Genomic DNA, 112,943 nt, shown 5'->3' with positions numbered 1-112,943 from the left:
GCGACCCTCGCTGCGGACGGCTCCGCCAGCTACGAATTCGACATTGACTGGAAACTGCCTCCCGTCGCCCCCGCCCACCTCCCTCGGGTGCTCCACACCGGGTCAATCGCCACCTTCCTCGCGCCGGGAGCCGGCACCGTCAAATCACTTCTGGAACAATCCCACCGCTCCTGCCTGGTCACCTACGACCCCAACATCAGGCCCGCCCTGCTCGGCAGCCATGCGCAAGCCCAAGGCATCTTCGAGGACCTCGTCCCACTCACGGACGTCGTCAAACTCAGTGACGAGGACGCCCTGTGGCTCTACCCCGGGAAGACCCTTGAAGACACCGCCAGGCATATCCTTCGCCTGGGCGCCGATCTGGCCGTCATCACCCAGGGCCCGGAAGGGTCGCTCCTGGCCACCGCCGCAGCAGAGCTGAGCGTCCCGTCGGTGAAATCCCAGGTCGCGGACACCATCGGAGCCGGCGACTCCTACATGGCGGCGCTGATTCTGGGGCTGCTTACACGCGCCGGCGAGGGACTCGGCCCCGAGGTCCTGGATCGGCTGGGCCGGACAGCCTCTATGGCAGCAGCGATCACGGTACGCCGGCCCGGAGCGAACCCCCCGACGCTGGAGGAACTGGAGCACCATCTGCAAGCACCTGAGGCGGCGGCGCACGCACACGCCTGAAGCCAGGGCACGCCGCACGGCGTTTAACGCCGAACGGCCTTGCCCCGGATTCCCGGGGCAAGGCCGAACATGGGCTCTCGGAGGCGGCAGGCTATTCCGGGACCACCAGTGCCGGTGTGTCCTGCCGGATGGTCTCGCCGCGGAAGAAGGCCGGCCGGAGCCGCGCCATGAGGATCATGAACACCCCTCCAAGCGCTAGGACGCCGATGCCCAGCACAAAGACCAGTCCCACACCGAGGAACTCCGATCCGCTGCCAAACTCTGGCGCCCAGCTGTCCACAGCGGTCTGCAGGAACACCACGAACAAGCCGGCCCCGCCCAGCAACGGGCACAGCAGCCGCAGAAAGAAGTGGCGGGCGCTGCTGAAGACACTTTCGCGGAAATACCAGACGCACGCGAAGGCCGTCAGCCCGTAGTAGAAACAAATCATCAGGCCGAGCGCCAGAATGGTGTCATTGAGGACGTTTTCGCTGATCACGTGCATCACGGCGTAGAAGCCTGCAGAGACCACTCCGGCTGCCACGGTGGCGAATCCGGGGGTGGAAAAGCGCTTGCTGACGTGGTTGAACGGCTTGGGCAGCGCGCCGTAGTGGGCCATCGCCAGGAGGCTGCGCGAGGGCGACGTGAAGGTTGACTGCAGCGAGGCCGCCGAGCTCGAGAGCACCGCGAGTGACATCAGGATGGCGAACGGCCCCATGATGGGGGACGCCAGGGCCGTGAAGATGTTCGCCTGGTTGTCGGCGTTGGTCAGGCCGATCCCGGCGTCTCCGATCCCGGCGAACATCATGGTGGCGATGGTGACGACGAGATAGATCCCCAGGACCACGACGGCGGTCAGGGTTCCGGCGATGCCTGCGGTCTTTTTGCCGTTGGAGGTTTCTTCATTGACCGTCAGGCAGACATCCCAGCCCCAGTACACGAAGATGGACAGGGAGATACCGGCCGCGATCTGGCCGAAGGTCTGAATCTTGGTGACGTCGAACCATTCCCAGCTGAACGGGATGGCCGTTTCCGAGGTGGACCAGTTGGCGAAGGCCATGACGACAAACAACCCCAGGACCAGCAGCTGAAAGCCGACCAGCCCGTACTGGACCAACTTAGTGGTGTGCAGGCCGCGGTAACTGATCCAGACGGCCAAGGCGACGAACACGAAGCAGGTGAGGACGTTCAGGGGTTTGTTGGCTGCGAGATCGGCCAGCTCCGGAGCACCGGTCAGCTGCGCCAGGAAAAGGTAGAAGAAATCCACCGCCACACCGGCCAGGTTGGATAGCACGATGATGTTTGCCGCGAGCAGCCCCCAGCCGCCCATCCAGCCCACCCAGGGGCCGAATGCCTTTGTGACCCAGGTGAACGTGGTGCCGCTGTCCGGGGAGTCGGCGTTGAGTTCCCGGTAGGCGAGGGAAACGAGGATCATCGGGATGAAGCCGATCAGGAAGATCACCGGCAGCTGCAGCCCGGCTTCGCTGACGGTCGGGCCGAGGGCGCTCGTGAGGGTGTAAGCGGGGGCGATCGTCGAGATCCCCAGGACCACGACGGCGAGCAGGCCAAGCTGTCCGCCTTTCAGGCCTTTTCCGGTGATGCCGTGGGCTGAACCGGCGGCGTCGGTGACGGCTGCGCGGTCAGGCGTGGGGGTCTGGCGGCTGGTTTGAGTCATGTCCGGCCCTTTCTAGGAGGCAGCAGGTTGCTGTTGGGTGATGCAGTGGATACCGCCCCCCCGGGCGAAGAGCTCGCGGGCGTCGATGCCCACAACCCGCCGGCCGGGGTAGGCGTCTGCCAGGATGCGGAGCGCCTTCTCGTCGTTGGGATCCGAGAAGGTGCAGGCTATGACGCCCCCGTTGACCACCAGGTGATTGATGTAGCTGTAGTCAACGAACCCCTCCTCATCGGAGAGGGCCAGGGGCGCGGGGACTTCGATGATGTTCCACTCCCGGCCGGCGGCGTCCCGCGTGGTGGACAGGAAGCTGATGATGTCCCGGCTGACCTCGAAATCCGGGTGCTCCGGGTTCTGCTGCGAATGGACCAGCAGCGTGCCCGGGGACGGAATGGCGGCCACGATGTCCACGTGTCCGCGGGTGCCGAATTTTTCCGAGTCCCTGGTCAGGCCGCGGGGGAGCCAGATGGCGTGGGTGGCGCCGATGGTCCGGGCCAGTTCGGCTTCGACGTCCGCTTTGCGCAGCCCGGGGTTGCGCCCGGGGTCCAGCTGGACGGTTTCGGTGATCAGCACGGTGCCTTCTCCGTCGACCTGGATGCCGCCGCCCTCGTTGACGAGGGCGGAAGGAATATGGGTCGCCTGGGAGCGGCCGGCCACCTCCGCGGCGATCTTGGAGTCCTTATCCCACGATGCCCACTCCTGGGCTCCCCAGCCGTTGAAGACCCAGTCCACAGCGCCGAGGTTTCCGTTGCCGTCCAGCACGAAGCTGGGGCCGATGTCGCGCATCCAGGCGTCGTTGAGTTCCGCGGTGAGCACCTCGACGCCGGGCCGGAGGTAACGTCCGGCGATATCGACGTCGCACGGGTTGACGACGACCGTGACCGGCTCGAAGTCGACGACGGCGTTGGCGACGGCGGCCCAGGCGGACCGGGCGGCGTGGGCTTCTTCGGCTGACTCACCGAGGGTGTAGCCGCCGGTGGGGAAAGCCATCCAGATCCGCTCCTGCGGCGCGGTCTCGGCGGGCATGTGCCAGGCGCTCATGCTGTCACCTCGAGGTACACGGGTGCCTCGCCGCCGAGCGGCGCTTCCCGGCGCACGGGATGCGTGAGCCGGGCGTAGGTGTCCGGGCGGCGGGTGGCCAGGAACGGAAAAAGCGTCAGCCAGTCCCGCCGCTGGTCCAGGTCCAGGTCGGCGACGAGGACGGCGGACTCATCCCGCGGGGCCTGGACGAGGACCCGGCCATAAGGGTCCGAGATGAAGGACGAGCCGTAGAAGTTCAGTGTCCCCTCGTTGCCCCAGCGGTTGGGGGCGACCATAAAGAGGCCGTTGGCGATGCCGTTGCCGACAATGACTTGCTGCCAGAGCGGCTGGGTGTCAAAGTCCGGATGGTCCGGCTCCGAACCGATGGCCGTGGGGTAGACCAGGATTTCGGCGCCGCCGAGGGAGTACAGGCGGGCGAGTTCCGGGAACCACTCGTCCCAGCAGGTGGGCATGCCCAACCGTGCCCCGCCGAGTTCGGCCGGGGCATGGACCTCGTAAGCGTCGTCGGAGGAGGGACCCTGGCGGAAGAACTTGTCCTCGAAGTACCCGGCCGTAACCGGGATGTGCAGCTTGTGGGTGCGGGCCAGCAGATCGCCTGCCGGGGACACCAGAATCGCCGTATTCAGTCCAAGGCCGTCGTCCGAGCCGTCCGGGTTGTCAGCACGCTGGTACAGCGAGGCATGGATGCAGATCCCGTGGCGGCGGGCAGCCTCGGCAGCGAAACGGAACGTGGGCCCGGTCAACAGATCTTCTGCTGTGTCCGAGGGGCGCGGACGCACCGCTCCGGACCGCGAGATGTCGTTTTCGGGAAGCGTAGCGGCTGGATAGCGGGAGAGCGTGAGCTCCGGGAGGAAGACGACGGTGGCTCCCAGCCGGGCTGCGCGCTCAATTCCCTCGTCGAGTTCGGCGCGGAGGGCGGCCATGTCCGGGTGCCAGCGGTGCTGGACCACCCCGACGCGGAGGGCCGGGCGTGTTGACGGCTCGGTCCGGGCCAGCGAAGGCGGTGAATTCAGGCAGGTGATTTCGATCATTTGGCTACTCCAGTGAGATGGGCGTCACTAAATGAATGACGTTCATTTCATACTGACGTGGATGGCATCGGAAGGCAAGGACTAAATGAATAAAGTTCATTTTGTTACGGCGGCACGCGTTCCCGGCGGTGGCTGGGCGGGGCGCCCGGTCCGCCGGGACGTTAGGCCCTAGACCCCACAAAACGGTGGGCGGAGTCTGGGCGTATGACTGAAACGAATCCGGAAAAGACGCCGGACATCAAGTCCACCCAACTCCACGAACAGCCGACCGCCGTCGTGCGCGAAACCGTCCCGATGACTGCCCTGCGCGAGTTCTTCAGCAGGGCCTATGCTGCTGTGATGGGCGCCGTGCAGCAGCAGCACGTCCAGCTGGCCGGGCCACCGTTTGCGCTCTACCGGGGGATGCCCACTGACGTCGTCGACGTCGAGGCGGGTTTCCCGCTGGCCGCGCCCTACCCGGGCACCGCCGAAGGTGGTGTGACGGCCGCGTCGCTCCCTGCCGGCCAGGCGTTCGAGGCGATGCACATCGGATCGTACGAGACCCTGGAGAACACGTATCACGCGCTCATGGCGCGGATGGAAGCCGAGGCGGTGACACCCGCGGAGAAGATGTGGGAGTACTACCTCAGCGATCCGGCGACCGAGCCGGACCCCTCAAAATGGAAGACCCTTGTCGTGTGGCCGGTGGCCTGAGAGGCGGTTCAGGCGCTGGATGAACGGCGCTGCCGTACTAGCCGGCGTCGATCTTCTCAAGCAGCTCCTTGGCGGCTTTGGCGATGTCGTCGTGACCGTGTTGCACCGCGCGGCTCTCCAGGGAAATGACGGCGCACCGGTGGACCTTCCTGAAATCTCCGAAGGGGAAGGTCACGCTGCCTTTGGTCCCCGCGGACGCCTCACGGTCAAGGCCCAGGTGCCAGCTTGAGAACCCCGGAAACCCGTGCTTTTCGATGTACGTGTTTTCCTGCGCGGCCGACGGCGCGTGTTCGCTCCAATCGTCTCGTTCGTCCCGCTGGACATGTCCTTCCTTGATCAGCTTTTTGGCGTGTTCCAAGGCCTCCTTATTAAGTTTCGTAGCCATTTGAAACAACCTCTTCGACTCGTGTCCGGAATGCGGCTGCGCCGGTGTTCCAAGCCTAAATCCCGCTCGGCTGGACCGCCACAGCCGGCGTCCGCCAGTCGGTGGGCAATGGGCCGGGCGACGCAAAGTGTCTGTTTGAACACACTATGCTCCAACTCCATGCATAATGACCTAAACTGCTTCACTGAGGTGCCTGAAATGGCGCTGCGCAGCAACGAAAGTGAACCCCGACATGGCTACCGATTACGACGCCCCACGCAAGACAGAAGAAGAGTCCCCCGCTGAATCGGTGGAGGCCCTTCAGGCATCCCGCGGCGGCGGCGCCCAGACCGCCATTATTGACGTCGATGAGAACGACACGGCTGAAGGCATCGACCTTCCCGGTGCCGATCTCTCCGGCGAAGAGCTGACCGTCATTGTTGTTCCCGAGCAGTCCGATGAATTCACCTGCTCCTCCTGCTTCCTGGTCCGTCACCGGTCCCAGGTGGCCAAGGAAAAGAACGGCCTGAAGTACTGCCGCGACTGCGAAGGCTAGGGGACTTTCCAGCGCGCGGCACCCACTTCAGAGCACAAACAGTATTACCCAGCAAAGCGTCGGCACCCCAGCGGGGTCCGGCGCTTCGTTGCATCCGGCGCCCCGCGCGGCGCCGTGCGCGGCGCCAGATCACGTTCCGGTGACCCGGAACGGCCCGCGTTAACGGTTCGGCGCCGAAGTCCGTCCGGCCCTCGATTCCGGACCCGTACGCTTCTACGCTTGAACTATCTCATCGCTTCAGGGGGTGGCTGGATTGAAGAAGATCCACGTATGGCTCGCAGCCGTGTTGCTGGCCGTCGGCATGGTGCTGGTGGCATCCGGGCCGGCCTCGGCGGAACCCTATTGCGGCCTGGTGTGGGGATCGCTGGCCAAGGCTGATCCGGCGCTGAGCCAGGCCAAGGTGACCAACGTACGCACCGGCCAGCACTACTGCTTCGACCGGCTGGTGGTCGATCTCAACGGCCCGGTGGCGGGGTACAACGTCCGCTACGTTCCGCAGGTGACCCAGGACGGCTCGGGGGCCGGCGTGCCGCTGAGGGGCCAGGCGTTCATCCAGCTCACGGTCAACGCTCCGGCCTACGATGACACCGGCAACTCCACCTACAACCCGGCGGACAAGAATGAACTCACCACTGTCACGGGATACCAGACGTTCCGCCAAGTGGCTTTTGCCGGCAGTTTTGAGGGCTACACGACGCTTGGGCTCGGGGTCCGCGCGCGGTTGCCGTTCCGGGTGTTCACCCTCGCCGGGCCCGACGCCGGCTCACGGCTCGTGATCGACGTCGCGCATTTCTGGTGAGGCCTGGTTCAGGGCGGGACGTTTCCCGTTAGAGGGAGTTGAGCTCCGCCCGGAGCGGGTACTCGCGGCCGTCCAGGACCAGCTGGCTGCAGCGGCGTGTTGCCGGGTTGAGGACGAGCGGGGCCATCAGGTTGACCGTGGTGGCATTGGCGGTGTGGTTGAGGACCACCAGCACCTGGTGCCCCGCGCCCTGTTCCAGTTCGAGGGCCTCCAGCGATGCGGACGGAATCGGCGGGGCGTATCCCGGCACAAACACGGCCGCGTCGGCGAGGAACAGCCGCACCGGGGTGGAGCTTGACTCCAGGGCGTAGAGCCCCGCCGCGCCGTCGACGCTTCGAAGCGTGAAGTCGTGCACGTGCTCCAGTCCCGGCATGGGGGCGGTGAAGGTGACGGGGGTGTTCATCACGGCTGTGCTCACCGGAGGAAGTCCATCAGCGTGGGCTGCAGGACCCGTGCCGTGGCGGCCAGGGCCACCTGGTAGTTGGTTTCCTGAAGTTTCAGGTCCATGATGACGCTGCCGAGATCTGCCTTCTCAATGCCGGTCCGCTGGGCATCCAAGGTGGCCTCCAATTCTGTATTGACGTTGCCGGCACGTTCCAGCTGCGATTGGCGTGTTCCTATTTCAGCACGTCCGTTGACGACGTTCTTGAAACCAGTTTCCACCGCAGCGAGCCGCGGCGTAATATCCGTGCCGCTCCGCAGATCGGCGGCGATCTTGCTGACGACGTCGAAAAGGGAGCCGGTGCCGCTGCCGAAGATCGCCTCGCCATCGGCGTCGACGCGCACCGTCTGCGTGGCGCTGACTCGGCGCTCCACGGCGCTGCCGGAGACGCCGTTGAACACCGGCGGAGCCGCCGAGCTGAAGGCCGCGGCAGCATCCGAGCTGCCGGCAAAGATGTTCCGGCCCAGGTGCTTGCTGTTGGCGATCGAAACAAGGTCCTTGCTCAGGGCCTCCAACTCGAAGGCGATGGCGTCCTTGCCGGACTGGTTCAGCGAGCCGTTTCCCGCCAGCACGGTGAGGTCCTTGACCCGGTGCATCACATTGGTGGCCTGCTCTAGCGCGGAATCCGCCGCGGTGAGCCAGGTGCCGCCGTCGTCGATGTTACGGCCGTACTGCGCCGTGGCGGCGAGCAACGCACGGGTTTCGAGCGCCTTGGCAGTAGCGGCCGGGTCGTCCGAGGGGCGGGAGATCTTGTTGAGTGTGGTGGCCTTTTCCTGCAGCTCCGCCAGCCTGGACTGCTGGGTCTGCAGGGTCCGCTGGGCGTTCGCGCTCATGGTCAGGTTTGTTACCCGGTCCAGCATGTCTACCTTCCTACCAATCCGGTGCGGTTGATCAGGACGTCAAGGGCTTCGTCGACGGCGGTCATCACGCGGGCCGCGGCCTGGTAGGCGTGCTGGTTGGTGAGCAGGCTGACGTTTTCTTCGTCCAGGCTCACGGAGGCCTGCGAGGCGCGGCCCGTCAGGGCGGACGCCTGGGCGGCGTTGGTGAGTGACTCGTGCTGCTGGGCTCCGCGGGACTGCACCCCGATGTTGGTCACGATGCCTGCCCAGAGCTTGTCCGGGAAACCTGCGCCGGTGCCGAGCTGCGAGATCTTGTCAGCAATGCTGGTGCCCAGCGCGCCGCCCGTCGAAGCCTTGAGGGCGATGTTGTCGATGTTGGCGGGGCCGGAGATGCTCAGCGCAGCGGGGCCTGTGCCGGCGGTGGTGAAGAAGTCGACGTTTGTGGCGCCGGTGCCCGTGACTCCGGACTGGTGGACGGTGTTCACTGCCGTAGCGAGGGCGGTCGCGAAGGTGTTGTAGGACTGGGCTGCCTCGGCGATGGGGCCTCCGGATCCTCCCGAGGCGGGAGCCAGCACGGAGAGGGCGCCGGCGAGTTCGCCGCCGTCGGGGGCTGCCACGCCGGGTGGGTTCTTCCAGAGAAGCTGCACCGGGGATCCCATCCGATCCGAGGGCGTGCCTGAGAGGGCAAGTGTCCGCACGGAGCCGCCCGTGACGAGGGCGTTGCCGCCGACGAGGACGTCCACCGTGCCGTCGGCCTGTTCGCGGACGGTGCCGCCGGCGAGACTGGCGATGCTGTCCGTGAGTTTGGCGCGCGCGTCGATTAGCTCATTTGCGGACCCACCAGCGGCAAGGGTGGAGCGGATGGCCGTGTTGTAGGCGGCAACCTGGGCGGCGGCCGCGTTGACGGCGTCAACCGAGTCGGCGGCCTGGCCGCGAACACTGCTCCACTGGGAGTCGAGGGCCCGATATGCGGAGGAGATCTTGTCCGTCACGGAATTGGCAGCGTTCAGCAACAGTCCCCTTGGGGCCAGGCTGGTCCGGCTGGATGGCTGCACCCTGCCACGCTGACCAGAAGCCCTGCAATGCGGTGGAGATGCCGTTATCGCCGGGTTCCTGGAGGATCCCTTCGATGCCCTGCAGCGCGGAGGAACGGACGCTCGCGTAGCCGGCCTGGGCGCCCGCCGAGCGGACTCCGGCGTCGAGGAAGCTGTTGCCGAGCCGTGCGATGGCGTCCACGGACACACCCTGGCCGGGCTGCAGTGTGCCGCCGCTGAAGAGTCCGCGGGCGGGCGCGGCCAAGGAAGACTGTTCCACCCGCTGCCGGGTATAGCCCTCGGTGGCGGCGTTGGCGATGTTCTGACCGGCAACGTTCATGCCCTGCTGTGCGGCGGTCAGTCCACGGTAGGCGTTATTCAGGGCGCCGAAGGTGCTCATGGTCGCTTCCTTACAATTGCTTGTCGAAGATGCGGGAGCCGGCGGATTCCCCGGTCTTGCCCTGCGCGTCGTAGGTGCCGGCTACCGGCCGCAGATCGGCCAGCGACTCCTGGGTGGAGCGGACGGCCGTGCGCAGGAACTGGTCGTTGGAGTCGCGGACCTCTTTGATCAGGGCGGTCTGGCGGGTCAGTGCGGTCAGGTGCGCGGTAAGGATCTCGGCCCAGGCGCCTTCCGGCGCCGCGGCGGCCAGTTCCGCCAAGGACGCGTCGGTGGGAAGGCCCCAGACCTCGGCGACGACGGCGGCCTCGATGGTGCGCGCGAGGCTCGCTTGGGAGAGGTGCCCCAGAACCTGTTCGACCTCCCGGGTGCCGTGGGGAAGCCAGCGGGACTTGCCCGAGGTGAGCAGCAGCTGCTCCTCCTCAAGTTTGAAAGTGAGAACGTCCAGGAGTTCACGCTCCCGCCACAGCAGGGCTGAAAGTTCGTGGATGGCCATGGTCCGGACGGCTCCCTCAAAGGTGACTAAAGCGGTGGTGCCGGGCATGCAGCACATAAGGAGGCGGCTGCAGCCATCAGCAGGGTTCGTAGAAACTATCGGCAGGGGAGTGGGATCCGTTAGCGGGAACAAGGCGGATTACAGGCGGAACGGCAAGGAAAAGCCGTCCGGAAAAGAATTTTGGAATTCTGCTTACCTGTGCTTCAGAAATGGCGATAACTGTATTAGCCCCGCTCGCCGCCGAGGTACTGCGCCAGCATAGGCTGCGTTGTCCGCCGGTTTATGATCAGGGCGCGCTGTACGTTCGCGGCAGTCGTCAGCTCTTCAAGGATCTCCGCGGTATCCGTCCCGGACGCGGACCCTGTCCCGGACGCCCCACCGGGGGAAGCACCGGAAGATGCCGGCAGGCTCCGCTGACGCAGGGTCTCTTCGGTGGACCGCGCAGTGTCGTTGAGCTGGCGGAGCAAGTCCCGGAGAGCATCCAAATGCTCGCCCAGGACCTCCTGCCAGGAACCGGCCGGCGCACCGGCGATCAGTTCGACGAGGGTGGCCTGGGCCGGCAGCCCCCATTCCGCCGCCACGGCCGCCGATTCGACGCTCCGGGCCAGCGCTTCAAAGCGCAGGCGGCCCAGGACACTCTCCACTTCGGTGGCGGTGACACTCAGCCACCGGAAGTTCCCCGCCAGGACATGCAGGCGCTGTGTCTCGAGCCTGAACAAGAGCAGTTCCAGCTCACGGCGCTCCTGCCAGAGAGCTGCCGAAAGATCACCTGCACCCATGCGCCCCCTTTAGTCGCCACGCCGGCAGAAACAGTGCTGCCGCAGTTTCAGCCAAGCTTTTTCCTGAGGGTACACGCAGATTGTTGATAGGGTGATAAGTTCCCTCCATGGGTGCTGCGCCCGGGTATCGAACACCGCCTCCCATGGGGGAGTGAGGGACCGTTTGCGGGTGCGGCTCTCGGTGTTTTAAGTGGTTTGACGCTTCGGATCCGGTCTCATGGGGGGACACACTATTGAATCGCGTAGAACGCAACGAGCTGGTCACGCAGCACCTTCCGCTGGTGGGCTACCTCGTTTCAGATTTGTGCTCGAAAGCGTCACACCTTTCCCGCGATGACCTGGCGTCAGCGGGTGCCGTCGCACTGATTACCTCGGCCGACTCCTTCGACCCGGACCTCGGCGTACCCTTCGGAGCCTTTGCCCGCCGGCGCATCCTCGGCGCGTTCGCGGACGAGATGCGTGCGAGCGACTGGGCCACCCGCTCGGCGCGGCGACGGATCAAGGAAACCATGTCCGTCCAGGAGACCTTGGCCGCCGCCCTCGGACGTACGCCCAGCGTCGACGAGATCGCCTCCGCCCTGGGCGTGCAGCAGAGCGTCGTCGAGGCAGCCCTGGCCGATGCGTCCCGAACGCTGACCCCGCTCGACGACGCCGTCGTAGACACGCTGGCAGCGGAGACGCTGTCCCCCGAGCACTCCGTGCTCGCCGATGAACGGCTGCAGTACCTGCGCGCAGCCGTGAAGTCGCTCCCGGAGCGCATGCGCTACGTCGTCGAGGAGATCTATTTCGGCGACCGCACCGTGAAGGAACTGGCCGCGGAACTCGGCTCCACCCACGCGGCTGTGTCCCAGCAGCGCTCCGAAGCCATCCGGCTCATGCGCGACGGCCTGACCGCGCACTACGCGGACGATCCCGAGCAGACCTTTGAACCGCAGTCCCGGATCACGCCGCGGCGCCGGAACGACTACCTTTCCCAGCTGGCCGAGACCACAGCGGGTGGCATCACCCGGGCCATTTTCCCGCAGGGGCCGATGCTCAACGAGGCGGTCTGAGCTTCCTGCACGGCAGATAGTAAGCCCCTTAGCAAGCTGGCCGGGGAAATTTCGGCGGGACGGTCGCCGTCCTGCTGGGCCCTGGGGTAGCGTCGGAAGCATCGGCCTTGCGGTATCGGACGCAACGGTATCGGACCTACTCAGGAGGACGCATGAAAGCAACACCTACGCTTACCGCGAACTGTCAGGCAGTGCTCGTGGACCTGATCGAACTTCACGTCCAGGGCAAGCAGGCGCACTGGAACATCGTGGGGGCGAACTTCCGGGACCTGCACCTTCAGCTGGATGAGATCGTCGACGCCGCCCGCACCTTCGCGGATGACATGGCCGAGCGTATGCGTGCCCTTCACGCCCTGCCGGATGGCCGCAGTTCCACGGTTTCCAAGTCCACTTCCCTCGCGGAATTCCCGGCCGGCCTGATCAGCACCAAGGACGCCATTGACAAGATTGTCGCGGCACTCGAGGCGGCGGTCGGTACCATGCGCAAGGTCCACGACGAAGTGGATGAAGAGGACCCCACGACGGCGGACCTGCTGCACGCGTTGATCGCCAAGTTCGAGCAATTCGCCTGGATGGTGAACGCGGAGACCATGCGCGCCACCGCCAGCGTCACCACCGCGGACAGCAAGAAGTAGCATCCCACACTCAGCCAAACCGCAGTCCAAGCGTCCGGCGCAGGGTTCTTCCCGGCGTCGGACGCTTGGCTTTTAAGCCTTGACATCCGGACGGGTCGGTGAATACTTAAGTATGTGCTTAACAATCAGGCGGGCCAGAAGGGGGAGCGGGAGCTCGACGGCGTATTCCATGCGCTCGCCGACCCCACCCGGCGCGCCATCGTCGCCCGGCTCTGCGAGGGCCCGGCGACGGTTTCGCAGCTCGCGGAGCCGTTTCCGATCAGCCTGCCCGGGATTGTCCAGCACCTTCAGGTCCTGCAAGCCAGCGGCCTGATCCGCAGCGAAAAGATCGGCAGGGTCCGCAGCTGCAGCGTCGATCCTGCCACGGTCCGGCGTGCAGAAAACTGGCTGGGCCAGCGCCGGACGCCGGCCGAGCGACGCCTCGACCGCCTCGAGGGCTTTCTGGGTGAGGACAGCCCGGACCGCCCGCCCCAGCCTCCCGACTGAACCAATTCCAGGAGCCCACCATGAACACCCCGGTAACGCACGCCAGCTTCAGCCTGGAACGCAGGCTGAACGCCCCGCCGTCGCGCGTCTTCCACGCGTTTTCCGACCATCCGAGCAAGAAGAAGTGGTTCGCGGGCCCGCCCGAATGGAACCAGGGCGAGTCCAGCCTGGACTTCCGGGTGGGCGGCCGCGAAACCGACGTCGGCGGCCCCGTCGGCGGCTTCGTCTCCACGATGCACGCGGTTTACCACGACATCGTGGAGAACGAGCGGATCGTCTACAGCTACGAAATGCTGCTGGACGGGGAGCGCATGTCCGTTTCGCTCAGCACCCTCGAGCTGGAGCCCGACGGCGGCGGCACCCTGCTGACACTGACCGAACAGGGCGCCTTCTTCACCGGTACCCGGGACAGCGACCAGGCGCAGGTGGCAGGCCGCAAGGAAGGCACCGGCGAGCTGCTCGACGCCCTCAAGGCGTACGTCGAGGGCAACTGAATCCAGCCCGCTATTTGGCGGTCGGCACCTTCCGCAGGACGACGGCGGCAAGGACTGACGCTCCCGCCATCAGTATCAGTGCGATGGCGGCCGTGACATGTACGCCGGAATCAAAGGCGGCACGAGCGGCCGCCATCACTGCTTCCGCCAGCGGGCCGGGAAGTGCTTGCGAGAGTTCCACCGCTCCGGCGAGCGTTTCCCCGGCCTGGGCAACCTCGTCCGCCGTTGCCGCCCCGGTGACGCCGCCCGGGAGCCGGAGATTGCCTTGGTACGAGGCGGTCAGGATGGAGCCGAGGATGGCCGTGCCCAGCAGCGAACCGACCTCGTAGCCGGTCTCGGAAATGGCAGCAGCCGCGCCCGATTTCTCCGCCGGCGCCGCACCGAGGATCAGGTCGTTGGAGATGGTTTCCGCGGCCCCGACGCCCAGGCAGAGGACCAGCAGGGCCGCCAACAGGATCCCCGGGCCGGTGCTGTGGTCGCCGAAGGCCACCAGGAAGTAGCCCGCGGCGCTCAGCAGCAGGCCGCCGGCCACCACGAAGCCCGGCCGGATTTTCCGCACCAGCGGCACCACCAGCAGGCCGGCCGCGACGGTGGCGATCAGGGCCGGAACCATCGCGACGCCGGATTCCGAGGGGGACTGGCCTTCCAGCAGCTGCAGGTGCTGGGCCAGGAAGAGGATGAAGCCATTGTAGGAAAACAGTGCGAGGACGTTTGCCGTGATGGCCGTGCTGAAGACCCGGTTGCCGAAGAGGCTGACGTCCAGCAGCGGGGCCGCCGTGCAGCCCGCGGCCCCGCGTTCCTGACCGCCTCGCAGCAGGGCCCGCTGCCGCCGGATGAAGACGTATCCCATGAGCAGGCCGAAGCCGATCAGGGCCAGCGGCGCCGGGGCGGGGCCATGGGTGGCCAGATCCTTGATGCCATAGACCACCGGCACCATTACCAGGAGGGACAGGACGATGCTGGGCACGTCCACCCGGCCGGGATTCGGATCGCGCGATTCCGGGATCAGGATGGGCCCGAGCGCCAGCAGCGGCAGGATGATCGGCACAGCGACGAGCAGGACGGCGCCCCACCAGAAGTGCTCCACGAGCCAGCCGCCGAAGATCGGGCCCAGGGCGGCGCCGCCGGAGAAACCCGCAGCCCAGATGGCCACGGCCAGCCGGCGCCGGTTCGGCTCCGGGAAGATGTTGCGGATCAGGGACAGGGTGGACGGCATCAGCATCGCGCCGAAGAAGCCCAGCCCCGCCCGTCCGGCGATCAGCCATTCGGCGCTGGGCGCGAAGGCGGTGACAGCCGAGACCGCCGCGAAGCCCGTGCTGCCGATGAAAAGGAGCCTGCGGCGTCCGATCCGGTCGCCCAGGCTGCCCATGGCCACGAGCAGCCCGGCCAGGACCAGGGGATAAGCATCCACAATCCACAGCAGCTGCACCCCGGAGGCGTCCAGGCCGCGGGCGATGGCGGGCAGCGCAAAGGTGAGCGCCGTGTTGTCCACCGCGACCAGCAGCACCGGGAACATCAGCAGCGACAGCGCCAGCCAGTCGCGCCACGGCGCCCGCGGGGCGGATGCCGGCGTTGTGGCGGTGGCTGCAGGAATCGATGTAGTCCTCATAATTAATAACTATACCGTCCAGACGGTACAGTTAAGAAATTCCGGACCGGACAGGCATGATGGGACCCATGCCCAGAAAACCCGTCGCCCGCGAAGCCGTCCTTGACGCCTTCGAATCCCTGCTCATCGAAGAGGGCGAACGTGCCGCCACGCTGGACGCCGTCGCCAGGCGGGCCGGGGTCTCCAAGGGGGGACTGCTGTACCACTTCCCGAGCAAGGAAGCCATGGTTTCCGTGCTGCTGGAGCGGCTCGACCGGCTCCTCGGCGAGGACCTCGGGAGGATGGCCGCCGCGCCGGAAGGGGCTGCCGCATACTTCATCAAATCCTCGGTCTGGGCGGACACCCCGATGGACCGCGTGTTCGTCGCCGCCACCCGGCTGGCCGAAGTGGCCCACGAAGAAACACTGCAGCGCATTGCCGCCGCCCAGGCGGGCTGGCTGGAACTGCTCGCTGCCGACGTCGGGCCGGGCATGGCCAAGGCGGTGCTCTACATGGGCGACGGGCTCTACTTCAACGCGATGCTGGCCCGAGGACCGGGCGGACCGCTCCCGCAGGTCAGCGGGGATGTCGCGAGCCTGCTGGCCGCCGTCGAACGGCTGCGTGGCTGAGCCGGACGGCCGGGCAACTCCCGTCCGCCGAGGTCGCCGGAAGCGCGCGGGGTCGCCGTAATTTCGGGATTTTCCGGCGAATCCGCAGTCTTCCCGCGATGTCGCGTCCGACGGCGGTCCTGGGGCGTAACTCTCGCCTGGGTCCGGTCATTGGTTTGCGGACGCGCGCCCGCCATAGGACAATGGGAGCTGTGACTGTTGTCACGAGCAATTGAATATGCCTTTGATCTGCGGCGGGAGAGTTCTGCTTGTAGGTACAAGCGGGCGCCGTAGGAGCAAACCCTCCCCAGGAATCTCTCAGGCCCATGTACCGCCGCGGCAAGGCGACTCTGGAAAGTAGCAGGCTGTCCTCTGACATGCTGTGCTCACCGACGGTGCAAGCGGAGCCCTGCGAACGCGCGGCTGCGCGGAAACTCTCAGGTCCAATACAGAGCGGGGAGGAACCCGAATCAATGTGGCGTACCCTGCGCCGCCTTAGTTATGGAGTTCCTTGTGACTGTTACCCCAGCCTCCACGTCCTTCGTTGACCGGCACATCGGCGCCCGCCGCCAGTCCGACGTCGACGCCATGCTGAAGGCTGTCGGCTACGACACCGTCGATGCGCTGGTGGACACCGCCGTTCCGAAAGACATCCGGCAGGATTCGCCGCTGGCGCTCGGCGAAGCCCTCAGCGAAGTCGAGGTCCTCGCCGAACTGCGCAAGTTGGCCGGCAAAAACAAGACCGCGGTCCAGATGATCGGCCAGGGCTACTACGACACCCTGACCCCGGCCGTCATCCGCCGGAACATCCTCGAGGCGCCCGCCTGGTACACGGCGTACACGCCCTACCAGCCCGAAATCTCGCAGGGCCGGCTTGAGGCGCTGCTGAACTTCCAGACCATGGTCCAGGACCTCGTCGGCCTGCCGATCGCCAACGCCTCCCTGCTCGACGAAGCCACCGCCGTCGCCGAAGCCGTGCTGATGATGCGCAGGGCAAACAAGAACAAGACCGCCCACGACGGCAAAACCGTCCTCGACGCCGACTGCCTGCCGCAGACCATCGCGATCGTGAGGGGCCGCGCCGAAGCGCTCGGCTTCGAGGTCGAGATCGCCGATCTTTCCAAGGGCCTGCCCGACGGCGTCATCAACGGCGTCGTCCTCCAGCAGCCCGGCGTCTCCGGCCGTGTGTTCGACCACACCGCCGTGATCGCGGACGCCAAGGCACGCGGCGCGCTCGTCACCGTCGCAGCCGACCTGCTGTCCCTGACCCTCATTACCCCTCCGGGTGAGCAGGGCGCCGATATCGCCGTCGGCTCCGCCCAGCGCTTCGGCGTCCCGCTGTTCTTCGGTGGTCCGCACGCCGCCTACATGGCCGTCCAGAAGGGCCTGGAGCGGTCCATGCCCGGCCGCCTCGTGGGAGTGTCCAAGGACAACGCCGGCGTCCCGGCCTACCGCCTGGCGCTGCAGACCCGCGAGCAGCACATCCGCCGCGAGAAGGCGACGTCCAATATCTGCACCGCCCAGGCGCTGCTGGCGATCGTGTCCTCCTTCTATGCCGTCTACCACGGCCCGGACGGGCTGAAGGCGATCGCCGAGACCACCCACGGCCACGCCAGGACCATCGCCGCCTCGCTGAAGGCCGCCGGCCTGGACGTGCTGCACACGTCCTTCTTCGACACCGTCACCGTCTCCGTCCCCGGCAAGGCCGCGAACATCATTGCCGCCGCCGAGGCTAAGGGGATCAACCTGCGCGTCATCGACGCGGACACGGTCGGGATCTCCGCCGATGAGGCCACGACGGCGGCCATTGTCGCCGACGTCGTCGCCGCCTTCGGCGCGACTGTCACAGACACTAACTCAGACGCAGAATCCGGCGATGACTCAGACACTGACTCAGGTGACGATTCCGCTTTCGGCCTGGACACCGCCGTCGAGCGCACCTCCGACTACCTCCAGCACCCGGTGTTCAACACCCACCGCTCCGAGACGCAGCTGCTGCGCTACATCCGCCGGCTCTCGGACCGTGACCTCGCGCTGGACCGCACCATGATCCCGCTGGGCTCCTGCACCATGAAGCTGAACGCCACGGCCGAGATGGAAGCCATCTCCTGGCCGGAGTTCGCCTCCATCCACCCCTTCGCCCCGGACTCCCAGACCGCCGGCTGGCGCGAACTGATCGAGGACCTGGAAGCCCAGCTGACCGAGATCACCGGCTACGACCAGGTCTCCATCCAGCCGAACGCCGGTTCCCAGGGCGAGCTCGCCGGCCTGCTGGCGATCCGCGGCTACCACTTGTCCCGCGGCGACGAGCAGCGCAACATCTGCCTGATCCCGGCCTCCGCGCACGGCACCAACGCGGCCTCGGCCGTGCTCGCCGGCATGAAGGTCGTCGTCGTCGCCACCGCCTCCGACGGCACCATCGACCACGCCGACCTGCAGTCCAAGATCGAGCTGCACAAGGACGCCCTGTCCGCGATCATGATCACCTACCCGTCCACGCACGGTGTGTACGACGCCGACGTCCGCGAGGTCTGCGACGCGGTCCACGCCGCCGGCGGCCAGGTCTACATCGACGGCGCCAACCTCAACGCCCTCGTCGGACTGGCCCAGCCCGGCCTGTTCGGCGGCGACGTCTCGCACCTGAACCTGCACAAGACCTTCTGCATCCCGCACGGCGGCGGCGGACCCGGCGTCGGCCCGGTCGCGGCCAAGGCCCACCTGGCCCCGTTCATGCCGGGCAACGCCGCGGATCCGGCCAACGGCGCCGACGGCACCCCGATCTCCGCGTCCCGCTACGGCTCCGCCGGCGTGCTGCCGATTTCCTGGGCCTACGTGAAGCTCATGGGCGGTACGGGCCTGACCGAGGCCACGAAGTCGGCGCTGCTCGCGGCCAACTACATCGCGGCGCGACTCAACGACTTCTTCCCGGTGCTCTACACCGGCGAAGGCGGACTCGTGGCCCACGAATGCATCCTTGACCTGCGCGAACTCACGGCCAAGACCGGCGTGACCGCCGAGGACGTGGCCAAGCGCCTGATCGACTACGGCTTCCACGCCCCCACCCTCGCGTTCCCGGTGGCCGGCACCCTCATGGTCGAACCCACCGAATCTGAGGACCTTGGCGAGATCGACCGCTTCATTACCGCCATGGTCTCCATCCGCGCCGAAATCGACCAGGTGGCGCACGGCGATTTCACCGTCGAGCACAGCCCGCTGCGCAACTCCCCGCACACAGCCGCGGCCGTCATCAGCACCGACTGGACCCGCGAATACCCGCGCGAGCAGGCCGTCTTCCCGGTCCACACGCTCAAGCAGGACAAGTACTTCCCGCCGGTCGGCCGGATCGACGGCGCCGCCGGCGACCGGAACCTGATCTGCTCGTGCCCTCCCCTTGAAGCGTTCGAGGACCACACAGAAGCCGTCGAGGACCACTCCGACGACTCCGCGAACTAAGGACAGCCACCGATGACTGAGAACTACACGGCCCTGTACGAAGAGCACAAGAAGCTCGGCGCCTCCTTCACGGACTTCGGCGGCTGGCAGATGCCGCTCAAGTACAGCTCCGAGCTGGCCGAGCACCACGCCGTCCGTGCGTCCGCCGGCCTCTTCGACCTCTCCCACATGGGCGAAGTCTGGGTCACCGGCCCGGGCGCCGCCGCCTTCCTGGACTACGCCCTCGTGGGCAAGATCTCCACCATGTCCATCGGCAAGGCAAAGTACTCGCTGATCTGCAACGAGGGCGGCGGCATCATCGACGACCTCATCACGTACCGCCGTGGCGATGAGAAATTCCTTGTGGTCCCCAACGCGGGCAACGCCAAGGTCGTGGCCGCGGCCCTGGCTGAAAGGGCCGGTTCCGGCAAAGAGGGGGGCTTCGACGTCGTCGTCGAGGACGCCTCCGCCTCGACCTCGTTGATCGCCGTCCAGGGCCCCAAGGCCCAGGAAATCCTGCTCCGCCTGGTTCCCGCCGCGCAGCACGAGCTCGTCACCGGGCTCAAGTACTACGCCGCCGTGGACGTCCCCTTCATGGTCGGCGGGGCCAGCCAGGAGCTGCTGCTGGCCCGCACCGGGTACACCGGTGAGGACGGCTTCGAGATCTTCGTGGCGAACGACTCCGCCGCCGCCCTCTGGCAGGCCATCGTCGCCATCGCCGAGGACGGGGAGCTGACACCCGCCGGTCTCGCTTCCCGCGATTCGCTCCGCCTCGAGGCCGGTATGCCGCTGTACGGCAACGAACTCTCGCTGGACGGCGACCCGTTTGCCGCCGGACTCGGACCCGTCGTCGCGCTGTCCAAGGAAGGCGACTTCGTCGGCAAGGCCGCCTTGGCCGCCAAGAAGGAAGCCGGCGCCGGAACCACCACGGGCCGCAAGCTCGTCGGCCTCAAGGGCCTCGGACGCCGGGCCGGCCGCGGCCACTACCCGGTCCTCAAGGACGGAAACGTGGTCGGCGAAGTCACCTCCGGCCAGCCCAGCCCGAGCCTCGGCTTCCCGGTCGCGATGGCCTACGTCGACGTCGCGTTCACCGAGCCCGGCACGGCCCTGGACATCGACCTCCGCGGCAAGACGGAGCCGTTCGAAGTAGTGGCACTGCCTTTCTACAAGCGCGTCAAGTAGTCCACCCAGTACCTCAGCGGTTCCCGGGTGCCTCAGCGGTCCCCGACTCCGGGACCGGCAGGCCCCAGTTTTCACGCGTGCTCGCTCGTTCTCCCCACCGTCTCCCTAACCTCGCAAGTCCCCACCGGCTCCCAGCCTTCGCAAGCTCAGGCCGGGTCCCTCGCCGGCGTGGCCCCACGGCCAGGGAACCCGGACGGCGGGGGCCCCACGCTTAGACGCACGCTTTCGAAAACCGCGACCAGCCAGCCCCTCAAGGGCAGCTCACCTTCAGGGAACTGAAGAGATCCGGACCAACGCGAACCAGCGCCTTTGAAAGCCAAGGGTGCCGAAAATTGACCGCCTACTGAGGGTCGGCACTAGAAGAATACGAAGGGCCACGGTTCCTTTCCGGGAACTGGTGGTCTGTCCGAAACTGTTGGCCCCGAAAACTGAACTGGCCGATAGCGGCAGGGGAGCGGATTCCGGAAGCGTGCGTCTAAGCGAGGAACGAGCGAGCACGCGGAGGAATTCGGTTTCCTGACGCGTAACCCGGCCACGGCTGATATCAACACCCAGCCACAATTGATTTAGCACCACGACCAAACCAAGACTTAGGAAAAACACATGGCAAAAGTAGCTCCCGAACTGCAGTACTCCGCCGAGCACGAGTGGGTTGCGCGGGAGGCCGGGAACGTTGTGTCCATCGGCATCTCCGCCGTGGCCACGGATGCCCTCGGCGACATCGTCTACGTGGATCTCCCCGAGGTCGGCGCAGCGGTGACCGCGGGGGAGACCTGCGGCGAGGTCGAGTCAACCAAGTCCGTCTCGGACCTGTACTCCCCGGTCACCGGCGAGGTCACCGAAGTGAACGCCGCCGTCGCCGACGACCCCGCGCTGATCAACACGGACCCCTATGGTGCCGGCTGGCTCTTCAAGGTCGCTGCCGAGTCCGACGGACCGCTGCTCTCCGCGCAGGAGTACGCGTCCAAGAACGGCGGCGAACTGTGAGCGGCGCACATGCAGGCACAGTAACGTTCGAGCAGGTCATTTCCCCGAGCCTGGATGCCCAGCTGTCCGAGCTGGACCCGGAAATCGCGGCGAAGATCGACGACGAACTCACCCGCCAGCGGAACGGCCTGGAAATGATCGCCTCGGAGAACCACACCGCCGTGGCCGTGATGCAGGCGCAGGGCTCGGTGCTGACCAACAAATACGCCGAGGGCTACCCGGGCAAGCGCTACTACGGCGGCTGCGAGCACGTGGACGTGATCGAGCAGCTCGCGATCGACCGGGTCAAGGCCCTCTTCGGTGCGGAATACGCCAACGTGCAGCCGCACTCCGGCGCGCAGGCCAACGCCTCGGTGATGCACGCGCTGATCAAGCCGGGCGACACCATCATGGGCCTGAACCTCGCGCACGGCGGGCACCTGACGCACGGCATGCGGATCAACTTCTCCGGCAAGCTGTACAACGTGGTCCCGTACCAGGTCCGCGAGGAGGACCACCGGATCGACATGGCCGAGGTGGAGCGGCTGGCGCTGGAGCACAGGCCGGCGCTGATCGTGGCCGGCTGGTCCGCCTACGCCCGGCAGCTGGACTTCGCCGAGTTCCGCCGGATCGCCGACTCCGTGGGCGCCTACCTGATGGTGGACATGGCGCACTTCGCCGGGCTGGTCGCCGCCGGGCTGCACCCCTCCCCGGTGCCGCACGCGCACGTCACCACGTCCACGACGCACAAGACCCTCGCCGGTCCGCGCGGCGGCATCATCCTGTCCAACGACGCCGGCATCGCCAAGAAGATCAACTCGGCGGTGTTCCCCGGCCAGCAGGGCGGCCCGCTGGAACACGTCATCGCCGGCAAGGCCGTGGCCTTCAAGATCGCCGCGTCCCCGGAGTTCAGGGAACGCCAGGAACGGGTCCTCGCCGGCGCCCGGATCCTGGCCGAGCGCCTGGTCCAGCCGGACGTCACGGCCAAGGGGATCAACGTGATCTCCGGCGGCACCGATGTGCACCTGGTCCTGGTGGACCTGCGCAACTGCGAGCTCAACGGGCAGCAGGCCGAGGACCGCCTCGCGGAAATCGACATCACGGTCAACCGCAACGCCGTGCCGTTCGACCCCCGCCCGCCGATGGTCACCTCAGGCCTGCGGATCGGCACCCCGGCGCTGGCCACCCGCGGCTTCGGCGAAGCAGCCTTCGCGGAGGTCGCGGACATCATCGCCGAGGCCCTGACCGCCGACGCCGGCGCCGACCTGTCCGGTCTGCGTCACCGCGTGGAGGCCCTCGCCGCCGCGCACCCGCTCTACCCCTCGGTTGCCAACCTCGCCTAAGGGACGTATTACAGAAGTAGTGGCACTACAGATCACGACGCCGGGCCGCCGCCACCAGCTGCCGCCCGGCGTCGTGCATCCGGCAGCGATGCCGCCCACCGGCGGCCGCACAGCCCTCCGGCAGGACCATCTGCCGGACCACAGTTTGACCTAGTTAGGAACCGACAATGGCTGTTGGAGTCTTTGACCTTTTTTCCATCGGGATAGGACCGTCCAGTTCGCACACCGTGGGCCCCATGCGGGCCGCCGCGGTCTTCGCGGGTGAACTCAAGGCGTCCGGAGACCTGGACCGGGTGGCCTCGCTGCGCGTGGACCTCTACGGGTCCCTCGCCGCCACCGGCCGCGGCCACGGCACCATGACCGCCATCCTGCTCGGGCTGGAAGGCTACCACCCCGAGCGCATCCTCCCGGACGAGGTGGAGGAACGGCTGGCCGCCATCGCCGCAACCGGCACCCTGAACCTGGCCGGTGAGGTTCCCCTGCCCTACGGGGAATCCGACATGGTCCTGCGCCCCCTGACCATCCTGCCCCGGCACACCAACGGGATGACGTTCACCGTCTCCGACGCCGGCGGCGGGGTCCTCCATGGCGCTACCTTCTTCTCCGTGGGCGGCGGCTTCATCGTCCGCGAGGGCGAGGAAGAGGCAGCCCAGAAGGAATTGGACGAGTCCAAGAAGGAACTGCCGCTGCCGTTCCGCACCGCCGCGGAACTGCTGGGCCACTGCTCCGCCAAGGGGCTGTCCATCGGCGAGATCATGATGGTCAACGAGCGCGCCTCCAGGTCGGAGCAGGAGATCCGGGAAGGCCTGCTGCACATCTACTCCGTGATGGAAGGCTGCGTCGCAGTCAGCCTCAAGCGCAAGGGCCTGCTGCCCGGCGGGCTCAAGGTCCGCCGCCGCGCCCCCGACTGGCATGAGCGCCTCCTGAAGGAGGACACGGACCGTGACCCGAAGTACTGGCAGGAATGGGTCAACCTGATCGCGCTGGCCGTCAACGAGGAAAACGCCTCCGGCGGACGCGTGGTCACCGCCCCCACCAACGGCGCCGCCGGCATCATCCCGGCCGTGCTGTACTACGCCCTGCACTTTGCCCCCGGCATGGACAAGGCCACCCAGCAGGACCGCGACGAGACGATCGTCAAGTTCCTGCTGACCGCCGCCGCCGTCGGGGTGCTCTACAAGGAACAGGCCTCGATCTCCGGCGCCGAGGTGGGCTGCCAGGGCGAGGTGGGCTCGGCGTCGTCGATGGCGGCCGCCGGCCTGGCCGAGGTCATGGGCGGGACGCCGGCGCAGGTGGAGAACGCCGCGGAAATCGCGATGGAACACAACCTCGGCCTGACGTGCGACCCCATCGGCGGGCTCGTGCAGATCCCCTGCATCGAACGCAACGCGATCGCCGCAGCCAAGGCCATCAACGCCGCCAAGATGGCGCTCTGGGGCGACGGCACGCACCGGGTGTCCCTCGATGAGGTCATCGTGACCATGCGGGAGACCGGCAAGGACATGAGCTCCAAGTACAAGGAAACCGCCATGGGCGGCCTCGCTGTCAACGTTCCGGAGTGCTGAGACCTCAGTTGTGCAGCGCCGCCCACACGTTCAGAGACGCGGCGAAAACGATCCAGGACAAGTAAGGCAGCATCAGCAGCCCGGCCCCGCGGCTGATCGGACCGAAGTACATCACCGTCACAGACACCGCCACGGCAAGGGCAACGATGATGGCAAAGGCGATCCACAGCGCCAGGGTGCCCAGCGCCGGGTACAGGCCGAAGAAAACCGGCGTCCAGAGCAGGTTCAGCGCGAGCTGCACGGCGTAGGCGGTGAGGGCAACCCGGGACCCTTCGGCGCGGCGGCGCCAGACGAGCCAGGCCGCGAAGGCCATCGCGAGGTAGAACACCGTCCAGACAGGCCCGAAGACCCAGTTGAGCGGCGACCACGGCGCCTTGTCCGCGGTGACATACCAGCCGTTGACGTTGCCGGCCGTTGCCAGCCCGCCCAGGCCGGCCACGAGGGCGGAGGCGCCAAGGAACACCAGCAGCCCGAGCACCTCGGAACCGGCCCCGCGCCCTCCGGGCCCAGTCAGCGGGGCAGGGAAACCCGGCGTCATCGGATGTTGACGAGCCTGCATGCTTCCAGCCTAGCCGCTCCGTCCCGGGTCTGTTCCGGGGCCGGTTCCGGGCCGCAGCACGGGGGCGGGCGGATAGACTTGAGCGTGCATGTCCGCATGCCGCCGAAGCTCGTACCGCAATGATTGGATACCGAACACTTGCGAGAATTCACTGCCCGCTTTGCCTCTGCCGAAGAGATCGCCACGTGGGATGCGCACGTCACCGCGAACCCCAATGGCGGCAATCTCCTTCAGTCGGAGGCCTTCGCAGACGTCAAACAGCACTTCGGCTGGAAACCCCTTCACCTCGTTTACGAGACGGCCGACTATACGAGCTACAACCTCGTCCTGGAGAAGTCCTTCCCCCTCCTGGGCAAACTCTGGTACCTGATCAAGGGCCCCGACGTGGCCTCCGTCGACGACATCCCGGGCATCGCGGCAGCCAACGCTGAGTTCGTGAAGCGGGCGAAGCTGGGCGTTTTTGCCATCAAGATCGAGCCGGACATCGTGCTGACCGACGAAGCAAGGCGTGTCATCGAAGGGGCAGGGCTGGTCAAGACCCACAACCTGCAGCCCAATGACTCGACTGCATTGCTGGATATCTCCCCGGAGGAGAACCAACTGTTGCGCAACCTCCACTCCCGCGGCCGCAACGCCGTCCGCCGGGCCATCCGCGAGGGCGTGGAGGTCCGCACAGCGGAGCCCACCGAAGAGAACTTCCGGGCCATGTATGCCCTGATGACCACCACGGTGGAGGCCAAGTCGCAGGTCCGGGTCCGCGAATTCGAGTATTACCGCCAGTTCTGGACCAACTTCATCAACCGGGACCAGGGCCGGCTGCTGTTCGTCCAGGAGAACGGCGTGCCGTCCGTGGGCGCCTTCGTCATCAACTACGGCCGCAAAGGCACCTACAAGGATGGCGGCTCGCTGCAGAAACGCAGCCAGTACGGCGATTCGCACCTCGTCCAGTGGACCGCCATGAACCAGCTCAAGGAGCTGGGCTGCACCGAGTACGACTTCTGCGGCACGCCTCCGAGCGACCAGCTCAAGGACACATCCAACCCGTTCCACGGCCTGGGCCTGTTCAAGACCAGCTTCAGCAAGACCGTCACCGACTTCGTCGGCTGCTACGACCAGGTGCTGAGTCCGCTGAAGTACAAGGCCTGGTTGGCCGCAGGGGAGCGCCTGGCCCGCCAGGTCTACACCCGCCGCACAGGCCAGCAGTTCTACTAAACCGGCTGCACAGGATATTGAGGAGGCCGGAATGACCAAGGAACCCGACGGCCGCCGCAGGCCGCACTCGGACGGACTGCCCCCGACCGAGCCGATGTCGCCCATGCAGGTGCGCCAGAACGCAGCCGCGAAGCGCATGTTGCGGAGGCTGGTACAGGGCGAGAATCCGCCGACAGCCCCCATGAGCATCGTGGACCGGCTTGCCGGCAGCCCCTACGCCAACCCGATGATCCAGGTCGGCGGTGTTGACACCTCGGCCCGCAAGACCATTGACTTTGCGCTGCATCTGGCCGAGTCCATGTTCCGGTACGGCGCCGGAGCCCTCGAAGTCGAAACCAGCATTATCGCCATCACCGCCGCCCTGGGACTGAAGAACATCGAGGTGGACATCACCAACCAGTCGGTGGCCATCAACTATGCACCCAAGGACCAGACCCCCATCACCCTGCTCCGCGTCGTGCGGTCCTGGACCAACAATTACGCGGGTCTGGCAAAGGTGCACCAGCTGGTCACGGACATCGTCGCCGGCGGGGTGGGACGCGAGGAGGCCGTACGCCGGCTCGAGGAAATCACGCACAGTTCAAAGCCGTTCCCGCGCTGGATGGTCACGGCGGCGTTCGGGGTTTTCTCCGCTGTCTTCGTCGGTGTCCTCGGCGGCGGGCCCGGCGCCTCGGCCGTCGCCTTCGTCTCCAACCTGCTGGTCAGCCTGCTGGCCCGTCGGCTGGGGCGCTGGCGCACACCGGACTTCTTCATCACCGCGTCGTGTTCCTTCCTGGTCACCTTCATCGCCCTGCTCCTGTGGCGGTTCGGCACCCCGATAGGCATCCAGATCCCCCCCGCCATCGTGGTGGTCGGCGGAATCCTGCTGCTGCTGCCAACCGGACGGCTCGTCTCCTCGGTGCAGGACGCGATCAACGGCTTCCCGGTCACCGCGGCGGGCCGCTTCCTCTCCACGATGCTGACCTTCGGCGCGCTCGTCACAGGAATCGCCGTCGGCTTCGTGGTGGGGGACATGACCGGCATGGAGCCGATCGACGTCACCGAAACATTCCCGCCCGCGTATCCCTGGTGGGCCGTGGGCATCATGATTGCCGTTGCCGTCGTCGCGATCGGGATCACCGAACAGACCAGCTGGACGCTGCTGCTGCCTACGGCGGCCGTGGGTGTCGTGGGCTATCTGGTCCTCATCGGGGGAGACGCCCTGGGGATCGGGCCGCGGTTCGCCCCGGCTCTCGCCGCCGTCGTGATCGGCCTGCTTGCCCGTGTGGTCGCCCTGCGGATGGGCGCACCACAGCTTGTGGTGGCCGTTCCGGCTGCCCTGATCCTGCTGCCCGGACTCACTATATTCCGGTCAATGTATGTATTGACGATTGAGGAATCCGAGATCCTGATGGGTGCCGGCGGGATGCTCAACGCCGGCGCCATCGTGCTGGGCGTTGCGGCCGGCATCGTGCTCGGAGACACCCTCGCCCGGCCGCTGACGAGGAGCCTGGCCAGCAACGAGCGACGGCGGGCGCGGCGCCGCTAGCACCGGGCCGCCGCGGCGGGCTGACGCTGCCGGTCAGATCTTCCTGGTCAGATCTTGCCGGTTAGATCATCCCTACGGGTAGCTTCTTCTCTGCCTGGAAGTCGTCCTCCACGCGGCCCATCGCCCAGTAGCCGGAGAGCGAAACCTGTCCGCGCTCCAGTCCGCGCTGCCCGTAGAAGACGTCCCGCAGGCTCTTCATGTACCCGCGCTCACCGTGCGCGAAGACCTGGACCCGGCCTTCGGGCCATTCTGTGTCCCGCACGGCGTTGACCAGCAACTCGCTGGCACCTGCAGGCACGCCGCCGCGCAGGAGCCACCGAAGTTCGACGCCGGCCGGTGCGGCCAGCGACTGAATCTCGGCGTCGCCGTCCACCTCCAGGAAGGCGAGGCCGCGGGCGTGCTCCGGCAGGGATTCGATCGCGGCGCTGATCGCCGGCAGGGCGGACTCGTCGCCGGCAAACAGGTACCAGTCCGCCGCGGGGTCCGGGTTGTAGCCGCCGCCTGGCCCGGTGAAGACGAGGCTGTCGCCGGGCCGTGCGGAAGCCGCCCAGGGTCCGGCAAGGCCCTCATCGCCATGGATCACGAAGTCGATGGCGAGCTCTCGGGCCTGCACGTCCACCCAGCGGACGGTGTAGGTCCGGGTGTGCGGCCACTCTTCGCGCGGCATGGTTTCCCTGATGGCCCAGAGGTCCAGCGGCTCCGGGTAGTCGATCCCGGGCTGCGGGAACGCAATCTTGATGTAGCGGTCCACGAAGCCGTTGTTGACGTAGCCGTCAAAGCCCGGGCCGCCCGCGACGACGCGGACCATTTGCGGGGAGAGTTGCTCGCGGCGCAGCACGGAGAGGTTGATCTGCGGTCGCGATTTCCGGCTGGCCGAGGTGGTGGCGGGAACTGAAGTCATGAGGCCAAGCCTAGCCAATGAGCCTGTGTATGAAGCGTGCCCGTGACGCCGGGCCGGGAAGCCCGGTTACGGAAGCGGGGGCAGTTCCCAGTCCACCGTGCCGTTGCCCTGGGCCTGGAGCAGGGCGTTGGCCCGGCTGAACGGCCGCGAGCCGAAGAAGCCCCGTGAGGCCGACAGCGGGCTGGGGTGCGCGCTCGCGATCACCGGCGCCGGCCCCAGCAGCGGGCGGACGGATTCGGCGTCCTTGCCCCACAGGATGACGACGAGGGGGGCCGGGCCGCCGGCCGTGGTCCGGCGGGTCGTGACAGCGCTGATGGCAGCTGCCGTGATCGCTTCCCAGCCCTTGTTGCGGTGCGATCCTGCCGCCCCGGCCCGGACACTCAGGACCCGGTTCAGCAGCAGGACACCCTGCTCCGCCCAGCCGCCGAGATCCCCGTGGATCCGGGGTGGAAGGCCCAGGTCGGCGTCGAGCTCCTTGTAGATATTGGCGAGGCTGCGCGGGATGGGACGGGTGCCGCCGTCCACCGCGAAGGACAGGCCCACGGCGTGGCCCGGCGTCGGGTAGGGGTCCTGGCCCACAATCAGGACCCGGACGCCGGCCAGGGGCTGCCGGAAGGCCCGCAGCACGTTCGACGGCGGCGGGAGCACCTCGTGTCCCTCGGCGGCCTCCGCCGCGAGGAAACCCAGCACCTGCCGCAGCTGCCGTTCCACGGGAGTCAGCGCCTCAGCCCAGTCGGGCGCGACGAGTTCGCTCAGCGGCTGGCGTGCCAGCTCGGCGAAGCCCACGGTGTCACCGGCCAGCCGCTCCAGCTCGAACAGTGCATCGGAATCACCGGGGTCGGAGTGGGGGGAAACGGAAGCAGGCACGGCTCCATTCTTGCAGGGTGCCAAATGACAACCTTGTTATTCGCCCGTAGCATGGGGACTGACCTTTGTCGGATCCAGCCAGGGAGTGTGTCGTGGCCGAAGCAGCACCGGAGCACCTTTCGACGGCGGAATCAGTTGCCGCGGATTTCCGCAGCGAGTCGCCGCTACGCAGCCGCGATCAGCAGATGCTGGCTTTGGAGCGGCAGTGGTGGAAGTACGCCGGGGCCAAAGAACAGGCCATCCGTGAGCTCTTCGATCTGTCCGCGACGCACTATTACCAGATCCTGAATGCGCTCATCGATACCGAGGATGCGCTGGCCCACGATCCCATGCTGGTGAAGAGATTGCGTAGACTACGTACGTCACGCCAACGTGCCCGCACTGCTCGCCGCTTGGGTTCAGACGCGTAAAGCACGGCCGGATGCGCAGACGATCTGCGCGGAAAAGGCCCTGGCAACTCGTAAGAAATCAGCAAGGACGTCGCTTTTACCATGACCAAATACGCGCGGGATGAATTTGACCGGGTCCCGGAGACCCCCACACGGCAGGGTGTGCACCGTGCAGCCGCCGAATCCCGACGCCGCAGCCTGGGTCCCATCCTGGCGGTCGGCGCCGCCGCCCTGGTCATCGGCCTTGTGGCCTTCCTGTTCCTGCCGAAGCTCGGCTTCAACCCCGCCGGAAACTCATCAGCCGTGACTGCGGAACAGCCTGCCGGCAGTCCCACCGCCTCACCGGCGCCCAGCGCCACCAGCCCGGCTCAAACCAGCCAGACAGCCTCCGGCTCCGCAACACCGTCCGGGGCCGCATCGCCCACCGCCACGCCGGCAGAGGGAGCCGCCGTGGACAAGACGCAGCCCGTCACGGTCTACAACGCCAGTGGCACCCCGGGACTGGCGGGCCGGGTGAGCGCACGGGTCGCTGCCGACGGCTGGGTCCCGGGGCCGCTGCGCAACTGGACCGGCGCGCCGCAGACGGGTTCCGTGATTTTTTACGCCGGGCCGGAGCAGAAGGCCAACGCCGAAGCCTTGGCCTCGCTGCTCGGCATCCAGGCCCTTGTCGACTCGGCCGAGTTCAAGATGCCGCTTGTCGTCGTCCTGGGACCCGGCTTCCAGTAGCCGGTTTCGGTTACGCCTGAATAACTATTAGCCGCCAACGCGGTCCGCAGCCTGCACTCCGGCGCGCTGCCGCGGGTACAGTATTTGCGGACTTCGTTTCGCATTCCGCGGCGCACATCGTGGTGGGCCGCCCGCAAGCTAGCTGAAAGTGTGGACACCATGGCATTGGGAACCGTCAAGTGGTTCAACGCCGAAAAGGGCTACGGCTTCATCACCGTGGACAATTCCGGAGACGACGTCTTCGTGCACTGGTCGGCCATCGTGGGGGAGGGCTACCGCGCCCTCGACGAAGGACAGCGCGTGGAACTGGAAGTGGGCGAGGGCGAGAAGGGCCCACAGGCCGAAAGCGTCCGGCCGGCCTAGTGCAACCCCCCGCGGCAGCGCACGTCCGGCAGGTTCCTGCCGGACTGAACCCCGTTCGGCGCCGGACGGCTGCCCTGCGGCTGGTCCGCTGCGCGGCGGTGGGGGCGGCTGCGGTGCTGGCCCTGGCCGGTTGCCTGGCGCCCGCAGGCGGCGCCCGGGTGGAGCGCGCTGAAGCCAGCGGGGACGGCACGCTGAGGATTGGCCTCATCCTGGACAACACGGGCAAGCAGGATTTTCTCAACGCATCCCAGCTCACGGCCGCGAAACTTGCCGTTAAGGAAATCAATGCCGCCGGCGGTCATAAGGGCAAGCCGGTCGAGCTGCTGCCGGAGACCATCAGCGCCGACGCGGCCGCCCAGGCCAAGGCGCTAGCGGCCGCCAAAGCCGACGTCGTGATCGGGCCGACCGACTCCAGCCGTGCCCCCGGCGCCATTGATGTGCTGTCCAACGCGAAGATCGCGCTGATTTCCCCTGCCAACGCGGCGCGCGGTCTGAGCACCTACAATGGCGGCGGCTATTATTTCCGCACCTCCGCTGCCGATGTCGCGCAGGCCCCGGTCCTGGTCAAACTCGCCAAGGATGGCGGCGCCAAAACGCTCGCCATCGTGTACGAGGAAGGCAGCTACGGCACAGACGTCTCCACCGCCGTTGGCGCTGCCACCAAGCAGGCCGGCCTCGGGCCCGTGGCCGTCGCTTCCTTCAAACCGGGCCAGGCGCAACAGGCGGCCGCGGCCGCCAAGGCAGCGGCTCCCGACGCCGTCGTCCTCGTCTCCCGTGACGGAGCGCAGGGCGCCATCGCCGAGCTGAACAACGCCGGCCTCGCGGGACGCAAGCTCATCCTCAGCGACGGCGCCGTCAGCCAGTACGGCTCCGGTCTCGGCTCCCGCGCCCTCGACGGGGCCCGCGGTATCCTTCCGGGGGCGTTTCCGTCGGCACACTTCCAGGGCGAACTGGTGGCCGTTGATCCGGGCCTGAAAGACATGACCTTTGCCGCGGAAACGTACGACGCCGTCAACCTGGCCGCGATCGCGGCGGCCGCGGCAGAGGACGACGCCGGCACCTCCATTGCGTCCCGGCTGATTGCCGTTTCCGGCGGCAGGGCCCAGCCCTCCAACGGGACCCAGACCGCCGACGGGGCCCAGCCCTCCGGCGAGGCTGCGGTGTGCACGTCCTATCAGAAGTGCGTCGACGTCCTGCGCGCGGGCAAGCGCCCTGACTACGACGGCGAATCCGGGCTGATCAACTTCGATTCCCACGGTGATGTCACGTCGGCGGCCTACATGGTGTTCGGCTACGGCGCGGACAACAAGGCCACCATGAGCGGAAGCGAAACAGCCCGCAGCAGCGGCAGCTGATCGCTCGTAGCGTATTGTGCGGCGGCGGAACGCAGGCACAGCGCCGATGCGGGCCAGTGCGGGACGCGCACTGCTTGCACTCTCCCCGGGGGAGTGCTAACTATTGACTTAGCACTCCCGCGTATTGACTGCTAAAACGACGCCCGGTTCGACCGGCCGCGAAGTGAGGCAGCCGGACCAGGAGCGAAAGAGATACCAGGCTGGGTGAGATCCCGGACCCAGCGGCGTACAGAGGCCGCCGGGGAAGGATCGTCCGTCGCGGGCACCGCAGCAAGGTTCATTCTTAACGACTGTCCCGAAAGGACTACTGCCGTTATGGCCAAGATCATTGCATTTGATGAAGAGGCACGCCGCGGTCTTGAGCGGGGCCTGAACATCCTCGCCGACGCCGTCAAGGTCACCCTCGGCCCGCGTGGACGCAACGTTGTCCTCGAAAAGAAGTGGGGCGCCCCCACGATCACCAACGATGGTGTTTCCATCGCCAAGGAGATCGAGCTGGACGACCCTTACGAGAAGATCGGCGCCGAGCTGGTCAAGGAAGTTGCCAAGAAGACGGACGACGTCGCCGGCGACGGAACCACCACCGCTACGGTGCTGGCACAGGCCCTGGTCAAGGAAGGCCTGCGCAACGTCGCAGCCGGAGCGGATCCCCTGTCCCTTAAGCGCGGCATCGAGAAGGCTGTCGAAGCCGTCACCCGCGAACTCCTGGCTTCGGCCAAGGAAATCGAAACCAAGGAAGAGATCGCTGCCACGGCGTCCATCTCTGCCGGTGACGACGAGATTGGCGCCCTGATTGCCGAAGCCCTGGACAAGGTCGGCAAGGAAGGCGTCATCACCGTCGAGGAGTCGAACACCTTCGGCCTCGAGCTGGAGCTCACCGAAGGCATGCGCTTCGACAAGGGTTACATCTCCGCGTACTTCGTCACCGACGCCGAGCGCCAGGAAACGGTCCTTGAGGATCCGTACATCCTGATCGTCAGCTCCAAGATCTCCAGCGTCAAGGATCTGGTTGCTGTCCTTGAAAAGGTCATGCAGTCTTCCAAGCCGCTGCTGATCATCGCCGAAGACATCGAGGGCGAGGCACTGGCCACCCTGATTGTCAACAAGATCCGTGGCACGTTCAAGTCCGTCGCCGTCAAGGCTCCGGGCTTCGGCGACCGCCGCAAGGCGCAGCTCGCGGACATCGCCATCCTCACCGGTGGCCAGGTCATCTCCGAGGAAGTCGGCCTCAAGCTTGAGACTGCCGGCCTCGAACTCCTGGGCCGCGCCCGCAAGGTCGTTGTCACGAAGGATGAGACCACCATCGTTGAGGGTGCAGGTGACGCCGACCAGATTGCCGGCCGCGTTTCCCAGATCCGCGCCGAGATCGAGAACTCCGATTCGGACTACGACCGTGAGAAGCTGCAGGAGCGCCTGGCCAAGCTGGCCGGCGGCGTTGCGGTCATCAAGGCCGGTGCCGCAACCGAGGTCGAGCTCAAGGAACGTAAGCACCGCATTGAGGACGCTGTCCGCAACGCCAAGGCTGCTGTTGAAGAGGGCATCGTCGCCGGCGGTGGCGTTGCCCTGATCCAGGCTGGCGCCAAGGCATTCGCCAACCTGCAGCTCGAAGGCGACGAAGCAACCGGTGCGAACATCGTCCGCGTTGCCATCGACGCCCCGCTGAAGCAGATCGCCTTCAACGCCGGCCTCGAGCCCGGCGTTGTTTTGGACAAGGTCCGCGGCTTGCCCGCAGGCCACGGCCTGAACGCTGCAACCGGCCAGTACGTCGACCTGCTGGCTGCCGGCATCAACGACCCGGTCAAGGTCACCCGCTCTGCCCTGCAGAACGCGGCTTCCATCGCCGGCCTGTTCCTCACCACCGAGGCCGTTGTGGCCGACAAGCCGGAGAGGAACTCCCCGGCCATGGGCGGCGGGGACGACATGGGCGGCATGGGCGGCATGGGCGGTTTCTAACCACCCGGCTCCTACGCCACTGAACATATAGTTCGACACGTATGGTTCGACACATATAGTTCGACACATGTAGTTCGACGACGGCGGTCTCACCTCAGGGTGGGGCCGCCGTCGGCGTTAACCCGCCCGCCCCAACCCCGACGCTCCCACAGACGTCGGCGCGCCTCACCGGTTATGGGGGGAGCGAAGATGCGGGCGGGAGGTCTGGCAGGATAGACCAGTGACGATTACAGCAGCAGCCGACGGTTCGGCTTTAGGAAATCCCGGTCCGGCCGGATGGGCCTGGTATGTGAATGACGACTGCTGGCGGGCCGGCGGGTGGCCGCACGGCACCAACAACCAGGGTGAGTTGATGGCGGTCCTCGACCTGTTCCGGTCCACGGCACACCTGCCCGGCGAGGATCTGCACATCCTCTGCGACAGCCAGTACGTCATCAACTCCGTGACCAAGTGGATGCCGGGCTGGAAGCGCAAGGGCTGGCGCAAGTCTGACGGCAAGCCCGTCATGAACGTGGACCTGCTCAAAGAGATCGATCAGGCGCTGGTTGGCCGCAAGTACAAGTTTGAATGGGTGCGCGGACACGCCGGGCACGACCTCAATGAGGCAGCGGACGACCGCGCAAGGGCGGCGGCCACGGCCTTCCAGCAGGGCGTGGCGGCCCGCCAGGGCCCAGGGTTCGGCCCGACGGCGGGGGGCACTGCGCCCGCGCCGCAGGCCGCACCTGCGCCCGCGCCGCAGGCCGCACCAACCGCCGCGCCCGCCGCCCTGTGGCAGGCGTCGGCGCCGGAAGGCCAGCAGGAGCTGTTCGGCCAGGCCGGGTCCTTCGACGAACCCGATCTTTTCAGCGAGCTCGAAGAGGAGTCCACGCCGGCCCCCGGCACGGACTCCAGCCCGGAAGCCATCGTCGAAGCGCTGGAACGCGAGCTCCTCCTTCCGGAAACCCGGGCCGACATCGGACGCATCGGCGTGCTGCTGCACCCTGACTTCACCGAAATCGGGAGCTCGGGCCGTATCTGGACACGGGACGCCATGATGATGGCGCTGGAAGAGAACCCGAAAGGACCCACCGAACTGGAGCTTCTGGGTGCAGACCGTCTGGGCGAGAGCGCCATCCTGCTGACCTACCGCAGCTATACCCGCTCGGGAACGACCCTGCGCAGCTCCCTTTGGGTCCATGACGGGGCGCAATGGCGGCTCCGCTTCCACCAGGGCACTCCCGAGGCTTAGGGCCGGGAACGGGGCCGGTGCGGCGCCACTCAGCTGAAGCGCTGGGTGTTGTTCAGCTCGGTCTGGTCATAGCTGGCCGCCGCCGAATTGAGCGCCAGATTGATGGACGCCAGGGACGACTCAACCCTGCCTTGGGTCAGGGTCCACTCTGCGACGAGGGCTTGGAAGTTGCTGGCCGCGGAGCCTCGCCAGCTGGCCTGCAGCTCGTCCAGGCCGCGCTTCATGGCTTGGACGTCCGCGCTGATCCGCTCGACTGTGGCCTTCACATTCGCTGACTTGAGCTGGAGTAGTTCCGTGTCGACGGAGATGATGCTCATGGGGGTAGCCTCTCGACGGTGCCTGGAAGCAGCCCCGCTCCAACGTCACGAAGGCGACGCCGGAAGGGGGCTGCCCCGTCCGGACTTTCCGGACACAACGAGCGTAGGCCGGGGAGACCAACGCGGCCCGCGGCCGATTCGGCTATGTGGACAACCGGCGTGCGGAAGAGCCCAGACGAAGAGCCCCAGCCCATGAGGCCGGCCGAAGAGCCCCAGCCAATGAGGCCGGCCGAAGACAGGAGCCGGGGGCCCCGATCAGGAATCAGGCGTCGGCTGAGGCTCCGGGGCCGGCGCTCGTCGGTGCGTCGGCTGACACAGTTTCCTCTGACGGTGCGTGGGCTGCCCTGGCCTCATCCGACACGGTGTCGTCGGCCGCGGCTTCGTCCAGGAACGGAAGGCTGACCACGAGGGTGGCGCCCCCGCCGTCGGTCTTCTCGACCCGGACCGTGCCGGAGTGCGAGCCGACGATGGCCGCCACGATCGCGAGCCCGAGCCCGCTGCCGCCTGTTTCCCTGGTCCGTGACGTGTCCGCGCGGTAGAACCGCTCGAAGACCCGGGAAGCTTCCTCGTCGGGCACTCCGGGGCCGTGGTCCCGGACCTCGAAAACGGACTGCCGCGATCCGTCCTCGGACGTCCGGACGCCGACGGCGAGTTCAATGGGGGTGCCCTCCGGCGTGTAGCGCAAGGCGTTGCCGACGAGGTTGCCGACCACCTGCCGCAGTTTCGCCTCGTCGCCCAGCACGGGCGCCGGGCCGGCGGGACCGCCGTCGAGCCCCGTGAGCGAGATGGTGCGGCTGCGCTCGCTGGCCTGGGTGTCCACCATGGCGTCGTGGGCGAGCAGCAACAGGTCAGCGGGCTTCTGCTGCAGCGGCCGCTGCTCATCGATGCGGGCCAGCAGCAGCAGGTCCTCCACCATGGTGCCCATCCGCTTTGCTTCACTTTCGATCCGCCCCATGGCGGTGGCTACGTCCTCCGGAGTGGATAGTGCGCCGTGCCGGTACAGCTCCGAGAACCCGCGGATGGTGACGAGCGGGGTCCGCAGCTCGTGGGAGGCATCGGCGGCGAAACGACGCATCCGCGACTCGGACGCCATGCGGGCGGCGAAGGCCGTTTCGATATGCGCCAGCATGGCGTTGAGTGAGCTGCCGAGCCTGCCCACCTCGGTGTTGGGGTTTTCGATTTCCACCCGCCTCGAGAGGTCACCGGCGGCGATGGCCGCCGCGGTCTTTTCCACCCGCGCCAACGGCCGGAAGGACCGGGAGATACTCCAAGTGGCGATGAAGAAGGCCAGCACCAGGGTCAGCAGCCCGACGCCGACCATCACCAGGACGGCGTGTTCCATCACCGAATCCACCGGCGCGAGCGGGAGCCCGATCACCACCACGGAGGTGCGCTCGTTGCTGTCGACCACGCTGAGGGCCACGACCCGCCAGTTGCGATCGTCGGTTCCGCGGACCTGATAGGGCGCCTGCTGGCGCACCCTGGCCTCGGCGGCGGAAATATTCTTGATGTCCGGGTGTGATTCCTTGTCGCCACCGAACGGATAGGGCGGCAGTCCGGGGCTGAAGAGCATCAGGGAATAGTCGGTGGGAATGTTCGGGTTCTGCTCCTGCAGTTGGCTGAAGGACTTTTGCTGGCGCACGGAATCGACGGCGGCCTTGAGCTTGTCGTCCACCTGGCCCTGCAGGTAGCTGTGCAGCAGCGTCAGGGTGCCGGCGCCGGTGGCGGTGAGCGCCACCAGCATCAGGGCTGTCATGATGGCGACGAGCTGCGACCTCAGCGAGGCCGATTTCCAACGGTGCAGCAAGGTCAGCGCTTCTCTGCCGTCCGCAGCACGTAGCCCACGCCGCGCTTGGTCTGGATCAGGGCCGGGGCGTCCGGATCGATGTCCACCTTGCGGCGCAGGTAGGAAATATAGGACTCCACGATCGACGCGTCACCGTTGAAATCGTATTCCCAGACGTGGTCCAGGATCTGGGCCTTGGACAGGACACGGTTGGGGTTGAGCATGAGGTAGCGCAGGAGTTTGAATTCGGTGGGGGAGAGCTCGATCACGGTGCCGCCGCGGCGTACCTCGTGGGCGTCGTCGTCGAGCGCCAGGTCATCCACGCGGATGACGGCGTCGTCGTCCTGCAGCGGCTGGGTGCGGCGCAGCACGGCACGGATGCGCGCCACCACTTCGTCGAGGCTGAACGGCTTGGTGACGTAGTCGTCGCCGCCCACCGTCAGCCCCATGACCTTGTCCTCGGTGTCGTCCTTCGCGGTCAGGAAGAGCACAGGAAAGTGCTTGCCCGCGGCGCGCAGCCGGCGGGTGACGGTGAAGCCGTCCATGTCCGGCAGCATGACATCCAGCACGGCGAGGTCGGGGGAGTGGAGCTCCGCCGCGGCCAGCGCCTCGCGCCCGTTGCCCGCGGAGACCACCTCAAAGCCGGCGAAGCGGAGCGACGTGGAGAGCAGCTCGCGGATGTTCGGTTCATCATCGACGACGAGGAGCTTGGCTTCTGGACCGTTCTTTTTCATAACTCCCATGATGCTCCCAGACTCTGGGAGTTTTCTGAATGGCAGATGTATGTTTTATGGATCGTTGCGTGGCGTCAGCAGGCTGACCTCATTGAGGGCGCGGCGCAGCTCCTGGTACCGCTTCGCCCCCAGGGCGGCGGCCCATTTCTGCTCCGTCTCCGCAATGATCCGCAGGGAAAGCTCGACGGCGGCCTCGCCGGCCGGGGTGAGCGTGGCGATTTTGGCCCGTGAGTCGGAAGGGTCCGGGGTGATCCGGACGTACCCCTCCCGCTCCAGGTGCTTCATGAACTGGCCGATGCCCGCCTTCGTGATGGCGGCCCGCTGGGCAAGCAGCGAAAGCCGCAGCCCTTCCGGCGGGATGAGTGCCATCACGCGGTAGTGCGAGGGCCGCAGTCCCGGCAGTGAATGCGCTGAAATTTCGGCACGGAAGCTGTTGAACGCCCCGGCGAGCAGGCCGGCGATGTGGGGTTCCGCGGCGGGTTGCTGCCCGGGCCCATTGACGTCGATCATAAACTTACTTTACCATCAGCGTAGTAAATGTAGTTTACCAACGGAGCGCTGCGAGGATCGTCATGACGGCTGCAGTTCTGGACAACATGGACATCCTGGGCGTAGCGGTCCCGGAGCCGCGGGAACTCGCCGCAATCGCAGCCGCGTGCCTCGGTGAATCCCGGGTGGAGCTGCTCTCCGCCGATGCAGCGCCGCTGGCGCCGGTGTACAACATGACCACGGGCGGGCTGTGGCGGGTACGGGGGACCGCACGCACCAGCTGCGGGGGCCCGCGCGGGAGTATCGGCGTCGTCCCCTTCAGCGTAGTGGTGAAGCTTATCCAGTCGCCGCTGCTCTGGTCCGGGATCGGTCAGGTTCCCGAACCACTGAGAAGCGGGCTGCTGGAGCGGTTCCCCTGGCAAACGGAAGCCCTGGTCTACGGCTCCGATCTGCCGGCCCTCCTGCCCCGCGGCGGACGGATGCCGCGCATCTACCGCGTGGCCGAGGTCGATCCGCAGCGCATCGCCATCTGGATGGAGGACGTGGCCGAGGCCCCCGCCGCGGCGTGGACGGACCACCGCTTCGCCGGCGCCGCCCGATTCCTGGGCCGGCTGGCCGGCAGCCGGCAGGTGCGGGAGCGCGGTCCCGCCGGGAGTGCCATCCGCGATGTGCAGGGGCTGAAGTTCTATCTGGACGGCGTGGCGTCAGCGGTGTTCATTCCGGGCATCCAGGGAGCCGAACTCTGGGCGCACCCGGCGGTGGCCGCCGCCGCAGACGCGCAGCTGATCACCGGCCTGCGCGGCCTGGCGGAACGCGCGCGCGGTCTGCTCGACATTATTGCGGCGCTTCCCACCCTTCCGGCCCACGGTGACGCCAGCCCCCAGAACCTGCTGATCAACCCTGACGCCGGGCCGGCCGGCAGCGCCGGAGATGCAGGGTTCACTGTGATCGACTGGGGCATGTACGGCTTCGCCTGCGTGGGGTTCGATCTCAGCCAACTGCTCGCCGGGTGGGTTAACCAGGGCCAGCTGCACGGCAGCGAGCTGTACCGGCTCGAACCGCTGTGCCTGGCCGCCTACTGCGAGGGGCTCGCCGAGTCCGGGACCCCGGTGGCCGAAGCGCACGTCAGTCGCGGCCACGCCGCCTCCATGGCGCTTTTCACCGGCCTGGCCGCGGTCGCAACGCAGCGGCTGGCGGAACCGGACTCCGCCGAGCTGCGCTCCCTGGTGTCCGGGCGGGTGGAGATGGCCCGCTTCATCCTGGAGCTGCTCGCTGCTACGGACAAGGAACGCTGCTAGCTCGCCGTGCCCACGTCCTTGGCATCCATGATCCGGTACGCGTAGCCCTGCTCGGCCAGGAAGCGCTGGCGCTTGGCCGCGAAGTCCTGGTCCAGGGTGTCCCGGGCAACGAGGGAATAGAACCGGGCCGCGCGGCCGTCCTTCTTGGGCCGCAGCAGCCGGCCCAGGCGCTGGGCTTCCTCCTGGCGGGAGCCGAAGGAGCCGGAGACCTGGATTGCGACGGAGGCCTCGGGCAGGTCGATCGAGAAGTTGGCGACCTTGGACACCACGAGGGTCTGGACCTCGCCGGCGCGGAAGGCGTCGAAGAGCTTCTGGCGATCCTTCACGGAGGTGTCGCCCTTGATTACCGGGGCCCGGAGGCGTTCGCCGATCTCGTCCAGCTGGTCGATGTACTGCCCGATCACGAGCAGCTGCTCGCCGGCATGCTCGGCCACGAGCTGTTCCACCACGAGCGTCTTGGACTCCGAAGTGGCGCACAGGCGGTACTTGTCCGCGTCCTCGGCCATCGCATAGGCCACGCGTTCATCGCGCGGGAGATCGATCCGGACCTCCACGCAGTCCGCCGGAGCGATGTAGCCCTGGGCCTCGATGTCCTTCCACGGCGCGTCGTAACGCTTGGGGCCGATCAGGCTGAAGACCTCGCCCTCGCGCCCGTCCTCGCGGACCAGGGTGGCGGTGAGGCCGAGCCGGCGTCGTGCCTGCAGGTCCGCCGTCATCCGGAAGATCGGGGCAGGCAGCAGGTGGACCTCGTCGTAGATGATGAGCCCCCAGTCATTGCCGTCCAGAAGCTCCAGATGGGAATACAGGCCGCCGCGCTTGGTGGTCAGCACCTGGTAGGTCGCGATCGTGACGGGACGGACTTCCTTGAGGGAGCCGGAGTATTCGCCGATCTCCTCCTCGGTGAGGGACGTCCGCTTGAGCAGCTCGTCCTTCCATTGCCGGGCGGACACCGTGTTCGTCACCAGGATGAGGGTGGTGGTGGAACTCGTGGCCATCGCCGCCGCGCCTACCAGCGTTTTGCCGGCTCCGCAGGGAAGCACGACGACGCCGCTGCCGCCGGCCCAGAAGTTCTCCATCGCCAGCTGCTGGTACGGGCGGAGCTTCCAGCCGGACTCGTCCAGCATGATCGGATGGGGCGTGCCATCGACGTAGCCGGCCAGGTCCTCGGCAGGCCAGCCGATCTTGAGCAGCAGCTGCTTGAGCTGACCGCGCTGGGAGGAATGCACCACCACGGTCTCGCCGTCGATCCGCGCGCCCAGCAGGGGAGCGATCTTCTTGGCGCGGCTGACCTCCTCGAGCACCGGGTAGTCGGAGGTGCGCATCACGAGGCCGTGCTGGGGATCCTTCTCGAGCCGCAGCCGGCCGTAGCGGGACATGGTCTCTTCGACGTCGATCAGCAGGGAATGCGGCACCGGGAACCGGGAGTACTTCAACAGCGTGTCCAGGACCTTTTCGGCGTCGAGCCCTGCGGCCCGGGCGTTCCAGAGGCCCAGCGGCGTCAGCCGGTAGCTGTGCATGTGTTCCGGGGCGCGCTCCAGTTCGGCGAAGGGGGCGATGGCGTGGCGTGCTTCGGTGGCCAGTTCGTGGTCGACCTCAAGCAGGATGGTTTTGTCACTCTGGACGATCAGCGGTCCGTCATTCACTGGAGCAATTCCTCAGCGGCTTCTACGTCAATAATCCGGTGGATGGACAGGACGCGTTCGGTTTCCTTCTCCGGGTCAAAGACCCGCACGCGTCCGCCGTTTACAGCTACCGGAACAACCGTTTCGCGGTTGGCATTCCCCAGGCTGTCCACCACGTTCATGACCACCCGCTGTTTGAGCCTGATCGCCTTCAGCAGGGTTTCCAGCCCCAGCTGGGTGGCCTCCTCGCTGCCGGGAGACGCGGCGGGATGGCCCCCGGACCCGCCGGCTGCCGGGCGCCCGCTGCGCAGCACAGAGAGTTGGGCGTCGACGTCGGCTGCCGGCGGGGCTGTGCGCGGGGCGGTGTACACCGGGCGCGCGGAGCCGGGAACGGCGGTGCCGCGGCGCAACCGGAGGACAGCGGACTCGGGCTCCTCCAGCGCCGGGGACAGCCCCAGGCTCCGGAGCAGCTGCGCGGTTTCCCGGGGCGCGGCCTGGGAGATCAGCACGGTGGGTGCGATGCGCGTCAGGCCCAGGCCGGCCGCAGCGGAGGTATTGAGCAGCTCCAGCAGCGCCGTTTCATCGTCGCTCTGGATGAAGCTGGCGGCGGCGCCGACGCGGAGGCTGGCGTGGCGGGCGGCGGTGTCTTCGATCAGGTAGCTGAGCGGCTGCGGGATGTCCGTGGCCGAATGCTGGCGCAGGAAGTCCAGCAGGGCCCCGGCGTCCTGGCCGGCGTCGAGCGCCCGGCGGACTGAGGAGACGGAGAAGCGGTAGATCGTGGCCGGCCCCTGGCCCTCGGCGTCGGCCATGGTCAGGAGTCTCTCGCTCAGTTCCGGGGCGAGGTAGCCGGGTGCCACTGCGGTCAGGTCGGCCTGCAGCAACACGTGGTTCAGTGCGGCGGGCAGGTGCTCGCCCAGGATGCCGAGGGCATCGTCGGGCTGCTCGGCCGCGATTGCCGCCCCGATCTGGCTCAGGGCGCCGGAGCCGATGAGACCGAGCATTTCGGCCTCGGCCAGGACACCGCGGATCAGCGAGCTGAAGCGCCGGGCCATCCGGGGCTGTGCCCAGTCGGCGCGTTCCAGGACGGCCGCGGCGTCCAGCACCGGAGCCTGCCCGTCCGGCGCCGAGGCTTCCTGGGTGAGTTCATTCAGGATTTCCAGTATCCGTTTCCGGACTACGGGGGCGTCCGGCCGCTGGGCCTCGGCTGAGAGCGCATTGATGGTGGTGCCTGCCGGGCCACGGTGTGCGGCCGGTCCCGGCGCGCCGCCGTTCACGGGCTGACCGACGAGCGAGGGAGCACGCTCGCTGGCGAGCCAGGCGTTGACCAGCCAGAGCCATTGCTCCTGGCGCGGCAGCGTCAGCCACTCCAGCTGGGGCGGCTGGACCCAGGCGGAGCTGTCGACGTCGAGGCGCAGCAGGCCGGCGAGGGCGCACAGCTCGGCCAGAACGCCGGCCTCGTGCAGCTCGATCCGCAGTGAATCGGCCAGGCGCTTCAACTCCCGCACCCCCACACCGCCGCTGCGCAGGGTGACCAGCGGTTGTTCACGGGCGATGTAGAGCAACTCGCCGACGAGGCGAAGGGTTTCGGCGATCGCTCCCAGGGCGGCGTTGCGGCGCAGCGCAGCGCTCGTTGAACCCAGCCGGGGCACCGGGGGGGCCAGCGCGAAGTTCTCAATGACGAAGCCGCCGCGCAGCGAGACGCCGACGCTGTGCGGAAGTTCCACGTGGGCGGCGTCCAGCGGCACCAGCAGACCCCGGCCCAGCAGCCAGTCCACGGGTCCGACGTCGGAGCCTTCGGTGGCCACGGAAGCGCGGCGCTGCGCCTGGGGTACGGCACCCATGGCCCAGTTCCCGAACCGGGCGAGCAGCGCCGTCGTGCGTTCCGGGGCGGTGGCAAGGATCTGCTGGAGGGATTCGGGCGAGGCTGTCCAGTGCTGCAGCGACAGGGCCGCCTCCATCGGCGTGGTGGCGGGGGAGATGGCGGCGCCGCTGCGGTGCAGCTCCCCGACGAGCTGGACCACGCGTTGGGCAAACGCGGGCTGGAGCCGCACGAGCTCGGTGTAGCTGCGCCCCAGCCCGGCCGGGTAGATGCCGATGACGTCTTTGAGGCAGCCGACCGGAAGGTAGTAACGCTGCCGCGCGGCGGCGGCCGGAGCGACGCCGTGCGGGGGCTCGGCCCGGTGCACGAGCGCCAGCTCCTGCAGCGAATGCAGCAACCTGTCGATCGATGTCAGGGAGGAGCCGTTGATCAGCTTCTTCAGCATCGCGGACGAAGCGCTGTGGCCGGTGTCGGTGTTGGTGCACAGGTGCAGCGTTTCCAGCGCCTGCATCTCCGGGCGGTTAAGCCGCTCCAGGGCGCGCTGCACGCTCACCCGGCCGCTCGCCCGGGCGGCGAGGGCGGCGAAGTCCGGAACACCGGGGGAGATGAGGTCCGGCCGCGCGGAGAACAAGGCCCGCAACGAGTCGTCGCTGCGTGCCTCCAGTTCCTTGCTGAGCGCGCGAATAAGGGACATCAGTCCAACGTTACCTTTCACCCGGCTCGCGCGTCCGGCGCCGGGCCGCGACACCGTCCACCACGAGCAACAGCATCAGCAGGAAAGCAAGGGGCAGTCCGTAGAGAGCCAAGGAGGTGATCCAGGCCGGGGCCACCAGATTGCTGAACGCCATGGCCATCACGATGTCCACTGTAAGCAGAGACAGCACGGCGGCTGCTGCCGCAATGATCAGCAAGGGCCGCCGGAAGCGCAATGGTGTCATGGGGGCAACGCTAACAGTCCGGCTTCGTCCGCGTCTCACGCCGTCAAAGTTGGGAAGGCAGGATAACCTTGGGGGAACAGACGAACACGGTCCGGCAGTCATACTTTGAACCCGCATATCCATGCGGATGCGGTGACCGCCGGCTGTGTCCCCAGCAGAACGAAGAAGGTTGATTACGTGCCTACCGGCAAGGTCAAGTGGTATGACAAGGACAAGGGCTTCGGATTCCTCGCAGCGGAAGACGGCCAGGAAGTCTTCCTGCCCAAGTCGGCGCTGCCGGAGGGTGTCATGGAACTCAAGGCCGGGACCCGGGTGGAGTTTGGCGTGGCCGACGGACGAAAGGGCGCCCAGGCACTGGGCCTGCGCGTGCTGGACAAGACGCCCTCCATCGCCAAGGCCAAGCGACCCAGCGCCAAGGACCTTGCCCCGCTGGTGCAGGACCTGGTCACGGTGCTGGACAACCTCTCCGGCACACTCTCCGCGGGCAAGTACCCGGAAGGCAGCAAGGCCAAGGCGATCGCCGTCGCCCTCCGTAAGGTCGCCGACGAGCTGGATGCGTAAGGCACCTGATGTCACCGGAACCTGAGCAGAACGCGCCTAAGGCGGCCGGCGAAGCCGGATTAGATACAGCCGGATCAAATACAGCCGGATCCAAAGCAGCGGGGTCCAAGCCGCGCGCCGGTGTCCCGGTCTGGCGCACCGGCAAACCCGACGCCGTCCTGGCCGACGCCGTCGACGCCGCGCGCGCCGCGGTGGAGAGCATCGCCCCGGCCGAGCAGATCGGCCGGCACCTGAGCGCCCGCAGCGAGGGCGACCGGCTCGTCACGCACCTCTTCGAGTCCAAGCTGGCCGGCTACGGCGGCTGGCAGTGGTACGCCGTACTCACCCGCAACTCCCGCTCCAGGGTGGTCACGGTCGACGAGCTCGGCCTGCTGCCCTCTGAGGACTCGATCCTGGCCCCTGAATGGGTGCCGTGGGCGGAACGGGTCCGGCCCGAGGACGCCCAGGATGAGGAGGCCGCTGAACAGGCCCCCGGGTCCCCGGCCGCGGAGCAGGCTGCCGACGCCCCCGAAGGTGACTCCGACGACGCGGACGGCGACGGCGCCGACGAAGAGTACGACGAGGACGACGCCGACGAGGCAGACGAGGCAGACGGCGACGCCGGCGGACAGCCGGCCGGAGAGGCTGACTAGGGGTTGAAACGCTTCGGGATGATGCGGGGTGAGGGCCGGGCATGACGTCCACCTTCAAGTCCCTGCGCATCCCGAACTACCGGATCTGGTTCATCGGTGCGCTCATCTCCAACATCGGGACCTGGATGCAGCGCACCGCCCAGGACTGGCTGGTCTTCGCCCACCTCACCGAGCACGACGCCGGAGCCATGGGCATCACGATGGCCCTTCAACTGGGCCCCCAACTTTTCCTCGCGCCCGTGGCAGGGCTGGTGGCCGACCGCTTCAACCGCAAACAGCTGCTGGTACTGACCCAGTCCGCCATGGCACTTCTGAGCGCGGGACTCGGCATCCTCGTGGTCTCCGGGGCCGCCCAGCTCTGGCACGTGTACGGCTTCGCCCTGCTGCTCGGCGTGGTGTCCGCCCTTGATGACCCGGTGCGGCAGACCTTCGTCTCCGAGCTGGTCCGGGACGACTACCTGCCCAATGCTGTGGCGCTCAACAGCGCCTCCTTCAACGTGGCCAGGATGATCGGACCCGCCGTGGCCGGCATCCTCACGGTTGCGGTCGGCCCGGGCTGGGTCTTCCTGATCAACACCGTCACATTCCTGGCGATGCTGCTGAGCCTGTGGAAGATCCCCACTGCCTCGCTTCGCCAGCTTCCCCGGGCGGTGGCCGGCAAGGGCCGCATCCGCGAGGGCCTGCGCTACGTGCGGTTCCGGCCGGACATCGTGGTGGTGCTGGTGGCGGTTTTCATCGTGGGTACCCTGGGACTGAACTTCGTCCTGTTCATCGCCGCCATGGTCGGCACCGAGTTCGGCCTGGACGCCAGCGCCTTCGGGCTGATGAATTCGATCATGGCCATCGGCTCCGTCGCCGGCGCCCTGCTCTCCGCCGGCCGGGGAAAGCCCAGGCTGCGGATCATTTTCGGGGCCGCCGGCGCGTTCGGAGTGACCTCAGGAGTCGCCGCCCTCGCCCCCGACTATTTCTGGTTCGGCGTGGCGCTGGTGCCGGTGGGCCTCTTCGCGATCACGATGATGACGAGCGCCAACGGCTACGTCCAGACGACCACCGACCCCGTGATGCGCGGCCGCGTGATGGCCCTCTACATGGCGATCTTCATGGGTGGAACCCCGATCGGCGCTCCGCTGGTGGGCTGGGTGGCGAATGTCGCCGGGCCCCGCTGGTCGATGGGCGTCGCGGCAGCCTCCGGCCTCATCGCCGCCGTGACCGGCCTGCTGTGGATCATCCGGGCGCGCGAGTTGCGGATCCGTTTCGATCGCAGGGCGCGGGGACTGCACCATTTCCGCCTCGAATCCGGCACCGCCGGAGGCCGGCCAAATGGCGGCGCCGGCGGCACCGCCGGAGGCACTTCCGGCGCCGCCCGGGGACGAATCCCAGACGACGCCGACGACGCCGTCGATCACTGACGCTTCAGCGTTACCTGTTTCGCGGGGGAGCTATTTCTTCAGCTCGCCCACGACGAAGTCGATGCATTCCAGCAGCGCCGACACATCGTCCGGCTCGATCGCCACGAAGGTCGCGATGCGGAGCTGGTTGCGGCCCAGCTTGCGGTAGGGCTCGGTGTCCACGATGCCGTTGGCGCGGAGCACCTTGGCGATCGCCGCGGCGTCGATCGCGTCGTCGAAGTCGATCGTCGCGATGACGTTGGAGCGGTCCTCGGCCTTGGCGACAAAGGGGGTGGCGTAGTCGGAGGCTTCGGCCCAGCGGTAGATCCGCCCGGCGGAGTCCGCGGTCCGGCCTGCGGCGAAGTCCAGCCCGCCGTTGGCGTTGAGCCACTGCACCTGGGCGTCCAGGGTGACCAGGGTGGCCAGCGCCGGGGTGTTGTAGGTCTGGTTCAACCGGGAGTTGTCGATCGCCGTCTGGAGGTCCAGGAAATCCGGGATCCAGCGGTCGCTGGCCTTGATCCGTGCCGCCCGCTCCAGTGCGGCGGGGGAGAACAGGCCGAGCCACAGACCGCCGTCGGACGCGAAGTTCTTCTGCGGGGCGAAATAGTAAACGTCCGCCTCGGACACGTCGACGTCGAGGCCGCCGGCCGCGGACGTGGCGTCAACCAGCACGAGCGAACCCTGATCGGCGCCGGCCACGCGCTGGACCGGCGCGGCCACGCCGGTTGAGGTCTCGTTCTGGGGCCACGCATAGACGTCGACGCCGGCCTCAGCGCGGGCGGCCGGACGGGTGCCAGGCTCGGACTTGATGATGGATGATTCGGCCAGGAACGGCGCCTTGTTGGTGGCCGAGGCAAACTTCGAGCCAAACTCGCCGAACGAGAGGTGCTGAGCCTTGGTCTCCACCAGGCCGAAGCTCGCAATGTCCCAGAACGCCGTGGAACCGCCGACGCCCAGAATGACCTCGTAGCCATCGGGAGCGCGGAAGAACTCGCTCAGTCCCTTCCGGACCGAGCCCACGAGGTTCTTGACCGGCGCCTGGCGGTGGGACGTTCCCAGCAGGGTTGCCGAGGCGGCAAGGGCTTCCATCTGTTCCGGGCGGACCTTGGAGGGGCCGGCGCCGAACCGGCCGTCCTTGGGCAGGAGGTTTGCGGGAATCGTGATGCTGGTGTCGCTCACAGTGGCTCCATTTTCGGCTGGTAAACGCTTGGCGGCTGGTACAACCCTTGCTTGGGAGGTGGCCCGGCAGGGTGGCTGCAACGAAGCCTCCTTGTCATTCTGCCTGACTGCCCCGGGCGGGCGGGAAAAGAGTCCGTCATAGTCCGGTCATTGAGACAAAGCCGCGAGCCCCCGGCTCCTGCTGAAGCGGCCGGGGGATTATCCGGAGTAATTCAAAATAGGCTAAGCTGTCCTGCGAACGTACGGCCGTTCCCGCCAGGGCACGCTGCCTACAACCGGCACGCGGTACGGTGGGAATGACGCAAGGACGGCGCTCGAGGAGCTGAGCTGAATGACGGATCTGATCGATACAACCGAGATGTATCTGCGGACCATTCTGGAACTTGAAGAAGAGAACATCGTCGCCCTCCGCGCCCGCATCGCCGAACGGCTGCGCCACTCCGGCCCCACCGTCTCGCAGACCATCGGCCGCATGGAACGCGACGGCCTGGTGGTTGTTTCGGGTGACCGGCACCTTGAGTTGACTGAAACCGGCCGGAAACGCGCCATCGGGGTCATGCGCAAGCACCGCCTGGCCGAGCGGCTGCTGGCCGACGTGATCGGCCTCGACTGGGCCTACGTCCACGAGGAAGCCTGCCGCTGGGAGCATGTCATGAGCGAGCGGGTGGAACGGCGGATCTTCGAGATGCTCAACCATCCCACTGTCTCTCCTTATGGAAATCCGATCCCCGGGCTCGCGGAGCTCGGCGGCGTGCCCTCCCAGCCCTACTCCGACGGAGTCGTGAGTCTGCTGGAAGCGATGGCCGGCTACGGGGCCGATTCCCGGATCACGGTGAACCGGCTTGCCGAGCCCATCCAGGTGGAACCGGAACTGCTCGTCCAGCTCGACGAGGGAGGCATCCGTCCCGGCGCCCTTGTGTCCCTGGAACGCGTCGGCGAGTACATCTCGGTCCGCGTTCCGGACATCGAAGGCGCCCTCGAGCTGCCTCCCGAGGTTGCCGCCCACGTCTTTGTTACCGTCGGCTAACCGTCCGGAACCACAACTCGTGGGATGACCCATGAGTTGTGCACAGCAGAGATAACGGGATTATTACTGGGCGGCTTAATCGCCTATAGTTAGTCACCAGTACCGATACCAAAGCGTTACCTGATCCGAAGCCGAACTCTGCCAGCGGATCAGTCGCAGAGTCACCTTATGGCAGAGGCGGGGGAACCACTTCCGGCTGTTTTCAAGCAGCCTTGGGGTGAAGTCCGCCAGCGGCAAGCACACTCCACCGAGGGACTTTTTGGATTCCCCTGTGCCTGGATGCTTGTTCACGGCGGACCGGGTCTTTGATCTCTCTGACCCGAATCCGACAGCTAACTTCGCAGGCTATCCAGAGAGGAACCGTTCTTGACCACCCAGACCTCGCGGGGCCGCCGTCGTGCGACCGGCCCCGCTCCGGAGCCGCGACCGGCCGTCGCCGTTATGGCAGACCGCCCGCGTGACGCGCACCGCGACGAACGCCGCGGCCGCCGGAGCCCGTTCCGCCAGGTAACGGAATTTGCCGCCGCCAGTGGTGTGGGGCAGAAGGCCGGCATTGCCCTGGCTGCTACGGGTCTGGTCCTGACGGTCGCCGTCCCCGCCACCGGCCCGGTCATGGCTACCGACGCCTCGTCGGGCTCGGTCTCCGCGGCGGCGCAGCCGAATGTGACGGCCGCCTCCGCCGCCAAGATCGACTTCAGCCGGACTGCCGTGACCACCAAGGGCGATCCCGACGGCAAGCTGAAGCAGTTGCTGAGCGCACAGTCCGCGGGCAGCATCACGCGCGCCGCTTCTTCCGGCAGCCTGGGCGCACCGCTGGACCAGATGGTTTCCGCCTCGCCCTTCGGCTACCGCGTCAGTCCCATCACCGGCGGTTCCGGCGAGTTCCACCGCGGCCAGGACTACGCCGCGCAGTGCGGAACGGCGGTCCACGCGGCCGCCAGCGGCACCGTCACGTTCACCGGCTGGCATCCCTTCGGCGGCGGCAACCGCGTGGTGATCGATCACGGCAACGGTCTGGAGACCACCTACAACCATCTGTCCTCAGCCAGCGTCCGTGTTGGCCAGACGGTCTCACGCGGCGATCTTGTGGCCATGAGCGGGACAACCGGCGCCTCCACCGGGTGCCACCTGCACTTCGAAGTGATGGTCAACGGCGACGTCGTGGACCCCACTGGCTGGCTCTAAAAGCCGATGGATGACTCTCGCATTCTTATGACACGCCGTGATCTGAATGTGACATTGAATCCCAACTGCTGTACCGTATGAAGTACGCCAACTTCTCCGAAGTTGGCGCTCTTGAGTGGATTGCCTAGCTCTGCCACCGCTCAAGGTCCGTTCGCATTACATCGTCTGGCAGGGGCGGGGGAACCAATTTTGGTCTTCGCAAGAAGACCTTGGGGTTAAGTCGCAAAGCTTCCCAGGAAGCAGCGCGGCCGGGTGACTCCCATCCGAATCCGACAGCTCACCTCGCAGGCATTGGGAGAGGCTACTTTCGTGTCTTCACGCCACAATGCTGCGCGTCACCGCGCTTGCGCGGCTCATTCGAGCCCGCTGAAATCCACGTCCCGTGCTGCCCTTGCCGGCGCCCGGAATGGATCTCACCCCGCCGACTCAATCTCTGCTGAGTCCGGCCCGCAGGCCAAGCACCTGCAAGCAGTTCCCGCTTTTGGCGCGTCTTCGCAGTACACCCTTCGCTAAGTAACCCATTCGGGGCGATCCGGCGTACCCCCAAGATGCCGGAGCGTCCTCTGTCCGCGCCTGAAAAGTGCGGTCCAAGGATCACGAAAGAGAGAACTTAATGACTACTCGTGCAAATACTGCACGGCACCGCGCCGAGGTCACCAAGACCAGCTCGCTTGCTGTCATTGCCAAGGCCGTCGGCGACAACGCCGGCACCATGGGCCGCCAGGCCGCAGTCGTCGCTGCCGCTTCCGGGCTTGTCCTGACCAGCGGAATCGCAGCCAACGCTGCCGAGACCAACGTTCAGCGCGAATCCACCTCCGCTTCGGCCCTCGAAGTCCAGTCGGGCACCCCGGCAACGATCTCGGCGGCATCCACCATTGCAATCTCCTACGAGAAGCCGGCCGTTTCCACCTCACCTGCTCCCGTCGTCGAGGCCGCAAAGCCCGTCGTCAACGTCCAGGACTCCCAGGCCGGGACCGCCGGCGCCTCGGCCTCGACGCAGGGACTCTCCGTTGCCAGCGGCGCCGGTGCTTCCATCGCTGCCGCCGCCTACGCCCAGCTCGGAGTTGCGCAGGACTGCACCGCACTGGTCACGAACGCCCTGGCTGCGGCGGGCGTCAACTACCACGGCTGGCCGGCAGGTTACCTGTCCCTGGGCCGCACAGTGGGCGCCGCCGAAGCTCGTCCGGGCGACCTGGCGTACTACCAGAACGGTGGCGTGGGCATGGCCCACATCGCTGTCTACGTCGGCAACGGCATGGCTGTCCACGGCGGCTGGAACGGCGGAACCACCGCACTGAACAGCGTCAACGTCGGCTCCGGACCGGTCTTCATCCGCGTCGGCGCTTAATCGCCTCTGGCTGAAAACAGCCTGAAAGTCTTCAACAGGAAGAGGACCCCCGCCCCTGTGGCGGGGGTCCTCACCTGTCTGCCCGGCCATCTCCGGCAGACACGCACACCTTTGCGGGAGAAAAATTCGGTGATCCGGCCTTGGGGTGTTTACTCTTGTGGTGTCGATCCATAGCCCGACCATGCAGAGGGCAGCCGGCCCTCGTGCCCCTGGCGGGTGCGGCCGTGAAGAGGTATGCGGATGCGCACTCTCGTTCTGAATGCTGGATATGAACCGCTCGCGGTAGTCACCTTCCGCCGGGCGCTCGTTCTCGTGCTTACCGGAAAGGCCAGTGTGGTGGCCGAAGGCGACGATCCCGTCGTTGGTCCCCAGGACATCCTGGGCCGGCCGTCGGTGATCCTGCTCCACCGCTACATCCGGCCCCGGTACAACACCGTGACGGCGGTCAGCCGCCGGGGTGTGCTTCGCCGGGACGGACAGCGCTGCGCTTACTGCGGCAAAGCGGCCCACACCATTGATCACATCCAGCCCAAGTCCAGGGGCGGTGCCGATTCCTGGGAAAACCTCGTGGCTGCCTGCCTGCGGTGCAACAACGCCAAGGGTGACCACACCCCCGCCGAGATGGGCTGGAGGCTCGGCTTTGTCCCGGGGCCGCCGAAGGGCACCACCTGGCAGATTAAGGAACTGGAAAAGCCGGCGCCGGCCTGGGATCCGTTCCTGCTGCCGGAATCCGCGGCCTGATTCGTTTGCTTGACCTTTCTGCCGGGCCCTGTTGCGGCCCGGGCCCGGGCCGGGGCCGCGTGGCACCGCGCTAGGCTGGGCCAATGGAATTCGATGCTGTGGAATTCGACCCTGTGGAATTCGATGCTGTCATACTCGCCGGAGGGCGGTCCTCACGGTTGGGCGGCTCGCCCAAGTCCGCCCTGGTGCTCGGCGGCCGGACCCTCCTCGAACGCGCGCTGCAGGCCGCGCAGGGGGCCGGGGTGATCGTCGTCGTCGGACCGGACCCGGGATCGCTTCCTGCGGGGGTGCTGAACTGCCGGGAAGAGCCGCCTTTTGCTGGGCCGGCCGCCGCCATCGCCGCCGGACTCGCCGCCCTGGCGGCCCACCATTCGGGGGATGGCCGGACCGTCCGTGCGCCTCCGCTGACCCTCGTGCTGGCCTGCGACATGCCCCGGGTGGATGCCGCTGTCACGGCGCTGCGCGAGGCCCTGGATGCCGGGCCGGAGGCCGACGCCGTCATGGCAGTCTCCGCGGACGGGCGCCAGCAACCGCTCGCCGGCTTTTATGGCACGGCCGCGCTACAACACTCCGTCGCGGAAGCCGCACAGCGGGGCGGGCTGGCGGACGCCTCGGTGTTCTCCCTTCTTGCTAGTCTTGATGTGCGGGGAATTCTCGTGCCCTCCGGTTCCACGGATGACGTGGACACCTGGGACGATGCCGCCGCACTTGGGGTATCCGGCCGGAGTCCGGACCATGGACCGGACGAGTCCGGAGCTCCGCGACTGAACCCGACTTTGGAGGCAAACGGTGAAGAGCCAGGATGAAACTCTGGAAGATTGGTGCCGTGCCCTGCTCCAGGCCCTCGAGCTGGAGGATGTTGAGATTGACGTCAACGAAGTCCTTGCCCTCGCCGGGGTGGCCGCACATTCGGTGGTGCGTCCTGCCGCCCCGCTGACTACTTTCATCGCGGGCTTTGCCGCCGGGCTGGCCTCCGGTTCCGGCCAGGCGACGGACGCAGTCTCGATGCAGGCGGCCATCGGCGTGGCCCGGAAGCTCGCCACCGACCACGCGGCCACCGAAGCCTCCGGGGCATGACGCCTGCGCCTCCTCATGGCAGTGCTGCTGCCGGGGACGACTCCGCGCCCGGCGGTATCCAGGCCCCAGCGGGCGGTGAAGAGCGCGCCGGGAGCGCCTCGCCGGAACCGCACCGGCACGCGGCACACACCTGGCAGGAGGCCAGGCAACTCGCGTTTGACTGCGCCACACCCATACCTGCCGCGCGGGTGACTCTCAGGAATGCCTTGCGGCGTATCCTCGCGGAGGACATCAAAGCGCTGCAGGATATTCCGCACTACGCCTCTTCCGCCATGGACGGCTGGGCTGTCAACGGCAGCGGGCCGTGGATTCTGGCGGAACCCGGCCAGCGGCTGGCCCCGCACCAGGCGAGCCCGATCGTTACCGGCGGCCTGATCCCGGCTGGAGCCAAAGCGGTGCTCCGCAGCGAGAGCGGCATCATTTCCCCGGACGAGGACGGGCTGCCGGCCCTGACCACCAGCGGCGCTGCCAGGCCCGGCGAGCCGAGAAACGGTGAACACGTCCGCAAGGCCGCGGAGGAAGCCGCCGCCGGAGAGCTGTTGATCAAGGCCGGCACCGTAATTAACCCGGCCCACCTGGCCCTGGCCGCCCTGGCCGGGCACGACACCGTTCCTGTTCTGGGCAAGCCGGTGGTCAGGCTCGTGCTCACCGGCTCCGAGGTCGTCTCGTCGGGTATCCCTCAACCGGGGGAGGTCCGCGACACCTTCGGCCCGCAATTGGCAGGTGTGGTGGAGCTGCTCGGCGGGATCTGCAGCGGCCAGGTGAAGATCGGGGACAGCTACGCCGAATGGCTGGCCGCCCTGGAAGACAATGACCCTGCCGTTCCGGACTCCGGGCCCGCAGGGGACGCCGGGTTTGAGATCCAGCCCGCCGACGTCGTCATCACCACCGGGGGTACCGGCCGCTCAGGCACCGACCATCTCCGGCGTTCCGTCGCCGAGCTCGGCGGCCGGCTGCTGATCGACGGCGTCGCGATGCGGCCCGGCCATCCCGCCGTGCTGGCCGAACTGCCCGACGGCCGCTTCATCATTGGCCTGCCGGGGAACCCGCTCGCGGCCATGATGGCACTTTCCACCCTGGCCGCACCGCTCCTGGCGGCCCTGGGGCACGGAACGATGCCACCCGTCGTCGAGGTGCCGTGCGGCTCGACGATCGAACCCGATCCTGGCCGGACGCGGCTGATGCCTTTCCGGTTGCTGTACGGCATGGCGTCGCCGGCACAACACGCGGGACCAGGAATGATGCGCGGGCTGGCTGCCGCCGATGGCGTGCTGGTGGTGCCGCCACACGGCGTCCAGTTGGGGGAGCTGGTCTCCGCCTTCGCCCTCCCCTGGGGCGCCCCCATCCCGGAACCGGAAGCCGCCGGGGCGAAAGCCAAGTCCTCACCCAAGCGTCCCGCCCGGAAGCCCGCCGGCACGGACGGTCCGGTTGACTGGAGCGCCCTGCTTGGCTGAGACCGGCGAGGTCCCGCCCTGAGGGAGGCGTGTTCGGGGGTCCGCGCCTGCGGCCCCTTATGTTGTGTGGCCCGTGCTTCGGGCGGACCCTTGAGGCCCGCGCTGGCCGCCCGGCCCGGTGCTTGCGATGATGGATGCATGTTTCTAAGGAGTTTTTGATGGGTCGCGTGACGCAGCGCCGCAAAGTACACAAATTTGTCCTGGACGGCTCGCCGCAGGCTCTCGAGTTCCCGGTCCGGCACCGCGAGGACATTCTCGCCGTGGAGGAACCGCTGGAGATCCGGATCGGGGAGCTCTCCTACTCCGTCACCATGCGGACGCCCGGAAACGACTTCGACCTTGTGGCGGGCTTCCTCGTCTCCGAGGGCGTCATCTGGAGCCCTGAACAACTGGTGTCCCTGCGGTTCTGCGCCGGAGAAGATGAAAACGGGGTCCAGACCTTCAACGTCGTGGAGGCGCAACTGAGGCCCGACGTCGTGCGTCCCGACACCGGACGGAATTTCTACACCTCCAGTTCCTGCGGAATCTGCGGTACGGATTCCATCGAGGCCGTCCACAAGTCCTCGCATTTCAGCCCCGCCGCGGACCCGCTCACCGTTCCGGTGGGCGTCCTGGCGTCCCTGCCCGATCTGCTGCGGGAAGCCCAGGCCGTCTTCGATGTCACCGGTGGCGTGCATGCGGCGGGGCTGTTCCGGATTGCCGACGACGGCTCCGCCGAGCTGCTGTGCCTCCGGGAGGATGTGGGACGCCACAACGCGGTGGACAAGGTTGTCGGCTGGGCGCTCCGGGAGGGCCTGCTGCCCTTGAGCGGTACCGTGCTGCAGGTCTCCGGACGGGCTTCGTTCGAGCTGGTCCAGAAGGCCTCGCTGGCCGGCATCCCCGTGCTCACGGCCGTCAGCGCACCATCGAGCCTGGCTGTCGAGCTCGCGGAAGCCAGCGGAATGACCCTCGCCGGGTTCAGCCGCGGCACCACCATCAACGTGTACGCGGGCCACGGACGGGTCTCCACCCCCGCGCCCTCGGCCTGAGCGGCGCCCTTGGCCTGAGCGGCGCCCGCGCCCTGAGCGGCGCCCTTGGCTGATTGCCGCCGCGCAACGTAAGTTTTATCTATCGATTGGATACGATCGGGCTTCAGCCACACCAGCGCTAAGAGGATCACATTGCACGACGACCGCCGTCTCACGGAAGTCCGGCTGGACCGCTTTCTGCGCGAACGCATCATCCCCGCGATCTACTCGCGCAGTATCCCGCTGGCGCTGAGCAGCTGGGAGGTTCCCGGCGAGCCGGTGCCGGTCATGGAGGCCCTCCGGCAGGACTTCGCCCCGCAGGAACATGGGGCGCCCTGGGGCCGGCCCTGGAGCACCACCTGGCTGCGGCTACAGGGCGACGTGCCGACCTCCTGGGGCACCCGGGCGGACACGGCCGTGGAAATCGTGGTGGATCTGGGTTTCAGCGGCGGCCTTCCGGGCTTCCAGTGCGAAGGCATCGCCTGGCGGCCCGACGGCACCATCATCAAGGCCATTTCCCCGCGGAACCAGTACATCCCGCTCAAGCTGCTCGGCAGCGGAATGTCCGTCGATTTCTATGTCGAGGCCGCGGCGAACCCCGACCTTTCGCAGGGATGGACCTTCGCCCCCACCCCCTACGGCGACAAGGCGACCTCGGGCAATGAGCCGGGATACCGGCTGGGGCGAATCGTCATCGCCGAGCTCAACCAGGCTGTCTGGGAGCTGCAACAGGACATCTGGACGCTTAGCGGGCTGATGCACGAGTTGCCCCTGGAACTTCCCCGCCGCCACGAAATCCTGCGGGCACTCGAACGCATGCTGGATGTGATGGATCCCGACGATGTCCCGGGAACCGCAGTTGCCGGCCGGGCCGCCCTCGCCGGGGTCCTGGCCCGTCCGGCCTACGCCTCCGCCCACCAGTTGCTGGCCACCGGCCACGCACACATCGACTCCGCCTGGCTGTGGCCCATCCGGGAAACTATCCGCAAGTGCGCCCGGACGTTCTCCAATGTGGTCGCGCTCATGGATGAGAATCCAGAGTTTGTATTTTGCTGCTCGTCGGCCCAGCAGCTTGACTGGATCAAGGAATACTATCCGGAGCTGTTCGGGCGCATCCGGGAAAAGGTCAAGTCCGGCCAGTTCGTGCCGGTAGGCGGCATGTGGGTCGAGTCGGACACGAACATGCCCGGCGGCGAGGCCATGGCCCGCCAGTTCCTGGAAGGCAAGAGCTTCTTCCTGGACGAGTTCGGCGTGGAGTGCCGGGAAGCGTGGCTGCCGGACACCTTCGGCTACTCCGCGGCCATGCCGCAGATCGTCAAGGCCGCCGGCAGCAAGTGGTTCCTGACCCAGAAGATCTCCTGGAACCAGGTCAACCGGATGCCCCACCACACCTTCAGCTGGGAGGGAATCGACGGCACCAGGCTGTTCACCCACTTCCCGCCGGTGGACAGCTACAGCTCCGAGCTGAGCGGACGCGAGCTCGCCCACGCGGAGCGGAACTACCGCGACCATGGCCGCGGCACCGTGTCCCTGGTCCCGTTCGGCTATGGCGACGGCGGCGGCGGACCCACACGCGAAATGCTGGCGGCGGCGCGCCGCACGGCGGACCTGGAGGGATCCCCCAAGGTGCTGATCGGCTCGGCGGCCAGCTTCTTCACCCGGGCGCAGGCCGAGTACGAGCCTCTTCCGGTCTGGGTGGGGGAAATGTATCTGGAACTCCATCGCGGGACCTACACGAGCCAGGCCAACACCAAACTGGGCAACCGTCGCAGCGAGCACCTGCTGCGGGAAGCGGAGCTCTGGTGCGCCACCGCGGCGGTGCGCGCCGGCTACAGCTACCCGGCGGCGGAACTGAAACGCCTGTGGCGCCTGGTCCTGCTGCAACAGTTCCACGACATCCTTCCGGGCAGCTCGATTGCCTGGGTCCATCAGGACGCTGAACGGAACTATGCCGCCGTCGGAAAGGCACTCGAAGCGATCATCACGGACGCCGCCCGGGTGCTGCTCGGCACGGGCGATCGGGACTTCCTGCTCAACGCGGCACCCCATGAGCGCCAGGGTGTTCCCGCCCTGGCCGTCGCCGAGCCGGTCCGCGCCGAGCAGCCCGTATCTGTCACCGAGGCCAAGGGCGGCTACATCCTGGACAACGGGATCATCCGGGCGGTCGTCAATGCCGACGGTCTGCTGGCATCCCTGATGGACTACGCCAGCGGGCGCGAGGCCATTGCGCCCGGTCAGTTTGGAAACCTCCTGGAATTGCACCGGGACACCCCCAACGAATGGGACGCCTGGGACATCGATGCGTTCTATCGCCGAAACGTCGTGGCCCTGACCGAGGCGCGCTCGGTGACGCTGGAGCGCGACCCCCGAGGGGAAAGCCCGGACGCCGTCGTCGTGGTGGAACGGCTCGCCCGCTCCTCAGCTGTGACCCAGCGGATCTCGCTCGAGGCGGGCTCCGACTCGCTATCTATTGCCACGGCCGTGGACTGGCAGGAGAGCGAGAAGCTGCTCAAGCTCGGGTTTGCCCTCGACGTCCGGGCGGACCGCTCCGCCTCGGAGACCCAGTTCGGGCACGTCTTCCGCCCCACCCACGTCAATACCTCCTGGGAAGCAGCCAAGTTCGAGATCTGTGCGCACCGCTGGATCCACGTCGCCGAGCCCGGCTACGGCGTCGCGGTCTCCAACGCCTCCAGCTACGGCCACGACGTCACCCGGACTATCCGGGACGACGGCGGGACCACCACCACAGTGCGTCTCTCGCTGCTGCGGGCACCGAGGTTCCCCGACCCGGGCGCAGACCGCGGCCAGCACGAACTCAACGTGACGATCCGGCCGGGCGCCAGCATTGCCGACGCGGTCGAGGAGGGCTACCGCACCAACCTCGCACCCCGGATCGTCAAGGGTGCCCACGGGGTGGAACCCCTGTTCACCGTGTTCAACCAGGGCCTCGTCATCGAGGCCGTGAAGCTCGCCGAGGACGGTTCGGGCGACGTGATTGTGCGGCTGTACGAGTCCCTGGGGGAACGATCCACCGGGATGGTGACGGCCAACTTCGACGTCGCCAGCGTCCACACTGTGGATCTGCTGGAACGTCCGGTGGCGGCGCCTGGAGTGACGCCGGGGCGCGATTCGGCGGAACTGGTGCTCCGGCCCTTCCAGCTGGTGACCTTGAGGTTTGTGCGCTGACGCCCGGGGTAGCTGGGTTTTTAGGGGCGGAAAGTCGCGCTAAACAGGCTGAGTGGTAGCGGTCCGATGGACCGCTACCACTCATCCCCCCAATGGTGCTTGGACGACTGCCTCGGCTTCGCACGGCTGATTCCCGTACACGAAGCGAATGCCGCTTTCACACATTCATGATTCTCTCACGGTCTAATGATTTTGTGAATGTCTAATCGCTGTTCTTTCCTAATGTTGCATTAGCGTTACCAGATTTGCTGGCGATCAGCCCGGAGAACCAGAACAGGGCGAGGCCCAGTACGTAGCCCAAGACCGCTGAGTAATTGATCACATGCTGCCCGAGGGCCCAGTCCGGAGGGGCGAAGGACGCTGGAATGCTCACCACCACGGCGAGGGCCCCGAGCAGCGTCACGAGCGCGGCTGCCCGCACGAGTCGCGGCAGCTGGCTCCTGACTGCAGACAGCAGGGGTGCCATGAGGACTAGTGAGACGAAAGCCGGGTAGCTGCGGCCGGCGGCGGCATAGAAGGGAGCAAGGACCGCGTTCCGCCCGCCGCTGCCCGAGAGGGCCTCCAGGCCAGCAGAGGACCCTCGCGTGTCCATGAGGAGGAAGAGCGCCGCTACGGCCACGCAGCTGATGCCCAGGGCCCAGCGTCCCGTTCTCCCGGCAATCAGCCGGTAGCCCCTGGTCGCGGCGAGCCCCCGCGTAATCCGCAGGCCGGCCAGCAGGACGGTGGCGAAAACGAGGTACCGCAGGATGAGATGGGTGAGGTTCCAGCCCCCGAGCACGCCGTCGATCGCCTCGTAGGGACCGGAGACGGCGAGTACGCTGCACAGCGTCGCCAGGAGCAGGATTCCGAATACGGTTCTGTTCCGTCCCTTCACGGCATCAGGAACGCGGAGGAGAAGCACGGTGCAGCACACCACCAGCGTGCCCCATTCAAGGACTGCCATCATCCCCGACTCTTCCAATTCGCTCGCCCGCCCAGCTCACGGTAACCGTCAGTTGAAGCCAGTTTGCGTCTTCGGCGGCCGCTTCGCCACTGTCTTCCCCAGCCAGATCAGGGCAAGGCCCAGAACCAGGCAAAGAATAGCGGTGTAGCTGAAAACGAAACGCAAGAACCCCAGCGAAGTGGGAATCGCCGGGGACAGCAGGCTCAAGGTGATGGCAACCGATCCCACGGCGAGCAAAGCCGCGCTCAGCCGTACGAGGACGGGAAGTCTGCTGGCCGCGGTACGCACCATGGCCGGCAGCAGGGCCAGTGTCACATACGCGGGGTACAGGCGGCCGGCGGCGCCGTAGTACTCCACGAGGGCGGCATGGCGCGCATCCTTGGCGAAAACATCGACCAGTCCGGCGGACGAGCCGGCCGTATCCATCATCAGGAAAACCGCCACCACCACCACGGAGGCTGCTCCTAGCACCACGATCCCGACGGGGCCGGTGATGAGCCGCAGGGCATCGTCGGCGCCGAACCCCCGGGCGACCCTGAGCCCGAGAGCAAAGATAGCGCCGAAAATGATGAAGCGGAGCATCAGATTTGCCAGGTTCGTACCGCCCAGAACCTGATCCACGGCGAGATACGGGGCATCCATACTCAGCAGGATAGCCACCGTCATAAACGCGTAGATGAAGAAAAGCGAACGGTTCTCACCCCGGAGCGCGCTGGGGATGCGGGCGAGCGCTACGGTGCCGCAGACCGCCAGGGTGGTCCATTGCAGGATCGCGATCATCCGAGGTTCTCCCAAATCTTTTCTGTTTGTGCCTGTTCCTGCTCCTGGCGACGGAGGGTCTTTCCGAGCGTTTGCAGCCGTTCGCCGGCCAGGGCGGTGAGCTCACCGTCCGGGAGCGCATCCAGGGCCGACTGCTTCGCGTCCGGCGGCCAGCCGGCCTCTTCCTCGGTGATCAAGCCGGTGGCCACGAGTCCGCCCGTGAATCCTACGCCTGCCGCGCGCGCAGTGGCGACCGCGAGCTCCGGAGACAACCTGTTGGCGGTCAACTGTGCGGAGTAGTTTTGGGGCGCGACGCCGGTGGCGGCCGACACCCGGTGCCGCAGCTCGCCGTCGTCGATCGCGTCCACCCAGTTCCGGACCGACGTCGCGTGCGGGGCCGGGCTGAGGGCGGGCCGGCCCGCCCTCAGCCCGGCCCCGGCGCCGCCGTCCGCGGGGGAAGAGCGGTCTATGACTGCGCGCAGCAGGTCCATCGTGGCAATCTGGCTGACGAGTTCGGCGGGGGTCGGCGGCTGCGGGTTGCCGGCAAGTTCGGCGTAGTGGTCGAAGGACGCCAAGGCCGTCAAGGGGCTCAGCCGCAACGCGCGGCTGATGCTCACGAGGGTGTTTTCCGCCACTTTCCCGCGCACCAGCTGCTGGGCCAGGGTGGTGCGCTTGATGCCGGAGATCCTGCAGATATCGGCCGTGCTTGCCGTCGGGGCGACACCATGAAGCCAGTGTTGAAACGCCTTGGCTGGTAGTGGCATCTACGGCTTCCTGCAGGCTCGGGCGGACGGGCGGCAATGGGCGTGCGGCTGCGCTGTGGAACTTCGGGTGCGGATTTTACGGGAGGAGCTGATCCAACTATGCTAAATGGTCGAACCCGCTGGTCCGTACACCCCCCAAGTCCGGACCGGCGGGTTCTTTCATGCCCGGCGGATATCCGCACCGCCCGGAGCTGTGTTGGGTTGCCGTTGCTACTGCGGGTTCGGGCGCCCGTTTTGGGCCGCGGTGAGAGGATGGACTAATGACTGCAACCCTTGTTGCCAAGGACCTTTCCGGTGGTCACGACCACCGCACCCTCTTCGCCAAACTCTCCCTTACTGTCGCGCCGGGCGACGTCGTGGGCGTCGTGGGCGCCAACGGCGCGGGCAAATCGACCCTGCTCCGGCTGCTTGCCGGCGTCGACGAGCCGCAGGAGGGCACTGTCAGCCTGGCCCCGGCGGACGCCTTTGTGGGCTGGCTGCCGCAGGAACACGAACGCCTGGCCGGCGAAACGGTCGGCGGGTACATCGCGCGCCGCACCGGCTGCGCCCAGGCCACGCTCGAGATGGAGTCCACCGCCGAGGCCCTGGGTTCCGGCGCCCCCGGTTCCGACGACGCCTACTCCCTGGCCTTCGACCGCTGGATGGCGTCCGGCGCCGCCGACCTGGAGGATCGCATCCCGGCCGTCCTGGCGGACCTTGGCCTCGACGTGCGGCCCGACGCCGGGATGACCGGCCTCTCCGGCGGCCAGGCTGCCCGGGTGGCCCTGGCGGCCCTGCTGCTGAGCCGCTTCGACATCGTGCTGCTGGACGAACCCACCAATGACCTGGACCTCAACGGCCTGGCCAAGCTCGAGGCCTTCGTGCAGGGCCTGCGCGGCGGAGTGGTGCTGGTGTCCCACGACCGCGAGTTCCTTGCACGGTGCGTGACCACCATCGTTGAGCTGGATCTGGCGCAGAACTCCGTGGCCGTCTACGACGGCGGCTATGAGGCTTTCCTGGAAGAGCGCGCCGTCGCCCGCCGGCACGCCCGGGAACGCTTCGAGGAGTACGCCAACACCAAGGCGGACCTCGTCTCACGGGCCCGGACCCAACGCGAGTGGAGCTCCCAGGGCGTCCGGAACGCCATGAAGAAGAACCCGGACAATGACAAGATCCGGCGAGCCGCCGGCACCGAATCCTCCGAGAAGCAGGGCCAGAAGGTCAGGCAGATGGAATCCCGCATCGCACGGCTCGACGAGGTGGAAGAACCCCGCAAGGAATGGCAGCTGCAATTCAGCATCGGCCAGGCCCCGCGGTCCAGCGCCGTCGTGTCGACGCTCCGTGACGCCGTCGTCCAGCAGGGGGACTTCACCCTGGGACCGGTGAACCTGCAGCTGAACGCCGGTGAACGGATCGGCATCACGGGGCCCAACGGTGCCGGCAAGTCCACGCTGCTACGCCTCCTGCTGGGCGTTCAGCGGCCTGATTCCGGGGAGGCCTCCATGGGCGCCTCCGTTGCCGTCGGCGAGATCGACCAGGCCCGCGGGCTGCTCGCCGGCGGGCTGTTGCTCGGAGACGCTGTCGAAGCCGTGCTGACGGGCCACACCCCGGCCGAAGTCCGCACCCTGCTGGCAAAATTCGGGCTCAAGGCCGACCACACCACCCGCCCGGTCGACTCGCTCTCGCCGGGGGAACGCACCCGGGCCGCCCTCGCGCTGCTGCAGGCGCGCGGTGTGAACCTGCTGGTCCTCGACGAACCCACCAACCATCTGGACCTGGCCGCCATCGAACAGCTCGAGGAAGCCCTCGAAAGCTACGACGGCGCGCTGCTCCTGGTCAGCCACGACCGCCGGCTGCTGGAAAACGTGCGCCTTGACGCGCGCTGGAACGTGGACAACGGCGTCGTCACCGAGCTGCTGGGCCATACCTCCCCGGCAGCACACGGCCGACGAGATACCGCCCCGAAAGGCAACAACACATGAGTATGGACCGGGTGGCCTGGAGCTCCCTCTACAACATCACACGCGCCTCGAGCGGCTCCAAGCCGTTCTCCAAGGAAACCCTCAAGCGGGTGTTCAGCTTTGCCCGCCCGCACCGGGGAAAGCTGATCGCCTTCGTGCTGCTGTCGATCGTGATGGCTGTGCTGGCCGTCGCCACCCCGGTCCTCGCCGGCCAGGTGGTGGATGCGATCATCGCCGGAGCGGGCACCGACGTCGTGGTCCGTCTTGCCGTGCTGATCGCCATCGTTGCCGTCGCGGAAGCCGGGATCGGCCTGATCACGCGCTGGTTGTCCTCGATCATCGGTGAGGGCGTGATCGTGGACCTGCGCACCAGGGTGTTCGACCACGTGCAGAAGATGCCGATCGCCTTCTTCACCCGCACCCGCACCGGGGCGCTGGTCAGCCGGCTGAACAACGACGTGATCGGCGCGCAGTCGGCCTTCGCCGGCACCCTGTCCGGCGTCGTCAGCAACGTCGTGGCCCTCGCGCTGACCCTCGTGGTGATGCTGGGCAAGTCCTGGCTGGTGACCGTGCTGGCCATGATCCTGCTGCCGATCTTCCTGATCCCGGCCCGCCGGATGGGTTCCAAGCTGGCCGACCTGCGCCGCGAAGCCGCGGACAACAACGCAGCCATGGGGACCCAGATGACGGAGCGGTTCTCCGCCCCCGGTGCAACCCTGGTGAAGCTCTTTGGCCGCCCCGATGAGGAGTCCCGCGAGTTCGCCCTCCGGGCCGGCCGTGTCCGGGACATCGGCGTGCGAACCGCCATGCTGCAGTTCACCTTTGTCACCGCGCTGACGCTCGTCTCCGCACTGGCCCTCGCGCTCGTGTATGGCCTGGGCGGCTGGCTGGCGCTCGCCGGGCAGCTGGCGGCCGGCGACGTCGTCGTGCTGGCACTGCTGCTCACCCGCCTCTACGCGCCGCTCACGGCGCTCTCCAACGCCCGGGTGGAGATCATGAGCGCCCTGGTCAGCTTCGAGCGGGTGTTTGAGATCCTGGACCTCAAGCCGCTCATCCAGCAGAAGCCGGACGCGGTGTCCTCGCCGCCCGGCCCGCTCTCGGTCGAGTTCGACGACGTCCGCTTCGCCTACCCTTCCGCTGACAAGGTCTCGCTGGCCTCGCTGGAGGACGTGTCCACGCTGGACACCCGCGGCGGCGAAGAGGTCCTGCACGGCATCAGCTTCCGGGTGGAGCCCGGCCAGACCGTGGCCCTCGTGGGCTCCTCGGGGGCCGGCAAGTCCACCATCGCGCAGCTGCTCTCGCGGCTGTACGACGTCGATTCCGGCGCCGTGCGTTTCGGCGGCACGGAACCCGGCTCGGGCGTGGACGTCCGCGATCTCACGTTCGATTCGATGCGGGAAACGCTCGGCATGGTGACGCAGGACGGGCACCTGTTCCACGAAAGCATCGCCTCCAACCTGCGCCTGGCGCGCCCGGAGGCCACCGAGGCGCAGATGTGGGATGTGCTGCGCCGCGCCCGCCTCGAATACATGATCCGGTCCCTGCCCGATGGCCTGGACACCGTGGTGGGGGAGCGCGGCTACCGGCTCTCCGGCGGCGAACGGCAGCGCCTGACCATTGCGCGCCTGCTGATCGCGCAGCCGCGGGTGGTGATCCTGGACGAGGCCACGGCCGCCCTGGACTCCACCAACGAAGCCGCGGTGCAGGAAGCGCTCGGCGCCGCGTTGGAGGGACGCACCGCCGTCGTGATCGCCCACCGGCTCTCCACCATCCGCGCGGCCGACGTCATCCTGGTGGTGGAGGACGGCTCCATTGTGGAGCGGGGAACCCACCCCGAACTGCTTGCCGCCGAGGGCCGCTATGCGGAGCTGTACCGGACCCAGTTTGCCGAGGCGACGGCTGTTGCCGGAGAGGCCGTGCCGGAGCACTAGGCGTGCTGCGGGGCCGGAACGCTGTGTGACTGTTAGCCGACGATGGCGGTTAGTTCGCAGGACGAGTTGGCGGTTCTGGTGTCCAAAGGCGGAATCCGCTCTCGGCGTCTGTCATTTGGTTGTCCTCATATGGAAGGCGGGGCCGCTGGCCACAGCTCACCCTGGCGCCCGCCGGGAGCTGGCTGCTCCCGGCGGGCGGGCGTATTTACTTTGTCTGTCCCGGAAGACCTTCGTAGGCGATGTTTCCGGACTTCAGGTTGTCTTCCACCAGCTGAGGGAGTGCTTTGAGGAACTCCGCACGGTCGGTGACGACGTGCTTGATGGCGGCGTCAACGTTGTCCTTGGTTATGGGCGGCATGATGTATTTCGGCGTTGCGTTGACCTTCTCCCCACGGGCAAGCTTGGCAGCGACAGCGAGCCCCGTGGCCATTTCAACGGTGCCGTTCTGCAGCGAAGTACCGATGAAGTCACCGTTCTTGACTGCATTCAGTCCGTCTTCGATTCCGTCGATACCAACGATTGGCACACCGGTCATGCCTGCTTCCTTGAATGCCTGCTGTGCGCCGAGGCCCATGTCGTCGTTCTGGGCAATGACGCCGTCGATCTTGCCGAATGCTGAGATCCAGTTCTTGACCTTGTTGACGGCCTGATCCCGCTTCCAATTGGCAGTATCCTTGGCCAGCACCTTGATCCCGGGGTTGGCTGCGAGGACCTTATCGATGCCTGCACCACGGTCAATTTCGCCAGATCCGCCGAGCGGACCCTGGAGGATGACGATGTTGCCTTTCCCTCCGAGGTGATCCACCATCATCTGTGCTTCCTGGGCGCCTGCTGCAACATCGTCCGGCTGGACGCTGCCGTCAAGCTGGTCGTTCTTGAGGGAGGCGTTGACATCTCCGAAGGGGATTTTTGCTTCCTTCGCCTTGGCTACCTGGGGGACGAGGGATCCGGCCTGGACAGGGTTGACCAGAATGGCGTCGACGCCCTGGTTGATGAATTGGTCGATCTGGTTCGCCTGGGTGTTGACGTCGAGGTTTGCCGAGTTCCAGACGACGTTGATGTCGTTGGCTTTGGCGTAGGCGTCGATGCCTTCTTTGCCTGCCGTGACGAATGAGGACATGTCGTAGACGCTCACGCCGACTGTCTTTGTGTTGCCCTTGTTGCTGGCTGCGTTCGGATCGCCGGCTCCGCAGGCGGTCATGGCGAGGACAGTGATGCCGATAATGGCGGTGCTGGAGAGCAGACGCATTCTGGAAGTGTTCTTCATCGATATTCCTTATTGGTGTTGTTGTTCGGTCGGCTCTAGCGAACGCGCCGTTTGTTGGCCCATACGTCGACGGCGACGGCTGTGACGATGAGAATTCCCTTGATGATGTTCTGCCAGTACGAGGGAACGGTTAGCAGATCCAGGCCGTTGTTCAGCGTCTGGATCAGCAGCAGTCCGAGGGCTGTGCCCCATACCGTGCCCCGGCCGCCCAGGAGGCTGGCTCCACCGATGACGACGGCGGCTATGGCGTCCAGTTCATAGCCCTGGCCCAGGTTGGGCGCTCCGGAAATGACGCGGGAAGCAAGCATGACGCCTGAGATGCCGGCGAGCAGACCACTGATGGCGTAGACGCTGAAGAGTATGCGGGTCGATTTGACTCCGGCGATCTCCGCAGCGAGCCGGTTCCCACCGACTGCGTAGACGCGCATGCCGTAGGTGGTTCGTCTCATGATCACGGCGAAGGCGACGATGCAAACCAGCATGAGGACAACGGGGACCTTAAGGCCCAGAACGTCGGTGTTGGCGATAGCCCCGAAGGCGGCCGGGAGTCCGTTAATGGGGGCGCCGCTGCCGACTACATAGGCTGCGCCTGAAGCCAGCGTCAGCATGCCCAGGGTCGCGATGAACGGTGGGACATTGATCTTGCTGACGACGAGACCGTTGATCGATCCCGCGAGCAGTCCCACGCCTGCGGCCACCGGAATGGCGAGCCAGATCTGATCGGGGAAGGTTTTCGCCGTGAGGGCGCCTGACATCGCACTGACGGCGATGACGCTTCCGACGGACAGGTCGATCCCGCCGGTGAGGATGACCAGGGTCTGTCCCAGCGCGATGAGAGCAAAGGGCGCGGCCGCGATGAGAATCGTTACGAGGTTCTCAGGGGTGCCGAAGCGTGCGCTGCGGTAGAGGAAGAAGGCGATGACCATGAGCATGACGAAGACCATGGCGTGGCGGATCAGAAGTGACTGCATCCAGGGCCAGCTGAATCTTGTACCTGCTCTTGTCGTCGCGCGGACTGGTGCGTCTTCGGGGGTTTGGGCCGCCGTGGGCTGGTTACTTAGAACCATCAGTGGTGTCCTTCGTGTATATGGTTTCCTGTCCGGAAGCAAGGCGGAAGATGCGGTCCTGGACCGCCGGGTGTTGGAGGTCGGACTGGTCGAGCATCCCTGCGACGGCGCCCTCGCGCATGACGATGGCCCGGTGGGACAGGCTGAGGATTTCGGGCATGTCGCTCGAGGCCATGACGACTGCCATTCCTTTTGCGGCGAGGTCAGTGATGATTTTGTAGATTTCGCTTCGCGCCCCGACGTCAACGCCGCGGGTTGGTTCGTCGAGCAGCAGGACGTCGACCGGGCCGGTCAGCCAGCGGCCCAGAACGACCTTCTGCTGATTGCCTCCTGAGAGTGTCTCCATGGTCTGGCCAAGGCCCCGGCTGCGCAGGCGCATTGAGGTCATAACGGCTCCGATGGCGTCGGAGCGTCGTCTGCCCCGGACCCAGCCTGCTGTGGAAAATGCTCCAATGCGAGGAAGGGTGGCGTTGTCGAGCACGCTCATGGAGAGTACTGCCCCGGCACCTTTGCGGTCTTCGGGAACCAGAGCGATATGCGCTTCTATGGCCGATAGGGGGTTGCCCCGGCGGACTGGCCGCCCGGCTACGCGGATGACACCCTCGCGGCTGGTCCTGGTCCCGAAGATTGCTTCGATCAGTTCGGTGCGCCCGGCGCCGACGAGACCGGCGAGGCCCAGGATTTCTCCGCGGCGCACGGTGAGGCTGATCGGATCGCTGTCACCAACGGCCAGGTCTTCGACCTCGAGCATGACCTCATCGCTAGGTGCCCGAAGCTCGGGAAATAGGTCTTCCAGCTCCCGTCCGATCATTGCGTGGACGATTTCATCATCGGTGATGTCCCGAAGGGGCTTGTCAGCGACGAGGTTTCCGTCCCGCAGGACGATCACCCGGTCCGCCATGGCGCGGATTTCCTCCATTTTGTGCGTTGTGTAGAGCATCGCGACTCCCTGGTCACGCAGTGCACGGACGACACCGACGAGATGTTCGACTTCTTTTTCGGCGATGGCACTGGTGGGCTCATCGAGAAGCAGAACGCGTGCTCCGCGGCTTGTCGCTTTGACGATTTCGATGATCTGACGGATGCCAAGAGGCAGGGAATCCATCTGAGCCGTCGGGTCGATATGGACCCCGAATTCGTTCAGGTACTCTTTTGACTTGGCGATCATCGCTCTGCGGTCAAGCATGCCGAACCGGGTGAGGAGTTCGCGGCCGATGAAGAGGTTCTCATAGACGGTCATTTCCGGAATTGAAGCCAGTTCCTGCGGGACGATGGCGACGCCCAGATGGTGTGCGACCTGTGTGTTGCCGGCAGGGAGGTGCTCGCCCCGGACGCGCACCTCGCCTGCATCGGGCTTGTACTGGCCCGATGCGATCTTCATCAGGGTGGACTTCCCTGCCCCGTTTTCGCCGGCCAGGGCCGTCACGGTCCCGGCCTCCAATGACAGGGAAATACCCTTCAGGACGGGAACTCCACCAAAGCCCTTGGTGATGTCGGTGCATTCCAGGGTGGCCAGCTCCGTGCTAGTGAGCCTTTCGGATGGAGTCATCGCTCAGAGTCCCGGGTTGATCATGGTTTTCATGCTTGTTGAAGCGGTCGAAGCGATCATGGCTTCTTCCACGGCATCGAGTCCGTAGCGGCCGGTGACCAGACTGTCGAGGTCGACCCTGCCTGAACTCACAAGGGAGATGGCGGTCGGCCACGTGTTGGCATAACGGAAGATGCCCGTGACAATGAGTTCATTGTTCTGTATTAGGGAAACGGGCATGGGGATTTCATCCGCGCCCATGCCCACCAGAACGACGGTGCCTCCGGGGCGTACCGCTCGCATGCCCGAAAGGACAGCCGGGGTAGCGCCGGATGCGTCGATGAAGGCGTCCACGCCCAGGCCGGAGACGTCGGACTCACGGGGATCGATGACGCGGGTTGCACCGAACCGCAATGCCTGTTCCCGGCGTGTGGGGTCCAGATCGGAAACAACGATGTCCGTTGCGCCGAAAGCTTTCGCGACCTGGGCAGTGATCACACCGATGGGCCCGGCGCCGGCGACGAGGACGCTTGATCCGGCGGTGATGCCGGCTTTACGCGCGGCGGCGATTCCCACGGAGAGAGGTTCCATGAGCGCTGCAGCGTCGTCACTGACAGAGTCGGGTACCGCGTGGGCGAAATGGGACTGGATTTTGGCATATTCAGCGAAGGCCCCGTCGACCGGCGGGGTCGCGTAAAACTCCATGTGGGGATCCAGGTTGTAGCGTCCCGACAGCGTCTCGCGCGAGGTCGCACTGGGATGCTGCGGTTCGATCGAGATCCGCTCCCCGACACGGGACGCGTCGACTTTCCGTCCGACGGCAACAATCGTGCCGGCCGATTCGTGTCCGAGGATGAGCGGGCTTTCCACCACGAAGCTGCCGATGCGTCCTTCCTTGAAGTAGTGCACGTCAGATCCGCAAACACCGACAGATGAAATGCGGACAAGTACTTCGTCCTCCTCCAAAACAGGGACAGGGCGTACCTCTACGACGACTTTCTGCTTCTCCAGCAGGACGCTGGCGCGCATTGTCACCGGGATTGATGTGGTCGTGCTCATGTTGAGTTCCTCTCAGGCATCGTCGCCATGCGGGGTTCCCCTCGATTCGGGGCCGTTCATGTCCGCTGCGAACTTCTGCGATTAGTATGACCCCAATCACCTCACATGTGCAACAGGTATGCTCATATGAGCAATTTACATTTGAGTGCCGTACGATGTTCCAAGAAGCCGAAGAAGTAAAGCAGCGTGGAGGAAGGAAATATGGGGCCGGACGAACTCGTACGTCTCGCGTTTGTGGCGCGCCAGCACTTTCTGGAGGGGAAGACCCGGATCGAGATCGCGGAGGATATGGGTTTGAGCCGCTTCAAGGTCGGCAGGATGCTCGATGAGGCGATCGCCCATGGAATCGTCAGGTTCGAGCTGGCCACCCCAGGCCTCCTGGACCTGGACCTGTCGCTGAAGCTGCAGAAGAAATTCCGCCTCAAACACGCGCTTGCGGTGATCATGCCCAGTCAGGCGCCCGAGACCATCCAGGAAAACCTCGGAACGGTTACCGGGCAGCTCCTAGGCGAAATCCTCAAGGAAACCGACGTCCTCGGCCTCACCGCAGGCCGGACACTGAGCGCGATGGCACGGTCCCTGCAGAGCCTTCCCCGCTGTGAAGTGGTCCAGCTTGCCGGCATCGCCGGTCCGATTCAGGAGACGGGGGTCGAGGTGATCCGCATGGTCAGCCGTATCGCCGGAGGGCGCGCCTGGACGATCTACGCTCCCCTGGTCGTATCGGATCCTTCCACAGCTGACGCCATTCTGCGCCAGCCGGATATGCGCCGAACGTTCGAACAGTTCGACCGCGTCACGGTTGCCGTTGTCGCCGTCGGCAGCTGGTCCCCTCCGGATTCACAGATGTACGACAATGCGGCCATCACTCCGGAACTGAGAGACCGTCTGCTGGCCAAAGGCGTCAGGGCGGAAATCTGTGCAACTCTCGTTGACGACCGCGGATCCTTCATCGCCGACGTCGACGAAAGGACCGTGGCCATCAGCGCCTCCCAGTTGCACAAGATTCCTGAAGTGATCGCCGTCGCGGGGGGCGAGCTCAAGACAGAAGCGGTCCGTGCCGCACTCGCCTCGGGTCTCATCGACTCTCTTGTAACAGACGCCGTGTTGGCGCAGAAACTGATCGGAGACACAGCATGACCTCTCGCACCGTCATTGCCGGTATAGATTCGTCGACCCAGAGCTGCAAGATCGTGCGGGTGGATGCGGAGACCGGAGAGGTTCTCAGCACCACATCCGCGCCGCATCCGGACGGCACCGCGGTTCATCCGGACCGGTGGTGGGAGGCTTTCGAGGCAGCCGGCGGAACGGAGCTGCAGGACGTTGAAGCACTCTCAGTGAGCGCCCAGCAGCACGGCATGGTTGCCCTGGATGCACAGGACAGGCCCGTGCATGACGCGCTGCTGTGGAACGATGTCCGCAGCGCACCCCAGGCCGACCGGCTGCGCCGGGAGCTCGGGGCACAGGTATGGGCGGAGGAGATCGGCATCGTCCCGGTGTCCTCCTTCACCATCACCAAGCTTGCGTGGCTCGCCGACAACCATCCCGAGCTGGCCGACCGCGTCCGCAAAGTCCTGCTTCCGCACGACTGGCTAACCTGGCAGATCCTGGGGCGCAGGAACTACCCGACCACTGACCGCAGTGACGCGTCGGGAACGGGCTATTACTCCGTTCGCGACGACGTCTATCGGCACGACCTCGTGGAGTGGGCGTTCGGCAGATCCCCCGACCTGCCCACCGTGATCGGCCCCTCTGCTACTGCCGGTACAACAGCGACAGGAACACTGGTGGCTGCAGGGTGCGGAGACAACGCGGGAGCAGCACTGGGTTTGTCCCTGAAACCGGGTGAAGTGGCGGTATCGATTGGAACCAGCGGGACCGTCTTCACATCCACGGAACGACGGATCAGCGATCATACCGGCACCATTGCCGGCTTTGCTGACGCCGAAGGCAAGCAGCTTCCCCTTCTGGCCACCATCAACGGCGCCCGGGTACTCGCATCCACAGCTGCGATGCTGGGCGTGGACCTGGCCAGGTTCGACGCCATGGCGTCGTCGGGCCCGGTGGATGCGGCCGGCCTGACGCTGGTGCCCTACCTCGACGGTGAACGAACCCCGAACCTTCCTTCAGCCACCGGCAGCCTCGTGGGTCTTACCCGCGCAGCAATGAACCCCGAAAATATGGCCAGGGCGTCGGTGCTAGGACTCCTCTGTCTCCTGGCCGATGCCCTCGATAGCCTCCGTGCCCAGGAGATCGAGGCGAAGCGGGTGGTGCTGATCGGTGGCGGATCCCGTTCAGCCTCGCTTCAGGCAGCGGCGGCGGACATCTTCAATGCAGAAATAGTCATCCCGAAACCCGGCGAATACGTAGCGCTCGGGGCAGCACGCCAAGCGGCCTGGGCCCTGGCAAAAACGGACGCACCGCCCACCTGGCAGCGCCTGACCGAACGCACCGTCAGCCCCTCGGACTCAACAGAATGGGCAACTGCGGTGCGTGGGAGGTTCAGCGACGCACGTCAGCGGCTCTACGGACTCTGAACAGGAAAAACAATCACGTCGGCGAACCTGGTGCAACAGCATCGCCGGCCCGCCAACTGCTAATTATCAAGGAAAAAACATGGATGTCACTATGCCAGGGCCAACCTTCCCCGGGGCAGCCGGACTCGCGGGGCGCACATTCGACGGCGTGTTGTTCGACATGGACGGCACGCTCATCGACTCCGCCGCGGCGGTGGAACGGTCATGGGTCCGCTGGGCGAAGGAACAGGGCCTGATGGATTACCGGCACGCTGATCATGGCAAGCCGGCCAGATCCATCGTGGCCTCTCTCATGGGCGCAGATCGAGTCGAAGAATCCCTTGCCAGAATCATAGAGATCGAGACCGATGACACCGGCGGCATCCGTGCGCTGGATGGCGCCGCCGAACTTCTGAACACCCTTCCCGCGAACCGAATCGCTATCGTCACTTCCTGCACACGTGGCCTGGCTGATGCCCGCCTCCGGGCGGCGCGACTGCAGCCCCCGCCCGTCCTGGTCACCTTCGATGACATCACCGAAGGCAAGCCTCATCCGGAAGGGTATCTCCTGGCCGCGCGCCGGCTTGGTGCTGACCCCGCCCGCTGCCTCGTCGTCGAAGACGCCCCCGTTGGGCTGATGGCAGCCCGAGCGGCCGGATGCGCGACCCTTGCTGTGACAGGAACTTTTCCAGCCCACGACCTGGAAGCGGATCTTGTGCTTCCCGGCCTGACCGGGCTCAGATTCCTTGAGACAGGTAAAGGGATCCGGCTGAGCACCGGTTCCTGACGGTGAAAGAGTCAGGCTGTGCTTGGCGGAGCCTAACGACGGGTTGTTGAGAGGGGCCGGGCGTATTCAGGATGGACGGTGACCTGCGAGATGTGTGCGTGCCGTTCCGCGATTTCAACCAACCCAGGACCTCCCGTCGCGCTGGTAAGCCACAAGGCGTCTAGGGCCGGCTGGCCTCGAGGGCGGGCAGCACGTGGTCGGTGATCAGGGGCGCGAGATCGTCCGGCAGCTCGACGGCCAGATCCAGCCAACGGATTTCGGCGATCTCGGCGGAGGGATGAGCGCTCCACACCCCGGGCGCGGTGAAGACGGTGGCTTCGATCTGTGTGGCGGCCTCGTTGGCGGCGTCCGCGAGCCAGATTCCCAGGAGCTTCAGCTTTTCCGGCGCAAGCACGATCCCCACCTCTTCCGCCAGCTCCCGGGCTGCCGTCTGGGCGGCGTTTTCGCCGGCCTCGGGCTTGCCGCCGGGATGCATGAACTTGTCCGTGCCCCGCTTCCGGACCGTCAGGAGTCGTCCGGCGCCGTCGAAGACGCAGACGGCGGAAACAACAATGAGGGGATTCACGCCGGGGTTCCTGTGATCCGGTGCAGTACGGATTCGATCAGCTGGTCCTTGGCCGGTCCGGTGACATCCCAGCGGTAGCGGAAATCGTCCCGCCCGATCAGGGTGTAGCCCACCTGGTAAGTGTCCGGGTCGCACCAGTGCTGGGCGTGGCTGCTGGCCGTGCCGAACCCCATCCGGTGGAACGGGCGGCCGTCGGGAAAGAACATGTCCATCGTGGCGCGGGCCTCGGTGGGCCGGAGCAGATACTCCCGGCTCGCCGGTCCGGTGAAAGGTTCCCCGCTGAAGGACGGCCAGGCAATGGTGCCTTCTTCGCGGAAGCGGAGGCCGCCGTCCTCGTCCTGATTGTTTGTTGTGCCGTCGGCGCGGGTCAGGGGAGTGAAGCGGACGACGCCGGTGAAGGTCCCACGGGTGCCGGTGGCCCGGTCCAGCAGGGTCCGGGCCACGTTCCAGCTGCCCAGCAGGTAGCCGCGGAGATCGAATTCCGGAGCGGTGCCCGGTGCTGGCAGGTTCAAGTGCCCTCGATTGGAATCGAACCAACGACACCGGCTTTAGGAGAGCCGTGCTCTATCCACTGAGCTACGAGGGCGGGCATCCGCGGCGGACGGCTGCAAGGCCGGCCCGTGCGGACACGGATATAAGCATACTAGCGTTCCTTAGTGAGCGGCGTACTACGCTCTTGGCATGACAGCCCCAGCCCCCGCGGTCCCCGAGGACGTCCTCTACATCCCGGACGTGGCGTCCACCAGGTTTTACGTCGGCGCCCTCGCCAAGCTCAGCGTGCTGCAGTATTTCGTGGCCGAGGCGGCCGTTATCGGAGTGTGGGCGGGGCGGGATCCGTACAGCCGCCGGACCGGCTACATCAGCGATCTCGGTGCCCTGGGCTGCGGGGTGTTTGACGGCCGGGACGTGTGCTCCCCGGCGCACCTGCTGATGAACGCCTCGTTCGTGGTCCAGGGCCTCGGCATGGTGGTCGGCGCCCTGCTGCTGAGCTCCGCCCTTCTGTGCACCGCGGCGCGGCCCGGGGCCCGGATCCCGCGGCGCCCGGGCCAGCGGCCGCTGTCGCGCGCCGCTCTCGCCGCACTTGCCGCACTTGCCGCACGGCTGCTCAGTTTCACGGCGGGCACCGGAACTGTCATTGTGGGTCTGGTGCCCGAGGACGCAGGGTCCGGCTGGCACGGGGCCGGGGCGGTGATGTACTTCGCGGCCGGAGCGTTGGCCCTGCTCATCCTGGGCTGGCTGTGGATCCGGCAGACGGCGCTGGGCTGGTTCATCCTCGCCTGTGGTGCGGTATCCCTCGGCGCGCTCGTCACCGCTGGTGTGACCGGGATGGCGGTCCCGGAACCGGGAACCCTGGAGCGGCTGATGGGCTACCCCATCACCATCGGCATGGCCGCCGTGGGGTTGGTCGTTGCCCAGCGCATCCGGAACGGGCTCAGGGCAAGAAGGAGCCCTGCTGGCCGGGCCGGATGAAGATCAGGCGACCACGGGGTGTCGTATGTCTCACAACGGCCCGAGCTTGCATTATCATAAGGGCACTCACCGGAATTCCGGTGCCTCGTGCGCGAGCTGTCTCTAGCGCACGCCGAAATGCCGACTTTGTAGTCTTTGGGGACGAATGTTTGATCAGCTAGTCTCGCCGCGCCTTGATGCTGCGACTGCCTTCCGGAACCGACGCAGGGGGCTGCAGTCCGATGACGGTTGAAGCGCTCGCCGCGCCCGATGACCAGCTCCCCGAGGAGACCACGGGGGCCCCGGCTCCTGCCCCTGCTGAGGTACCGGAACTCGCCACTGGCGTGGTCGCCGGACTTGCCTCTGCGGTGGTCGCGGGCCTTGCCTCTGCTGCGGTCGGGGGGCTTGCTCCGGATGTGGCCGCCGGGCTTGCTGCGGATGTGGCCGCCGGCGCGGCGGCCCCGATCGGTGTTCGTCTGCTCGACGGCGGGATCATCCAAGTCACGCTGCCGCCCAACGAGGAGATCGCGGGGGCCGAAGCGCGTGTTGCCGGAGCGGCGGTCCGTGCACTGGCCATCGGCCGTCGCATGCCGGTCCTGCTTGTCATCACCGGTGTGGTCGGGGTCAGCGTCGAGGCGCGGCATGTGTACGCATCCTCCATCGCGGCATCGGCCTTCGCCCTGGTCGGCGAAAGCCCCGTCGACCGCGTCATTGCCCACTATCTGCTCCGCTCAAAGACAGAGACGATTCCGGCGCAGTTCTTCACCTCAGAGGCCGAGGCCGTCGAGTGGTTAGGGCTATACGCGAGTGAAGACTGATCCTCCGGACCCCAGGCTGCACGCCCTTGTGGAGGGTATCGTCCGGATTGCCGGTGGTGACCTGACCACCAGGATCCCCCACTCGGGTGCCCGGGACGACGTCGCGGCCGTCATCGCGGGGATCAACCTGATGGCTGATGACCTGCAGACGATCTACCAGGAGCTTGAGGAGCGGGTGGAAAGCCGCACGGCAATGCTGCGCGATGCGCAGGTTGAGCTTGAGCGCATGGCGTTGACGGACCCGCTGACCCAGCTTGCCAACAGGACGGCGCTTAACTCGGTGCTGAGCCATGCCCTCGCCGAGACGTCGCGGGGTGAAATGCCGCCGGCGCTGCTGATCCTCGACCTGGATTCGTTCAAGGGCATCAACGACACGCTGGGACACAGCGCCGGGGACGACGTCCTCCGCGTGATCGCCCGGCGGCTCCAGGAAGCAGTCCGCGAGACTGACACTGTGGCACGCCTCGGCGGCGACGAGTTCGCCGTCATGCTGCCCAAGTCCAACCTCGTCCGGGCCCGACGCGTGGCCAACAGGATCCTGAAGGCGCTCAGCGAGAGCCTGGAAATCGGGGACCTGCGGATCACCTGCGGCACGAGCATCGGACTGCGGATTGCCGAGCCGGGGCAGTCGGTCGACGATCTGGTCATGGAAGCCGATACCGCCATGTACGCGGCCAAGGCCCAGCCGCACAGCAGCATCAAGGTGTTCGAACCCGCCTTGTTGTATGCCCGCCGGCTCCAGAGCGTGATGGTCACGGAAATGCGTGAAGCGATCCGCCAGGACCAACTTGTCTTGCACTACCAGCCGGTGGTGGCACTCGCGACCGGCAAGTTCGAAGGCGTCGAAGCGCTGGTGCGGTGGAACCATCCGGAGCGGGGACTGCTCATGCCGGACCAGTTCATTCCGCTGGCCGAAGAGACCGGCATGATCGTGGATCTGGGCCATTGGGTCCTGCGGAACGCCGTGCGCCAGCTGCGCGACTGGCAGCGGGAACTGGACGTTGACCCGAGCTTCAATGTCCGGGTCAACATCTCGACAACCGAGCTGCAGAACCTGGACCTGATCGAACACGTGCGCGACATCCTCCGTGAAACCGGGGTGGATGCCGCAAACCTCATCGTGGAGCTGACCGAATCAATGGCCATCAATGGCGGGGACGTGGACAAATACTCCCTGAGCGGGCTGCGCCGACTCGGCGTGCAGCTCGAAATCGACGACTTCGGCACCGGCTATTCGTCCATCAGCTACCTGCGGAAGCTGCCGGTCAACGTGGTCAAGATCGACAAGAGCCTGATCGACGGGCTGGGCTCAGACGAAGAGCAGAGCAACTTCGTCGCGGCGGTACTGCACCTCATCCACGCCTGCGGGCTCAAGGCAATTGCCGAGGGAATCGAGACGGCCGAGCAGGCGGCCGAGCTCGTGAGGCTGGGCTGCGCCAGCGGCCAAGGCTACTATTTCAGCCGGCCCGTCCCTGCGGCCGAGATCGCCGCGTTGATCAGCCGCTGAACAGCCACGCCGCGTTGTTCAGCCACGGAGCAGGGGTGGACCGGGCCCATCAGGCGCAGGCTCCGTTTTGAGGATTAAGCAAGACGGCGGATACCGGAATCAATATCCGGTACCCGCCGTCGTTGTTGCTGGTTAGTTCTTCGGGGTGGAATTCGGCCACCAGTTGACTGCCTGCACGGAGCCCTGTCCGGAGTTTTCGCCGGTAGCCGAGATTGCTGAGGTCGCGGAAAGACCTGCGACTGCCAGCGCGCCGGCGATAAGGAGTGTTGCGAGGGATTTCTTCATAAAGGACTCCTGATACGTAAGTGGCTGATGTGACTAATGTGGTACTTGGTCAGTATAGGGGAGTAGACACGCCGTTGTATAACAATTACGGCCGCAATATTCGATACTGTGCTATCGGCGCGACTCCTGCCCAAATCTTTCGCCGTTCCTGCTTGCGGGGTTTGTTCATTTCCGCTTGCGTGGCAACGGATAATGGAGGCATGCCATTGAACTCCGTTTCGCCGTTGTACGCCGCCGCTGAATTGCAGGCATACGAGCACCGGACTAACCATGCCTTCTTTCAAGCAGCCAGCAGTGCCCAGGATGCCGCGGAAATAGCCCGCAATGAAGGTGATATGGATTCGTGGTGGAACATGACGTTCCTCCGGGCCGAGAACCTCCTGGACGCCGAGGACTTCGAGGCCTGCGCTGCTCTGGCGTGCTCGCTGGTTGCCGGTCCTCGTTCCGCGACCGAATCGCAGCCCGAAGCACAGGCCTACATTCTCCTGGCGAAGGCCAGGCAGGGGGCCGGGCTGCTGGAACGGGCTGCTGACGCTGCGCGGGAAGCCGTGGCACTGGTGGCAGATGAGGATGACATCGAAACGAATGTCAAAGCCCGCCAAGCGCTGATTGCCGCCCTGGCCGACAGCGGGAGGCTCGAGGAAGCCTGGGCCGAAAGCCTCGCGCTCGCCGAGGCCATCGAAGCCGAAGTCGACGATCAACTGGTGGGCAAGGGTTACTGGGTCATCGGAAACGTCGCCTTTCTCTGCAACAAAGTCCAGGAAGGTCTCCACTACCACGAGCTCGCGGCGGCCACTCTTTCGCCCGCCAGGAACCTGGACATCTGGGCGAAGTTCAACAGGGCCTCCGCAGCCATGCGGCTCGCGGCCGACGTGGCCGACGCCGACACCCTGCGCTGCATCGAACGAGCGGAGCTAGCCACGGATGTCATCGGCGGAAGCGCCAATGACTACCTGCTGATGAAGCTGAACCGGGCCCACTGGAAATTTCTGGCCGGTGAGGCCACCGCAGCAATCGAATTGTTGGACCAGATCTGTGCGGAGCCGGACGAGCCTTCACCCCAGATCCTCGGCGAGGCGTGCCTGCTGCTGGGCCGGGCACATTTTGCGATTGGAAACGCGGATGCGGCCGGGGAGAACCTGCTTCGGGCAGCAGACCACTTCGAAGGGTCCGGCGCCCAGCAACGTGCGGATCAGGCCCGGGGCTTCCTCGCAGCCGAGGCCTGAGCCTCCGCCCGCGGATCCTTCACCAATCCCGGTGGAGCATGCCCCCTGGACGCCGCGAGGGATGGACATAGCGGGACTATGTCCACGGGCCGCGACTAGGGCTGGGCATGTCCCGCGGACCGGACCGCGGGGGAGGCGGATTTCCGGCCCAGGAACACCGCGGCGCCACCTGCCACGAGGCTCAGCACCAGCAGCACCCAGCCGGCCACGGTGAGCCCCGACGCGAGGGCAACCTGGCCGGCGTCGACCGCGTCTGCGGACATCATGGCGTCAATGGCGGTGTTGCCCCACAGCCGCACGGCGGCGAAGAGCAGCGGAATGGCCCACAGCGCCCAGCGCAGGGGTTTTCGGGCCACGTTCGTTCCGATCAGCAGGAGCCAGCTGAAGCCGAAGATCAGCGGGAAGAGCGTGCCTGCCGTCTTGTGGATGTAGTTGAGCTGCCCGCGGGCGTCCGGATCCGTGGCGTCTCGCAGCCGCTCCACGAAGCCCTGGTCGAAGCCCCCGATCAGCGAGTCCGGCATCGGCAGGCCGCCGGAGAGCTGGGTGAGCTGGTTCAGGGTGAGCAGGTGGAGGTACCAGAATAGGAAGAGGCTGGCCACGACGCCGGCGATCACGATCAGGTTGCTGTTGTTCTGCGCCTTTTGCGGGGTCCGGCTGGTGCTGGGATTGATCACGGACGGCAGGTGGTGCTGAGGGACGGCTGCATTGGCGCCGTGCTTCTTGATCCGCTGTGCGGGTGTCTTGGCCATGGCTCCATTATCGCCCGCCCGGGCCGCGGGGCCGGCGCTGTCTGTTCACCGCCATCCGCCGCCGATAGGCTGGAACGCGTGACCGAACTAGGAAAACACCGGCTTGGCCGGCACAGCACCGCAGATCTCGACCCCGGCCTGGATGACTACCAGTTGGCGGAAGCCCTTGTCCGGGAGGCCGGCCAGTTGGCGCTGCTGATGCGGCAGGCCGGGCTGGAAGGACGGCAGAAGACGTCCATCTCGGATGTTGTCACCGCCGCCGACCATTCTGCCGAGGCCTACGTCCTGGAACAGCTCCAGCGCTGCCGCCCCGACGACGGCGTTCTCGGTGAAGAGGGCGCTTCCGTGGCCGGCGCCAGCGGCCGCACCTGGGTCATCGATCCGGTGGACGGAACGTACAACTTCCTGCACGGGTCGACGTACTGGTGCTCGGCGATTGCACTGAAGGACGCCTCCGGGGTACTGCTGGGTGCGGTCTTCCAGCCGCAGGAGGAGAAGCTCTGGCTCGGCGGGACGGCCCGGACCGCAACGCTCAACGGGGAACGGCTGACCGCCTTCCAGCCGCGGGGCGCCGACAGCGGGGGCCGTTCGGACACTCCGTTGTCCGAACTCGGTGTCGCCAGCTACATCCACCCCAGCTGGCTCGCCGATCCGATGTGCGCCATGCCCTGGCACGCCGCTGCAACGTCCGCTGCCACGCTGCGGATGTTCGGCTCGGGCTCGTGCGACCTCGGCCGCGTGGCCGACGGCGAGCTGGGCTGCTGGTTCCAGCACAGCTGCCCGGAATGGGACTGGCTGCCGGGAAAGGCGATCGTCCTCGCGGCCGGCGGCGCGGCCGACGTCGTCCGGGTCAACGGACTGGAGTGGTTCCTTGCCGGAGGCACGACGGCGGTCCGGCAGCTCCGCGCCGCGCTTGAGTCAGGCTCCGTGGGCTAGCTTCAGGACTCCGCGCCGCGCCCGTGGGACATGCTCATTCTTGGCCACGGTGCGTGGACATGCTTGAGTCACGCTCCGGGTCCCCCGTGGGACATGCTCATTCTTGGCCACGGTGCGTGGACATGCTTGAGTCACCCTCGGGGTCCCCCGTGGGACATGCTCATTCTTGGCCACGGTGCGTGGACATATCGGCTCAGTGGCCAATGGTCGCGGACAAGGGTGGACATGCTGCTCCGGGGTCTGCGAGTGCGGGGGACATGCTCAATCCAGGGCGCGAGGACTGGACATGTCACGTCCTGCACCTGGACCGGACACGCCCGGTCCCTGATGCGTGAACTGGACATGATCAATCCTCGCCTCGAATTCCGTGGGACATGCTCATTCTTGGCTGCGAGGAATGGACATGAGGGGCATATGTCCAGCGGAGACGGGCAGGGGAGGGCATGTCCCCGCGGGGGCGGACTCCGCGGTCACTGGCACCGCCTAGACTTGTTAACACCATGGACATGTTGTTTGACCCTTTCGCCGACGGACCCTTCCAAGCTGCCTCCAAGATGGCGGCGGCCACCAAATCGTCCGCCGGAACGGGCACAGCGGCCGTGGGATCCCCTGCCGGGTGGGACCCCAACCGCGCCGAGAGCGGCACCGCGGGGGACTGGGACCGCCCCCGGCTTCCCAGCGCGGAGGAGCTCCTGGAGGGGCTGAACCCGGAGCAGGAGGAAGCGGTCAAGCACGCCGGCAGCGCCCTGCTGATAGTGGCCGGCGCCGGCTCCGGCAAGACGCGGGTGCTCAGCAACCGGATCGCCTACCTGATCGCCACGAAGCGCGCGCACCACGGCGAGATCCTGGCCATCACGTTCACCAACAAGGCCGCGGCCGAAATGCGGGAGCGGATCGAAGCCCTGCTCGGCGGCCGCGCCAAGACCATGTGGATCTCCACCTTCCACTCCTCCTGCGTCCGGATCCTGCGCCGCGAGGCCAAGAACGTCGGCCTGAGCTCCAACTTCTCCATCTACGATGCCGCGGATTCGCTGCGGCTGATCACGCTCGTGGCCAAGAACCTGGACCTCGATCCCAAAAAGTTCGCGCCCAAGGCCATCCAGCACAAGATCTCAGCGCTCAAGAACGAGCTGATCGACGCGGACGGCTATGCCTCCAGCGCCAAGCACAACGATCCCTTCCAGCAGGCCGTCGCCGAGGTCTTCACGGGCTACACCCAGCGCCTGCGCCAGGCGAACGCCATGGACTTCGATGACCTGATCGCCGAGACCGTCTACATGTTCCGGGCCTTCCCGGCCCTGGCAGACTCCTACCGGCGCCGCTTCCGGCACGTCCTGGTGGACGAGTACCAGGACACCAACCACGCCCAGTACGCCCTGGTGCGCGAGATCGTCGGCGAAGGCCCCGGTGCGGCCGAGCTCACCGTCGTCGGCGATTCGGACCAGTCCATCTACGCGTTCCGCGGTGCCGATATCCGCAACATCGTGGAGTTCGAGGAGGACTACCCGGACGCCCGCACCATCAAACTCGAGCAGAACTACCGCTCCACCCAGACAATCCTCAGCGCGGCCAACTCGGTCATCTCCCGCAACCCCAACCGGCCGGAGAAGCGGCTCTGGACGGCGGAGGGCGACGGCCACAAGATCATCGGCTACGTGGGCGAGAACGAGCACGACGAAGCCCAGTTCATCGCCAAGGAAATCGACCGCCTCCAGGACGAGGACAACCTCCGCCCCGGCGACGTCGCGATCTTCTACCGCACCAACGCCCAGTCCCGCTCCATCGAGGACGTCCTGGTGCGGGTCGGGCTGCCGTACAAGGTGGTCGGGGGAACCCGCTTCTACGAGCGCAAGGAGATCAAGGACGCGCTCGCCTACCTGCGGGTGCTGGTCAACCCCGACGACGACGTCAACCTGCGCCGGATCCTCAACGAACCCAAGCGCGGCATCGGCGACCGTGCCGAGGGCGCCGTGGCCTCGCTCGCCCAGCGCGACCGGATCTCCTTCATGGCCGCCGCCCGCCGCGCCGACGAGGCGCCCGGCATGGCCACCCGGTCCGTCAACGCGGTGCAGGGTTTCGTGAAACTGCTCGACGACCTCGCCGAAGTGGCCTCCGGCTCCGGTGCGGCGGCGGCCCTGGAGGCCGTCCTGGAACAGACCGGCTACCTCGCCGGGCTGCGGTCCAGTACCGATCCACAGGACGAGTCCCGTGTGGAGAACCTCGCGGAACTCGTCGCCGTCGTCCGTGAATACGAACGCGACAACCCCGAAGGCTCCCTTGGCGCCTTCCTGGAGCAGGTGTCCCTCGTGGCCGACGCCGACCAGATCCCGGACGCGCCGGCGGGGACCGCCGAAGACATAGTTGCAGCCGTGGCCGTGGCCGAGGCCAAGCGCCTGGGCGTCGTCACGCTGATGACGCTGCACACCGCCAAGGGGCTGGAGTTCCCGGTGGTGTTCCTCACCGGCATGGAACACGGGCTGTTCCCGCACCAGCGCTCCGCGACGGACCCCAAGGAACTGGCCGAGGAACGCCGGCTGGCCTACGTGGGCCTGACCCGTGCCCGGAAGCGCCTGTACCTGACCCGCTCCGAGGTGCGCAGCATGTGGGGCCAGAGCCAGTACAACCCCGCGAGCCAGTTCATCGAGGAAATCCCCGCCGAGCTCGTGCAATGGAAGCGCGAAGGCTCCAACCGCGAGACCGGCAGCTGGGGGAGCGGTGCCTCGATCGGCTCCAGCCGCTACGGCGGATCGTCCTGGGGCGCCGGTGCCGCCCGCGGCGCCGAGGCCAGCCCGTCCGCAGGCTTCAACGCCGACGTCCCGGCCGCCATCGCCAAGAACCGCGTGCAGCCGCAGAAGGAGATCGTCGCGGTCAGAGTCGGGGACAAGGTCAACCACACGAGCTTCGGCAACGGCACCGTCCTGGCCGTCGAGGGCGCGGGGGACAAGACCGTGGCCAAGGTCAGCTTCGAAATCGGAGACAAGCGCCTGTTGCTCCGGTACGCGCCGCTGACAAAGCTGGACGCCTAGGAGCGTCTGCGCCGCGGGCTAGGAGCGCCCCGCCGGCACGGGCGCAGCTTGGCGGGCAGCCGCATTACACGCGGCAGGGGCATTGTGGCTGGGAATGCGGGGGCATACAGTCGTGGCAGAAGTGCCGCGGCCGGCACCCTCCCGCCGCAGGTCCCGCCAAGGAGCCCACGTGAAGATTCTGCTTGCCAGCCAGGCGATCGCCGGCCACTTCAACCCGATGACCGGCATCGGCGTGCGCCTGGCCGAGGCCGGGCATGAGGTCGCGTGGTACACAGGTCCCGTGTTCAACAAGAAGCTCAGGGAGCTGGGCATCCGGCATTTTCCGTTCGACCGGGCTATTGAACACACCGCGGACAACCTCAACGAGCTGTATCCGGAGAGAGCCAGGCTGAAAGGGCCCGCGGCCATACGGTTTGACGGCGAGCGGATTTTTGCCAGCAACGTGTCCAATTTCTTCGAGGACATCCGGGACATCCACAGCACGTTTCCGTTCGACGCTGTTGTGATGGACAGTGCAATGTTTGTCCAGCGGCTTGTTTCGACCATCCTGGGCAAATCGGTTGTCAGCTTCGTGGCTGTTGGCAACATGGAAAGCGACCCGTTGGTTCCTCCGCTGTTCTTCGGCTTCTCACCGGCGCGGACCCTTCCCCAGAAGCTGCTCCATGCGGGTGCCCGGCTTGTATCGGAACAGCTCGTCCTCAAACCCGCCCGGGTCAGTTACGTCAGGCAGCTGGAGCACTACGGCCTCCGCACCCCGAAGCGCGGGCCCATAACCGACGAACCCTACCGCTGGTCCGACGCCGTGATCCAGACGGGCACCGCGGCAATCGATTTCCCCCGCCGGAACGTCAATCCCAAGGTCCGGTACGTCGGCGCCGTGCTTCCCTACCGTGCGGACACCGAGGCCGAGGCCCCTTCGGCTGAACTTCCCCGGCACTACGCCCGCACCGTGGTGGTGACGCAGGGGACCGTGGACAACAAGGACCACGGCAAGCTCATTGTTCCGGCCATCGAGGCGCTCAAGGACACGGACGCCCTGGTTGTTGTGGCCACGGGAGGGGCCGGGACGCAGGAACTGAGGCAGCGCTACCCGCTGCCCAATATTCTGGTGGAAGACTTCGTCGACTTCGACCGGACATTTGCCTCAACGGACGTGTTCATCACCAACGGCGGCTTCGGCGGTGTGCTCCTGAGCCTGTCCCACGGGGTGCCGGTGATTGCGGCAGGAATCAATGAGGGCAAGAGCGACGTCAATGCGCGGGTTGAGTACGCCGGAGTTGGCATCAACCTGCGGACCGAGTCGCCCAGTACCGAAGCCCTCGCCGCCGCGGTGCAGAAGGTCTTCTCAGATCCCGCCTGGAGGGCGCGTGCACAGGCTATGCGCCGGCAGTTCGAAGCCGAGGACAGCGCGGGCGCCGCCCTGGAAATCATCGAAAATGCGGTCCGGGCCCACGGCAAAAAAACCACCGGGACGCCGTCAGAGGCCCCAAAAAGCCCGTAATCTAGCGGTTTTTCTACGCTCCATAGAATAGTGTCCTTACTCACATAACGGGTACTCTGGGACGGGCTTCTCCCAAGGAACGACTAGAGTTCGAAAGAGGAGCATTGCGCCGTGTGGCTCGTTTCCGAGCCAGTCGCAGGGTGCGTTTATCCCGCAGCCCGGTAACCGCGAGAACGTGGGGTCCGGCTGTACAGAAACTACTTCGACGTAGAAGGACACTAACCCGTGGACCTGTTTGAATATCAGGCGCGCGATATGTTCGAGGCGCACGGTGTACCCGTGCTTGCTGGCATCGTGGCGCACACCCCTGAAGAAGCAAAGGCAGCTGCCGAGAAAATCGGCGGCGTAACTGTCGTAAAGGCGCAGGTCAAGGCCGGAGGCCGCGGCAAGGCCGGCGGCGTCAAGGTCGCCAAGACCGCTGACGAAGCGTTCGAACACGCCACCAACGTCCTCGGCATGGACATCAAGGGCCACACCGTTCACCGAGTGATGATTGCCCAGGGTGCGGACATCGCCGAGGAATACTACTTCTCCGTCCTGCTGGACCGGGCCAACCGCAACTACCTGGCCATGTGCTCGGTTGAAGGCGGCATGGAAATCGAGCAGCTCGCCGTCGAGCGTCCCGAAGCCCTGGCCAAGATCGCCATCGACCCGGCCGTCGGCATCGACCAGGCCAAGGCAGACGAAATCGTTGCCGCGGCAGGCTTCGCCGAGGAACTGCGCGGCAAGGTCGCCGGTGTCATCCTGAAGCTCTGGGACGTTTTCAAGAAGGAAGACGCCACCCTCGTGGAGGTCAACCCGCTGGTCCTCACCGGTGCAGGCGACATCGTCGCCCTCGACGGCAAGGTCTCCCTCGACGAGAACGCCGGCTTCCGCCACCCCAAGCACGCGGCCCTTGAAGACAAGGACGCCGCCGACCCGCTCGAGGCCAAGGCCAAGGAGCAGGACCTGAACTACGTCAAGCTGGACGGCGAAGTCGGGATCATCGGCAACGGTGCCGGGCTGGTCATGTCCACCCTCGACGTCGTCGCCTACGCCGGCGAGAACCACGGCAACGTCAAGCCCGCCAACTTCCTGGACATCGGCGGTGGAGCGTCCGCCGAGGTCATGGCCGCCGGCCTCGATGTCATCCTGGGTGACCCGCAGGTCAAGTCCGTCTTCGTCAATGTCTTCGGTGGCATCACCGCCTGTGACGCCGTGGCCAAGGGCATCGTCGGTGCACTGGCCGAACTGGGCCACTCCGCGAACAAGCCGCTGGTCGTCCGCCTCGACGGCAACAACGTCGAGGAAGGCCGCCGCATCCTGGCCGAGGCCAACCACCCGCTGGTTACCCTGGCCGCCACCATGGACGAGGGCGCCGACAAGGCTGCCGAGCTCGCCAACGCAGCGAAGTAAAGGGACCCGACTATGTCTATTTATCTGAACAAGGACTCCAAGGTCATCGTCCAGGGCATCACCGGCGGCGAAGGCACCAAGCACACCGCCCTGATGCTGAAGGCCGGCACCAACATCGTCGGTGGCGTCAACGCCCGCAAGGCCGGCAGCACGGTCGTGCACGGCGACAAGGAGATCACGGTCTTCGGCACCGTCAAGGAAGCCATCGCGGAGACCGGCGCTGACGTTTCCATCGTCTTCGTGCCGCCGGCCTTCACCAAGGACGCCGTCGTCGAGGCGATCGAGGCCGGCATCGGCCTGGTCGTCGTCATCACCGAAGGCGTCCCGGTCCAGGACTCCGCCGAGTTCTGGGCACTGGCCCAGTCCAAGGTCGATTCCGACGGCAAGCAGGTCACCCGCATCATCGGGCCGAACTGCCCCGGCATCATCACCCCGGGCGAGGCCCTCGTCGGCATCACCCCGGCCAACATCACGGGCAAGGGCCCCATCGGCCTCGTCTCCAAGTCGGGCACCCTGACCTACCAGATGATGTACGAACTGCGCGACCTCGGCTTCTCCACCGCCATCGGCATCGGCGGCGACCCGGTCATCGGCACCACCCACATCGACGCCCTCGAGGCATTCGAAGCCGATCCGGAGACCAAGGCGATTGTCATGATCGGCGAAATCGGAGGCGACGCCGAAGAACGTGCCGCCGAGTACATCAAGGCACACGTCACGAAGCCGGTTGTCGGTTACGTGGCTGGCTTCACCGCTCCGGAAGGCAAGACCATGGGCCACGCAGGCGCCATCGTCTCGGGTTCCGCGGGCACCGCACAGGCCAAGAAGGAAGCCCTTGAGGCTGCCGGCGTCAAGGTCGGCAAGACGCCGTCCGAGACCGCCACGCTCCTGCGCGAGGTCTTCGCGACCCTCTAGGTCCGAAGCAACGCGGGGTCCCTTACGGCCCATCCCATCCCATCGGGTGGAGCACGCCGAAAGTGGCCCCGCGTTGCTGCTTAACGTTCGACGGCGGCTGCTCACCTTCCCCGGGAAGGTGAGCAGCCGCCGTCGAACGTTAAGCGGAAATCAATCTAGAAGGGGACGCCGCATTCGAGCAGAACGTTGGCGTACGGGGTTGCCTCGCCCGTGCGGATGAACAGATTGGCAGAGCCGGACAGCTCCTTGAGCTCCTTGTGGCTGACGTAGCTCACCTGCTCAAAGCGGCTGCTGACCCACCCTTCCGCCTCGGTGCCGCGGACCTCCTGGGCCATGACGCTGCCTTCAAAGACGAGATCGTCCAGGAGAGCAGTCAGTACCTGTTCGAAACGGGGCACACCATGGATTAGTGCCAGATCCACCACCGGAACACCGGCGGGCGCCGGCATGCCGCAGTCCGCCAACAGCACCAGATCTCCGTGCCCCAGGCGGCTCACGGCCGCGTTGAGCTCGGCATGCAGAATTCCGCCGCGCTTCACTGCGCCGGCTCCGGAAGGAGATCGGACAGCTTCGGGTACGAAGGCTGGGTTCCGTGGCCCTGCACCGCGAAGGCGCCGACTTTGGCCGCAAAGGCCGAAGCGTCCAGCAGCGACTCTCCGGCAGCTAGGCGGACGCTGAGCGCGCCGACAAAAGCATCGCCTGCGCCGGAGCTGTCCACAGCGCTGACCCGCGGGGCAGGCACGAGGAACGTGCCGGCGTCGTCCGAACAAATGGCGCCGCGGGCGCCTCTGGTCAGCACAACTGAAGCTATGCCCTGCGCCCGGAGCGCACTGACCAATGCTTCGTCATCGGCGGGATTTACCGCCTCCGGATCCAGCTGTGAAAGCACCAGCTCGCCCTCGTGTTCATTGACCACCAGGGGATTTGCCGAGCGGATGACGGCAGCGTCAATGGACACAACCGGAGCCAGATTCAAGAGCACCCGGCCGGACGCCAACGCGGCCGCTGCCGCGATTCCGTCGGCAGGAATTTCACCTTGCAAAACCACGACGGCGGCTTCCGCTATCTGCGCCGCTGCAGCCTGAACGGCTTGAGCGTCCATCGAGGCGTTGGCACCGGGGATGACCACGATGGTGTTTTCGCCGCCGTCCGCTACACAGATGAGCGCCAGCCCGGTTGGGCCGTCCACCGTCCTGACAGCACCGAGATCCACGCCCGCCTTGCTCAGCAGGCTTGTGGCCAGGGCGGCGCTTGAATCGCCTCCCACCGCCCCAACGAGGCTCACAGTGGCCCCTAACTGAGCGGCGGCCACGGCCTGGTTGGCGCCCTTGCCGCCGGGCAGCAGCATAATAGAGCTGCCCAGCAGGGTCTCGCCCGGGAGCGGATGACGCTCTACCCGGACCACCTGATCAATGTTGATGGAACCGACTACGGTGACTTTCCCGGCCTGCTGTTCTGTCACTTGCTGAATTCGCCAACGTTGGCTTTGTTCACGGTGACAACGCTTACCGGTACGGTTTCTTCAACCTTTTCACCCTTGAGGATCTTGGCGATCTGCTCGACTGCCAGCTGCCCCAATTTCGCCGGCTGCTGGGCAACGCTGGCTACCAGGGTGCCCTTCTTGATGGCGGCAAGCCCATCCGTGGTGCCGTCAAAGCCTACGACCTTGACTTCGGCACCTGCTTTGGCGCCCAGAGCCTGGACAGCGCCCAAAGCCATTTCGTCATTCTCGGCGAAGACACCGGTGACGCCGGGGTTGGCCTGCAACAGGTTGGTGGTGACATCCAGGGCCGCAGTCCGGTCAAAGTTGGCTGTCTGCTGAGCCACGATCTTGATATCCGGGAATGCCTTCATGCCCTCAGTGAAACCGGCGCCGCGGTCGCGGCTGGCGGAGGTTCCGGCAACACCCTGGAGCACGATGATGCTGCCCTTCTTGCCCAGTGCAGTGGCGAGTTCAATGGCAGCCTGCTTGCCGCCGGCCACGTTGTCGCTGGCCACGAGCGAGCTCAGGGTCACGCCGTTAACCGTGCGGTCCACGGCCACGACGGGAATGTTTGCTTTGGTCAGGGCCGATACGGATGCCGAGGCGGCGTCTGAATCGACCGGGTTGACGATCACGGCTTTCGCACCGGCCGTCTGGGCGTTGGCCAGCTGATTGGCCTGGGTGGCTGAATCGTTCTGGGCATCAACAACATCCAGCTGGATGTTGGCCGTCTTGGCTGCGGCCAAGGCGCCATCGCGGACCTCAACAAAGAACGGGTTGTTCAAGGTGGAAAGGGCCAGAACTGCTTTGGGATTGCTGCCGGTGGCAGAATCGCCGCCTCGGTTGCAGGCGGTGGCTCCTGTGAGGAGCAAGGCGGCAGTGGCTGCAATGGCCACGGTGCGGGGGAGTGAGAGCTTCATTGTTCTTTCCTTTTTTCGTGGGGAGGTTGTTTGTTGTGGGGAGATGAAAGTCGTGGGAGGTTGCTAGCTGGAGCGGGTTTTGCGGCGAAGAACGTCGATGCCGACGGCCAGGGCAATGACCAAGCCGATCACTACTTGCTGCCAGAACGATGTGACGTTCAGCAGGTTCAGGCCATTGCGGATGACCACGAGCACGAGTGCTCCGACGATGGTTCCGGAGATTCTCCCGAGACCACCTGCCAGCGATGCTCCACCGATGACGACGGCGGCAATGGCGTCAAGTTCATAGCCCGCAGCAGCCTGCGGCTGGGCTGAGTCCAAGCGGCCGGCGAGCAGCAGGCCGGCCAGGGCAGCGAACAGCCCGGCCAAGGCGAACACGGTCACGGTGATTTGCTTGACTGGTAGGCCGGAAAGCCGGGCAGCCTCGGCATTGCCGCCAACGGCATACATGGAGCGGCCAATGACCATTCGGTTCAGGATGAAGGAGGCGATTCCGGCAGCGATGATCATCACAATGATGGGTGTGGGGACAGGGCCAATGCTTCCGCCGAGAAAGGAAACTTCCGGAGCGGTTTTGATCGGCTTTCCGTCCGAGATGACGAGCGTCAGGCCGCGGGCGATGCTGAGCATGGCCAAAGTGGCGATGAACGATGGCAGTTTTCCGTAGGAACTGGCAAGGCCACTGACCACGCCAACCACCAAGCCGGTCAGCAGGCCGATCAGGAGTGCGAGCCCACCAGGGAGTCCCGCGGAAACGAACATGTATCCGGAGACCATGGCGCTGAGGGCTGCCACTGAGCCCACTGAAAGGTCAATCCCGCCGGCCACAATGACGAAGGTCATGCCGAACGCGAGGATGGCAATGGTGGAAACCTGAATGCCAATATTCAGGAGGTTAGGGCCGGTGAGGAAATCCGGGGTAATGATGAACAGTGCGAGGGCCAAGACCAACAGGCCCACCAGGGCGCCATTGTTGGCCAGGAACTTCTTGATATCGAAGCCCGGCTTAGGCTGGGCCTGGGTGGCTGTGGACATTTTGGTTTTCCTTGTCTGGTTTGGCGCGTCTTGTGAGTTCAGTGGGGTTGTTGAGGACTGGTTCATGGCTTTGCATCCGTTTGGGGGTCGATATCCCGCGCGGCGAGTGTCATGACGGCGTCCTGCGTGGCATCGGCGGCTGAGAGTTCGCCGGCAATTTCGCCGTCGCGCATCACAAGAATGCGGTCGCTCATTCCGAGTACTTCGGGAAGCTCGCTGGACACCATCACGACGGCGCCGCCGGCAGCCGTGATCTGGTTCATCAGTTCGTAAATTTCCACTTTGGCGCCCACATCGACGCCGCGGGTGGGCTCATCCAGCAGCAGAACCGTGGAGCCGGCCATGATCCAGCGGCCGAAGACAGCTTTCTGTTGGTTGCCGCCGGAGAGGGACCTGATGGGTTGGTCGATGTTGTGCATCCGGATCCGCAGGGTCTTGGCAATCTCCTCGGCCTTGCGTCGCTGGCCGGCAAAGTCCGCCAAGCCCAGCTTCGAGCTGGATTTCAACGTGGCGTAGCCAAGGTTTTCGTTCACGGAGGCGTCCAATACCAGCCCCTGGACCTTACGGTCTTCGGGAACATGCCCGACGCCGGCAGCAATCGCCGCTCCGACGTCGCCTTTGGGGAGCCTCGTGCCGCGTACGCTCACGGTCCCGGCGTCGTGGCGGTCGACGCCGGCGATAGCGCGGATGACCTCCGTTCGCCCTGCTCCGACCAGGCCTGCGATTCCTACGATTTCGCCGGCCTTGACGCTGAAGGAGATATCGCTGAACCGGCCCTTCGAGCTCAGTCCTTCGACGCTGAGGACGTTCTGGTCCGAGGCGTCCTCCTCAGCGCGTCGCGGAAACTGCTCGTCGATGCTGCGGCCAACCATCAGCCGGACCAGTTCGTCTTCGGGGGTCGAGCCGGGCACCTCGGCGATGAACTCGCCGTCGCGCAGTACGCAGACGGAATCGCCGATCTCGGCAACCTCCTCAAGGTGATGGCTGATGAACAGCATGCCCACCTGGTGCGTCCGGAGCTCCTCGACGACCCGAAACAGGTTCTCTGTTTCATGCTTGGTAAGGGCCGCCGTCGGCTCATCCAAAATCAGCACTTGGGCGTCAATACTCAACGCCTTGGCAATTTCCACCAGCTGCTGCTGGGCGATTCCCAATTCACCGACCAAAGTGTCGCTGTCAACGTTGAGACCAATCCGGTCCAGGGCAGCCTTGGCTTGGAGGCGCAATTCACGCCGATCCACCATGCCGTACTTCTTCGGTGTGCGCCCCAGCATGATGTTCTCAGCAATACTCATGCTGGGCACCAGATTCAGTTCCTGGTGGATGGTGGCAATGCCATGAGCTTCTGCCGCACGGATATTGGGGAGCGTGACAGCCTTGCCGCCAATAAGAATCTGACCGTTATCCGGCTGGTAAACGCCGGCCATGATTTTGATCAGCGTGGATTTTCCTGCGCCGTTTTCACCGAGGAGCACCTGTACTTTGCCTGGATAGACATTGACGGTGACGCCTTTGATGACAGCGACGGGGCCGAAGGACTTGCTGATGTTTTTAAGTGTGACCAGCGGCTGGCCTGGGTTCTGCGCGGCGTCGCGGTTGGCGGATTGATCAGTCATATCAGTTATTCCTCTGGGTGGTTCAGCGGAGCCGGAAGGCGGTGGGAGGAGGACTCGCGGATGATGAGCTCACTTGGCAGCGAGACGGAAGCAGGTTGGCCGCCGCCGATGACGTTCACCAATAGCTCGACGGCAATCCGGCCCATGTCTTCAACGCTGTGCGAAATGACGCTTAACGGGGGATTGAGCAGAGCAAACCAATCGATATTGTCGAACGCAACGAGAGCAATATCACGGCCGATCCGCAGGCCCATCTCATGCAATTTGGAGACGGAACCGGCAGCCATGGGGCTGTCGGCTGCGAGGATGGCCGTGGGCGGGTAGTTGAGCTGAAGCAGCTGTTCAGTGGCGGCTGCGCCGCTGGCAATCTGGAAGTCTCCGAATGCTGTCAGCGCCGGGTCGTGGTCGAGTCCAGCCGTACGCAGCGCATCGGTGAAAGCGCTATGGCGCTCCCGGCCCGTGGAAATCGATTGCGGTCCGGCGATGTATCCGATCCGGCGGTGCCCCTGGTCCGCAAGGTGCGCCACAGCCTGCTTTATTCCCTCGCGGCTGTCCGTCGTAACGCTGGGGACATCAACACCGTCCACCCTTCGGTCAACAAAAACCATGGGAATCCCGCGGTTGAGAAGCGAACGGATGGAACCGCTGCCGTCACCTTGAGGCGCCACAATCACACCGTCCACACGCTGATCAATGAGCGTATCGAGGAAGCGATTCTGCTGGTCTTCGAGTTCATTGGCGTTGCCGAGCAAGATGACGTACCCCGCTTCAAGAGCCGCCTGCTCCACTGCGTGCGCCAGATCGGCGAAAAACGGGTTGCGCACGTCCGAGACGAGGAGACCAACAACATTGGTTCTAGTGGATCGGAGGCTACGGGCCTGGGCATTGGGGCGGAAGTCCAACTGCTCGACGGCGGCGGTAACCCTTGCCCTGGAACCACTGGACGTCGCGGGGTGTCCGGACAGCACCCGTGATGCCGTGGCAGGGGAGACTCCGGCCAGTGCTGCGACGTCCTTGATGGTGACTGTGGTCATCTCAGACACTCCTTCGTGTGGGCCGTTTCAGGTGCTAATTTTTGCCAGACAATCCGTGGAACCGATTCCATGGAATGGATTCCATGAGTGTAGGACACTGCGTCGGATTGTGTCAAACATCACTAAATGGGAGCGGAGCTTCGGACGCGACGGCGGCCGGCTACCTTCTCAATGAAGGTGACCGGCCGCCGTCGTGCTTTAAGTGCTATTTGGCCAGGACTTCCTCGAGCCGTTCGTAGCCTTCGGACAGTCCGCCTTCCATGCCGGACTGGACCATGCCGTCCCGGGCGTCCATGCTGGGGTAGACCGCGTGGGCGGTCAGCCGGGTGCGTCCGCCGCCAAGATCCTGGAAGGTCAGAAACTCGATGCTGACCACGTCCGGGTAGCCGTCGAACTCGAAGGTCTGGATGGCGAAGTCGTTCTCACGGACCGTGTGGAAGACGCCGCTGAATCCGTAGGGGACTCCGTCCGGGCCAATGTGGTGGTAGAGGTAGCTGCCGCCGGTGCGGAAATCATAGTGGTCGATCTCCATCCGGAGCCGCCGCGGGCCGAGCCACTGGGCCACGAGTTCAGGTTCCATGTGGGCCCGGAAGACATCGGCGACGGGAAAGTCGAACTCCCGCTCGAAATCGATGTAGGGCAGTCCCTCCGGGACAGTGACTTTCAGGGCGTTGGTCATGATGATTCGTCCTTTGCCTGCGTGCCGCGTGCCGCGGCGTTTGATTGGAGCACGGCGTCAAGGCTGCGGAACTGCCCCTCGCGGACCAGCCGGTACTGGTCGATCCATGAGGTGAGCGCCTCCAGCCGTGCAGGGTTCAGGTGGACGGGCCGGCGCTGGGCGTCACGGGTACGAGTGACCAGCTGCGCCTGCTCGAGGACCTGGATGTGTTTCGAGACCGCCTGCTTGGAGATCGCGAAAGGTTCCGCCAATTCGTTCACGGTGGCCGGACCCCGGCTGAGCCGGGCGATGATGCGGCGACGGACGGGGTCGGCGAGGGCCAGGAAGGCCGAGTCGAGCTGTTCGTCGTCGCCAGAATCCATGTGTTTCCGCGCCTCCTTGTAATCAATCGTTTCATTTATCAACCTCTTGGTTGTTAACGCTACGCCTGGCCTTCGCTATCTGCAATGGCCCGCGGCAGAAAACTCTTGCCCTACGTCTTCGTACTTTGTTAGTATGTCAGGACAAACCATGAAGGAGAAGCGAATGCCCCTCGTACGAATCGACGTCAACCAAGGCCGCAGTCCCGAGCAGCTCCGCGCGCTCAGTCAGGGCATCCACGACGCCATCTTGGCCGAATATGGCATTCCGGAGCGGGACTACTTCCATGTGCTGACCGAGCACCCCCAGGGGCAGATCTTCGCCCAGGACGCCGGTCTCGGATTCGAGCGCACGCCGGATGTGGTGATGATCCAGATCTTCACGCAGGGCGGACGCGGCCGGGAGTCCAAGCAGTCCCTGTTTGCTGCCATTGCCGGGAAGCTGGCGGCCATGGGTGTCGGCGGCGAGGATGTGTTCATCGGCTATGTCGAGAACAGTGCGGAGGACTGGTCCTTTGGTTTTGGCCGCGCCCAGTATGTCACCGGCGAGCTGGCCGTCCCCAAGAAATAGAACCCGGGTTCGCCTCCCGGAACGCCTGTCTTCGGCACCATGTGGGGACCCCATGGCAAGTTGTAAATATGTCAGTACAAACCTTTGACAGGACATGAATTCTAGGGCAAAGTAGTGGATGTGTCCCGGCTCACGCCGGCCCGCAAAGCACCGAAGCCCCAGCTGTGTAGAGGTACAGAGTTCAAACGAGAAAGGTCCACGATCACCGTGACCCACGAACTGCTCACGATCGGGCGCATCAGCGTTGATATCTACCCGAATGACATCGGGGTGGATCTGGAGGATGTCACGTCCTTCGGAAAGTACCTGGGGGGATCCCCGTCCAATGTGGCTGTTGCCGCTGCCCGGCATGGCCGCCGGACCGGAGTGATCACCCGCACCGGCGATGACCCTTTCGGCAACTATCTGCACCGCGAACTGCGTAAGTTCAGCGTGGACGATTCCTTCGTCACCGCGGTGCAGGAATGGCCCACTCCGGTCACCTTCTGCGCGATCAAGCCGCCGGAAGACTTCCCGCTCTACTTCTACCGTTTCCCCACCGCGCCGGATCTGCAGATCAAGGCCGAAGAACTGGACCTCGAGGCTATCCGGGTCGCCGGAATCTTCTGGTCCACCGTGACCGGCCTGTGCCAGGAGCCGAGCCGCGAGGCGCACCTCAAGGCCCATGAAGCGCGGCCCCGCACCGGCCTGAAGCAGGGGCAGTACACCATCCTGGACCTCGACTACCGCCCCATGTTCTGGGCCTCCGAAGAGGAAGCCCGCGCCCAGGTTGCCAAGATCCTCCCGCATGTCACCGTCGCTATCGGGAATGACAAAGAGTGCGCGGTCGCTGTCGGCGAAGGCACCCCCGACGAGCAGGCAGACCGACTCCTGGCCGCCGGCGTGGAAATCGCCGTCGTCAAACTCGGCCCCGAAGGCGTGATGGCCAAGACCCGCACCGAGCGTGTTGTATCCGCCCCCGTCCCGGTGGAGACCGTCAACGGCCTGGGCGCCGGCGATTCCTTCGGCGGAGCCTTCTGCCACGGCCTGCTGTCCGGCTGGCCGCTGGCCGAGGTCCTGGATTTCGCCAACGCGGCAGGCGCCATTGTGGCGTCCCGTCTGTCCTGCGCCGATGCCATGCCGACGCCGGAAGAGGTCACCTCGCTGCTGGCCGAGCGCGGCCGTATGGCTCCGGGCCAGTTTCTTCCCGGCCACTATGCCCCCGAAGGAGCAGCACTGTGACTCGCGACCCCGCCTCCTCAACAACGACACCGTCAACCACCACGGTGGACGACGATCCCCGCCGCTACGCGCACCTGAGCACCATCCGCCTGGAGGATCCGGACGCAATCGCGCGGGCGGCGAAGGCCCGCCGCCGCCATCCCGGCCCCAAGTACGGCCGGCAGAACTTCATTGTTGCCGCCGACCACCCGGCCCGCGGCGCCCTCGCCGTGGGAAACGATCCCGTGGCCATGGCGGACCGCCGTCAACTGTTGGACCGTCTCCAGATTGCGCTGGCCAATCCGCTCGTTGACGGCATCCTGGCCTCTCCGGACATCATGGACGATCTCCTCCTGCTGGGTGCGCTCGACGGGAAGCTGGTCTTCGGTTCGATGAACCGCGGCGGGCTCTCCGGCCTGGTCAACGAGTTCGATGACCGCTTCACCGGCCACACGGCCGCCGCGTTGGAAGCGCTGGGCGCCGACGGCGGCAAGATGCTCACCCGTATCTGCCTCGGGGACCCGGACACGGTGTCCACGCTCGAAGCCACAGCGAAGGCCATCGATTCGCTTGCCGAGCGAAAGCTGATCGCCATGGTGGAGCCCTTCCTCTCCGTCCGTGAACACGGCAAGGTCCGCAACGACCTCTCCACCAACGCCGTGATCAAGTCCATCGCCATCGCCGAAGGCCTTGGCTCCACGAGCGCCTACACCTGGATGAAGCTGCCGGTGGTGGCCGACATGGAGCGCGTCATGGCGGCCACCACCATGCCGACCGTGCTGCTGGGCGGGGACCCGGACAGCACCCAGGACGAGGTCTTCGCCAGCTGGGAAGCCGCTTTGGCCCTCCCCGGTGTCCAGGGCCTCACCGTGGGCCGGACCCTCCTGTATCCGCAGGACGGCGACGTCGCCGGCGCCGTGGCAACCGCAGCCTCCCTCCTTAACCGCACCGCAGAAGCATCGGAGTAACTACCCATGGGAATGAGAACTGCATCAGGAACACGCAGAATGACGGTCGCCCAGGCCGTCGTCGAATACCTGTCCAAGCAGTACACCGTTGACACGATCGGCGGCCAGGACTACCGCGAGCGGCTTATCCCGGGCGCCTTCGGGATCTTCGGCCACGGCAACGTCGCCGGCGTCGGCCAGGCCCTCAAGCAGTACCAGCACCTCGATCCGACGATCATGCCGTACTACCAGGGCCGGAACGAGCAGGCCCAGGTCCACCAGGCCGTCGGCTACGCCCGCCACACCCGGCGCCGGCAGACCTTCGCGATCAGCACCTCGATCGGCCCGGGTTCGACCAACCTGCTCACCGGTGCGGCGCTGGCCACCACCAACCGGCTGCCGGTGCTGCTGCTCCCCAGCGACACGTTCGCCACCCGCGCCGCCGACCCCGTGCTGCAGCAGCTGGAACGCCCGGATGCCTACGACATCACCGTCAACGACGCCTTCCGGCCGCTGTCCAAGTTCTTCGACCGGGTCTCCCGCCCGGAGCAGCTGTTCTCCGCGTTCCACCACGGGCTGCGCGTGCTGACGGACCCGGCCGAGACCGGCGCCGTCACCATCTCGCTGCCCCAGGACGTCCAGGCCGAGGCCTTCGACGTGCCCGAGGAATTCCTCGCCGAACGCGAATGGCGGATCCGCCGCCCGGACGCCGACGACGAGGACATCCACCGTGCCGCCGAGGCCATCCGTGCCGCCAAGCGCCCGCTCATCATCGCCGGCGGCGGCGTGCTCTATGCCTACGCCAACGAAGAACTCGCCAGGTTCGTGGAGCTGACCGGCATCCCGGTGGGCAACACCCAGGCCGGCGTCGGCGTCCTGCCCTGGGACCACCCGTTCTCCCTCGGCGCCATCGGCTCCACCGGCACGACGGCGGCCAACGCCATCGCTGCCGAGGCGGACCTGATCATCGGCATCGGCACGCGCTACGAGGACTTCACCACCGCATCCCGGACCGCGTTCCAGAACCCGGACGTGAAGTTCATCAACATCAACGTCGCGCCGATCGATGCCTACAAGCACGGCACGTCCCTGCCGATCGTCGCCGACGCCCGCAAGGCCCTGGTCAAGCTGAACCAGGCCCTCGGCGGCTACCGCATCAGCGCGGACCTGGAACAGCAAATCGCAACCGAAAAGACCCGCTGGATCGCCACCGTGGACGAAGCCTTCGACACCCGCTTCACCCCGCTGCCGGCCCAGAACGAGATCATCGGTGCCACCCACCGGGCCATGGACTCCCAGGACGTCGTCATCTGCGCCGCCGGATCCCTCCCCGGTGACCTGCACAAGATGTGGCGCGTCCGGGACCCCTTCGGCTACCACGTCGAATATGCCTACTCCTGCATGGGTTACGAAATCCCCGGCGGTCTGGGCGTGAAGCGCGCGGCGCTGGCCGAAGCCGCGGCGGGCGGCAAGCAGCGCGACGTCGTCGTCATGGTGGGGGATGGCTCCTACCTGATGATGCACACCGAGCTCGTCACTGCCGTCGCCGAACGGATCAAGCTGATCGTGGTCCTGATCCAGAACCACGGCTACGCGTCCATCGGCTCGCTCTCCGAGTCCCTGGGCTCCCAGCGCTTCGGGACCCAGTACCGCGCCCTGGATGAGGAGCATCACAGCTTCGACGAAGGCGAGAGGCTCCCCGTGGACCTCGCCCTGAATGCCGAAAGCCTCGGCGTGAAGGTGATCCGGATCGAACCGGGGGAGAAGGTCATCGCCGAGCTCGAACAGGCCATCCGCGACGCCAAGGCTGCGCCGGAAAAGGGCGGCCCGATCGTCATCCACGTCGAATCCGATCCGCTGCTGGATGCCCCCGGCTCCGAGTCCTGGTGGGACGTTCCGGTCTCCCAGGTCTCCGAGCTCCAATCCACCCAGCAAGCCTTCAAGACCTACACCGACCACAAGAACCGCCAGCGCAAGCTGCTGGGCTGACCCCTTCAGTAACAGACTAAGGAAGTCCATTATTATGTCGACGACGACCACCACTAAAACCATCCACCACTTCATCAACGGCGCTGAGACTGCAGGCGAGGGCGACCGCACCCAGCCCGTCTACAACCCCGCCACCGGCGCCGTCTCCGCAGAGCTGCGGCTGGCCAACCGGGCGGACCTGGACGCCACCGTTGCGGCCGCCAAGGCAGCTGCGGCCAGCTGGGGCGATGTCTCCCTGGCCAAGCGCACCGGCGTGCTCTTCAAGTTCCGTGAGCTCGTTGCAGCGCATATTGACGAGCTGGCCGAGCTGATCACGGCCGAGCACGGCAAGGTGCTCTCCGATGCCAAGGGCGAGATCGGCCGCGGCCTCGAGGTCATCGAGTTCGCCTGCGGCATTCCGCAGCTGCTCAAGGGTGACTACTCGGACCAGGTCTCCACCGGGATTGATGTCTTCTCGTTCCGCGAACCGCTGGGCGTCGTTGCGGGCATCACCCCGTTCAACTTCCCGGTCATGGTGCCGCTGTGGATGGCGCCGATGGCCATCGCCACGGGCAACGCCTTCATCCTCAAGCCCTCCGAGCGCGATCCGTCCGCCTCCATGCTGCTGGCAAAGCTGTGGAAGCAGGCAGGCCTGCCCGACGGCGTCTTCCAGGTCCTGCATGGCGACAAGGAAACGGTGGAGGGTCTGCTGACCCACCCGGACGTGGACGGCATCTCCTTCGTCGGCTCCACCCCGATCGCCAAGTACGTGCACGAGACCGCCACGGCGCACGGCAAGCGCGTCCAGGCCCTCGGCGGGGCGAAGAACCACGCGATCATCATGCCCGACGCCGATCTCGACAGCGCCGCGGACCACCTGGCCGCCGCCGCCTTCGGTTCTGCCGGCGAACGCTGCATGGCCATCTCGGTGGCCGTCGCCGTCGGCGACGCCGCCGACCTGCTGGTCAAGAAGGTCGAGGAGCGCGCCCTGGCCGTCGAGGTCGACAACGGCACCGCCCCCGGCGCCGAAATGGGCCCGGTCATCACCCCGGCCTCCAGGGACCGCATCGTGAAGATCGTCTCCGAAGCCGAAGCCGCCGGCGCCGCCATGGTCGTGGACGGCCGCGACCTCGTCGTCCCCGGCCACGAGGACGGCTTCTGGGTCGGCCCCACCGTCGTGGACCACGTCACGACCGGGATGACCGCCTACACCGAGGAAATCTTCGGACCCGTCCTCGTGGTGGTCCGCGTCGAGGACCTGGATGCCGGGATCGCCCTGATCAACGCCAACCCGTACGGCAACGGCACCGCCATCTTCACCTCCTCCGGCGCCCACGCCCGCAAGTTCCAGCGCTCCGTCACCGTGGGCATGATCGGCATCAACGTGCCGCTGCCCGTCCCGGTGGCGTACCACTCCTTCGGCGGCTGGAAGGCCTCCCTCTTCGGCGACAAGCACATCTACGGACCCGAAGGCGTCTCCTTCTACACCCGCGGCAAGGTGGTCACCTCACGCTGGCCCGACCCCACCCACGCCTCCGGCGCCTCCTACAACTTCCCGTCCCACGCCGACGACAGCCACGCGGTGCGCCACGACGGCATCGCCGAGGGCCTCCCTTACGAGTTGCGTCACGGAGAGGACGCGGTTCCGGGACGCGCCGATGACGACACCGAAGGCCGCGGGCGGCGCGACTAACCACCGACCACCGACCACCCAAGCTCGCAAGAGAAAGACAACGCTGTCATGACTGAAGTAGAGAACAAGCTGATCATCGGCACCGCGCCGGACTCCTGGGGCGTCTGGTTCGCTGATGACCCGAAGCAGACCCCGTGGGAGCGGTTCCTCGACGAAGTGGCCGAATCCGGCTACAAATGGATCGAACTCGGCCCGTACGGCTACCTGCCGAACGATCCCACCCGGCTGGCCGAGGAGCTCAAGGCCCGCGACCTGAAGGTCACCGCGGGAACGGTTTTCACGGCGTTCCACCGCGGTCTGGACCAGTGGGAGACCGCCTGGGAGCCGGCCCGCAAGGTTGCGGAGCTCACGGCGGCAATGGGCGGCGAGCACATCGTGGTCATCCCTGCCATGTGGCGCGATGACGTCACCGGCGAGGCCGTGGAAAGCGGCGAGCTCACCGGTCAGGCGTGGAACGACCTTTTCGCCGGCCACAACCGCCTCGGCAAGACCCTGCTGGAGGACTTCGGCCTGAAGCAGCAGTTCCACTCCCACGCGGATTCGCACGTCGGAGCGCAAGAGGACATCGAGACCCTACTCGCCGCCACAGACTCGAAGTACCTCAACCTCTGCCTGGACACCGGCCACGCCGAATACTGCGGCGCCTCCAGCCTGGAGCTGATCAAGAACTACCCCGACCGGATCGGGTACCTGCACCTCAAGCAGATCAACCCGGACATCCTCAAAAAGGTCAACGAGGAGAACATGACCTGGGCCGCTGCAAACCTGGCCGGCGTCATGACCGAACCGCCGAACGGACTGCCGGACCTGCGCGCCGTCATCGAAGCCGTCGAGGCGCTGGACCGGCCGATCTTTGGCATCGTGGAACAGGACATGTACCCCGTAGCGTTCGACGTCCCCATGCCGATCGCCAAGCGCACCCGCAATTACCTGCTCTCCTGCGGCTCCCGCACCGCGGTCCGCTGACCAAGCACCCCGAGAACCTCCAAACATCGAAGGACAGAACAATGACTGAATCACTCCGCGTCGCCGTCATCGGTGCAGGCCGCATGGGCGCCGACCACATCCAGCGCCTCAACAAGCGCATCCACGGCGCTGAAGTCGCCGCCGTCGTCGACGTCGACCTTGCCCGCGCCCAGGCAGCCATCGAAGGCATTCCGGGCGCCGTCGCCCTGGCCGACGCTGAGGAAGCGCTCAACAACGGCGACGTCAATGCTGTGCTGATCGCCACCCCGGGCTTCCTGCACGAAGACATCCTGCTCAAGGCAATCGCCAAAGACATCCCTATCCTGTGCGAAAAGCCGCTGACTCCGGATGCAGAAACGGCCTGGAAGATCGTCCAGGCAGAGGAACAGCTGGGCCACCAGCGCATCCAGGTGGGCTTCATGCGCCGCTTCGACGCCGAATACGCCGCCCTGGGCAAAATCATCCGCGACTCCGAACTCGGCGAGCTGCTCATGTTGCACCACCAGCACCGCAACCCCAGCACGCCGGCCGGCTTCACCAACGAGATGCTGATCAACGATTCAGTGGTCCACGAATTCGACGCGATCCGCTTCTTCACGGGCGAGGAAATCACCAGCGTCCAGGTCCGCCTGGGCAAGGCCACCAGGAACGCCCCGGCCGGCCAGCACGACCCGCAGCACGTCCTGATCGAGACCGAGTCCGGCGTCCTTGCCGACGTCGAGATCTACGTCAACGCCAAGTTCGGCTACGAAGTCGGCACCCAGGCCTCGTTCGAAGACGGCATCGTCAGCATCGGCGGGGACAAGGGACCCTACACCCGCAGCGCCGGCCGCTGGGGCGGCACCGTCACCCCCGGCTTCGAGGAGCGCTTCGGCGCGGCGTACGACGTCGAAATCCAGTCGTGGGTGGACGCTGCACGCCGCGGCGAAATCGGCGGCCCCACCGCCTGGGACGGCTACGCCACCGCCGCCTGCTGCGAAGCCGGTGTCGAGGCGCAGAAGAACGGCCAGAAGGTTGCAGTAGTCCTGAACGCCAAGCCGGCCCTGTACCGCTAAGGAATATCGGGAGGGGCGGAAGCGATTCCGCCCCTCCCGCGATTGCCCGCCTGACCACAATGGAGTGACCACCGTGAAAATTGCGCTCGACCCCACGCCGTTCCACCACAGCCACAGCCTGCTGGAGTTCCCACAGTTGGTGGCCGACCTCGGGTTCAAGTACATGCAGCTGACGCCGCATCCGGACTTCATCCCGTTCTTCAACCACCCCAAGGCGGACGACGTCCTCGTCCGCCAGCTCAAAAATGCGTGCACTGATGCAGGCATTGAGATCGCCTCCGTGCTGCCGGTGCTGCGCTGGTCCGGCCCGGACGAGGACGCCCGCGAAGCCGCGGTCCGCTACTGGAAGCGAGCCATCCAGATCACCGTGGACCTGGGTGTCCGGCAGATTAACACCGAGTTCAACGGCCGCCCTGAGAGGGCGGAGGAATCCGAGCGGGCCTTTTACCGGTCCATGGAGGAGCTGCTGCCGATCATCGAGCGCGAGGACCTGCACGTGGCCATCGACCCGCACCCGGACGACTTTGTAGAGCAGGGCGTGGCCGCCCTGCGCGTGATACGAGGCGTCAACTCGCCGAACATCGGCATGGTCTACGTGGCCTCGCACACGTTCCACATGCAGGATGACCCGGAGGCGATCATGCAGGCGGCCGGGGACCGGCTTCGTGTGGTCCACGTATCCGACACCCTGAACCACCATGCCTCCCATGGCCTCCGCTACATCACCAATCCGCCAGGCAACGCCGTGCGCGTACACCAGCACTTGAGGCTCGGGGACGGCGACGTGGACTGGGACGAGTTCTTCGGGTGCCTGTCGGAAAACGGGTTCCTTGACCGGGACGACTCGGTCATGGTCTCCAGCGTTTTTGCCGAGGACGACAACGCCCGGGAGGTATCCCGGTTCCAGCTGAACACCATCAAGGAATACGTCTCAAGCGTCCAATAGCGGCTGAGCTCTTCAACCCCCTAAAGGAACCATGACGAATTTACCCCTCCTGGAGACCGCGGCTCCGGCCCAAAAAACCGCGGCGAACCCCAAGAAATTCATGCGCCGCGTGGCGCTCTTCTCCACCTTTGGTGGGCTGCTGTTCGGCTACGACACCGGCGTCATCAACGGTGCCTTGCCGTTCATGCAGCGCGATCTGGGCCTGACGCCGCTCACTGAAGGGCTGGTCACATCGACTCTCCTGTTCGGGGCGGCTTTCGGCGCCATCGGTTCCGGCCGGCTGTCTGACCGGTTCGGCCGCCGCAAGACCATCATGGGCCTCGCTCTGATCTTTGCCGTGGCCACCATTGCCTGTTCATTCGCGCCAAGTACGGAGTGGCTCATTGCAGCCCGTACCTTGCTGGGTCTGGCGGTCGGCGGGGCGTCCGTCATTGTCCCGGTCTATCTGGCCGAAATGTCACCGGCTGCCCAACGCGGGCGGATCGTCACGCAGAACGAGCTCATGATTGTCACGGGCCAGTTCCTGGCCTTTACCTTCAACGCAGTGCTGGGAAATGCCTTCCCGGAGTCGATGCACGTGTGGCGCTGGATGCTCGTCATCGCCACGTTGCCTGCCGTTATCCTGTGGTTCGGAATGCTGGTGCTGCCGGAGAGCCCCCGCTGGCTGGCCGCGGCAGGCCGGTTCGGCGAGGTCATGGCTGTTCTGCGCAGCACTCGCGCAGCGGGTGACATCTCGAACGAGTTCGACGAAGTACGGCAGGCTGCCCGCGAGGACTACAAGTCGAAACTGGGAACAGTCAAGGATCTGACAGTCCCATGGATCCGCCGGATCTTTGTGGTGGGGCTGGGCATGGCCGTGATCAATCAGATCAGCGGCGTCAACGCCATCATGTACTACGGCACCACGATTCTGTCCTCGTCCGGATTCGGCGATCAGGGGGCGCTGCTGGCGAATGTACTCAATGGCATCACCTCCGTAGTGGCCGTCATTGTGGGCATGTACCTGATGACCAGAATTGCCCGCAAGTCCATGCTCATCTTCGGCCTGAGCGGCACCGCGACCTCACTGCTCGCCATTGCCATCATTTCCCTTGCCGTCCCGGAAGGGCTCCTTCGCGCTTACCTGGTGCTGCTCTTTATGGTGACGTTCCTGGCTTCCATGCAGGCCTGCATCGGCACGGTGACGTGGCTGACCATGTCCGAAATCTTCCCGCTCCACGTGCGTGGCGTGGCCATGGGGATCTGCGTGTTTGTGCTCTGGATGATCAACTTCCTGATCGGGTTCTTCTTCCCTCAGATGGTTTCGTGGATCGGCATCTCCGCAACGTTCATGATCTTTGTTGTTCTCCAGGCCGGTGCCATCGTCTGGGTCAAGCGGGTGGTTCCCGAAACCAAGGGCAAGAGCCTTGAAGAGTTGGAACACCATTTCAAGGAAGCGGCCGGAGTCAGGACCGCAGCTTAGGCGGAGTCCGCCGGCACGGTAAGTGCGGGGAAGGGCTCCCGGTCAGTCGGCCGGGAGCCTTTTTGATGTCCTTCCGGAATGCGCTGCTGCGCTGATATGTAGGCCCGGTTGTCAAGAGGCAGAGGTGAGCGGCTCCTGGCTTTGTGGTTCCGGGGGCCGCTCATCGTGTGCCGGCCGATTGTGGTGACAGGTGTTGGCGAGTCTTTTCTCGACTGCAGTGTCAGGCTGATATTCGCGGGGTTGGTTACCGCATGACGATTTGTTCGGCTGGAGCGTATCGGTGTCTAGTATCCGGCGTCGACGGTTTGACCCGTCTGCTCATAGCGCGGTCTCGAGTTAGCTCCGTGTGCTGCCATCGCACTTGCACCACGTCCCGGGGGCACGTTCGGGTCAGGCCGCGTTCATGCGTTCTCCTTGCTGGAGCGGGGCGGCCAGTGACCAGCACCAGCCCGCGAGTTCGCGGGCGATCGCGGTGTTGGCCTTGACTGACATTTTGTGCCGTTCATCGAAGTGTTCCCACTTGTGGTGGAGCCTGTGGTTTCCTTCCAGGGCGCGGATGCGGGTGGCCGGGGCGACGAGATCGAGTTGGCGCAGCAGCCGTTCCCCGGGCCGGGCGTAGGGGCGCCGGTGCTGCCAGGCGGCTTCGATGAGGAGTTTGCGGGCATAGGTGTTTCCGGCCTTGGTGATCGGTCCCTGGTGCCGGGATTGGCCGGAGGATTCCTCGCTGGGGACCAGCCCGAGATAGGAGCCGATGGACGAGCCGGTGAAGCGGGTCCAATCCCCGATCTCCACGGCCAGCCCGAACCCGGTCGTGATCTGGATGCCGCGCAGACACATCAACGCGTCAATCACCGGGCCGTAGCGGCAGGCAGCGGCCGTGGCGGCGACGTGCTTGTCGATCCGTGCCAGTTGCCCGGCGAGGAGTTCGGCCTGCTCGACATCGGCTTCGTAGGTGAACTGCAGCGGCGGTTCGTCAAAGCGTTGGCGGTGCAGCCACAGCCCGTGTTCTTTCGTCCATCTTGCGTCTTTGGGGTAGCGGATGCCGTGGCGCAGCAGGATGGCGTTCACGTGCTGGCGGGCGTGCGCGAGGTCCTTGGCCGTGCCGGAGCGCAGCCGGGACAGGTCCCGCAGGGCTTCTTCCTCCGGGTCCGGGATCCGCACCTCGGTGACCGAGCCGACCGCGAGCATCTCGGCCAACACCCGGGCGTCGCGCCGGTCGGTTTTAATCCGGTCCCCAGGGGCGCGGAGCAGCTTCGAGGACGCCGTGATCACGCAGTTGATGCCCGCGGCCCGCAGGTAGCGGGCCAGGACGAACCCGGTCGGGCCCGATTCGTAGACGGCCTTGACGGACGGCTCGAACCGCCGGACCCACTCCAGCACCATGGCCGGGTCAGCGACCATGGTGTGGGCGGTGATTTCCCCGGTGGCCGGATTCAGCGCATGGCCCACGACGTTGACCGCGTGAACATCCAGACCAATGAAAGTATGCTCAAACATAGCCGGGACCTCCCAAACCTCACATGTGGCACTACCATTGCACCCCCGACGAGCCGTCAGGCCAAGGGAGCCGCCAATGGCAACCCACGGACCCTGTGAAACAGAAGGCCCCGGCCTCTTGCCGTTACCTGGCCCGTCCGGGATAAAGGACATCACCGCCGGGATCAGGCCCCGCAGCGCCGCCCACCACACAGAGGCACGGATTACACCCCAGCCGGCGCAGCGGGACCGCCCCGGCGATAATGGCTGATCCCGGAGGGGCCAGGACCTGCCACCCCTCATTTCATATCGTCTAGACGCCGGCGTGCAGCCGGGGGAGCGCGTCCACCAGCGGCGCCAGTTCCGGCACCTCCTGGGCCTCGGCCAGGGCGCGCTCCAGCGTGGCGTCGTGGATGGGGCGGACCTCTTCCAGCAGCTTGATTCCGCTGGGCGTGAGCTCGGTGTAGATCCCGCGGCGGTCGTCAGCGCACAGGATCCGGGTCAGCAGGCCGCGGTCCTCGAGCCGGTTGACCAGCCGCGTGGTGGCGCTGGCGCTCAGCGCCGTGGCGCGGGCCAGCTGCTGCATCCGCATGTGCCAGCCGTCCTGGCGGCTCAGCGCATCCAGCACGGTGTATTCCACCACTGACAACTGAGCCTCCGCCTGCAGCGAGCGCTCCAGCTCCGACTCGATCAGCCCGTGCAAGGCCGCCAGCGTCCGCCAGCCTTGCGCCCGGACTTCGACGGCGTCGTCCTTGATGCCCATCTGTTGTTCCCTTCAATCAGCCTGCTCCGCCGCGAAAGGCGGACACTCCACATAATAGTTGCTTGCGCGCTGTATCTGCTTGTGCAACAATAAATAACGCGTCTGCAACTAATAGCTTACGCCTCGTATTACTTTCCGTACAGTTTTGAAGGAGCTCTTCCATGCCTATTGGCCTGATAGCACTCGCCCTCGGCGGGTTCGGGATCGGACTCACCGAGTTCGTCATCATGGGCCTGCTGCCCGAGGTGGCCGCAGACTTCCAGGTCAGCGAGGCTACGGCGGGCTGGCTCATCTCCGGCTACGCGCTCGCCGTCGTCGTGGGTGCACTGCTCCTGACTGCCGCCGTGACGCGCTTCGAGCGCAAGCCCGTGCTGGCCCTACTGATGGTGCTGTTCATTGTCGGCAACCTGGTCTCCGCCATCGCGCCCGACTATGGGCTGATGATGCTCGGCCGCATCATCGCGGCGCTCGCGCACGGCGCCTTCTTCGGCATCGGCGCCGTGGTTGCCGCCAGTATGGTGGCCCCCACCAAAAAGGCCGGCGCCATCGCCATCATGTTCACCGGCTGACGGCGGCCAACGTCCTGGGCGTTCCGTTCGGCACCATGCTGGGCCAGGCCGCAGGCTGGCGGTCCACCTTCTGGGCGATCACGGGCATCGGCGTCCTTGCGCTGGTGGGCATCCTGGCAATGGTCCCCAAAACGGGGTCCGCGGACGCCGGCGGTTCTGCCGCGGGTTCTGCCTCAAGAGGCCTCCGCGGGGAACTCCGCGCCTTCCGGTCCGGCCAGGTCTGGCTCTCCATCCTCGTCACCATCCTCGGCTACGGCGGCATGTTCGGCGCCTTCACCTACATCGCCTTTACGCTCACCGAGGTCACCGGATTCGCCGCGTCCACCGTGCCGTGGCTGCTGATCCTGTTCGGCGTCGGACTCTTCATCGGCAACACTGTCGGCGGCAAGGCCGCGGACAAGAATGTGGACCGCACCCTGCTGGTGGCTCTCGCCGCCCTCGTGGCGGTGCCCGTGGTCTTCGCGCTGACCTCCAGCAGCCAGCCGATGACCATCGCGTCCATGGTGCTGCTGGGCGGCTTCGGCTTCGCCACCGTTCCGGGGCTACAGATGCGCGTCATGAAGTACGCCAACAGCGCGCCCACCCTCGCCTCCGGCGCCAACATCGGCGCCTTCAACGTGGGCAACGCACTCGGCGCCTGGCTGGGCGGCGTGACCATCACCGCCGGCCTCGGCTACACCTCGCCGATCTGGGCAGGTGCAGGCATCACCCTGCTGGGCATTGGCGTGATGGCGTTCGCAGCCGCTCATGCCAAGCGGAACGACGCCGGACGCACCGAAGGTCCCCGACCCACCGACGCCGCCACGGCTGACAGCCAGCAGGACAGCACCGAACTGCAGCCGGCCTGACTTCTGCGTTCGGACTGCCTCGGGACTAGGACCCTACCCGGCGAACGGCAGCCGGGGGTCCACGTCCTGTCCCGCCCAGGTCTGCCGGACCCAGCCGTGGTGCGGGTCGTCGCTGATAAGCCAGTCGCGGACACGGCCGGGCCCGGCCATGACGTTGAGGTAGTACATGTCGTAGCCGGGTGCGGCCATTGCCGGTCCGTGCCAGCCGTAGGGGACCAGGACAACGTCACCGGTGCGCACCTCGACCGAGACGTCGATGGGGCGTTCGTCGGAGGCATAGACCCGCTGGTATCCGATGGCATCCGCGTCCGGCGCGGGGCCCGCAGCGGGGCCTGCCAAGCTGGTCACCCGGGTTTCGAAGTAGTAGATCTCCTCCAGGCGGGTCTCGCCGTCTTTTTCCTCGTCGTGCTTATGCGGCGGATAGGAGGACCAGTTTCCGGCCGGAGTGAGCACCTCGCACACGATGAACCGGTCGGCCTCGAGAGCAGCTGGTGTTCCGAAGTTGTGGACCTGGCGGGAGCAGTTCCCGGCGCCGCGCAATTCAACGGGGGTCTCCGCGGCGGTGACCAGCCGCGTGGGGTACGAAACCTTTGCCGGAGCGGTGGCAATTGCCACCCTCCCGCCGTCGGACGAGCTGACGGTGACGGCCTTGCCCGTGCCGGAGTAGAGCACATCGGTGGGGCCGCTGAACACACTGGCCCGGCCCGCGAGCGGGAACTCCTGGCCATCAACTGTCGCCTCGAAGGCTCCGCTGAGCGGGATCACTATCCGTTCCTCGCCGGTTGCGGGGAGTTCGACGGCGGCCCCGGGGGCCAGTGTGGCCACCTTCAGCCCCGTGTGTGCCCACCCTTCCACCTCGAGCGTGGAGTCTGCCGTCCCCAGCGAAACGTCCCAGCAGCCTTCGGCTGCAGTTCCCAGCGGATATACCCAGTCGGCCATGGATTTACTCTTTCGGTCGGTGTGTTCAGCGCTTTGCCGTGGCGACTAGCGCTGGCGCTCATCGTTGGACCAGCGTCATCTCAAAACTGTAGGAATCCGCGCGGTAGACGTGATGCCCGGTCTCCACCATGCGCCCTGTGTCATCCACTGCGGTGCGCTCCATGGTCACCAGCGCTGAGCCCGGCTCTGTTTCGAGCAGGGGGGCCTGATAGTCGTCGGCCACCATGGCTCCAATGCGCTGGGAGGCCAGCCGGAAGTTGACTCCGCCGTTGCGCAGGATGCCGTAGAGGCCCTGGGATCCCAGCAGGGCTTCGTCAATGGTGGTGATGTCATCACGGACCCAGTTCTCCATCAGGGCCAACGGTTTGCCTCCCACCTTCCGGAGTCGGGTGAAGTGGTAGACCCTGGCCCCCGCCGGCAGATGCAGGGCTTCCCGGGTGGGGGCATCAGCCTCAATATGGGAAAAGCTCAGCACCTCGGTGGTGGGGTTGCTGCCATTGTTGCTGAGATCGTCAAAAAGGCTGGAAAGCTCCAGCGGGCGGCGGACCTGGCTGGAAACCACCTGGGTGCCCACCCCGCGTTTGCGGACCAGCAGTCCCGAGCGGACCAGTTCATCCATGGCTTTGCGCATGGTGGGCCGGGAAAGGTTGAGCTGGGCGGCAAGGTCGATTTCATTCTCCAGCCGGCTGCCGGGTGCCAGGATCCCGGTGTGGATGGCAGCTTCAATGCCCTGCACCACCTGGTGATAGAGGGGCACGGGGGAAGAGCGATCAATACTGAGATTAAGTTGATTCGCCATTGAGCTCTCCCTTGGTGCAGTGGGTTCCTGCGTCCAGGGTGCCCGTATGTCAGGTGCATGTTCGCTTGATAGGACATACTGCCTTTTACAGATAATAGCAGGGCCAGACAGTGCATCAAAGGCCCTGCCTCCGTGCCTCTGGTCTCGGTCTTGAGATTCTCTCCGGCCTGATTAGGTAAAAACATCCTCATGTCAGGACAAACTATTGACATCTGTGAGCAGAGTCACGAAGATCGGTGTAGACGGAATACGAACTGATGCAATGTGGCACCAGGCGTAGGCCGAAATCAAAGGAGATTATCGTGACGAAGTTCGCTTGGCGAAAGGCCGCACTGATAGCTGCGGTTGTGCCCATGATGGCGCTGAGCGCCTGTTCCAGCACCGGCGGCAAGCCGGCTGACACCGGAAATGGCGGAGGCGGTGGCCAGGCAGTCACTACCCCACGTATCAAAGTGGCCCTGATTACCCACGCGGCCGCCGGGGATACCTTCTGGGACATCGTCCGCAAGGGGGCCGAAGAGGCAGCGGCCAAGGACAATGTTGAACTCCTGTACACCTCGGACCCGGAAGGCGGGCGCCAGGCCCAGCTGATCCAGCAGGCGGTGGACCAGAAGGTTGACGGCATTGCCGTCACACTGGCAAAGCCGGACGCGCTCAAGGACGCACTGAAGAAGGCAACGGACGCAGGAATTCCTGTCGTCAGCCTCAACGCCGGCGAGTCCGTGTCCGCACAGCTGGGCGCATTCACGCACTTCGGATCCAATGAAAAACTGGCAGGTGCCGCTGTGGGCGAGAAGCTCGCCTCACTGGGCCTCAAACATCCCATCTGCGTGATCCAGGAACAGGGCCACGTGGGTCTGGAAGCCCGGTGCGCCGGCGTCAAGGAAAAGGTGCCCGCCACGGAAATCCTGTATGTGACCGGAACCGATATGACCCAGGTTTCCTCCACCGTGACGGCCAAACTGCAGGCGACAGCCGACGCCGATGCCATCATCGGCCTGGGCGCCCCCTTCACGCTGACCATCCTCAAGGCCGTCACCTCCGCCAACAGCAAGGCGAAGGTTGCCTCCTTCGATATGAACGCCGAACTGGCGCAGAAGATCGTGGGCGGCGAGGTCATCTTCACCGTGGACCAGCAGCCGTGGCTCCAGGGCTACAGTGCCGTTGATGCCATCTGGCAGACCAAGCGCGGTGGGTTCAAAATCGGCGGCGGGCAGCCCGTTCTGACCGGACCCACCATTGTTGACAAGGCAGCGGCAACAGACGCTCTCAAGTTCGCCCAGCAGGGCGTTCGCTAAGCAGTTTTTTCAGCCTGGCCCGGGCGTGTCCCGGGCCAGGCGCTAAGGAGAATGACCATGACCCAAACTCTCACTAAGCCCCTGGCCGGCGATGAACGCGTGGGAACGCGCAACCCGCTCCAGAAACTCCTGGGCCGCCCCGAAGTCGGCGCGCTCGTTGGCGCGATCGTTCTGTTCGTCTTTTTCGCCATTGTTTCGCAGACCTTCATCCAGCCGAACGCCTTCGCCACCGTGCTCTACGGCAGTTCCACCATCGGCATCATGGCGGTAGGTGTTTCACTGCTGATGATCGGCGGCGAGTTCGACCTCTCCACCGGTGTTGCCGTCATCAGCTCGGCGCTGACAGCGTCCCTGTTCAGCTGGTACTTCACCA

105 protein-coding genes, 1 tRNA gene, 2 pseudogenes and 4 riboswitches (2 of these 112 only partly in view) are annotated in these 112,943 nt (G+C 66.0%); of the genes and pseudogenes, 62 read left to right on the top strand and 46 right to left on the bottom strand.

From position 1 onward, the window contains the following. Positions 1-672: the 3' portion of a carbohydrate kinase family protein gene (locus tag ACVWZ8_RS04090; RefSeq protein ID WP_426976099.1), read on the top strand. It extends 285 nt beyond the left edge of the window; only the last 672 of its 957 coding nucleotides appear in the window; the start codon falls outside the window, past its left edge; it ends in the stop codon at positions 670-672. A 91-nt stretch (positions 673-763) separates the two neighbouring features. Here the strand turns inward: ACVWZ8_RS04090 and ACVWZ8_RS04085 are convergent, their stop codons facing one another. From ACVWZ8_RS04085 to ACVWZ8_RS04075, 3 genes are read right to left on the bottom strand one after another with little or no spacing between them, the layout of a single operon-like run. Next, a complete protein-coding gene (locus ACVWZ8_RS04085) occupies positions 764-2,326 on the bottom strand; it encodes an APC family permease (RefSeq protein ID WP_426976100.1) in 1,563 nt (520 codons plus the stop codon). A 12-nt stretch (positions 2,327-2,338) separates the two neighbouring features. After that, on the bottom strand, positions 2,339-3,364 hold the full coding sequence (locus ACVWZ8_RS04080) for an agmatine deiminase family protein (RefSeq protein WP_426976101.1): 1,026 nt from the start codon (positions 3,362-3,364) through the stop codon (positions 2,339-2,341). After that, positions 3,361-4,395, bottom strand: coding sequence for a nitrilase-related carbon-nitrogen hydrolase (locus ACVWZ8_RS04075; protein WP_456503879.1), 1,035 nt, complete (start codon positions 4,393-4,395; stop codon positions 3,361-3,363). The genes ACVWZ8_RS04080 and ACVWZ8_RS04075 overlap by 4 nt, the downstream gene beginning before the upstream one ends. 204 nt (positions 4,396-4,599) lie before the next feature. Between ACVWZ8_RS04075 and ACVWZ8_RS04070 the strand changes: the two genes are divergently transcribed. Beyond that, a complete protein-coding gene (locus ACVWZ8_RS04070) occupies positions 4,600-5,088 on the top strand; it encodes a GyrI-like domain-containing protein (protein WP_426976103.1) in 489 nt (162 codons plus the stop codon). 37 nt (positions 5,089-5,125) lie between these two features. On the opposite strand, the gene ACVWZ8_RS04065 is transcribed toward ACVWZ8_RS04070, so the two are convergent. Further along, positions 5,126-5,473 (bottom strand): hypothetical protein, encoded by a 348-nt coding sequence (locus ACVWZ8_RS04065; RefSeq protein WP_456503878.1) that lies wholly within the window; start codon positions 5,471-5,473, stop codon positions 5,126-5,128. Between the two features lie 232 nt (positions 5,474-5,705). Between ACVWZ8_RS04065 and ACVWZ8_RS04060 the strand changes: the two genes are divergently transcribed. Together ACVWZ8_RS04060 and ACVWZ8_RS04055 are read left to right on the top strand one after the other, a co-directional pair. Continuing rightward, positions 5,706-6,008, top strand: a complete 303-nt coding sequence (locus tag ACVWZ8_RS04060) for a DUF4193 domain-containing protein (RefSeq protein ID WP_354247890.1) — start codon at positions 5,706-5,708, stop codon at positions 6,006-6,008. Between the two features lie 253 nt (positions 6,009-6,261). Then, positions 6,262-6,807, top strand: coding sequence for an AMIN-like domain-containing (lipo)protein (locus ACVWZ8_RS04055; RefSeq protein WP_456503877.1), 546 nt, complete (start codon positions 6,262-6,264; stop codon positions 6,805-6,807). A 28-nt stretch (positions 6,808-6,835) separates the two neighbouring features. Here the strand turns inward: ACVWZ8_RS04055 and fliW are convergent, their stop codons facing one another. From fliW to ACVWZ8_RS04025, 6 genes are all read right to left on the bottom strand, one after another. Continuing rightward, a complete protein-coding gene (fliW, locus tag ACVWZ8_RS04050; protein WP_426976105.1) occupies positions 6,836-7,225 on the bottom strand; it encodes a flagellar assembly protein FliW in 390 nt (129 codons plus the stop codon). Next, positions 7,222-8,109 carry a flagellar hook-associated protein FlgL gene (gene flgL / locus ACVWZ8_RS04045; protein ID WP_426976106.1) on the bottom strand — a complete coding sequence of 296 codons (888 nt, stop codon included), beginning with the start codon at positions 8,107-8,109 and terminating at the stop codon, positions 7,222-7,224. Before flgL ends, fliW begins: the two co-directional genes overlap by 4 nt. A gap of 2 nt (positions 8,110-8,111) precedes the next feature. Beyond that, positions 8,112-9,080: a FlgK family flagellar hook-associated protein gene (locus ACVWZ8_RS04040; protein WP_456503876.1), complete on the bottom strand. Its 969-nt coding sequence runs from the start codon at positions 9,078-9,080 to the stop codon at positions 8,112-8,114. Next, complete coding sequence (locus ACVWZ8_RS04035) at positions 8,998-9,522, bottom strand: flagellar basal body protein (protein ID WP_456503875.1); 525 nt, start codon at positions 9,520-9,522, stop codon at positions 8,998-9,000. Before ACVWZ8_RS04035 ends, ACVWZ8_RS04040 begins: the two co-directional genes overlap by 83 nt. A 10-nt stretch (positions 9,523-9,532) precedes the next feature. Beyond that, entirely contained in the window at positions 9,533-10,015 is a 483-nt protein-coding gene (gene flgN / locus ACVWZ8_RS04030; RefSeq protein ID WP_456505901.1) for a flagellar export chaperone FlgN, read from the bottom strand. 224 nt (positions 10,016-10,239) lie between these two features. Then, positions 10,240-10,794 carry a flagellar protein FlgN gene (locus tag ACVWZ8_RS04025; protein WP_456503874.1) on the bottom strand — a complete coding sequence of 185 codons (555 nt, stop codon included), beginning with the start codon at positions 10,792-10,794 and terminating at the stop codon, positions 10,240-10,242. A 233-nt stretch (positions 10,795-11,027) separates the two neighbouring features. Between ACVWZ8_RS04025 and ACVWZ8_RS04020 the strand changes: the two genes are divergently transcribed. The 4 genes from ACVWZ8_RS04020 (at position 11,028) to ACVWZ8_RS04005 (ending at position 13,461) form a co-directional block, all read left to right on the top strand. After that, positions 11,028-11,846, top strand: a complete 819-nt coding sequence (locus ACVWZ8_RS04020) for a sigma-70 family RNA polymerase sigma factor (protein WP_426976137.1) — start codon at positions 11,028-11,030, stop codon at positions 11,844-11,846. Positions 11,847-11,998: 152 nt separating this feature from the next. Beyond that, the gene (locus ACVWZ8_RS04015; protein WP_426976138.1) at positions 11,999-12,481 is read left to right on the top strand and encodes a Dps family protein; all 483 of its coding nucleotides are present in this window, start codon (positions 11,999-12,001) and stop codon (positions 12,479-12,481) included. A gap of 114 nt (positions 12,482-12,595) precedes the next feature. Continuing rightward, positions 12,596-12,967, top strand: coding sequence for an ArsR/SmtB family transcription factor (locus tag ACVWZ8_RS04010; RefSeq protein WP_456503873.1), 372 nt, complete (start codon positions 12,596-12,598; stop codon positions 12,965-12,967). 20 nt (positions 12,968-12,987) lie between these two features. Continuing rightward, positions 12,988-13,461, top strand: coding sequence for an SRPBCC family protein (locus ACVWZ8_RS04005; RefSeq protein WP_456503872.1), 474 nt, complete (start codon positions 12,988-12,990; stop codon positions 13,459-13,461). Between the two features lie 10 nt (positions 13,462-13,471). On the opposite strand, the gene ACVWZ8_RS04000 is transcribed toward ACVWZ8_RS04005, so the two are convergent. After that, a complete protein-coding gene (locus ACVWZ8_RS04000; RefSeq protein ID WP_456503871.1) occupies positions 13,472-15,070 on the bottom strand; it encodes an MFS transporter in 1,599 nt (532 codons plus the stop codon). 68 nt (positions 15,071-15,138) lie between these two features. On the opposite strand from ACVWZ8_RS04000, the gene ACVWZ8_RS03995 reads away from it, so the two are divergent. The 7 genes from ACVWZ8_RS03995 (at position 15,139) to ACVWZ8_RS03965 (ending at position 24,145) form a co-directional block, all read left to right on the top strand. Beyond that, on the top strand, positions 15,139-15,678 hold the full coding sequence (locus tag ACVWZ8_RS03995) for a TetR/AcrR family transcriptional regulator (protein WP_426976142.1): 540 nt from the start codon (positions 15,139-15,141) through the stop codon (positions 15,676-15,678). Positions 15,679-15,902: 224 nt separating this feature from the next. Beyond that, a riboswitch (glycine riboswitch) is annotated at positions 15,903-16,001 on the top strand. Position 16,002: 1 nt separating this feature from the next. Further along, positions 16,003-16,119: riboswitch (glycine riboswitch) on the top strand. Positions 16,120-16,158: 39 nt separating this feature from the next. Continuing rightward, on the top strand, positions 16,159-19,110 hold the full coding sequence (gene gcvP / locus ACVWZ8_RS03990; protein ID WP_456503870.1) for an aminomethyl-transferring glycine dehydrogenase: 2,952 nt from the start codon (positions 16,159-16,161) through the stop codon (positions 19,108-19,110). A gap of 12 nt (positions 19,111-19,122) precedes the next feature. Continuing rightward, the gene (gene gcvT, locus ACVWZ8_RS03985; protein WP_456503869.1) at positions 19,123-20,271 is read left to right on the top strand and encodes a glycine cleavage system aminomethyltransferase GcvT; all 1,149 of its coding nucleotides are present in this window, start codon (positions 19,123-19,125) and stop codon (positions 20,269-20,271) included. A gap of 603 nt (positions 20,272-20,874) precedes the next feature. Next, positions 20,875-21,258 (top strand): glycine cleavage system protein GcvH, encoded by a 384-nt coding sequence (gene gcvH / locus ACVWZ8_RS03980; protein ID WP_456503868.1) that lies wholly within the window; start codon positions 20,875-20,877, stop codon positions 21,256-21,258. Next, the gene (gene glyA, locus ACVWZ8_RS03975) at positions 21,255-22,580 is read left to right on the top strand and encodes a serine hydroxymethyltransferase (RefSeq protein WP_456503867.1); all 1,326 of its coding nucleotides are present in this window, start codon (positions 21,255-21,257) and stop codon (positions 22,578-22,580) included. Before gcvH ends, glyA begins: the two co-directional genes overlap by 4 nt. 19 nt (positions 22,581-22,599) lie before the next feature. Continuing rightward, positions 22,600-22,734 carry a hypothetical protein gene (locus tag ACVWZ8_RS03970; protein ID WP_426976147.1) on the top strand — a complete coding sequence of 45 codons (135 nt, stop codon included), beginning with the start codon at positions 22,600-22,602 and terminating at the stop codon, positions 22,732-22,734. 13 nt (positions 22,735-22,747) lie between these two features. After that, positions 22,748-24,145, top strand: coding sequence for an L-serine ammonia-lyase (locus tag ACVWZ8_RS03965; protein WP_456503866.1), 1,398 nt, complete (start codon positions 22,748-22,750; stop codon positions 24,143-24,145). 4 nt (positions 24,146-24,149) lie between these two features. Here ACVWZ8_RS03965 and ACVWZ8_RS03960 read toward each other — a convergent pair whose 3' ends face one another. Then, the gene (locus ACVWZ8_RS03960; RefSeq protein ID WP_456503865.1) at positions 24,150-24,704 is read right to left on the bottom strand and encodes a TspO/MBR family protein; all 555 of its coding nucleotides are present in this window, start codon (positions 24,702-24,704) and stop codon (positions 24,150-24,152) included. Positions 24,705-24,842: 138 nt separating this feature from the next. Here ACVWZ8_RS03960 and ACVWZ8_RS03955 point away from each other — a divergent pair, with 138 nt between their 5' ends. Continuing rightward, positions 24,843-25,916 carry a lipid II:glycine glycyltransferase FemX gene (locus tag ACVWZ8_RS03955; protein ID WP_456503864.1) on the top strand — a complete coding sequence of 358 codons (1,074 nt, stop codon included), beginning with the start codon at positions 24,843-24,845 and terminating at the stop codon, positions 25,914-25,916. A gap of 31 nt (positions 25,917-25,947) precedes the next feature. Continuing rightward, entirely contained in the window at positions 25,948-27,444 is a 1,497-nt protein-coding gene (locus ACVWZ8_RS03950; protein ID WP_456503863.1) for a threonine/serine ThrE exporter family protein, read from the top strand. 61 nt (positions 27,445-27,505) lie between these two features. On the opposite strand, the gene ACVWZ8_RS03945 is transcribed toward ACVWZ8_RS03950, so the two are convergent. Both ACVWZ8_RS03945 and ACVWZ8_RS03940 read right to left on the bottom strand, forming a co-directional pair. Continuing rightward, positions 27,506-28,345 (bottom strand): siderophore-interacting protein, encoded by an 840-nt coding sequence (locus tag ACVWZ8_RS03945; protein ID WP_456503862.1) that lies wholly within the window; start codon positions 28,343-28,345, stop codon positions 27,506-27,508. 66 nt (positions 28,346-28,411) lie between these two features. Continuing rightward, complete coding sequence (locus ACVWZ8_RS03940; protein ID WP_456503861.1) at positions 28,412-29,212, bottom strand: uracil-DNA glycosylase; 801 nt, start codon at positions 29,210-29,212, stop codon at positions 28,412-28,414. Positions 29,213-29,304: 92 nt separating this feature from the next. On the opposite strand from ACVWZ8_RS03940, the gene ACVWZ8_RS03935 reads away from it, so the two are divergent. The 6 genes from ACVWZ8_RS03935 (at position 29,305) to ACVWZ8_RS03910 (ending at position 35,226) form a co-directional block, all read left to right on the top strand. Then, positions 29,305-29,622, top strand: a complete 318-nt coding sequence (locus ACVWZ8_RS03935) for a DUF3263 domain-containing protein (RefSeq protein ID WP_456503860.1) — start codon at positions 29,305-29,307, stop codon at positions 29,620-29,622. Between the two features lie 81 nt (positions 29,623-29,703). Next, positions 29,704-30,327, top strand: a complete 624-nt coding sequence (locus tag ACVWZ8_RS03930) for a LytR C-terminal domain-containing protein (protein ID WP_456503859.1) — start codon at positions 29,704-29,706, stop codon at positions 30,325-30,327. Between the two features lie 159 nt (positions 30,328-30,486). Further along, positions 30,487-30,690, top strand: a complete 204-nt coding sequence (locus tag ACVWZ8_RS03925; RefSeq protein WP_306913114.1) for a cold-shock protein — start codon at positions 30,487-30,489, stop codon at positions 30,688-30,690. Between the two features lie 74 nt (positions 30,691-30,764). Continuing rightward, entirely contained in the window at positions 30,765-32,045 is a 1,281-nt protein-coding gene (locus ACVWZ8_RS03920) for an ABC transporter substrate-binding protein (protein WP_456505900.1), read from the top strand. A 315-nt stretch (positions 32,046-32,360) separates the two neighbouring features. Continuing rightward, positions 32,361-33,998, top strand: coding sequence for a chaperonin GroEL (gene groL, locus ACVWZ8_RS03915; protein WP_456503858.1), 1,638 nt, complete (start codon positions 32,361-32,363; stop codon positions 33,996-33,998). A 220-nt stretch (positions 33,999-34,218) separates the two neighbouring features. Further along, positions 34,219-35,226 (top strand): RNase H family protein, encoded by a 1,008-nt coding sequence (locus ACVWZ8_RS03910; RefSeq protein WP_456503857.1) that lies wholly within the window; start codon positions 34,219-34,221, stop codon positions 35,224-35,226. A gap of 29 nt (positions 35,227-35,255) precedes the next feature. Here the strand turns inward: ACVWZ8_RS03910 and ACVWZ8_RS03905 are convergent, their stop codons facing one another. The 4 genes from ACVWZ8_RS03905 to ACVWZ8_RS03890 all read right to left on the bottom strand — a co-directional run bounded on the left by ACVWZ8_RS03905 (position 35,256) and on the right by ACVWZ8_RS03890 (position 38,573). Beyond that, positions 35,256-35,543 carry a WXG100 family type VII secretion target gene (locus tag ACVWZ8_RS03905; RefSeq protein ID WP_426976175.1) on the bottom strand — a complete coding sequence of 96 codons (288 nt, stop codon included), beginning with the start codon at positions 35,541-35,543 and terminating at the stop codon, positions 35,256-35,258. A gap of 262 nt (positions 35,544-35,805) precedes the next feature. Beyond that, positions 35,806-37,350: an ATP-binding protein gene (locus ACVWZ8_RS03900; protein WP_456503856.1), complete on the bottom strand. Its 1,545-nt coding sequence runs from the start codon at positions 37,348-37,350 to the stop codon at positions 35,806-35,808. Positions 37,351-37,352: 2 nt separating this feature from the next. Next, positions 37,353-38,063: a response regulator transcription factor gene (locus ACVWZ8_RS03895; protein ID WP_426979812.1), complete on the bottom strand. Its 711-nt coding sequence runs from the start codon at positions 38,061-38,063 to the stop codon at positions 37,353-37,355. A 54-nt stretch (positions 38,064-38,117) separates the two neighbouring features. Beyond that, positions 38,118-38,573: a MarR family winged helix-turn-helix transcriptional regulator gene (locus ACVWZ8_RS03890; RefSeq protein ID WP_456503855.1), complete on the bottom strand. Its 456-nt coding sequence runs from the start codon at positions 38,571-38,573 to the stop codon at positions 38,118-38,120. 62 nt (positions 38,574-38,635) lie between these two features. Here ACVWZ8_RS03890 and ACVWZ8_RS03885 point away from each other — a divergent pair, with 62 nt between their 5' ends. Then, positions 38,636-39,850 carry a phosphotransferase gene (locus ACVWZ8_RS03885; RefSeq protein ID WP_426976178.1) on the top strand — a complete coding sequence of 405 codons (1,215 nt, stop codon included), beginning with the start codon at positions 38,636-38,638 and terminating at the stop codon, positions 39,848-39,850. On the opposite strand, the gene ACVWZ8_RS03880 is transcribed toward ACVWZ8_RS03885, so the two are convergent. Genes ACVWZ8_RS03880 through ACVWZ8_RS03870 form a run of 3 tightly spaced genes read right to left on the bottom strand, consistent with a single transcriptional unit; the run spans position 39,847 to position 44,229 of the window. After that, positions 39,847-41,493 carry a DNA repair helicase XPB gene (locus tag ACVWZ8_RS03880; RefSeq protein ID WP_426976179.1) on the bottom strand — a complete coding sequence of 549 codons (1,647 nt, stop codon included), beginning with the start codon at positions 41,491-41,493 and terminating at the stop codon, positions 39,847-39,849. The genes ACVWZ8_RS03885 and ACVWZ8_RS03880 overlap by 4 nt on opposite strands. Next, positions 41,490-43,985 (bottom strand): helicase-associated domain-containing protein, encoded by a 2,496-nt coding sequence (locus tag ACVWZ8_RS03875; RefSeq protein WP_426976180.1) that lies wholly within the window; start codon positions 43,983-43,985, stop codon positions 41,490-41,492. The genes ACVWZ8_RS03880 and ACVWZ8_RS03875 overlap by 4 nt, the downstream gene beginning before the upstream one ends. Positions 43,986-43,995: 10 nt before the next feature. Then, the gene (locus ACVWZ8_RS03870) at positions 43,996-44,229 is read right to left on the bottom strand and encodes a hypothetical protein (protein WP_456503854.1); all 234 of its coding nucleotides are present in this window, start codon (positions 44,227-44,229) and stop codon (positions 43,996-43,998) included. 177 nt (positions 44,230-44,406) lie between these two features. Here ACVWZ8_RS03870 and ACVWZ8_RS03865 point away from each other — a divergent pair, with 177 nt between their 5' ends. The 3 genes from ACVWZ8_RS03865 to ACVWZ8_RS03855 are packed head-to-tail and all read left to right on the top strand — an operon-like array spanning position 44,407 to position 46,831. After that, positions 44,407-44,790, top strand: a complete 384-nt coding sequence (locus ACVWZ8_RS03865) for a cold-shock protein (RefSeq protein WP_426976182.1) — start codon at positions 44,407-44,409, stop codon at positions 44,788-44,790. Between the two features lie 8 nt (positions 44,791-44,798). Next, a complete protein-coding gene (locus tag ACVWZ8_RS03860) occupies positions 44,799-45,422 on the top strand; it encodes a DUF3027 domain-containing protein (RefSeq protein WP_456503853.1) in 624 nt (207 codons plus the stop codon). A 41-nt stretch (positions 45,423-45,463) separates the two neighbouring features. Next, a complete protein-coding gene (locus ACVWZ8_RS03855; RefSeq protein ID WP_456503852.1) occupies positions 45,464-46,831 on the top strand; it encodes an MFS transporter in 1,368 nt (455 codons plus the stop codon). Between the two features lie 30 nt (positions 46,832-46,861). Here ACVWZ8_RS03855 and serC read toward each other — a convergent pair whose 3' ends face one another. Further along, entirely contained in the window at positions 46,862-47,989 is a 1,128-nt protein-coding gene (gene serC, locus ACVWZ8_RS03850) for a phosphoserine transaminase (protein ID WP_426976185.1), read from the bottom strand. 331 nt (positions 47,990-48,320) lie between these two features. Here serC and ACVWZ8_RS03845 point away from each other — a divergent pair, with 331 nt between their 5' ends. From ACVWZ8_RS03845 to ACVWZ8_RS03805, 9 genes are all read left to right on the top strand, one after another. Next, positions 48,321-49,016: a metal-dependent transcriptional regulator gene (locus ACVWZ8_RS03845; protein ID WP_426976186.1), complete on the top strand. Its 696-nt coding sequence runs from the start codon at positions 48,321-48,323 to the stop codon at positions 49,014-49,016. A gap of 149 nt (positions 49,017-49,165) precedes the next feature. Further along, positions 49,166-49,378, top strand: a riboswitch (cyclic di-AMP (ydaO/yuaA leader). A gap of 4 nt (positions 49,379-49,382) precedes the next feature. Then, positions 49,383-50,201, top strand: a complete 819-nt coding sequence (locus tag ACVWZ8_RS03840) for a M23 family metallopeptidase (RefSeq protein WP_426976187.1) — start codon at positions 49,383-49,385, stop codon at positions 50,199-50,201. A 135-nt stretch (positions 50,202-50,336) separates the two neighbouring features. Next, a riboswitch (cyclic di-AMP (ydaO/yuaA leader) is annotated at positions 50,337-50,506 on the top strand. Positions 50,507-50,814: 308 nt separating this feature from the next. Then, positions 50,815-51,549, top strand: a complete 735-nt coding sequence (locus ACVWZ8_RS03835) for an NlpC/P60 family protein (protein WP_426976188.1) — start codon at positions 50,815-50,817, stop codon at positions 51,547-51,549. 240 nt (positions 51,550-51,789) lie between these two features. After that, complete coding sequence (locus tag ACVWZ8_RS03830; RefSeq protein ID WP_426976189.1) at positions 51,790-52,290, top strand: HNH endonuclease; 501 nt, start codon at positions 51,790-51,792, stop codon at positions 52,288-52,290. Between the two features lie 83 nt (positions 52,291-52,373). After that, on the top strand, positions 52,374-53,096 hold the full coding sequence (gene mobA, locus ACVWZ8_RS03825; protein ID WP_456503851.1) for a molybdenum cofactor guanylyltransferase: 723 nt from the start codon (positions 52,374-52,376) through the stop codon (positions 53,094-53,096). Further along, positions 53,080-53,367, top strand: coding sequence for a DUF6457 domain-containing protein (locus tag ACVWZ8_RS03820; protein ID WP_426976191.1), 288 nt, complete (start codon positions 53,080-53,082; stop codon positions 53,365-53,367). The genes mobA and ACVWZ8_RS03820 overlap by 17 nt, the downstream gene beginning before the upstream one ends. After that, a complete protein-coding gene (locus tag ACVWZ8_RS03815) occupies positions 53,364-54,821 on the top strand; it encodes a molybdopterin-binding protein (protein ID WP_426976192.1) in 1,458 nt (485 codons plus the stop codon). The genes ACVWZ8_RS03820 and ACVWZ8_RS03815 overlap by 4 nt, the downstream gene beginning before the upstream one ends. Positions 54,822-54,979: 158 nt before the next feature. Then, positions 54,980-55,849 carry a formate dehydrogenase accessory sulfurtransferase FdhD gene (gene fdhD / locus ACVWZ8_RS03810; protein WP_426976193.1) on the top strand — a complete coding sequence of 290 codons (870 nt, stop codon included), beginning with the start codon at positions 54,980-54,982 and terminating at the stop codon, positions 55,847-55,849. Between the two features lie 132 nt (positions 55,850-55,981). After that, positions 55,982-59,014 carry an alpha-mannosidase gene (locus ACVWZ8_RS03805; protein ID WP_456503850.1) on the top strand — a complete coding sequence of 1,011 codons (3,033 nt, stop codon included), beginning with the start codon at positions 55,982-55,984 and terminating at the stop codon, positions 59,012-59,014. A gap of 202 nt (positions 59,015-59,216) precedes the next feature. On the opposite strand, the gene ACVWZ8_RS03800 is transcribed toward ACVWZ8_RS03805, so the two are convergent. From ACVWZ8_RS03800 to ACVWZ8_RS03790, 3 genes are read right to left on the bottom strand one after another with little or no spacing between them, the layout of a single operon-like run. Beyond that, positions 59,217-59,960: a hypothetical protein gene (locus ACVWZ8_RS03800; protein WP_456503849.1), complete on the bottom strand. Its 744-nt coding sequence runs from the start codon at positions 59,958-59,960 to the stop codon at positions 59,217-59,219. 45 nt (positions 59,961-60,005) lie between these two features. Continuing rightward, positions 60,006-60,737 (bottom strand): hypothetical protein, encoded by a 732-nt coding sequence (locus tag ACVWZ8_RS03795; RefSeq protein ID WP_456503848.1) that lies wholly within the window; start codon positions 60,735-60,737, stop codon positions 60,006-60,008. Then, complete coding sequence (locus ACVWZ8_RS03790; protein ID WP_456503847.1) at positions 60,734-61,480, bottom strand: hypothetical protein; 747 nt, start codon at positions 61,478-61,480, stop codon at positions 60,734-60,736. Before ACVWZ8_RS03790 ends, ACVWZ8_RS03795 begins: the two co-directional genes overlap by 4 nt. Before the next feature lie 260 nt (positions 61,481-61,740). On the opposite strand from ACVWZ8_RS03790, the gene ACVWZ8_RS03785 reads away from it, so the two are divergent. Both ACVWZ8_RS03785 and ACVWZ8_RS03780 read left to right on the top strand, forming a co-directional pair. Continuing rightward, positions 61,741-63,441 carry an ABC-F family ATP-binding cassette domain-containing protein gene (locus ACVWZ8_RS03785; RefSeq protein ID WP_456503846.1) on the top strand — a complete coding sequence of 567 codons (1,701 nt, stop codon included), beginning with the start codon at positions 61,741-61,743 and terminating at the stop codon, positions 63,439-63,441. Next, the gene (locus tag ACVWZ8_RS03780; RefSeq protein WP_426976199.1) at positions 63,438-65,351 is read left to right on the top strand and encodes an ABC transporter ATP-binding protein; all 1,914 of its coding nucleotides are present in this window, start codon (positions 63,438-63,440) and stop codon (positions 65,349-65,351) included. The genes ACVWZ8_RS03785 and ACVWZ8_RS03780 overlap by 4 nt, the downstream gene beginning before the upstream one ends. A 205-nt stretch (positions 65,352-65,556) precedes the next feature. Here the strand turns inward: ACVWZ8_RS03780 and ACVWZ8_RS03775 are convergent, their stop codons facing one another. From ACVWZ8_RS03775 to ACVWZ8_RS03760, 4 genes are all read right to left on the bottom strand, one after another. Then, positions 65,557-66,600 (bottom strand): substrate-binding domain-containing protein, encoded by a 1,044-nt coding sequence (locus ACVWZ8_RS03775; protein ID WP_456505899.1) that lies wholly within the window; start codon positions 66,598-66,600, stop codon positions 65,557-65,559. A 53-nt stretch (positions 66,601-66,653) separates the two neighbouring features. Next, on the bottom strand, positions 66,654-67,589 hold the full coding sequence (locus ACVWZ8_RS03770; RefSeq protein WP_456503845.1) for an ABC transporter permease: 936 nt from the start codon (positions 67,587-67,589) through the stop codon (positions 66,654-66,656). Between the two features lie 82 nt (positions 67,590-67,671). Next, complete coding sequence (locus ACVWZ8_RS03765; RefSeq protein WP_456503844.1) at positions 67,672-69,234, bottom strand: sugar ABC transporter ATP-binding protein; 1,563 nt, start codon at positions 69,232-69,234, stop codon at positions 67,672-67,674. A 3-nt stretch (positions 69,235-69,237) separates the two neighbouring features. Further along, on the bottom strand, positions 69,238-70,272 hold the full coding sequence (locus tag ACVWZ8_RS03760) for an NAD(P)-dependent alcohol dehydrogenase (RefSeq protein WP_456503843.1): 1,035 nt from the start codon (positions 70,270-70,272) through the stop codon (positions 69,238-69,240). Positions 70,273-70,458: 186 nt separating this feature from the next. On the opposite strand from ACVWZ8_RS03760, the gene ACVWZ8_RS03755 reads away from it, so the two are divergent. The 3 genes from ACVWZ8_RS03755 (at position 70,459) to ACVWZ8_RS03745 (ending at position 73,572) form a co-directional block, all read left to right on the top strand. Then, positions 70,459-71,409: a sugar-binding transcriptional regulator gene (locus ACVWZ8_RS03755; protein WP_456503842.1), complete on the top strand. Its 951-nt coding sequence runs from the start codon at positions 70,459-70,461 to the stop codon at positions 71,407-71,409. After that, positions 71,406-72,806 carry a xylulokinase gene (gene xylB / locus ACVWZ8_RS03750; protein ID WP_456503841.1) on the top strand — a complete coding sequence of 467 codons (1,401 nt, stop codon included), beginning with the start codon at positions 71,406-71,408 and terminating at the stop codon, positions 72,804-72,806. Before ACVWZ8_RS03755 ends, xylB begins: the two co-directional genes overlap by 4 nt. A 79-nt stretch (positions 72,807-72,885) precedes the next feature. Continuing rightward, positions 72,886-73,572: an HAD-IA family hydrolase gene (locus ACVWZ8_RS03745; RefSeq protein ID WP_456503840.1), complete on the top strand. Its 687-nt coding sequence runs from the start codon at positions 72,886-72,888 to the stop codon at positions 73,570-73,572. A gap of 160 nt (positions 73,573-73,732) precedes the next feature. Here the strand turns inward: ACVWZ8_RS03745 and ACVWZ8_RS03740 are convergent, their stop codons facing one another. From ACVWZ8_RS03740 to ACVWZ8_RS03730, 3 genes are all read right to left on the bottom strand, one after another. Further along, a complete protein-coding gene (locus ACVWZ8_RS03740; protein WP_456503839.1) occupies positions 73,733-74,137 on the bottom strand; it encodes an NUDIX hydrolase in 405 nt (134 codons plus the stop codon). Further along, positions 74,134-74,649, bottom strand: coding sequence for a DUF6314 family protein (locus ACVWZ8_RS03735; protein WP_456503838.1), 516 nt, complete (start codon positions 74,647-74,649; stop codon positions 74,134-74,136). Before ACVWZ8_RS03735 ends, ACVWZ8_RS03740 begins: the two co-directional genes overlap by 4 nt. Position 74,650: 1 nt before the next feature. Continuing rightward, positions 74,651-74,723, bottom strand: a tRNA-Arg gene (locus ACVWZ8_RS03730). Positions 74,724-74,818: 95 nt separating this feature from the next. Between ACVWZ8_RS03730 and ACVWZ8_RS03725 the strand changes: the two genes are divergently transcribed. From ACVWZ8_RS03725 to ACVWZ8_RS03715, 3 genes are all read left to right on the top strand, one after another. Then, positions 74,819-75,607 carry a hypothetical protein gene (locus tag ACVWZ8_RS03725; protein WP_456503837.1) on the top strand — a complete coding sequence of 263 codons (789 nt, stop codon included), beginning with the start codon at positions 74,819-74,821 and terminating at the stop codon, positions 75,605-75,607. 221 nt (positions 75,608-75,828) lie between these two features. Beyond that, on the top strand, positions 75,829-76,404 hold the full coding sequence (locus tag ACVWZ8_RS03720) for a DUF7793 family protein (protein ID WP_426976203.1): 576 nt from the start codon (positions 75,829-75,831) through the stop codon (positions 76,402-76,404). Then, on the top strand, positions 76,394-77,911 hold the full coding sequence (locus tag ACVWZ8_RS03715) for a putative bifunctional diguanylate cyclase/phosphodiesterase (protein WP_456503836.1): 1,518 nt from the start codon (positions 76,394-76,396) through the stop codon (positions 77,909-77,911). Before ACVWZ8_RS03720 ends, ACVWZ8_RS03715 begins: the two co-directional genes overlap by 11 nt. A 132-nt stretch (positions 77,912-78,043) precedes the next feature. On the opposite strand, the gene ACVWZ8_RS03710 is transcribed toward ACVWZ8_RS03715, so the two are convergent. Further along, the gene (locus ACVWZ8_RS03710) at positions 78,044-78,196 is read right to left on the bottom strand and encodes a hypothetical protein (protein WP_426976205.1); all 153 of its coding nucleotides are present in this window, start codon (positions 78,194-78,196) and stop codon (positions 78,044-78,046) included. A gap of 200 nt (positions 78,197-78,396) precedes the next feature. Between ACVWZ8_RS03710 and ACVWZ8_RS03705 the strand changes: the two genes are divergently transcribed. Beyond that, a complete protein-coding gene (locus tag ACVWZ8_RS03705; RefSeq protein ID WP_426976206.1) occupies positions 78,397-79,422 on the top strand; it encodes a hypothetical protein in 1,026 nt (341 codons plus the stop codon). Between the two features lie 95 nt (positions 79,423-79,517). Here the strand turns inward: ACVWZ8_RS03705 and ACVWZ8_RS03700 are convergent, their stop codons facing one another. Beyond that, complete coding sequence (locus ACVWZ8_RS03700) at positions 79,518-80,171, bottom strand: hypothetical protein (protein ID WP_456503835.1); 654 nt, start codon at positions 80,169-80,171, stop codon at positions 79,518-79,520. A 78-nt stretch (positions 80,172-80,249) separates the two neighbouring features. Between ACVWZ8_RS03700 and ACVWZ8_RS03695 the strand changes: the two genes are divergently transcribed. The 5 genes from ACVWZ8_RS03695 to sucD all read left to right on the top strand — a co-directional run bounded on the left by ACVWZ8_RS03695 (position 80,250) and on the right by sucD (position 87,944). After that, positions 80,250-81,107, top strand: coding sequence for an inositol monophosphatase family protein (locus tag ACVWZ8_RS03695; RefSeq protein ID WP_456503834.1), 858 nt, complete (start codon positions 80,250-80,252; stop codon positions 81,105-81,107). Positions 81,108-81,607: 500 nt separating this feature from the next. Beyond that, positions 81,608-84,133: a DNA helicase PcrA gene (gene pcrA / locus ACVWZ8_RS03690; protein ID WP_456503833.1), complete on the top strand. Its 2,526-nt coding sequence runs from the start codon at positions 81,608-81,610 to the stop codon at positions 84,131-84,133. A 169-nt stretch (positions 84,134-84,302) separates the two neighbouring features. Then, positions 84,303-85,634 (top strand): glycosyltransferase, encoded by a 1,332-nt coding sequence (locus ACVWZ8_RS03685; protein WP_456503832.1) that lies wholly within the window; start codon positions 84,303-84,305, stop codon positions 85,632-85,634. A 225-nt stretch (positions 85,635-85,859) separates the two neighbouring features. After that, complete coding sequence (gene sucC, locus ACVWZ8_RS03680; RefSeq protein WP_456503831.1) at positions 85,860-87,029, top strand: ADP-forming succinate--CoA ligase subunit beta; 1,170 nt, start codon at positions 85,860-85,862, stop codon at positions 87,027-87,029. Positions 87,030-87,041: 12 nt separating this feature from the next. Continuing rightward, entirely contained in the window at positions 87,042-87,944 is a 903-nt protein-coding gene (sucD, locus tag ACVWZ8_RS03675; RefSeq protein WP_426976212.1) for a succinate--CoA ligase subunit alpha, read from the top strand. A gap of 155 nt (positions 87,945-88,099) precedes the next feature. Here the strand turns inward: sucD and rbsD are convergent, their stop codons facing one another. From rbsD to ACVWZ8_RS03635, 8 genes are all read right to left on the bottom strand, one after another. Continuing rightward, the gene (gene rbsD / locus ACVWZ8_RS03670) at positions 88,100-88,483 is read right to left on the bottom strand and encodes a D-ribose pyranase (protein ID WP_456503830.1); all 384 of its coding nucleotides are present in this window, start codon (positions 88,481-88,483) and stop codon (positions 88,100-88,102) included. After that, positions 88,480-89,406: a ribokinase gene (locus ACVWZ8_RS03665; RefSeq protein WP_456503829.1), complete on the bottom strand. Its 927-nt coding sequence runs from the start codon at positions 89,404-89,406 to the stop codon at positions 88,480-88,482. The genes rbsD and ACVWZ8_RS03665 overlap by 4 nt, the downstream gene beginning before the upstream one ends. Continuing rightward, entirely contained in the window at positions 89,403-90,347 is a 945-nt protein-coding gene (locus ACVWZ8_RS03660) for a substrate-binding domain-containing protein (RefSeq protein ID WP_456503828.1), read from the bottom strand. The genes ACVWZ8_RS03665 and ACVWZ8_RS03660 overlap by 4 nt, the downstream gene beginning before the upstream one ends. Before the next feature lie 63 nt (positions 90,348-90,410). Next, complete coding sequence (locus ACVWZ8_RS03655; protein ID WP_456503827.1) at positions 90,411-91,382, bottom strand: ABC transporter permease; 972 nt, start codon at positions 91,380-91,382, stop codon at positions 90,411-90,413. A 62-nt stretch (positions 91,383-91,444) separates the two neighbouring features. Then, entirely contained in the window at positions 91,445-92,998 is a 1,554-nt protein-coding gene (locus tag ACVWZ8_RS03650; protein ID WP_456503826.1) for a sugar ABC transporter ATP-binding protein, read from the bottom strand. 5 nt (positions 92,999-93,003) lie between these two features. Beyond that, a complete protein-coding gene (locus tag ACVWZ8_RS03645; protein ID WP_456503825.1) occupies positions 93,004-94,032 on the bottom strand; it encodes a LacI family DNA-binding transcriptional regulator in 1,029 nt (342 codons plus the stop codon). Between the two features lie 205 nt (positions 94,033-94,237). Next, positions 94,238-94,711 (bottom strand): SRPBCC family protein, encoded by a 474-nt coding sequence (locus ACVWZ8_RS03640; RefSeq protein ID WP_456503824.1) that lies wholly within the window; start codon positions 94,709-94,711, stop codon positions 94,238-94,240. Then, a complete protein-coding gene (locus ACVWZ8_RS03635; protein WP_456503823.1) occupies positions 94,708-95,073 on the bottom strand; it encodes an ArsR/SmtB family transcription factor in 366 nt (121 codons plus the stop codon). The genes ACVWZ8_RS03640 and ACVWZ8_RS03635 overlap by 4 nt, the downstream gene beginning before the upstream one ends. Positions 95,074-95,236: 163 nt before the next feature. On the opposite strand from ACVWZ8_RS03635, the gene ACVWZ8_RS03630 reads away from it, so the two are divergent. From ACVWZ8_RS03630 to ACVWZ8_RS03590, 9 genes and pseudogenes are all read left to right on the top strand, one after another. Then, complete coding sequence (locus tag ACVWZ8_RS03630; protein ID WP_426976216.1) at positions 95,237-95,641, top strand: tautomerase family protein; 405 nt, start codon at positions 95,237-95,239, stop codon at positions 95,639-95,641. A gap of 207 nt (positions 95,642-95,848) precedes the next feature. Beyond that, positions 95,849-96,862: a 5-dehydro-2-deoxygluconokinase gene (gene iolC / locus ACVWZ8_RS03625; protein WP_456503822.1), complete on the top strand. Its 1,014-nt coding sequence runs from the start codon at positions 95,849-95,851 to the stop codon at positions 96,860-96,862. Then, complete coding sequence (locus tag ACVWZ8_RS03620) at positions 96,859-97,809, top strand: Cgl0159 family (beta/alpha)8-fold protein (RefSeq protein ID WP_456503821.1); 951 nt, start codon at positions 96,859-96,861, stop codon at positions 97,807-97,809. The genes iolC and ACVWZ8_RS03620 overlap by 4 nt, the downstream gene beginning before the upstream one ends. A gap of 39 nt (positions 97,810-97,848) precedes the next feature. Further along, positions 97,849-99,777 carry a 3D-(3,5/4)-trihydroxycyclohexane-1,2-dione acylhydrolase (decyclizing) gene (gene iolD / locus ACVWZ8_RS03615; protein WP_456503820.1) on the top strand — a complete coding sequence of 643 codons (1,929 nt, stop codon included), beginning with the start codon at positions 97,849-97,851 and terminating at the stop codon, positions 99,775-99,777. A gap of 34 nt (positions 99,778-99,811) precedes the next feature. Continuing rightward, positions 99,812-101,320: pseudogene (locus ACVWZ8_RS03610) on the top strand (CoA-acylating methylmalonate-semialdehyde dehydrogenase); the annotation flags it as partial. Between the two features lie 177 nt (positions 101,321-101,497). Beyond that, positions 101,498-102,415, top strand: a complete 918-nt coding sequence (locus ACVWZ8_RS03605) for a sugar phosphate isomerase/epimerase family protein (RefSeq protein ID WP_426976220.1) — start codon at positions 101,498-101,500, stop codon at positions 102,413-102,415. A gap of 41 nt (positions 102,416-102,456) precedes the next feature. Further along, positions 102,457-103,470, top strand: a complete 1,014-nt coding sequence (locus ACVWZ8_RS03600; protein WP_426976221.1) for a Gfo/Idh/MocA family protein — start codon at positions 102,457-102,459, stop codon at positions 103,468-103,470. A 73-nt stretch (positions 103,471-103,543) separates the two neighbouring features. Then, a complete protein-coding gene (locus tag ACVWZ8_RS03595) occupies positions 103,544-104,416 on the top strand; it encodes a sugar phosphate isomerase/epimerase family protein (RefSeq protein WP_456503819.1) in 873 nt (290 codons plus the stop codon). A gap of 31 nt (positions 104,417-104,447) precedes the next feature. After that, complete coding sequence (locus ACVWZ8_RS03590; RefSeq protein WP_456503818.1) at positions 104,448-105,878, top strand: sugar porter family MFS transporter; 1,431 nt, start codon at positions 104,448-104,450, stop codon at positions 105,876-105,878. Between the two features lie 390 nt (positions 105,879-106,268). Here the strand turns inward: ACVWZ8_RS03590 and ACVWZ8_RS03585 are convergent, their stop codons facing one another. Together ACVWZ8_RS03585 and ACVWZ8_RS03580 are read right to left on the bottom strand one after the other, a co-directional pair. Further along, on the bottom strand, positions 106,269-107,375 hold the full coding sequence (locus tag ACVWZ8_RS03585) for an IS110 family RNA-guided transposase (protein WP_456503817.1): 1,107 nt from the start codon (positions 107,373-107,375) through the stop codon (positions 106,269-106,271). Between the two features lie 292 nt (positions 107,376-107,667). Continuing rightward, entirely contained in the window at positions 107,668-108,117 is a 450-nt protein-coding gene (locus ACVWZ8_RS03580) for a MarR family winged helix-turn-helix transcriptional regulator (RefSeq protein WP_426976224.1), read from the bottom strand. A 161-nt stretch (positions 108,118-108,278) separates the two neighbouring features. Here ACVWZ8_RS03580 and ACVWZ8_RS03575 point away from each other — a divergent pair. Next, positions 108,279-109,534: pseudogene (locus ACVWZ8_RS03575) on the top strand (MFS transporter). Between the two features lie 33 nt (positions 109,535-109,567). Here the strand turns inward: ACVWZ8_RS03575 and iolB are convergent. Together iolB and ACVWZ8_RS03565 are read right to left on the bottom strand one after the other, a co-directional pair. Further along, complete coding sequence (gene iolB / locus ACVWZ8_RS03570; RefSeq protein ID WP_456503816.1) at positions 109,568-110,473, bottom strand: 5-deoxy-glucuronate isomerase; 906 nt, start codon at positions 110,471-110,473, stop codon at positions 109,568-109,570. 58 nt (positions 110,474-110,531) lie between these two features. Further along, positions 110,532-111,272 (bottom strand): GntR family transcriptional regulator, encoded by a 741-nt coding sequence (locus tag ACVWZ8_RS03565; RefSeq protein ID WP_456503815.1) that lies wholly within the window; start codon positions 111,270-111,272, stop codon positions 110,532-110,534. Between the two features lie 302 nt (positions 111,273-111,574). On the opposite strand from ACVWZ8_RS03565, the gene ACVWZ8_RS03560 reads away from it, so the two are divergent. Both ACVWZ8_RS03560 and ACVWZ8_RS03555 read left to right on the top strand, forming a co-directional pair. After that, positions 111,575-112,570 (top strand): substrate-binding domain-containing protein, encoded by a 996-nt coding sequence (locus ACVWZ8_RS03560; RefSeq protein ID WP_426976228.1) that lies wholly within the window; start codon positions 111,575-111,577, stop codon positions 112,568-112,570. A 51-nt stretch (positions 112,571-112,621) separates the two neighbouring features. After that, positions 112,622-112,943, top strand: the beginning of a protein-coding gene (locus ACVWZ8_RS03555) for an ABC transporter permease (RefSeq protein WP_456503814.1). 728 nt of this gene lie beyond the right edge of the window; the window shows 322 of its 1,050 coding nt (coding positions 1-322); the start codon lies at positions 112,622-112,624; its stop codon lies beyond the right edge, outside the window.

This window comes from Arthrobacter sp. UYCu723, assembly GCF_054059215.1.
The sequence above is the reverse complement of the archived record's forward strand: the minus strand, read 5'-3'. Positions and strand labels throughout refer to the sequence as shown.

Excerpts from the sequence above, each read along its gene's own strand:
- ACVWZ8_RS04085 (WP_426976100.1), bottom strand. The coding sequence starts at position 2,326 with ATGACTCAAACCAGCCGCCAGACCCCCACGCCTGACCGCGCAGCCGTC.
- ACVWZ8_RS04080 (WP_426976101.1), bottom strand. The coding sequence starts at position 3,364 with ATGAGCGCCTGGCACATGCCCGCCGAGACCGCGCCGCAGGAGCGGATC.
- ACVWZ8_RS04075 (WP_456503879.1), bottom strand. The coding sequence starts at position 4,395 with ATGATCGAAATCACCTGCCTGAATTCACCGCCTTCGCTGGCCCGGACC.
- ACVWZ8_RS04070 (WP_426976103.1), top strand. The coding sequence starts at position 4,600 with ATGACTGAAACGAATCCGGAAAAGACGCCGGACATCAAGTCCACCCAA.
- ACVWZ8_RS04065 (WP_456503878.1), bottom strand. The coding sequence starts at position 5,473 with ATGGCTACGAAACTTAATAAGGAGGCCTTGGAACACGCCAAAAAGCTG.
- ACVWZ8_RS04060 (WP_354247890.1), top strand. The coding sequence starts at position 5,706 with ATGGCTACCGATTACGACGCCCCACGCAAGACAGAAGAAGAGTCCCCC.
- flgL (WP_426976106.1), bottom strand. The coding sequence starts at position 8,109 with ATGCTGGACCGGGTAACAAACCTGACCATGAGCGCGAACGCCCAGCGG.
- ACVWZ8_RS04035 (WP_456503875.1), bottom strand. The coding sequence starts at position 9,522 with ATGAGCACCTTCGGCGCCCTGAATAACGCCTACCGTGGACTGACCGCC.
- flgN (WP_456505901.1), bottom strand. The coding sequence starts at position 10,015 with ATGGCCATCCACGAACTTTCAGCCCTGCTGTGGCGGGAGCGTGAACTC.
- ACVWZ8_RS04025 (WP_456503874.1), bottom strand. The coding sequence starts at position 10,794 with ATGGGTGCAGGTGATCTTTCGGCAGCTCTCTGGCAGGAGCGCCGTGAG.
- ACVWZ8_RS04015 (WP_426976138.1), top strand. The coding sequence starts at position 11,999 with ATGAAAGCAACACCTACGCTTACCGCGAACTGTCAGGCAGTGCTCGTG.
- ACVWZ8_RS04005 (WP_456503872.1), top strand. The coding sequence starts at position 12,988 with ATGAACACCCCGGTAACGCACGCCAGCTTCAGCCTGGAACGCAGGCTG.
- ACVWZ8_RS04000 (WP_456503871.1), bottom strand. The coding sequence starts at position 15,070 with ATGAGGACTACATCGATTCCTGCAGCCACCGCCACAACGCCGGCATCC.
- ACVWZ8_RS03995 (WP_426976142.1), top strand. The coding sequence starts at position 15,139 with ATGCCCAGAAAACCCGTCGCCCGCGAAGCCGTCCTTGACGCCTTCGAA.
- gcvP (WP_456503870.1), top strand. The coding sequence starts at position 16,159 with ATGGAGTTCCTTGTGACTGTTACCCCAGCCTCCACGTCCTTCGTTGAC.
- gcvT (WP_456503869.1), top strand. The coding sequence starts at position 19,123 with ATGACTGAGAACTACACGGCCCTGTACGAAGAGCACAAGAAGCTCGGC.
- gcvH (WP_456503868.1), top strand. The coding sequence starts at position 20,875 with ATGGCAAAAGTAGCTCCCGAACTGCAGTACTCCGCCGAGCACGAGTGG.
- ACVWZ8_RS03965 (WP_456503866.1), top strand. The coding sequence starts at position 22,748 with ATGGCTGTTGGAGTCTTTGACCTTTTTTCCATCGGGATAGGACCGTCC.
- ACVWZ8_RS03960 (WP_456503865.1), bottom strand. The coding sequence starts at position 24,704 with ATGCAGGCTCGTCAACATCCGATGACGCCGGGTTTCCCTGCCCCGCTG.
- ACVWZ8_RS03950 (WP_456503863.1), top strand. The coding sequence starts at position 25,948 with ATGACCAAGGAACCCGACGGCCGCCGCAGGCCGCACTCGGACGGACTG.
- ACVWZ8_RS03945 (WP_456503862.1), bottom strand. The coding sequence starts at position 28,345 with ATGACTTCAGTTCCCGCCACCACCTCGGCCAGCCGGAAATCGCGACCG.
- ACVWZ8_RS03930 (WP_456503859.1), top strand. The coding sequence starts at position 29,704 with ATGACCAAATACGCGCGGGATGAATTTGACCGGGTCCCGGAGACCCCC.
- ACVWZ8_RS03925 (WP_306913114.1), top strand. The coding sequence starts at position 30,487 with ATGGCATTGGGAACCGTCAAGTGGTTCAACGCCGAAAAGGGCTACGGC.
- groL (WP_456503858.1), top strand. The coding sequence starts at position 32,361 with ATGGCCAAGATCATTGCATTTGATGAAGAGGCACGCCGCGGTCTTGAG.
- ACVWZ8_RS03905 (WP_426976175.1), bottom strand. The coding sequence starts at position 35,543 with ATGAGCATCATCTCCGTCGACACGGAACTACTCCAGCTCAAGTCAGCG.
- ACVWZ8_RS03895 (WP_426979812.1), bottom strand. The coding sequence starts at position 38,063 with ATGAAAAAGAACGGTCCAGAAGCCAAGCTCCTCGTCGTCGATGATGAA.
- ACVWZ8_RS03890 (WP_456503855.1), bottom strand. The coding sequence starts at position 38,573 with ATGATCGACGTCAATGGGCCCGGGCAGCAACCCGCCGCGGAACCCCAC.
- ACVWZ8_RS03885 (WP_426976178.1), top strand. The coding sequence starts at position 38,636 with ATGACGGCTGCAGTTCTGGACAACATGGACATCCTGGGCGTAGCGGTC.
- ACVWZ8_RS03875 (WP_426976180.1), bottom strand. The coding sequence starts at position 43,985 with ATGTCCCTTATTCGCGCGCTCAGCAAGGAACTGGAGGCACGCAGCGAC.
- ACVWZ8_RS03870 (WP_456503854.1), bottom strand. The coding sequence starts at position 44,229 with ATGACACCATTGCGCTTCCGGCGGCCCTTGCTGATCATTGCGGCAGCA.
- ACVWZ8_RS03860 (WP_456503853.1), top strand. The coding sequence starts at position 44,799 with ATGTCACCGGAACCTGAGCAGAACGCGCCTAAGGCGGCCGGCGAAGCC.
- ACVWZ8_RS03855 (WP_456503852.1), top strand. The coding sequence starts at position 45,464 with ATGACGTCCACCTTCAAGTCCCTGCGCATCCCGAACTACCGGATCTGG.
- ACVWZ8_RS03845 (WP_426976186.1), top strand. The coding sequence starts at position 48,321 with ATGACGGATCTGATCGATACAACCGAGATGTATCTGCGGACCATTCTG.
- ACVWZ8_RS03835 (WP_426976188.1), top strand. The coding sequence starts at position 50,815 with ATGACTACTCGTGCAAATACTGCACGGCACCGCGCCGAGGTCACCAAG.
- ACVWZ8_RS03830 (WP_426976189.1), top strand. The coding sequence starts at position 51,790 with ATGCGCACTCTCGTTCTGAATGCTGGATATGAACCGCTCGCGGTAGTC.
- mobA (WP_456503851.1), top strand. The coding sequence starts at position 52,374 with ATGGAATTCGATGCTGTGGAATTCGACCCTGTGGAATTCGATGCTGTC.
- ACVWZ8_RS03815 (WP_426976192.1), top strand. The coding sequence starts at position 53,364 with ATGACGCCTGCGCCTCCTCATGGCAGTGCTGCTGCCGGGGACGACTCC.
- fdhD (WP_426976193.1), top strand. The coding sequence starts at position 54,980 with ATGGGTCGCGTGACGCAGCGCCGCAAAGTACACAAATTTGTCCTGGAC.
- ACVWZ8_RS03800 (WP_456503849.1), bottom strand. The coding sequence starts at position 59,960 with ATGATGGCAGTCCTTGAATGGGGCACGCTGGTGGTGTGCTGCACCGTG.
- ACVWZ8_RS03795 (WP_456503848.1), bottom strand. The coding sequence starts at position 60,737 with ATGATCGCGATCCTGCAATGGACCACCCTGGCGGTCTGCGGCACCGTA.
- ACVWZ8_RS03790 (WP_456503847.1), bottom strand. The coding sequence starts at position 61,480 with ATGCCACTACCAGCCAAGGCGTTTCAACACTGGCTTCATGGTGTCGCC.
- ACVWZ8_RS03785 (WP_456503846.1), top strand. The coding sequence starts at position 61,741 with ATGACTGCAACCCTTGTTGCCAAGGACCTTTCCGGTGGTCACGACCAC.
- ACVWZ8_RS03780 (WP_426976199.1), top strand. The coding sequence starts at position 63,438 with ATGAGTATGGACCGGGTGGCCTGGAGCTCCCTCTACAACATCACACGC.
- ACVWZ8_RS03775 (WP_456505899.1), bottom strand. The coding sequence starts at position 66,600 with ATGCGTCTGCTCTCCAGCACCGCCATTATCGGCATCACTGTCCTCGCC.
- ACVWZ8_RS03770 (WP_456503845.1), bottom strand. The coding sequence starts at position 67,589 with ATGCAGTCACTTCTGATCCGCCACGCCATGGTCTTCGTCATGCTCATG.
- ACVWZ8_RS03765 (WP_456503844.1), bottom strand. The coding sequence starts at position 69,234 with ATGACTCCATCCGAAAGGCTCACTAGCACGGAGCTGGCCACCCTGGAA.
- ACVWZ8_RS03760 (WP_456503843.1), bottom strand. The coding sequence starts at position 70,272 with ATGAGCACGACCACATCAATCCCGGTGACAATGCGCGCCAGCGTCCTG.
- xylB (WP_456503841.1), top strand. The coding sequence starts at position 71,406 with ATGACCTCTCGCACCGTCATTGCCGGTATAGATTCGTCGACCCAGAGC.
- ACVWZ8_RS03745 (WP_456503840.1), top strand. The coding sequence starts at position 72,886 with ATGGATGTCACTATGCCAGGGCCAACCTTCCCCGGGGCAGCCGGACTC.
- ACVWZ8_RS03725 (WP_456503837.1), top strand. The coding sequence starts at position 74,819 with ATGACAGCCCCAGCCCCCGCGGTCCCCGAGGACGTCCTCTACATCCCG.
- ACVWZ8_RS03720 (WP_426976203.1), top strand. The coding sequence starts at position 75,829 with ATGACGGTTGAAGCGCTCGCCGCGCCCGATGACCAGCTCCCCGAGGAG.
- ACVWZ8_RS03710 (WP_426976205.1), bottom strand. The coding sequence starts at position 78,196 with ATGAAGAAATCCCTCGCAACACTCCTTATCGCCGGCGCGCTGGCAGTC.
- ACVWZ8_RS03705 (WP_426976206.1), top strand. The coding sequence starts at position 78,397 with ATGCCATTGAACTCCGTTTCGCCGTTGTACGCCGCCGCTGAATTGCAG.
- ACVWZ8_RS03700 (WP_456503835.1), bottom strand. The coding sequence starts at position 80,171 with ATGGCCAAGACACCCGCACAGCGGATCAAGAAGCACGGCGCCAATGCA.
- pcrA (WP_456503833.1), top strand. The coding sequence starts at position 81,608 with ATGGACATGTTGTTTGACCCTTTCGCCGACGGACCCTTCCAAGCTGCC.
- sucD (WP_426976212.1), top strand. The coding sequence starts at position 87,042 with ATGTCTATTTATCTGAACAAGGACTCCAAGGTCATCGTCCAGGGCATC.
- ACVWZ8_RS03660 (WP_456503828.1), bottom strand. The coding sequence starts at position 90,347 with ATGAAGCTCTCACTCCCCCGCACCGTGGCCATTGCAGCCACTGCCGCC.
- ACVWZ8_RS03655 (WP_456503827.1), bottom strand. The coding sequence starts at position 91,382 with ATGTCCACAGCCACCCAGGCCCAGCCTAAGCCGGGCTTCGATATCAAG.
- ACVWZ8_RS03650 (WP_456503826.1), bottom strand. The coding sequence starts at position 92,998 with ATGACTGATCAATCCGCCAACCGCGACGCCGCGCAGAACCCAGGCCAG.
- ACVWZ8_RS03645 (WP_456503825.1), bottom strand. The coding sequence starts at position 94,032 with ATGACCACAGTCACCATCAAGGACGTCGCAGCACTGGCCGGAGTCTCC.
- ACVWZ8_RS03640 (WP_456503824.1), bottom strand. The coding sequence starts at position 94,711 with ATGACCAACGCCCTGAAAGTCACTGTCCCGGAGGGACTGCCCTACATC.
- ACVWZ8_RS03635 (WP_456503823.1), bottom strand. The coding sequence starts at position 95,073 with ATGGATTCTGGCGACGACGAACAGCTCGACTCGGCCTTCCTGGCCCTC.
- ACVWZ8_RS03630 (WP_426976216.1), top strand. The coding sequence starts at position 95,237 with ATGCCCCTCGTACGAATCGACGTCAACCAAGGCCGCAGTCCCGAGCAG.
- iolD (WP_456503820.1), top strand. The coding sequence starts at position 97,849 with ATGACGGTCGCCCAGGCCGTCGTCGAATACCTGTCCAAGCAGTACACC.
- ACVWZ8_RS03605 (WP_426976220.1), top strand. The coding sequence starts at position 101,498 with ATGACTGAAGTAGAGAACAAGCTGATCATCGGCACCGCGCCGGACTCC.
- ACVWZ8_RS03600 (WP_426976221.1), top strand. The coding sequence starts at position 102,457 with ATGACTGAATCACTCCGCGTCGCCGTCATCGGTGCAGGCCGCATGGGC.
- ACVWZ8_RS03590 (WP_456503818.1), top strand. The coding sequence starts at position 104,448 with ATGACGAATTTACCCCTCCTGGAGACCGCGGCTCCGGCCCAAAAAACC.
- ACVWZ8_RS03585 (WP_456503817.1), bottom strand. The coding sequence starts at position 107,375 with ATGTTTGAGCATACTTTCATTGGTCTGGATGTTCACGCGGTCAACGTC.
- ACVWZ8_RS03580 (WP_426976224.1), bottom strand. The coding sequence starts at position 108,117 with ATGGGCATCAAGGACGACGCCGTCGAAGTCCGGGCGCAAGGCTGGCGG.
- iolB (WP_456503816.1), bottom strand. The coding sequence starts at position 110,473 with ATGGCCGACTGGGTATATCCGCTGGGAACTGCAGCCGAAGGCTGCTGG.
- ACVWZ8_RS03565 (WP_456503815.1), bottom strand. The coding sequence starts at position 111,272 with ATGGCGAATCAACTTAATCTCAGTATTGATCGCTCTTCCCCCGTGCCC.